Origin of the sequence: Sphingomonas sp., assembly GCF_024508665.1 — a bacterium.
Classification (GTDB): Bacteria; Pseudomonadota; Alphaproteobacteria; order Sphingomonadales; family Sphingomonadaceae; genus Sphingomonas.
Window position 1 is genome coordinate 1 of sequence record NZ_JANINP010000008.1, and the last position, 115,343, is coordinate 115,343.

General features: G+C 65.6%; 94 protein-coding genes, 1 tRNA gene and 1 pseudogene (1 of these 96 running past the window's edge). 49 read left to right on the top strand and 47 right to left on the bottom strand.

Going from position 1 to position 115,343, the window contains the following annotated elements; genetic code table 11:
- Positions 1-3,241 (bottom strand): hypothetical protein (locus Q0L25_RS21245; RefSeq protein ID WP_296617829.1); only part of this gene is annotated, 3,241 nt, incomplete at its 3' end.
- A 231-nt stretch (positions 3,242-3,472) separates the two neighbouring features.
- Positions 3,473-4,405, bottom strand: a complete 933-nt coding sequence (locus tag Q0L25_RS21250; RefSeq protein ID WP_296617830.1) for a helix-turn-helix domain-containing protein — start codon at positions 4,403-4,405, stop codon at positions 3,473-3,475.
- A 214-nt stretch (positions 4,406-4,619) separates the two neighbouring features.
- Here Q0L25_RS21250 and uvrA point away from each other — a divergent pair, with 214 nt between their 5' ends.
- Both uvrA and Q0L25_RS21260 read left to right on the top strand, forming a co-directional pair.
- The gene (gene uvrA, locus Q0L25_RS21255) at positions 4,620-7,715 is read left to right on the top strand and encodes an excinuclease ABC subunit UvrA (protein ID WP_296617831.1); all 3,096 of its coding nucleotides are present in this window, start codon (positions 4,620-4,622) and stop codon (positions 7,713-7,715) included.
- 210 nt (positions 7,716-7,925) lie between these two features.
- A complete protein-coding gene (locus Q0L25_RS21260) occupies positions 7,926-9,728 on the top strand; it encodes an AAA family ATPase (protein ID WP_296617833.1) in 1,803 nt (600 codons plus the stop codon).
- Positions 9,729-9,884: 156 nt separating this feature from the next.
- On the opposite strand, the gene Q0L25_RS21265 is transcribed toward Q0L25_RS21260, so the two are convergent.
- The 3 genes from Q0L25_RS21265 to Q0L25_RS21275 form a co-directional block, all read right to left on the bottom strand.
- Positions 9,885-10,259 carry a hypothetical protein gene (locus tag Q0L25_RS21265; protein ID WP_296617835.1) on the bottom strand — a complete coding sequence of 125 codons (375 nt, stop codon included), beginning with the start codon at positions 10,257-10,259 and terminating at the stop codon, positions 9,885-9,887.
- 190 nt (positions 10,260-10,449) lie between these two features.
- Complete coding sequence (locus Q0L25_RS21270; protein WP_296617837.1) at positions 10,450-10,962, bottom strand: hypothetical protein; 513 nt, start codon at positions 10,960-10,962, stop codon at positions 10,450-10,452.
- Positions 10,963-11,133: 171 nt separating this feature from the next.
- Positions 11,134-11,628: a GFA family protein gene (locus Q0L25_RS21275; protein ID WP_296617838.1), complete on the bottom strand. Its 495-nt coding sequence runs from the start codon at positions 11,626-11,628 to the stop codon at positions 11,134-11,136.
- Positions 11,629-11,947: 319 nt separating this feature from the next.
- Here Q0L25_RS21275 and Q0L25_RS21280 point away from each other — a divergent pair, with 319 nt between their 5' ends.
- Together Q0L25_RS21280 and Q0L25_RS21285 are read left to right on the top strand one after the other, a co-directional pair.
- The gene (locus Q0L25_RS21280) at positions 11,948-12,247 is read left to right on the top strand and encodes a hypothetical protein (RefSeq protein WP_296617840.1); all 300 of its coding nucleotides are present in this window, start codon (positions 11,948-11,950) and stop codon (positions 12,245-12,247) included.
- Between the two features lie 215 nt (positions 12,248-12,462).
- The gene (locus tag Q0L25_RS21285; RefSeq protein ID WP_296617842.1) at positions 12,463-12,660 is read left to right on the top strand and encodes a YqaE/Pmp3 family membrane protein; all 198 of its coding nucleotides are present in this window, start codon (positions 12,463-12,465) and stop codon (positions 12,658-12,660) included.
- Positions 12,661-12,736: 76 nt separating this feature from the next.
- Here the strand turns inward: Q0L25_RS21285 and Q0L25_RS21290 are convergent, their stop codons facing one another.
- Entirely contained in the window at positions 12,737-13,561 is an 825-nt protein-coding gene (locus tag Q0L25_RS21290; RefSeq protein ID WP_296617843.1) for a TonB family protein, read from the bottom strand.
- Between the two features lie 239 nt (positions 13,562-13,800).
- On the opposite strand from Q0L25_RS21290, the gene Q0L25_RS21295 reads away from it, so the two are divergent.
- On the top strand, positions 13,801-14,241 hold the full coding sequence (locus tag Q0L25_RS21295) for a hypothetical protein (RefSeq protein ID WP_296617845.1): 441 nt from the start codon (positions 13,801-13,803) through the stop codon (positions 14,239-14,241).
- 284 nt (positions 14,242-14,525) lie between these two features.
- On the opposite strand, the gene Q0L25_RS21300 is transcribed toward Q0L25_RS21295, so the two are convergent.
- Positions 14,526-15,077, bottom strand: a complete 552-nt coding sequence (locus tag Q0L25_RS21300) for a hypothetical protein (RefSeq protein ID WP_296617847.1) — start codon at positions 15,075-15,077, stop codon at positions 14,526-14,528.
- A gap of 353 nt (positions 15,078-15,430) precedes the next feature.
- Between Q0L25_RS21300 and Q0L25_RS21305 the strand changes: the two genes are divergently transcribed.
- The gene (locus tag Q0L25_RS21305; RefSeq protein WP_296617849.1) at positions 15,431-15,742 is read left to right on the top strand and encodes a hypothetical protein; all 312 of its coding nucleotides are present in this window, start codon (positions 15,431-15,433) and stop codon (positions 15,740-15,742) included.
- A 98-nt stretch (positions 15,743-15,840) separates the two neighbouring features.
- On the top strand, positions 15,841-16,257 hold the full coding sequence (locus Q0L25_RS21310) for a glycine zipper 2TM domain-containing protein (protein WP_296617850.1): 417 nt from the start codon (positions 15,841-15,843) through the stop codon (positions 16,255-16,257).
- A gap of 159 nt (positions 16,258-16,416) precedes the next feature.
- On the opposite strand, the gene Q0L25_RS21315 is transcribed toward Q0L25_RS21310, so the two are convergent.
- Both Q0L25_RS21315 and Q0L25_RS21320 read right to left on the bottom strand, forming a co-directional pair.
- Positions 16,417-17,019: a DUF4126 domain-containing protein gene (locus Q0L25_RS21315; protein WP_296617853.1), complete on the bottom strand. Its 603-nt coding sequence runs from the start codon at positions 17,017-17,019 to the stop codon at positions 16,417-16,419.
- 193 nt (positions 17,020-17,212) lie between these two features.
- Positions 17,213-18,289: an alkene reductase gene (locus tag Q0L25_RS21320; protein ID WP_296617854.1), complete on the bottom strand. Its 1,077-nt coding sequence runs from the start codon at positions 18,287-18,289 to the stop codon at positions 17,213-17,215.
- 64 nt (positions 18,290-18,353) lie between these two features.
- Here Q0L25_RS21320 and Q0L25_RS21325 point away from each other — a divergent pair, with 64 nt between their 5' ends.
- The 6 genes and pseudogenes from Q0L25_RS21325 to Q0L25_RS21350 all read left to right on the top strand — a co-directional run.
- Complete coding sequence (locus Q0L25_RS21325) at positions 18,354-19,292, top strand: DMT family transporter (protein ID WP_296617855.1); 939 nt, start codon at positions 18,354-18,356, stop codon at positions 19,290-19,292.
- 8 nt (positions 19,293-19,300) lie between these two features.
- Complete coding sequence (locus Q0L25_RS21330; protein ID WP_296617857.1) at positions 19,301-19,963, top strand: COQ9 family protein; 663 nt, start codon at positions 19,301-19,303, stop codon at positions 19,961-19,963.
- A 203-nt stretch (positions 19,964-20,166) separates the two neighbouring features.
- Positions 20,167-20,424, top strand: a complete 258-nt coding sequence (locus Q0L25_RS21335; RefSeq protein ID WP_296617858.1) for a FeoA family protein — start codon at positions 20,167-20,169, stop codon at positions 20,422-20,424.
- A gap of 9 nt (positions 20,425-20,433) precedes the next feature.
- Positions 20,434-22,290 carry a ferrous iron transporter B gene (locus Q0L25_RS21340; RefSeq protein ID WP_296617859.1) on the top strand — a complete coding sequence of 619 codons (1,857 nt, stop codon included), beginning with the start codon at positions 20,434-20,436 and terminating at the stop codon, positions 22,288-22,290.
- A 119-nt stretch (positions 22,291-22,409) separates the two neighbouring features.
- A complete protein-coding gene (gene ssb / locus Q0L25_RS21345; RefSeq protein WP_296617860.1) occupies positions 22,410-22,943 on the top strand; it encodes a single-stranded DNA-binding protein in 534 nt (177 codons plus the stop codon).
- A 72-nt stretch (positions 22,944-23,015) separates the two neighbouring features.
- Positions 23,016-23,435 (top strand): annotated as a pseudogene (locus Q0L25_RS21350) (GAF domain-containing protein); the annotation flags it as partial.
- A gap of 74 nt (positions 23,436-23,509) precedes the next feature.
- Here the strand turns inward: Q0L25_RS21350 and metW are convergent.
- From metW to Q0L25_RS21370, 4 genes are all read right to left on the bottom strand, one after another.
- Positions 23,510-24,097, bottom strand: a complete 588-nt coding sequence (gene metW, locus Q0L25_RS21355) for a methionine biosynthesis protein MetW (RefSeq protein WP_296617861.1) — start codon at positions 24,095-24,097, stop codon at positions 23,510-23,512.
- Positions 24,094-24,528 carry a GNAT family N-acetyltransferase gene (locus tag Q0L25_RS21360; protein ID WP_296617862.1) on the bottom strand — a complete coding sequence of 145 codons (435 nt, stop codon included), beginning with the start codon at positions 24,526-24,528 and terminating at the stop codon, positions 24,094-24,096. The genes metW and Q0L25_RS21360 overlap by 4 nt, the downstream gene beginning before the upstream one ends.
- On the bottom strand, positions 24,525-25,640 hold the full coding sequence (locus Q0L25_RS21365; protein WP_296617863.1) for a homoserine O-acetyltransferase: 1,116 nt from the start codon (positions 25,638-25,640) through the stop codon (positions 24,525-24,527). Before Q0L25_RS21365 ends, Q0L25_RS21360 begins: the two co-directional genes overlap by 4 nt.
- A gap of 177 nt (positions 25,641-25,817) precedes the next feature.
- Positions 25,818-27,386: an NAD(P)/FAD-dependent oxidoreductase gene (locus Q0L25_RS21370; protein WP_296617865.1), complete on the bottom strand. Its 1,569-nt coding sequence runs from the start codon at positions 27,384-27,386 to the stop codon at positions 25,818-25,820.
- An 83-nt stretch (positions 27,387-27,469) separates the two neighbouring features.
- Here Q0L25_RS21370 and hisC point away from each other — a divergent pair, with 83 nt between their 5' ends.
- Both hisC and Q0L25_RS21380 read left to right on the top strand, forming a co-directional pair.
- Positions 27,470-28,570 (top strand): histidinol-phosphate transaminase, encoded by a 1,101-nt coding sequence (gene hisC / locus Q0L25_RS21375; protein WP_296617866.1) that lies wholly within the window; start codon positions 27,470-27,472, stop codon positions 28,568-28,570.
- A 186-nt stretch (positions 28,571-28,756) separates the two neighbouring features.
- Positions 28,757-29,665, top strand: coding sequence for a prephenate/arogenate dehydrogenase family protein (locus Q0L25_RS21380; protein ID WP_296617868.1), 909 nt, complete (start codon positions 28,757-28,759; stop codon positions 29,663-29,665).
- A 127-nt stretch (positions 29,666-29,792) separates the two neighbouring features.
- On the opposite strand, the gene Q0L25_RS21385 is transcribed toward Q0L25_RS21380, so the two are convergent.
- Genes Q0L25_RS21385 through ftsE form a run of 4 tightly spaced genes read right to left on the bottom strand, consistent with a single transcriptional unit; the run spans position 29,793 to position 32,632 of the window.
- Positions 29,793-30,488 carry a 1-acyl-sn-glycerol-3-phosphate acyltransferase gene (locus Q0L25_RS21385; RefSeq protein WP_296617869.1) on the bottom strand — a complete coding sequence of 232 codons (696 nt, stop codon included), beginning with the start codon at positions 30,486-30,488 and terminating at the stop codon, positions 29,793-29,795.
- Between the two features lie 10 nt (positions 30,489-30,498).
- A complete protein-coding gene (locus Q0L25_RS21390; RefSeq protein WP_296617871.1) occupies positions 30,499-31,035 on the bottom strand; it encodes a YdcF family protein in 537 nt (178 codons plus the stop codon).
- Positions 31,032-31,925: an FtsX-like permease family protein gene (locus Q0L25_RS21395; protein WP_296617872.1), complete on the bottom strand. Its 894-nt coding sequence runs from the start codon at positions 31,923-31,925 to the stop codon at positions 31,032-31,034. The genes Q0L25_RS21390 and Q0L25_RS21395 overlap by 4 nt, the downstream gene beginning before the upstream one ends.
- Positions 31,922-32,632, bottom strand: a complete 711-nt coding sequence (ftsE, locus tag Q0L25_RS21400; protein ID WP_296617874.1) for a cell division ATP-binding protein FtsE — start codon at positions 32,630-32,632, stop codon at positions 31,922-31,924. Before ftsE ends, Q0L25_RS21395 begins: the two co-directional genes overlap by 4 nt.
- Positions 32,633-32,797: 165 nt before the next feature.
- Here ftsE and Q0L25_RS21405 point away from each other — a divergent pair, with 165 nt between their 5' ends.
- Both Q0L25_RS21405 and Q0L25_RS21410 read left to right on the top strand, forming a co-directional pair.
- Positions 32,798-33,514 (top strand): MJ0042-type zinc finger domain-containing protein, encoded by a 717-nt coding sequence (locus Q0L25_RS21405; protein ID WP_296617875.1) that lies wholly within the window; start codon positions 32,798-32,800, stop codon positions 33,512-33,514.
- A 122-nt stretch (positions 33,515-33,636) separates the two neighbouring features.
- Positions 33,637-33,723, top strand: a tRNA-Leu gene (locus tag Q0L25_RS21410).
- Positions 33,724-33,883: 160 nt separating this feature from the next.
- Here Q0L25_RS21410 and Q0L25_RS21415 read toward each other — a convergent pair.
- The 5 genes from Q0L25_RS21415 to Q0L25_RS21435 all read right to left on the bottom strand — a co-directional run bounded on the left by Q0L25_RS21415 (position 33,884) and on the right by Q0L25_RS21435 (position 41,098).
- Entirely contained in the window at positions 33,884-35,746 is a 1,863-nt protein-coding gene (locus tag Q0L25_RS21415; RefSeq protein WP_296617877.1) for a GGDEF domain-containing protein, read from the bottom strand.
- A 213-nt stretch (positions 35,747-35,959) separates the two neighbouring features.
- On the bottom strand, positions 35,960-37,282 hold the full coding sequence (locus Q0L25_RS21420) for an MFS transporter (RefSeq protein ID WP_296617878.1): 1,323 nt from the start codon (positions 37,280-37,282) through the stop codon (positions 35,960-35,962).
- Positions 37,283-37,308: 26 nt separating this feature from the next.
- On the bottom strand, positions 37,309-38,103 hold the full coding sequence (locus Q0L25_RS21425) for a fumarylacetoacetate hydrolase family protein (RefSeq protein WP_296617880.1): 795 nt from the start codon (positions 38,101-38,103) through the stop codon (positions 37,309-37,311).
- A gap of 86 nt (positions 38,104-38,189) precedes the next feature.
- Entirely contained in the window at positions 38,190-39,623 is a 1,434-nt protein-coding gene (locus tag Q0L25_RS21430) for a mannitol dehydrogenase family protein (protein ID WP_296617882.1), read from the bottom strand.
- The gene (locus tag Q0L25_RS21435) at positions 39,620-41,098 is read right to left on the bottom strand and encodes a UxaA family hydrolase (protein WP_296617884.1); all 1,479 of its coding nucleotides are present in this window, start codon (positions 41,096-41,098) and stop codon (positions 39,620-39,622) included. Before Q0L25_RS21435 ends, Q0L25_RS21430 begins: the two co-directional genes overlap by 4 nt.
- Positions 41,099-41,196: 98 nt before the next feature.
- Between Q0L25_RS21435 and Q0L25_RS21440 the strand changes: the two genes are divergently transcribed.
- The 6 genes from Q0L25_RS21440 to Q0L25_RS21465 all read left to right on the top strand — a co-directional run bounded on the left by Q0L25_RS21440 (position 41,197) and on the right by Q0L25_RS21465 (position 48,217).
- Positions 41,197-42,231 carry a LacI family DNA-binding transcriptional regulator gene (locus tag Q0L25_RS21440; protein ID WP_296617886.1) on the top strand — a complete coding sequence of 345 codons (1,035 nt, stop codon included), beginning with the start codon at positions 41,197-41,199 and terminating at the stop codon, positions 42,229-42,231.
- 82 nt (positions 42,232-42,313) lie between these two features.
- The gene (gene uxaC / locus Q0L25_RS21445; protein WP_296617887.1) at positions 42,314-43,783 is read left to right on the top strand and encodes a glucuronate isomerase; all 1,470 of its coding nucleotides are present in this window, start codon (positions 42,314-42,316) and stop codon (positions 43,781-43,783) included.
- A gap of 20 nt (positions 43,784-43,803) precedes the next feature.
- A complete protein-coding gene (gene kduI / locus Q0L25_RS21450; RefSeq protein ID WP_296617889.1) occupies positions 43,804-44,646 on the top strand; it encodes a 5-dehydro-4-deoxy-D-glucuronate isomerase in 843 nt (280 codons plus the stop codon).
- Between the two features lie 113 nt (positions 44,647-44,759).
- The gene (gene kduD, locus Q0L25_RS21455) at positions 44,760-45,512 is read left to right on the top strand and encodes a 2-dehydro-3-deoxy-D-gluconate 5-dehydrogenase KduD (RefSeq protein WP_296617890.1); all 753 of its coding nucleotides are present in this window, start codon (positions 44,760-44,762) and stop codon (positions 45,510-45,512) included.
- 139 nt (positions 45,513-45,651) lie between these two features.
- Positions 45,652-46,659: a sugar kinase gene (locus Q0L25_RS21460; protein ID WP_296617992.1), complete on the top strand. Its 1,008-nt coding sequence runs from the start codon at positions 45,652-45,654 to the stop codon at positions 46,657-46,659.
- Positions 46,646-48,217 (top strand): carboxylesterase/lipase family protein, encoded by a 1,572-nt coding sequence (locus Q0L25_RS21465; protein ID WP_296617892.1) that lies wholly within the window; start codon positions 46,646-46,648, stop codon positions 48,215-48,217. Before Q0L25_RS21460 ends, Q0L25_RS21465 begins: the two co-directional genes overlap by 14 nt.
- A 273-nt stretch (positions 48,218-48,490) precedes the next feature.
- Here Q0L25_RS21465 and Q0L25_RS21470 read toward each other — a convergent pair whose 3' ends face one another.
- Positions 48,491-48,880, bottom strand: coding sequence for a cupin domain-containing protein (locus Q0L25_RS21470; RefSeq protein WP_296617994.1), 390 nt, complete (start codon positions 48,878-48,880; stop codon positions 48,491-48,493).
- Positions 48,881-49,108: 228 nt separating this feature from the next.
- On the opposite strand from Q0L25_RS21470, the gene Q0L25_RS21475 reads away from it, so the two are divergent.
- A complete protein-coding gene (locus Q0L25_RS21475; protein ID WP_296617893.1) occupies positions 49,109-52,051 on the top strand; it encodes a TonB-dependent receptor in 2,943 nt (980 codons plus the stop codon).
- Positions 52,052-52,128: 77 nt separating this feature from the next.
- Positions 52,129-53,121, top strand: a complete 993-nt coding sequence (locus tag Q0L25_RS21480; protein WP_296617894.1) for an alpha/beta hydrolase — start codon at positions 52,129-52,131, stop codon at positions 53,119-53,121.
- Here Q0L25_RS21480 and Q0L25_RS21485 read toward each other — a convergent pair.
- The gene (locus tag Q0L25_RS21485; protein ID WP_296617896.1) at positions 53,113-54,642 is read right to left on the bottom strand and encodes a DUF885 family protein; all 1,530 of its coding nucleotides are present in this window, start codon (positions 54,640-54,642) and stop codon (positions 53,113-53,115) included. The two genes, Q0L25_RS21480 and Q0L25_RS21485, sit on opposite strands and share 9 nt — an antisense overlap.
- 25 nt (positions 54,643-54,667) lie before the next feature.
- Positions 54,668-58,489, bottom strand: coding sequence for a LamG-like jellyroll fold domain-containing protein (locus Q0L25_RS21490; RefSeq protein ID WP_296617897.1), 3,822 nt, complete (start codon positions 58,487-58,489; stop codon positions 54,668-54,670).
- Between the two features lie 365 nt (positions 58,490-58,854).
- On the opposite strand from Q0L25_RS21490, the gene mtnB reads away from it, so the two are divergent.
- The 6 genes from mtnB to Q0L25_RS21520 all read left to right on the top strand — a co-directional run bounded on the left by mtnB (position 58,855) and on the right by Q0L25_RS21520 (position 63,815).
- On the top strand, positions 58,855-59,481 hold the full coding sequence (gene mtnB, locus Q0L25_RS21495; protein WP_296617899.1) for a methylthioribulose 1-phosphate dehydratase: 627 nt from the start codon (positions 58,855-58,857) through the stop codon (positions 59,479-59,481).
- Positions 59,478-60,029, top strand: coding sequence for a cupin domain-containing protein (locus Q0L25_RS21500; protein ID WP_296617901.1), 552 nt, complete (start codon positions 59,478-59,480; stop codon positions 60,027-60,029). Before mtnB ends, Q0L25_RS21500 begins: the two co-directional genes overlap by 4 nt.
- A 62-nt stretch (positions 60,030-60,091) precedes the next feature.
- Positions 60,092-60,730: an acireductone synthase gene (gene mtnC, locus Q0L25_RS21505; protein ID WP_296617904.1), complete on the top strand. Its 639-nt coding sequence runs from the start codon at positions 60,092-60,094 to the stop codon at positions 60,728-60,730.
- Positions 60,727-61,782: an S-methyl-5-thioribose-1-phosphate isomerase gene (mtnA, locus tag Q0L25_RS21510; protein ID WP_296617906.1), complete on the top strand. Its 1,056-nt coding sequence runs from the start codon at positions 60,727-60,729 to the stop codon at positions 61,780-61,782. Before mtnC ends, mtnA begins: the two co-directional genes overlap by 4 nt.
- A 33-nt stretch (positions 61,783-61,815) precedes the next feature.
- Positions 61,816-62,751, top strand: a complete 936-nt coding sequence (locus Q0L25_RS21515; protein WP_066584259.1) for a ribose-phosphate pyrophosphokinase — start codon at positions 61,816-61,818, stop codon at positions 62,749-62,751.
- A 365-nt stretch (positions 62,752-63,116) separates the two neighbouring features.
- On the top strand, positions 63,117-63,815 hold the full coding sequence (locus Q0L25_RS21520) for a hypothetical protein (protein WP_296617909.1): 699 nt from the start codon (positions 63,117-63,119) through the stop codon (positions 63,813-63,815).
- Positions 63,816-63,944: 129 nt separating this feature from the next.
- Here Q0L25_RS21520 and Q0L25_RS21525 read toward each other — a convergent pair whose 3' ends face one another.
- The 3 genes from Q0L25_RS21525 to Q0L25_RS21535 all read right to left on the bottom strand — a co-directional run bounded on the left by Q0L25_RS21525 (position 63,945) and on the right by Q0L25_RS21535 (position 65,622).
- Positions 63,945-64,277 (bottom strand): PilZ domain-containing protein, encoded by a 333-nt coding sequence (locus Q0L25_RS21525; protein WP_296617911.1) that lies wholly within the window; start codon positions 64,275-64,277, stop codon positions 63,945-63,947.
- 65 nt (positions 64,278-64,342) lie between these two features.
- Entirely contained in the window at positions 64,343-65,092 is a 750-nt protein-coding gene (locus Q0L25_RS21530) for a sulfite exporter TauE/SafE family protein (protein WP_296617912.1), read from the bottom strand.
- Between the two features lie 20 nt (positions 65,093-65,112).
- A complete protein-coding gene (locus tag Q0L25_RS21535) occupies positions 65,113-65,622 on the bottom strand; it encodes a sterol desaturase family protein (protein WP_296617914.1) in 510 nt (169 codons plus the stop codon).
- A gap of 115 nt (positions 65,623-65,737) precedes the next feature.
- On the opposite strand from Q0L25_RS21535, the gene sucC reads away from it, so the two are divergent.
- The 4 genes from sucC (at position 65,738) to Q0L25_RS21555 (ending at position 69,415) form a co-directional block, all read left to right on the top strand.
- On the top strand, positions 65,738-66,937 hold the full coding sequence (sucC, locus tag Q0L25_RS21540) for an ADP-forming succinate--CoA ligase subunit beta (protein WP_296617915.1): 1,200 nt from the start codon (positions 65,738-65,740) through the stop codon (positions 66,935-66,937).
- An 83-nt stretch (positions 66,938-67,020) separates the two neighbouring features.
- Entirely contained in the window at positions 67,021-67,653 is a 633-nt protein-coding gene (locus Q0L25_RS21545; protein ID WP_296617917.1) for a hypothetical protein, read from the top strand.
- 86 nt (positions 67,654-67,739) lie between these two features.
- The gene (locus Q0L25_RS21550) at positions 67,740-68,486 is read left to right on the top strand and encodes an electron transfer flavoprotein subunit beta/FixA family protein (protein ID WP_296617918.1); all 747 of its coding nucleotides are present in this window, start codon (positions 67,740-67,742) and stop codon (positions 68,484-68,486) included.
- Entirely contained in the window at positions 68,483-69,415 is a 933-nt protein-coding gene (locus Q0L25_RS21555) for an FAD-binding protein (protein WP_296617920.1), read from the top strand. The genes Q0L25_RS21550 and Q0L25_RS21555 overlap by 4 nt, the downstream gene beginning before the upstream one ends.
- Positions 69,416-69,745: 330 nt before the next feature.
- On the opposite strand, the gene Q0L25_RS21560 is transcribed toward Q0L25_RS21555, so the two are convergent.
- The 4 genes from Q0L25_RS21560 to Q0L25_RS21575 all read right to left on the bottom strand — a co-directional run bounded on the left by Q0L25_RS21560 (position 69,746) and on the right by Q0L25_RS21575 (position 74,903).
- A complete protein-coding gene (locus Q0L25_RS21560) occupies positions 69,746-70,969 on the bottom strand; it encodes an MFS transporter (protein ID WP_296617921.1) in 1,224 nt (407 codons plus the stop codon).
- The gene (locus Q0L25_RS21565) at positions 70,970-71,974 is read right to left on the bottom strand and encodes a histone deacetylase family protein (RefSeq protein WP_296617995.1); all 1,005 of its coding nucleotides are present in this window, start codon (positions 71,972-71,974) and stop codon (positions 70,970-70,972) included.
- Positions 71,974-73,188 carry a Na+/H+ antiporter NhaA gene (nhaA, locus tag Q0L25_RS21570; RefSeq protein ID WP_296617997.1) on the bottom strand — a complete coding sequence of 405 codons (1,215 nt, stop codon included), beginning with the start codon at positions 73,186-73,188 and terminating at the stop codon, positions 71,974-71,976. Before nhaA ends, Q0L25_RS21565 begins: the two co-directional genes overlap by 1 nt.
- A gap of 125 nt (positions 73,189-73,313) precedes the next feature.
- Positions 73,314-74,903: a lysine--tRNA ligase gene (locus Q0L25_RS21575; protein WP_296617923.1), complete on the bottom strand. Its 1,590-nt coding sequence runs from the start codon at positions 74,901-74,903 to the stop codon at positions 73,314-73,316.
- Between the two features lie 217 nt (positions 74,904-75,120).
- On the opposite strand from Q0L25_RS21575, the gene Q0L25_RS21580 reads away from it, so the two are divergent.
- From Q0L25_RS21580 to Q0L25_RS21595, 4 genes are all read left to right on the top strand, one after another.
- Positions 75,121-75,450, top strand: a complete 330-nt coding sequence (locus Q0L25_RS21580) for a helix-turn-helix transcriptional regulator (RefSeq protein WP_296617924.1) — start codon at positions 75,121-75,123, stop codon at positions 75,448-75,450.
- Positions 75,447-75,938, top strand: a complete 492-nt coding sequence (locus tag Q0L25_RS21585) for an SRPBCC domain-containing protein (RefSeq protein WP_296617926.1) — start codon at positions 75,447-75,449, stop codon at positions 75,936-75,938. The genes Q0L25_RS21580 and Q0L25_RS21585 overlap by 4 nt, the downstream gene beginning before the upstream one ends.
- Before the next feature lie 87 nt (positions 75,939-76,025).
- On the top strand, positions 76,026-78,752 hold the full coding sequence (locus Q0L25_RS21590) for an ATP-dependent DNA helicase (protein WP_296617927.1): 2,727 nt from the start codon (positions 76,026-76,028) through the stop codon (positions 78,750-78,752).
- Positions 78,749-79,285 (top strand): histidine phosphatase family protein, encoded by a 537-nt coding sequence (locus tag Q0L25_RS21595; protein WP_296617929.1) that lies wholly within the window; start codon positions 78,749-78,751, stop codon positions 79,283-79,285. Before Q0L25_RS21590 ends, Q0L25_RS21595 begins: the two co-directional genes overlap by 4 nt.
- Before the next feature lie 7 nt (positions 79,286-79,292).
- On the opposite strand, the gene Q0L25_RS21600 is transcribed toward Q0L25_RS21595, so the two are convergent.
- Positions 79,293-79,814 (bottom strand): DUF177 domain-containing protein, encoded by a 522-nt coding sequence (locus Q0L25_RS21600; protein ID WP_296617930.1) that lies wholly within the window; start codon positions 79,812-79,814, stop codon positions 79,293-79,295.
- Positions 79,811-80,314 carry a ubiquinol-cytochrome C chaperone family protein gene (locus Q0L25_RS21605; RefSeq protein WP_296617932.1) on the bottom strand — a complete coding sequence of 168 codons (504 nt, stop codon included), beginning with the start codon at positions 80,312-80,314 and terminating at the stop codon, positions 79,811-79,813. The genes Q0L25_RS21600 and Q0L25_RS21605 overlap by 4 nt, the downstream gene beginning before the upstream one ends.
- A 116-nt stretch (positions 80,315-80,430) precedes the next feature.
- Here Q0L25_RS21605 and Q0L25_RS21610 point away from each other — a divergent pair, with 116 nt between their 5' ends.
- Together Q0L25_RS21610 and Q0L25_RS21615 are read left to right on the top strand one after the other, a co-directional pair.
- Entirely contained in the window at positions 80,431-80,922 is a 492-nt protein-coding gene (locus tag Q0L25_RS21610) for an outer membrane protein assembly factor BamE (RefSeq protein ID WP_296617934.1), read from the top strand.
- A 264-nt stretch (positions 80,923-81,186) separates the two neighbouring features.
- Positions 81,187-81,648, top strand: a complete 462-nt coding sequence (locus Q0L25_RS21615; protein WP_296617935.1) for an RcnB family protein — start codon at positions 81,187-81,189, stop codon at positions 81,646-81,648.
- A gap of 120 nt (positions 81,649-81,768) precedes the next feature.
- Here the strand turns inward: Q0L25_RS21615 and Q0L25_RS21620 are convergent, their stop codons facing one another.
- From Q0L25_RS21620 to Q0L25_RS21645, 6 genes are all read right to left on the bottom strand, one after another.
- Positions 81,769-82,068: a hypothetical protein gene (locus Q0L25_RS21620; RefSeq protein WP_296617936.1), complete on the bottom strand. Its 300-nt coding sequence runs from the start codon at positions 82,066-82,068 to the stop codon at positions 81,769-81,771.
- A 295-nt stretch (positions 82,069-82,363) separates the two neighbouring features.
- Complete coding sequence (gene pbpC, locus Q0L25_RS21625) at positions 82,364-84,589, bottom strand: penicillin-binding protein 1C (RefSeq protein WP_296617937.1); 2,226 nt, start codon at positions 84,587-84,589, stop codon at positions 82,364-82,366.
- A 214-nt stretch (positions 84,590-84,803) separates the two neighbouring features.
- Complete coding sequence (locus Q0L25_RS21630; protein WP_296617938.1) at positions 84,804-90,608, bottom strand: MG2 domain-containing protein; 5,805 nt, start codon at positions 90,606-90,608, stop codon at positions 84,804-84,806.
- A gap of 81 nt (positions 90,609-90,689) precedes the next feature.
- The gene (locus Q0L25_RS21635) at positions 90,690-91,973 is read right to left on the bottom strand and encodes an NAD(P)/FAD-dependent oxidoreductase (RefSeq protein WP_296617939.1); all 1,284 of its coding nucleotides are present in this window, start codon (positions 91,971-91,973) and stop codon (positions 90,690-90,692) included.
- Positions 91,974-92,109: 136 nt separating this feature from the next.
- Positions 92,110-93,003: a class A beta-lactamase gene (gene bla, locus Q0L25_RS21640; protein WP_296617940.1), complete on the bottom strand. Its 894-nt coding sequence runs from the start codon at positions 93,001-93,003 to the stop codon at positions 92,110-92,112.
- A gap of 44 nt (positions 93,004-93,047) precedes the next feature.
- Positions 93,048-93,467, bottom strand: a complete 420-nt coding sequence (locus Q0L25_RS21645; RefSeq protein WP_296617941.1) for a hypothetical protein — start codon at positions 93,465-93,467, stop codon at positions 93,048-93,050.
- Positions 93,468-93,716: 249 nt separating this feature from the next.
- Between Q0L25_RS21645 and Q0L25_RS21650 the strand changes: the two genes are divergently transcribed.
- Positions 93,717-96,080: a TonB-dependent receptor gene (locus Q0L25_RS21650; protein ID WP_296617942.1), complete on the top strand. Its 2,364-nt coding sequence runs from the start codon at positions 93,717-93,719 to the stop codon at positions 96,078-96,080.
- Between the two features lie 353 nt (positions 96,081-96,433).
- Here Q0L25_RS21650 and Q0L25_RS21655 read toward each other — a convergent pair whose 3' ends face one another.
- The 5 genes from Q0L25_RS21655 to Q0L25_RS21675 all read right to left on the bottom strand — a co-directional run bounded on the left by Q0L25_RS21655 (position 96,434) and on the right by Q0L25_RS21675 (position 103,692).
- Complete coding sequence (locus Q0L25_RS21655; protein ID WP_296617943.1) at positions 96,434-96,655, bottom strand: hypothetical protein; 222 nt, start codon at positions 96,653-96,655, stop codon at positions 96,434-96,436.
- A 172-nt stretch (positions 96,656-96,827) separates the two neighbouring features.
- Complete coding sequence (locus Q0L25_RS21660) at positions 96,828-97,472, bottom strand: DUF2306 domain-containing protein (protein ID WP_296617944.1); 645 nt, start codon at positions 97,470-97,472, stop codon at positions 96,828-96,830.
- A gap of 163 nt (positions 97,473-97,635) precedes the next feature.
- Complete coding sequence (locus tag Q0L25_RS21665; RefSeq protein WP_296617945.1) at positions 97,636-100,488, bottom strand: TonB-dependent receptor; 2,853 nt, start codon at positions 100,486-100,488, stop codon at positions 97,636-97,638.
- 222 nt (positions 100,489-100,710) lie between these two features.
- Positions 100,711-103,314, bottom strand: coding sequence for a TonB-dependent receptor (locus Q0L25_RS21670; RefSeq protein ID WP_296617946.1), 2,604 nt, complete (start codon positions 103,312-103,314; stop codon positions 100,711-100,713).
- Between the two features lie 183 nt (positions 103,315-103,497).
- Complete coding sequence (locus Q0L25_RS21675; protein WP_296617960.1) at positions 103,498-103,692, bottom strand: hypothetical protein; 195 nt, start codon at positions 103,690-103,692, stop codon at positions 103,498-103,500.
- Between Q0L25_RS21675 and adhP the strand changes: the two genes are divergently transcribed.
- A complete protein-coding gene (gene adhP / locus Q0L25_RS21680; RefSeq protein ID WP_296617962.1) occupies positions 103,679-104,746 on the top strand; it encodes an alcohol dehydrogenase AdhP in 1,068 nt (355 codons plus the stop codon). The genes Q0L25_RS21675 and adhP overlap by 14 nt on opposite strands.
- A gap of 150 nt (positions 104,747-104,896) precedes the next feature.
- Here adhP and Q0L25_RS21685 read toward each other — a convergent pair whose 3' ends face one another.
- The gene (locus tag Q0L25_RS21685; protein WP_296617964.1) at positions 104,897-105,796 is read right to left on the bottom strand and encodes a LysR family transcriptional regulator; all 900 of its coding nucleotides are present in this window, start codon (positions 105,794-105,796) and stop codon (positions 104,897-104,899) included.
- Positions 105,797-105,908: 112 nt separating this feature from the next.
- On the opposite strand from Q0L25_RS21685, the gene Q0L25_RS21690 reads away from it, so the two are divergent.
- The 5 genes from Q0L25_RS21690 (at position 105,909) to Q0L25_RS21710 (ending at position 110,915) form a co-directional block, all read left to right on the top strand.
- Complete coding sequence (locus tag Q0L25_RS21690) at positions 105,909-106,661, top strand: SDR family NAD(P)-dependent oxidoreductase (protein ID WP_296617966.1); 753 nt, start codon at positions 105,909-105,911, stop codon at positions 106,659-106,661.
- Positions 106,662-106,690: 29 nt separating this feature from the next.
- A complete protein-coding gene (locus Q0L25_RS21695) occupies positions 106,691-107,059 on the top strand; it encodes a nuclear transport factor 2 family protein (RefSeq protein WP_296617968.1) in 369 nt (122 codons plus the stop codon).
- 256 nt (positions 107,060-107,315) lie between these two features.
- Positions 107,316-108,230, top strand: a complete 915-nt coding sequence (locus tag Q0L25_RS21700) for a sulfite exporter TauE/SafE family protein (protein ID WP_296617970.1) — start codon at positions 107,316-107,318, stop codon at positions 108,228-108,230.
- A 41-nt stretch (positions 108,231-108,271) separates the two neighbouring features.
- Entirely contained in the window at positions 108,272-109,003 is a 732-nt protein-coding gene (locus Q0L25_RS21705) for a TIGR02186 family protein (RefSeq protein ID WP_296617998.1), read from the top strand.
- 244 nt (positions 109,004-109,247) lie between these two features.
- On the top strand, positions 109,248-110,915 hold the full coding sequence (locus tag Q0L25_RS21710) for a DUF87 domain-containing protein (RefSeq protein ID WP_296617972.1): 1,668 nt from the start codon (positions 109,248-109,250) through the stop codon (positions 110,913-110,915).
- A 113-nt stretch (positions 110,916-111,028) separates the two neighbouring features.
- Here the strand turns inward: Q0L25_RS21710 and Q0L25_RS21715 are convergent, their stop codons facing one another.
- Positions 111,029-112,546, bottom strand: a complete 1,518-nt coding sequence (locus tag Q0L25_RS21715; RefSeq protein ID WP_296617974.1) for a M23 family metallopeptidase — start codon at positions 112,544-112,546, stop codon at positions 111,029-111,031.
- A gap of 452 nt (positions 112,547-112,998) precedes the next feature.
- Here Q0L25_RS21715 and Q0L25_RS21720 point away from each other — a divergent pair, with 452 nt between their 5' ends.
- A protein-coding gene (locus tag Q0L25_RS21720) for a helicase-related protein (RefSeq protein ID WP_296617975.1) crosses the window boundary here: on the top strand, positions 112,999-115,343 show its 5' portion. Its footprint extends 127 nt past the window's final position; the window shows 2,345 of its 2,472 coding nt (coding positions 1-2,345); it begins with the start codon at positions 112,999-113,001; the stop codon falls past the right edge of the window.

Sequence of the window (115,343 nt, forward strand, 5' to 3'; positions counted from 1 at the left end):
GGGCTCCTGCGGTCAGCGTGTAGCTGACCGTCGCCAGCACCGTGTCCGCCGTGCCCTCTCCCGCGCCCTCGATGATCACGTCGCCGGCGTTGCGGACGTAATAGACATCGTTCCCCGCACCACCCTGCAGCGTATCGCCGCCGCCGCCGCCGCCGCCATCGAGCGTGTTGCTGCCCGCATTGCCGGTGATCATGTTCTGGCCGGCATTGCCGGTACCGTTGATGTTGCCGGTGCCCGTCAGCACCAAATTCTCGATATTGGCGCCGAGCGTGAAGGAGACCGAGGATCGAACCGTGTCAGTGCCCTCGTTGGCGTTCTCGAACACCTTGTCGCCGGCATTGTCGACCACGTACGTGTCGTCCCCCGCACCGCCGTACAGCATGTCCGCACCCGCACCGCCGTCCAGCGTATCATTGCCCTCCAAGCCCTCGAGCCAGTCGTTGCCGCCGAGGCCATAGAGCGTGTCGTTGATCGAGATCCCGGATGCCGGCTCGTAACCGCCGCCGATGATATGGTTGGCGAGGCCATTGCCGGTCAGGACGAGATCGCCGGACAGGGTGCTGCCCGTCATATTCTCCAGATTGTCGCCGAGCGTGTAGCTGGCGGCGTTGACCATGACCGTGTCGGTCCCCTCGCCCGCGGCTTCGGTGATGGTGTCGCCGGGATCGTCGACGACATAGGTATCGTCGCCGGTGCCGCCCGCCATCGCATCCGCGCCGGCACCGCCCGACAGACGGTCATTGCCCGCCCCGCCGGTCAGCACGTCGTTGCCCTCACCGCCGTCGAGCACGTCGTCGCCATCGCCGCCCGACAGATGGTCCGCGCCGCCGAAGCCGCTCAGATTATCGTTCCCGGCATTGCCGCTGATGTAATTGGCGCCGTCGGTCCCGAAGATCGTGTCGTTGCCGCCACCACCGCCGCCGATATCGAGCACGTCGCCGATATTGACGTCGGCGGTCGTCGCGTGGCCGCCCAGATAGATGTAATCGTCGAAATCGCTGCCCTGGACGCTCAGCACCGATTCCATTCCGGTATAGCTGCTGCCGTTGACCGTGCCGCTGCCGGTGGTCCACAGGCTGGTGAGGTCGATCGTCATCCCGCTCGTGCGCTGGTAGCCGGACACGATCAGCGCGTCGTTGCCGGCACCGCCATCGATCGTGTTGATGCTGTCGCCCAGGATCTGGATGATGTCGTCGCCGTCGCCGCCGTTCAGGACGTTGGTGCCGCTGCGGCCTTCCAATATGTCGCTGCCGCCATTGCCGTTGAGCGTGTCGTTGCCGTCGCCGTCATAGAGATAATCGGTGCCGTTGCCGCCGATCAGGGTGTCGTTGCCGCCGCCGCCGAAGATCGTATTGGTGCCTTCGCCGCCGACGATGCGGTTGGCATTGTCGTCGCCGGTCAGCGTGTCGTCGAACTCCGAACCGCGCAGATTCTCGATCCCGATCAGCGTATCCGTCCCGACGCTGCCGGTATTCTGCGGCCCGGCGATCGCCAGCGATATCGTGACGCCCGCCACGGCGTCGGAATAGGTGGCAGTGTCGGTGCCGATGCCGCCGTTCAGCACATCGTCGCCAGGGCCGCCGTACAAATAATCGTCGCCGTCGCCGCCGAGCAGCGTGTCGTTGCCGCCGGCGCCCGTCAGGGTGTCGTTGCCCAGGCCGCCGCTCAGCACATTGGCCTGTGCGTCGCCGTACAGCACGTCGTTGAGGTTGGCGCCGGTCAGGTTCTCGATCCCGGTGACCGAATAGGCGCCGCCGCCGACCGCTTGCGCCGCCGGGTTCGCCAGCGACAGGTTCACCGCGAAGGCATTGCCGTTCTCACTGAAATCGAGCGTGTCGTTGCCGTCGCCGCCGTCGATCAAATTGGTGCCCGGCGCCCCCGGTGCGTCGTAGATCAGATCGTCGCCGGCTCCGCCGTGGATCGTGTCGCGGCCGCCACCGCCATGGATCACGTCATTGCCGTCGCCGCCGTCGATCGTGTCGTTGCCGCCGGCGCCCGACAGATGGTCGTTGCCGCCCAGGCCCGAGATCGTCCAGTCGCTCGCGGTCGAGGCGGTGAAACTGTCGTCGCCCGGCGTGCCGGTCCAGGTGGAGGGGCCCCCGCTCCCCCCACCGCCCCCGACCTGGGTCTTGTAGACGCCGAAGCCGCTGCCGTCCTGGCTATAGGATTCCCACGCGATCGCATAGCCGCCGCCGACCAGTCCCGCCGTTACCGGGAAGATCTGCTGTTGGGCGGTGCCGGTGTTGACCAGCGTTTCGCCGGTCGTCGGGTTGCCGCTCGCGTCATAGGCGCGCGAATAGATGCCAAAAGAGCTGCCGTCCTGCCCGAACGATTGCCAGCTGACGATATAGCCGCCGCCCGCCAGCCCTGCGATCGACGGCGTCGACTGCACGCTGGCAGTGGTGGTGTTGACCTGGGTTTCGGCGCCCTGCGCCGCCCCATTGGCATCGTAGCGCTGGAGAAAAATGCCTTCCTGGCTGCCGTCCTGGCCATAGGATTGCCAGGCGATGACATAGCCGCCGTCGGAGGTCGCCGAGATCGCGGCATTGGCCTGGATGTTGGACCAATAGGTGCTGACATGCGTCTCGCCGCCGAGCGCGTTGCCGTTGGCGTCATAGCGTTGCGCGTAGATGCCGTAATCGTAGCCGTCCTGATTGTACGATTGCCAGGTCACGACATAGCCGCCGCCGGTCAGCGCGGTGATCGCCGGGTTGGTCTGGTCGTCCACGGCATAGGTGTTGACCTGGGTTTCCGCCCCGACCGCATTGCCGTTGGCATCGAACCGTTGCGAGAGGATCTCGCCAACCGATGTCCAGGTGACGACATAGCCGCCGCCGGCCAGTCCGGTGACGGCGGACAAGTCCTGCACATTGGTCGCGGTCGGGTTGACGCGCACTTCCGCGCCGGCCGGATTGCCGTTCACGTCATAGCGTTGGGCATGGATGTCGGTATCGCCCGGATCGACGCCCGGCGTCGTCCAGGTGACGACGAAGCCGCCGCCGCTCAGCGCGGCGACCGACGGCAGGGTCTGGTTGTCGGCGGTGACGGTGTTGACCCGGAATTCGCTGCCGACCGCGGCGCCGTTCGCATCGTAGCGTTGCGCATAGATGCCGAAATTGTTGTTGACGTCATCCTGGCCCTGCGACTGCCACACCACGACATAGCCACCCCCGGCCAGCGGCGCGATGCCGGGATAGGACTGATCGCCCTGGATGGTGGTGTTGACCAGCGTGTCCGTCATAATGGCCCCTTTTGCTCGACTTGCGCGAATTGAACGCCGGTCTAGCGGACCGCCGGAAGCGGCGTCTTGGGGACAGGGTCAGGGTTTTGGGACTGTCGTGTTGAGCGCGGCCTTGCCGCGGCGGTGCCAGCCCGCTCCCCCACCCGGCCTCCCATAGAATACCCTGTTGGGAGGCCGGGTGGGGGAGCGGGCTGGCACCGCAACCGTTTCAGCTCTGCTGAAACCAAAGACTCAACCCGCGCGCATCTCCGACGGGGTCATGCCGAAGCGGCGGCGGAACAGTTGGTTGAACCAGGAGATGTCGCCGAACCCGGCCGCCAGCGCCAGCGCGGCGACGGTTTCGCCCGCGCTGGCCGGGTTGCGCAGCGCCGCGGCCACGCGATCGAGCCGCGCCGCGGTGACGAAATCGGTGAAGCTCGTCCCCTCGTCATAGAATAGCGAGCGGATATAGGACGGGCTGATCCCGTGCCGCCGCGCCAGCCAGTCGAGCGACAGCGCCGGATTGCCCAGATTGGCGCGCACATCGGCCTGCACCGCCTGCCGCCGCGCGGCGCGCGCGCCGCCGTGCCGCGCCTGCTCGGCGGCATCGCGGGTCGGCCCGAGCAACAGGGCGACGAGGTCGGCGATATGCCCGGCATAGAGTGCCTGTTCGTCCGCCGACAGCGCGCCGTCATGGCCGATCAAGGTGGAGGCATAGCCCTGCAGCAACCGCGCCGCGGGCTGGGCCATCGACGGCGGCGCGATCGCCCGGCCGGGATCGGCCAGCCCGGGCATGATCCGGCTATACGGAATGGCAAGATTGATGATCCGGCTCGGCCGGTCGGCAAAAACGGAATAATCCTGTTCGCTGCGCATCACGCAGACGTCGCCGCCGCGTACCGCGCGCACGTCCGCCTGTCCGTCGAGCAACGACCCGCCGCCTTCCAGCGTCATCCCGAGATAGAGCATCCCGCGATCGTCGGGCGGAGTGAGAAACCGCACCGGCGAGACGTCCATCGTCGCGACCTCCACGTCGGCCAGCGCGCGCATGCTGAAATCGACGCTGAACGGCGCGTCGGGCACGAAATCGATCGTGCCGGGAACGTGGGCGGCATAGACCGCCTCAGCTACTTCGCGCCGAAGCGGAACCGGGACGTCACTGGTGGAAAAGCGCTGTACCCGCACAAGCACTCCACATCGGTGGTCGGCCCTGTACATCAGATTCGCACGGCCGAGTCCAGTTTCCGCCGCTAGCGAAACGATCCGGTGCCGGTGGCGCGGCACCGCCCGGCGCGTGCCTCGCGCCCGGCCCCGGTTGCGGCGCGCGCCGCCAATCCCCATTTCCTACGTGGCAGCTCCCCCTTGCCCCATCCGAACAAATATGGAACAAATCAGCCCTATGGCTCTCAGCACTATTTCCGTCCGCGGCGCGCGCGAACACAACCTCAAGGGCGTCGATATCGACATCCCGCGCGACACGCTGACGGTGATCACCGGGCTGTCGGGATCGGGCAAGTCTAGCCTCGCCTTCGACACCATCTATGCCGAGGGGCAGCGGCGCTACGTGGAATCGCTGTCGGCCTATGCCCGCCAGTTCCTCGAGCTGATGCAGAAGCCCGATGTCGATCATATCGAGGGGCTGAGCCCGGCGATCTCGATCGAGCAGAAAACGACCAGCCGCAATCCGCGCTCGACTGTCGCGACGGTGACCGAGATCTACGATTACATGCGCCTGCTCTGGGCGCGCGTCGGCGTGCCCTATTCGCCCGCCACCGGCCTGCCGATCGCGGCGCAGACGGTCAGCCAGATGGTCGACCGCGTCATGGCGCTGCCGGAGGGCACGCGGCTGTATTTGCTCGCGCCGGTCGTGCGCGGGCGCAAGGGCGAGTATCGCAAGGAACTCGCCGAATGGCAGAAGGCTGGCTTCACCCGCGTGCGGATCGACGGCGAGCTGTACGAGATCGACGAGGCGCCGGCGCTCGACAAGAAATACAAGCACGACATCGAAGTGGTGGTCGACCGTCTGGTGGTCGGGCCGGATATCGCCACGCGTCTGGCCGACAGTTTCGAGACCGCGCTGAAGCTGGCCGAGGGGCTGGCCTATGTGGATCTGGTGGACACGACGGTCGAGGCCATTCAAAGCCCCTCCCCATCAGGGGAGGGGTTGGGGGTGGGGCCTCTCCGCGAAATGCGACAGGAGTTCCAAGCCGAACTGCCCCACCCCAACCCAGCGTCAGGTCGGTCAGGCTCCCAGCCTGACCTAAACCGCGCGGGGCGCGGTTTACCTGACGCTCCTGAAGGGGAGGGGCTAAAAGGAATGAAAGGCGCCGGCGTCCCGGCCAACCGCATCGTCTTTTCCGAAAAATTTGCCTGCCCGGTGTCCGGCTTCACCATCGCCGAGATCGAACCGCGCCTGTTCTCGTTCAACGCGCCGCAAGGCGCCTGCCCGGCGTGCGACGGACTCGGCGAGAAATTGATCTTCGACGAAGACCTCGTCGTCCCCAATCACGACCTCAGCCTGAAGAAGGGCGCGGTCGTGCCCTGGGCCAAGTCCAACCCGCCCAGCCCCTATTACATGCAGGTGCTGGGCAGCCTGGCGCGCGAATTCGGGTTCAGCCTGGAAACGCCGTGGAAGGACCTGCCCGGCGAAGTCCGGCTGATCATCCTCCACGGCACCGGCGGCAAGCCGGTCACCTTGACCTTCGTCGACGGCAAGAAGTCGTACGACGTGCGCAAGCCGTTCGAGGGCGTGATCGGCAACCTCAACCGCCGCATGCTCCAGACCGAGAGCGCGTGGATGCGCGAGGAACTGAGCAAATATCAATCGTCGCAGCCGTGCGAGACGTGCCACGGCGCACGCCTCAAGCCCGAGGCGCTGGCGGTCAAGGTCGCGATGCAGGACATCAGCCACGCGACCCGCCTGTCGGTGGTCGACGCGCTTGCCTGGTTCACCGATCTGCCCAACCACCTGACCGGCCAGCAGAAGGAAATCGCCGAGCGTATCCTGAAGGAGATCGTCGAGCGGCTCGGCTTCCTCAACAATGTCGGGCTCGATTACCTCAATCTCGACCGCACCAGCGGCACCTTGTCGGGCGGCGAGAGCCAGCGCATCCGCCTCGCCAGCCAGATCGGCAGCGGGCTGTCGGGCGTGCTCTACGTGCTCGACGAGCCCTCGATCGGCCTGCACCAGCGCGACAACGACATGCTGCTCGCGACGCTCCGGCGGCTGCGCGACCTCGGCAATACCGTGCTGGTGGTCGAGCATGACGAGGACGCGATCCGCACCGCCGATTACATCATCGACATGGGGCCGGGCGCCGGCGTGCATGGCGGCGAAGTGGTGGCCAAGGGCACGCTCCCCGAATTGCTCGCGCACACCGATTCCGTGACGGCGGACTATCTCAACGGCACGCGCGAAGTGCCGGTGCCGATGGTGCGCCGCTCGGGCACGGGCAAGCAGCTGACCGTGCACAATGCCACCGCCAACAATCTGCGCGGGGTGACCGCGTCGATCCCGATCGGCACCTTCACCTGCATCACCGGCGTGTCGGGATCGGGCAAGTCGAGCTTCACGATCGACACGCTCTATGCCGCCGCGGCACGCCAGCTCAACGGTGCGCGCATCCTGTCGGGCAAGCACGACAAGATCACCGGGCTGCAATATCTCGACAAGGTCATCGACATCGACCAGTCGCCGATCGGCCGCACCCCGCGATCGAACCCGGCGACCTATACCGGCGCCTTCACCCAGATCCGCGACTGGTTCGCCGGCCTGCCCGAGAGCCAGGCGCGCGGCTACAAGCCCGGACGGTTCAGCTTCAACGTCAAGGGCGGCCGGTGCGAGGCGTGCCAGGGCGACGGCGTGCTCAAGATCGAGATGCACTTCCTGCCCGACGTCTATGTGACGTGCGACGTGTGCCACGGCGCGCGCTACAATCGTGAGACCCTGGAAGTGAAGTTCAAGGGCATGTCGATCGCCGACGTGCTCGACATGACGGTCGAGGACGCCGCCGAGTTCTTCAAGGCGGTGCCGCCGATCCGCGACAAGATGGAAATGCTGGTCGAGGTCGGGCTCGGCTATATCAAGGTCGGCCAACAGGCGACGACCCTGTCGGGCGGCGAGGCGCAGCGCGTGAAGCTGGCCAAGGAACTCAGCCGCCGCGCGACCGGCAACACGCTCTACATATTGGACGAGCCGACCACCGGCCTGCATTTCGAGGACGTGCGCAAGCTGCTCGAAGTGCTCCATGCGCTGGTCGAGCAGGGCAATACGGTCGTGGTGATCGAGCACAATCTCGATGTCATCAAGACCGCGGACTGGATCATCGACCTGGGGCCCGAAGGTGGCGTGAAGGGCGGGGAGATCGTCGCGGTCGGGACGCCGGAAGATGTGGTGAAGGTCGAGCGGAGCTTTACCGGCAAGTACCTCGCGCCGTTGCTGCGGGGGAGGGATGGGAAGGTTGCCGGAAAGCGGGAAGCTGTGGCGGCGGAGTGAGGGGAGTGACCGACTCGGCGATTTGACATTCAAAATCTCGAGTATGAGCTTTAAGGCAAGACGCAGCCGCGCCGCGCGGGGATTTTACACAAATTGCATCCAGTTTGGCGGTTTCCTGCACTAGAGAAGAGTTATTCCAAGCGGTAGGTCGAGGGCAGTTGGCGGCGATCTCCTTTCGGACGTTGCCCGTGCACGTTCCCGGGGGGAAGAATGTGGATCAGCAAATTTAGAGTCGAAAACTTCTCCTCATTTCAGGACTCTGATTGGATCGAATTAGATAAATCCCTGAATGTGTTCATCGGCCAGAATAACTCTGGGAAAAGCGCCATTTTAAAGGCGTTAAATTTTCCTCTCGCCGGTAACGCACATAAAAATCCCACGGCGTTTAGGGGAACAGAATTAAAGTCTCCCCACGTCTCTATTGATATAAATGTCACCCCCCGGGAAATTTTTCACCGCTTTTCAATTTTGGGGGAAACTCCCATTTTTCCTGGCAAAGGTCCAGAGACACAATTAGCCAAAGACATCGTTAACCGCTTATCTAATTTGGATGACGAACTTACCCTTGAGCTTTCTCGCACGCCGATTAATCCAACTAAACCTAGGGGAGGTGTATCAATTGCGCATTTTAGAGGCTCTAATCAGCAAGTTAACTACGTAATTCAACTTATTAATGGGTCGCCTTCAAATCAAGGTAGATCAACTAATGCTGAGAATCTCTTCAAAATAATAGACGACGAAAAATCAGACGGATTTTTCTATTTCGATGCGCAACGCCTCAATCTGGGGTCAGCCCCGTGGATGGCTGACACTAGACTAAAGTCAAATGCTAGCAACCTCGCGACGGTCCTCGCCCATCTCCAAGGAGCCCGTCGACCAATATTCGATTTGATCGAATCTCATGTCATTGCGATAATTGGTGGTATAGACAGAATAACAGTCGTACCACGTGATGGAGGTCACGAAATACTAATTTGGCCAGACCGAACATCTCAATACGAAGATCTCTCTTTCAGCCTCAACGAAAGCGGTACCGGCGTTGGGCAGATCTTAGCAATTATCACTGCTATGGTTACGGCGGAACAATCCGTGTTTTTAATAGACGAGATTAACACTTTCCTTCATCCAGCTGCCGTTAAGAGGTTAATGTCCCTCATCAAATCTGAATATAATCACCATCAATATATTATCTCCACTCATTCCTCGGATGTTATTACAAGCGCGACGTCGGATAAAATATACTTGGTACGGCGCGAGGGGTTCCACTCCTCCGTTAGAGCTATATCAATGCAAGATGCGGCGCACGCCAGAGAGGTTTCCGCGGCGCTCGGCTTTTCAATGATGGATGTGTTCGGTCACGACCGCATGATCTGGGTGGAAGGCCCTACGGAAGAAATTTGCTTGCCCTACATTGCTCGAAGGTTGGGAATCGATCTAGATGGCATTGGATTTGCTCCGGTAATTTCTACCAGTGACTTCGGCCAAGGCTCTCAAAGGAGCGCAACGGATGTCTATGAGCAAGCTGGTAAAAGACTATCTCCCTTGCTTTTGGGCATGGCCTTCGGACTTGATCGTGAACGTCTTTCAGATGAAGAAGTTGCAAAGCTTGAGAAGGGGCGACGTAAGCTCCGATTTCTTCCTCGTCGATGTCTGGAATGTTATTTAATTCAACCCGAAGCCATTGCGCTCACCCTCAGCGAATTGGACCAACAAGAGCATTCTTCTGCGGCCGTTGAGGCTGCTCTCCAGATAGGTGGGATGCAAAAGTATGGCGCGCCTAACGAATGGAACGGAGACTACAGAGACAGAGATTGGCTCAAGCGCGTAGATGGCGCACGCCTTCTAAAGGATTTATTCAATAATATTACCGATAGCAGGGTAGAATATCGAAAAACGAGGGACGGGATTTCTATTTTAACAAAATCATTCGGCACAACTCCGGATTTGTTTGACGAACTCTCTGAATTTGTCGAGAGGCTGGTCGAGATCGCGCGGCGGGATACCGCGCCCTGATTGATTTACAGAAGTCATTAGCGTTGCGTAGTCACGCGGACGTCGACAATAACTCTATACAAGGGAGTTGGAGTTACGGTGCCACGTGCAATAGCCTCAAAAATGCACGTTCCATACCTCTCTGGAGGTCGCGTCAGAGATAGAAGGCTGGCGTCCTCAGGACTTGTCAGCAGTGCCTACGGCCGGACGCGGCACCCATATAGTGCACGATAATCCCTTGCCTCCAGCCGTGCCGTCGGCCCGTCGAATCTGCTTGAAGCAGGCACCAAGCGGGAAGTCGCGGCCGAGCCATCGGCCCTCGTCCGGTGTATCCTGCTCATAGGATTTTATCTTAGCGCGCTCCAGAAATGCCCAGAGCCGCGCGGCCGCGTCGCCACCGCAGATATATTTATGGCTGTCGTCCGTTTCCGTCACGGAGTTGGTAGCAACCGCGTCTGCCAGGCACGCTTCCATCAGACCCGGAACCTGCTCGGGAAAGTCTGGGGCGCGTGGATCGGCCACTAGTATAGCGACAACGGGGATCAGCATCATGCCGCGATCTTATGTCCCCTCTGCCAGCTCGGACAAGCGTCACGTCGCTGGAGTTCCGGTCAAATTACGGCTGCAAGCGCAATAGCTTTAGAATGGCCGGCCGAGGCTAGCCGCGCGCTAGCGCGGCGCTGCATCGCTAGACCGCAGACTCATAGGGCGGTCTGTCGGTAAGCGATCCATTTGTTGACGTTCAAAGCCCGCGGTTCTTGTTCATCCATTCTTCCCGATTCCACTGCGGAGTTCGTCCCCCAACCAGCGGTGGTACGAAACGGTTGTCGTCTGTCTGGACCAGAACGATGAGCCTCTTCGAGAACAAGAGGAACTGCCTAGAGTGATACTCAAGCAAATCCAGAACAACGCCGCTTGATCTTCGATCGTTGCGGACGAGCGAATGAAACCCAACGAGTGCTAAAGCCGCCTTGTTACTCGACGGGAACGGGTAGCCTGAGAGACCATCATTCAAAGCGTCAAGATTGCCGTTCCAAGGCGAGTAACCGAACTGCTCATCCCATCGTAGCAGCGAAGACATTTGGGTCTGGAAGCTCGACCAACCCTGCTCACAATCGATAAGCTGAACATCATAGGAAAGGGCTTCCAGGGCCTGTCGCGCGTCGTCGAGAAGCGCTCGCCTCCAAAACAAGTTGACCGCGCCGTGTTGCATGAACTCAAGGTCTGCCTGACCCCAGACGGATGCGTCGAACATGGTGTCACGGTAGCGAGTCACTGCGACTGGTTCCAGTTCCGGTCGGCCCCATGCTAGCGTCCGCTTTCCACCATTCCGCCGCTCAGCCTTGTGAATTACGGTGCCGGTCTACTGAATGCACCAAACCAGCTGCCGGCCCGTGGAATGAGCGCGGCGAACCCGAGAGAATCCTCACCCGGGCATCCCCTCAAACTGCGGCAAGTCCAGCGGCGCCACCCACGCCAACCGCCGCTTGACGAACATCTCCAGCTTCGGCGCGATCTCGCGCGGATCGTCCAAACTCCCGAGCGTCACGAAGACCGCGCCGGGGAAGCTGCCCAGATTGTTCGTGAACACGCGCGCGCCGCATTCCGGGCAGAAGTTGCGGTCCAGGCTCTTGCCGGATTCGGCGACATAGCGGAACGGCTCGGGCGATCCGCTGGTCAGCGTGAAATCGTCCTCCGGCACGCCGAAAAAGGTCGCCGCCTCTCCGCCCGATGCCTTCTTGCAGTCCAGGCAATGGCACACGGCAACAAAATCGGGATCGGTGTCGAACTCGAACTTGACGCTGCCGCACGCGCATTGGGCGGTGTACTTCTTCGCCATGGTCCCGGTCTCCTGCGTCGTCTGACATCCTTCAATTGGGCCGCGGCGCTTCACGGGGAGCGGCGCGAGCGAGGGCGACACTCTATCAGCGGGAGCGGACTCCGCAACGCGCTGCTGGAGGCGTGCAGCACCCCTCATCTGACTCCTCTACTCCTCCGGCCGCGTTGCCGGGCCGCGCACCCGCCGACGCTGATCTCGCCTGGCTCTCCGCAGCCGGATCATCGCGAGCCGCCAAACGGCTTGCCGCATCGCAACACCGCGTCGCCCATCGCCCGCCCCTTCGCGGCGACCAACGCCCGCCGCGCCTCGGCCCCTAAACTATCGCGTCGCGTTGTTGGTGCGCCGTTGCAGGCCGGTGCGTGCGCCCCTGCGGCGGCGCCCCTGACCATGAGGTGTAACCATGAAACCGACCACAGGACTGGCCTTGTTCGCCAGCGCGATCGCCATCGCGGCCGCGTCACCGGCGGCCGCATCACCGGGTAGAGATACGCCGGACAGATCCCCGCGCGTGCTGGACCATGTGCCGGGCCTTGCCGGGCTGCGCGGCCCCGACTTCTCGCATGGCTGGGACGGCGACAAGGACACCGGCAACGGGAAAGGCAGTAACGGCAACGGCAAGGGCAATGACGGGGACCACGACCCGAACGGCCATGGCTGGGGCTGGTGGAAGCACCATCATCCGCATCCGGTCAGCCCCTGAACGCGCAGCCCCAGCATGGATGGGAGCGGCCTGATGTCGCTCCCGCAGAGCGCGCAATGTGGGCCGGCGGCTGGCGATAATGCCGGCGGCGGCCAGTAGCGGCGCCTGGCCGCTTCCGTGGCCCGCTTCCCTTTGCGCAGCGCCGGAAACGGCTAAAGATTCCCGTGACCTGCGGGCAGCGATCGTGATATCGCGCGTGCAAAGGGAGAAATTGCGTGCGCCTGATCATCGCCTTGCTGTTTCCGTGGTTGCTGTTCTTCACGATCGGGCGGCCGATCGCCGGGCTCATCTGTCTCGCGCTGCAGATCACGCTGGTCGGCTGGCTGCCGGCCGCGATCTGGGCGGTCTATTCGCTCAGCCAGTACAAGACCGACCAGAAGATCGACGCTTTCCGGCGCGAGCAGTTTCGCTGATCGCGGAGTATCCGCCCGGGGGCGGAACACTGAGCTTGCAATCGACGGCGGCGTTCCGGCGCCGCCGGCCGGTGTCTCAGCTCGCCGGGATTTGCCAGTTGATGCTGGTCTCGTAGCGCGCGACCGTCGCCTTGCCCGCGGCGTCCGACGCGGGCGTGAATCGGGCGCGTAGCCGCATCAGCCGGCACGTCGCCGCGTCGAGATCGACATTGCCGCTCGACGCCATGACCGAGCAATCGCTGACCAGGCCGTGGGCGGAAATCGTCAGCGCCACGCTGGTCCGCCCCGACGCCTCGCTTCGCTGCGCCGCCACCGGATAATCGTCGGCCGTGACGATCGACGCGAGGTTCTTCGCCACGGGCTTCACCGTCGCGGGCTGGCCGGTTCCGGTATCGAGCTTGATCAATTCGGTCATGCAACGGCGAAGCTCGGCCAGCGCGGCGGCCGTTCCGGTCAGTTCGAGACTGACGATTTTCGTATCCGTACCGTCGATCCGCACCGACGTCGACGTCTCCATCTTCGTCATGAACTCGCTCGACGCCAACGCCATGATGCGCTTTCCGCCGCCGTCGATCGGCATAACGATGGCCTGGCCCGAAAAGCTGCTGCCATCGCTCGCCGTCCAGGTGATGTCGGGCCGGCTGTCCAACGCGTAAGGCACCGGCCCGCCGAGAACGGCCACCGACTTGCGCTCCGAGGTCAGCGACAGACCGAACAGCCAGCCTTCATCGAAGCTGTCGACCGCGAAGCAATTGTCGCCAGGATCCATGAAGATATACCAGTGCCCAGCCTTGCTCCATTGCTGCACGGCGTGCGCGGCGGTGGAGTGAAGGCACAGTATCGGCACCAGGACGACGGACAGCATTGTCCTGGCGATCGAACGCAAACTATGGTCGGTCATGATTCCCCCTCATGATCGCGGCCACCTCCAGATTATCCCCAGGTATGACGCGCGAGACCGCAGTTTAGCGGGAGCGACCGGGCCGGCGTCAACTCCAATGTGGCGGGGGGTGACGCACGCCGGCGGTTCGACCAGGGGATAGGGCAGATGGCACGGTGCGGATCGCCGCGGCCGCGCATCACCGAAGTGGGTTGCCCGAGATCATCGCGCACCGGATATGTTCGCTATATGTTCCTATCATGCGAATCGCCCGTGACCGTCTGATCTTCCTCTGCCTCGTCGCGCTGGACGATATCCGGCAAGGGTGCGCGACCGCGCCGGCAGCGCCCTCGCCGCAATTCCGCGCGGTGCTGGCGACACTCTACGCGCTGGGCGATCGCAGCGAGCGGGCGCTGTTCGACGACTTCTGGCGATCCAGCCTGTTGGCGCCCAGCCACACGATGACCGAGCATCAGGCCAATCACCGCCGGATGAGCGAACTGGCGCGGATGTGGCCGACCATCTGCCGCCATGTCGGGGTCGAGCCGAGCACCGAGTTCACTTTGGCGCTCGCCGCGGCGCGCCATCGCGGCGAAAGCGAGCGCGAACGGCTGGCGCGCCTGCTCCGCGAAGTCGAGCACAACCGGCGCGTGCTCGACCGGCACAAACGGCAGAAGCAGCAATGTACGGTCCGTGATTGAGGGGGGAGCCGGTTTGCCCGGCGCCCGGACGCGGTCGAGCCTCGTCTGCGACTTTTGGAAACAGACAGACCCTCACCCTTCCGGCGCTTCGCGCCTCCCTCCCTCTCCCGCACGCGGGAGAGGGAAGGGGCCCGCCGGCGCAGCCGGTGGCAAGGGTGAGGGTCTGTTGACGCCCATTGCGGCCTTCGCCTGTGGGACGATGAGGGGCAGAAGCAGCGATGCACGGTTCGCATCGAGGGGGCGGCAGGGGCGAACCGAGATCGCGCGACGCGGCCCGGCCGGCGTCAGGCATCCCCTTTCGCCGCGGCCCCAAAGCAAAGCGCCGATACCAGCCACAAGGCGACGAAGACCGCGCTGAACATCAGCGTCCTGAGCGGGCCGTCCGGCACGCTCGCCGTCACCGGCGCGGTGGCGACGGCAATGCCGAGCAACGCCTGCATCACCGCCACCCCAAGCATGGCCCGCGCCATGCCGGCCGGCCGGAACCAGGCGGCGAACGCCCCCGCTGCCGCCGCCACGACCAGCAGCAGGAAGCCGATGCCGTTGCCGTCGTCGCGGACGATCGTCGTCCATATCGTGAGTAACGACGTCACCAGCATTATGGCGACGCCGGCCCGATAGGCGCGGCTGCCGCTCGCCCGTACGGCGAGCTCGTAGAGCAGCCCGACCCCGCCGATCATGATGCCGGCCAAGACGAAACTGCCGATGCCCCAATGCCATTCGCTGCTGATCCGCATCATCACCGCCGGGGTGAGCAGCAAGGCCAGAGCGGCGGTCCAGCGCGCGATGCGCCAGGGGTTCCACAGGCTTGCCGACTGTCCAATAGATTCAGCCATCTGTTCGTCTCCGCTCGGTGGAAACAGACCCTCACCCTTCCCACCGCCTCCGGCGGCGGGCTCCTTCCCTCTCCCGCAAGCGGGAGAGGGAGAATGTCGCCGATCCCGTATCTTCAGCGGCGATCTCATTTTCCCTCTCCCGCTTGCGGGAGAGGGAGGGAGGCGCGAAGCGCCGGAAGGGTGAGGGTCTGTTCTCGTGATCGCGGCCTTCGCACATGCGACGATGAGCGGCATGAGCGGGAGGTGAGGAAAGGCTGAAATCAGCGCTAAGCTCCGCAACAGGCCGAATGCGCGCGGAACGCGGGCGCGCGCCACCCGTTGATCTCGCGTAGTTTCATGACGGGAGACGAATCATGCCGAACAGCAAGCAAGCCCGTGACAGCCACGGGCGCTTCAAAAGCGATAACCGCACGCGCAACCGTTCGATCGCGGCCGGCGCGGTGCTGGCGGTCGGCGCGGGCCTGGCCGCCGCACTATGGCGCGGATGGGTGAAGATGCCGCGCGGGCCGTGGATGGCCGATACCGAAGGCCATGAGGCGCCCGATCTCGCGCTCGACGCCGCCAAGCCGGGCACCGACCGCGCTCCGGAGGATTTCCGGCCGGATCCGGAAGCGATCCCGACCGCGGCCGAACGCGAGGCATTGCGGCCGGCCTCGGTTCACTGATCGCGCGCTTCGGACTCTCCTTCGGATACTTACGTATCCGCAACCAAACGGCCTCCGGCGCATTGTTCAGCGGTGCGGGATAACAGGAGGAGAGTTCGATGCGTATCCTTACCCTTGCGTTGATTGCCGCCACCGCGGCCACGACCGCCGGCTGTGCCGAGACCTATGACGGGCCCGGCTATGCGAGCGATTATCGCAGCTATCGCCAGTACGATTATAACCGGCCCGATCCGCGCTATAACGGCTATTATGCCGACCAATATTATGTCGACAATCCGCGTTATCGCGAGCGCCGGCTGAGCCGCAACGACCGCGTCTATGTCGGCCGCGACGGCCGCTATTATTGCCGCCGCTCGGACGGCACCACCGGGCTGATCGTCGGCGGGATCGCCGGCGGCGCGCTGGGCGCGGCGTTGACGTCCGGCCGGTCGGAGCCGCTGGGCATCCTGCTCGGCGCGGCGGCAGGCGCTGCCGCCGGCAACGCGATCGACCGGGACAATGTCCGCTGCCGGTGAGGTGAGTTAGCTAAATCCTCCCCGTTTACGGGGAGGGGGACCGCGCGGCGCTAGCCGCGTGGTGGAGGGGGTTCGACGCATCGGACTCGATTGCGGCACGCCCCCTCCACCATTGCTGGCGCAATGGTCCTCCTCCCCGTGAGATGGGGAGGATTTCTGCTAAGTCGACGCAGGGGGCTGTTTCCTGGGAAACAGCCGCCTGAAGGCGTGACGGAGCAACAGCAGCATCGCCACCGCCGCGATCACCAGCAACACCGCGATGGCCACCGCCGCCCAGGGGCTGGCGATCGCCGCGACAAGCAGCCCGGTCGTCGCGACGTCCTCGCCGGTCGACACCGCGATATTGCTGAACGGCTCCGGGCTGGCATTGACCGCGGCGCGCGTGCCCGCCTTCGCCCCATGCGTCAGCAGCGCCGCGCCGCCGCCGAGCAGCAAGGCGACAACCTGCCATTTCGGGTCATGCGGATCGACGATCGCCAGCGCCAGCAGCGCGCCGCCGACCGGACGGACCAAAGTATGGACCGCGTCCCAGGCGCTATCGATCCACATCACCTTGTCGGCGAAGAATTCGGCCAGCGCGCCGACGCCCGCGGCGCCGATCACCCACCAATTGGCTAGCACGTCGAGGCTGTGGAACTGGTGCGGCAACGCGATCCAGCCGGTGTGCATCGCGAGACCAGTGGCGAAAATGCAGAGATAGAGCCGCCATCCGCTCAACAGGCTGATGCTGGCTGCGAGCCCGATGATCCCGACCGCGTCCATGTAGGCGGTTTAGCATGGGGAGAGGGGGACTAAAATCCTCCCCGGCACGGGGAGGGGGACCGCCGCCGAAGGCGGTGGTGGAGGGAGCCCCGCCATCCACTAGCCATCGATTTGTTGCTCGTGCGTCGCGGCCCCTCCACCATTCGCTTTGCGAATGGTCCCCCTCCCCGTTCCGGGGAGGAATTGATCAGGTCTACTCCGCCGCCTCGGCCTGATAGACCGGATAGTCGATATATCCCTCCGGCCCCGGCGTGTACCAGGTCTTGAAATCGTCGGCGGCGAGCGGGGCGCCGGTGCGGAAGCGTTCGACCAGGTCGGGGTTGGCGATGAACTTGCGACCGAACGCAATGCCGTCGGCCAGACCCGATTCGACATCCGCCTCGGCCGCTTCGAACGTGTAATCCTGATTGAGGATCAGCGGGCGTTCGAACACCTGGCGGATCTTCGGGCTCAGCTTGGGCACTTCCGAAGCGCCGAACGTACCCGACGGCGACAGCTCGCGCAGTTCGAGAAAGGCGATACCGAGGTCGTTGAGCACCTTCGCCGCCGGCACGAATACGCTTTCCGGATTGCTGTCGTTGGCGCCTTGCGTCTCGCCATTGGGCGACAGGCGGATCGCGGTGCGGCCGGCGCCGATTTCGGCGATCACCGCCTCGACCGCTTCCTTCATGAAGCGGATGCGGTTTTCCGGACTGCCGCCATAATCGTCGTCGCGGAAATTGGTGTTATCACGCAGGAACTGGTCGATCAGGTAGCCGTTCGCGCCGTGCAGCTGGACGCCGTCGAATCCGGCGGCGATCGCGTTGCGCGCGGCGGTCGCATATTCGTCCTGCGCGCGCTTGATGTCGTCGAGCGTCGCCGCGCGCGCTTCGGCATAGGGATTTTCCGGCTTGTGATAGGGCGCGCGTGTCGCCGAAGACGACAGCGGCTGCAGGCCGGTCACGTCGGGCCTCGCCAAGCGTCCCATATGCCAGATCTGGGCCATGATCTTGCCGCCCGCTTCGTGGACGGCGGCGGTAACCGGCTTCCACGCCTCGACCTGGGCATCGGTCCACAGGCCCGGCGCGTTGGGCCAGCCCAGGCCGAGCCGGCTGACTCCGGTGCCTTCGGTGATGATCACGCCGGCGCCCGAACGCTGGCGGTAATAATCGATCATGATCGACGTCGGCACATGCTCGGCGGTCGAGCGGCCGCGCGTCAGCGGTGCCATCAGGATGCGGTTCTTGGCGGAAATATCGCCAAGCTGGATAGGATCGAACAGCGTAGGCATTCTTGGATTACCTCCCGACAGGACTTCTTTGCGGACGCGGCGCAGATAGGTGTTATGGGGCCGCATGCATCGGCAAAGCGCAACAAGAAAAGCTTCGGGCGACAAAAGCGTCGCCGCCCATCCTTTTGCTTTCGCGGCACTGATCCTCGCCAATATCCTGCTCAGCGTCGGCCCGGTTTTCGTGCGGATGAGCGATGTCGGCCCGGTGGCCGCGGGTTTCTGGCGAATCGCGCTGGCCGCGCCCGTGTTGCTGGCGGCGGCGTTCGCGACCGGCTGGCGTCCGGGCGGAATCGGGCGCGGCGTGTGGTGGGCGATCGGTGTCGGCGGACTGTGCTTTGCCGGCGACCTTGCCGCCTGGCATATCGGCATCCTCAAGACGCAGCTCGCCAATGCGACCTTGTTCGGCAATTCGGCGACCCTGTTCTACCCGGTCTATGGCTTCCTGATCGCGCGCGCCTGGCCGTCCAGGACGCAGGGTTTCGCCTTGGTGTTGGCGTTGGTCGGGGCTGGCTTGCTGATGGGCCGGTCGATGCAGATCGCGCCGACGCACCTCGCCGGCGACCTGCTCTGCCTGCTCGCCGGCATCCTCTATACGATCTATTTCGCGACGATGGCGAAGGCGCGCGACACGATGGCGCCGATCCCGGCGCTGGCGCTGTCGACTCTGGCGAGCTTGGTGCCGTTGTTGATCTTCGCCAACCTGCTCGGCGAACAGGTCATGCCGCATAACTGGACGCCGTTGGTGCTGATGGCGCTGTCGAGCCAGATCATCGGCCAGGGCCTGATGATCTTCGCGCTCGGCCAGATGTCGCCGATGGTTATCGGCATCGCCCTTCTCACCCAGCCGGTGATGGCGGCGACGATCGGCTGGATCGGCTATGGCGAGCGGCTAGACGGTGTGGATATGATCGGCGCGGTCGCCGTCGCGGTGGCGCTGGTGCTGGTCCGCGGCGAGCGCAAGGACCCCGCCGAGCTTGCCCCCGAGGGGGTCGAGGACGCATAAGCATTGGCATGACGACGACGCTCCCCGCCGACCCGACGCTCGACGAGATTCGCGAGGCGCTCGCGCCTCTGGTTGCCGACAATGCCGCGTTCGACGGCTGGAAAGCGGCGGCGCGCGACATGGCGGCGGATCAGCTTGGTGTCGACCGCGACGTCGCGCTGCTTGCCTTGCCCGACGCCACCGCGATGATCGACGCCTGGTTCGCGAGCATCGACCGAGGGATGGTCGAAAAGCTGCCGCCCGAGGTTTTGGGCAAGATGAAGGTACGCGAGAAGATCGCCGCTTTGGTCGAAGCGCGGCTCGACCTGCTCGCCCCGCATCGCGAGACCTTGCGCCGCGCGCTGGCGATCCTGGCGATGCCGACAAACGTCGCGCACGGCGCCAAGCTCGGCTGGCGCGCCGCCGATTTGATGTGGCGCGCGGCGGGCGATACCGCGACCGACTATAATCATTACACCAAGCGCGCGATGCTGGGCGGCGTCTATGCCGCGACGATCACCGTATTCCTCGACGACGAGAGCGAAGGCCAGGCCGACACCCGCGCCTTCCTGGCGCGGCGGATCGAGGGCATCATGCGCTTCGAAAAGGCCAAGGCTCAGTTCCTCGGTCGCGTCGAGCACCGGCCGAGCCTGTCGCGCTTCATCGGCAGGCTGCGCTATCCGGCGGTTTGATTGATTCGCGCGGAGGCGCGGAGGCGCGAAGGAGGTTCAGCCCCGCGGCACTTCCGCCGCGCCAGCGGCGCTGAATGAATGCTTCGCGGAAAAAGACGGGGCGGTGCCGGAGATCCCATCTCTTCGCGCCTCCGCGCCTCCGCGTGAATCGAAATCCAATTTCGGTTATTGATAATCAGTCGCAGTAGTTCTACGTGGGTGTCATGGCGACGACTCCGCTCAGCCTCGAACAGCTTCCCCAGCGCCAGCGCGCGACCGTCGCAGGTATCGCCTGGGATCGGCTCTCGGCCCCCGAGAGCCGGCGGTTGCGCGAGCTTGGCTTCGACGAAGGGGTCGGGATCGAGGTGCTGCACCGCGCGCGGATCGGCGGCGGGCCGATCGCGTGCCGGATCGGCCGCATGACGGTGGCGCTGCGCCGCCGGGTCGCCGGCGCGATCCATGTCGATCCGCTGACCAGCTAGCGCCGCAGGATGAACCCCGCCCCGCTGGTGGCGCTGGTCGGCAATCCCAATGCCGGCAAGAGCGCGCTGTTCAACGCGCTGACCGGCGCGCGCCAGAAGGTCGGCAATTATCCCGGCGTCACCGTCGAGCGCCACGCCGGCCGGATGGCGCTGCCCGATGGGCGCCCGGTCGAATTGCTCGACTTGCCCGGCACCTACAGCCTCGAGCCATCGAGTCCCGACGAGCGCGTCACCCGCGACGTCGTGACCGGGGCGCAGGCCGGCGAACGCCTGCCCGACGCGATCGTCGTGGTGGTCGACGCCTCCAACCTCGACAACCATCTGCGCTTCACGCTCCAGCTGATCGCGCTCGGCCTGCCGGTGGTGGTCGCGCTCAACATGTACGACCTCGCCGAGCGCGACGGGCTCAAGCTCGACCCGCAAGCGCTGGCGCGCGAGCTCGGCGTTCCGGTCGTCCCCACGGTCGCGGTGCGCAAGCGGGGCATCGACGACCTCAAGGAAGCGCTGGCCGAGCTGGTGACTCCGGGGGCGATGGCGTTGCGCCGGAGCGACCCGGTGCTGCATGCCGACATCGCCACCCTGCAGCGCCGCGCGCGCCAGATCGCGATGGCGGCGACGATCTCCGAGACCCCGGTGCGGCGCTGGACGCACATGCTCGATTCGGTCGCGCTGCATCCCGTGTTCGGCGTGCTGTTGTTGTTCGTCGTCTTGTTCGTGATGTTCCAGGCGGTGTTCTTCGCCGGCGCGGCGCCGGCCGACGCGATCGCCGGCGGGTTCGACTGGCTGGCGGGTCTGGTCAAGCAGGTGATGCCCGATTCGATCCTGCGGTCGCTGATCACCGATGGCGTGATCGCGGGCGTCGGCGCGGTGATCAAGTTCCTGCCCCAGATCCTGATCATGTTCTTCTTCATCCTGGTGCTGGAAGCGAGCGGCTACATGGTCCGCGCCGCCTTCCTGATGGACCGGATCATGGCGAGCGTCGGGCTGTCGGGGCGTGCCTTCATCCCCTTGCTGTCGAGCTTCGCCTGCGCCGTTCCCGGGATCATGTCGACGCGCACGATCGAGGACGAGAAGGACCGCCTCACCACGATCCTGATCGCGCCGCTGATGACCTGTTCGGCGCGCTTGCCGGTCTATACGTTGGTGATCGGTGCGATGATCCCCAATGTCCGCGTGCTGCCGTTCGTCGGGCTGCAAGGGCTGGTCATGCTCGGTCTCTACATCATGGGCGTGGCCGGTGCGTTCGTCGTCGCCCTGGTCCTGCGCCGCACGGTGACCAAGGGCGCGTCGTCGGGCTTCATGATGGAGATGCCCAAATACCAGCTGCCGAGCGTGCGCGATCTGGCGATCGGGCTGTGGAGCCGCGCGGAAATCTTCCTCAAGCGCGCCGGCACGACGATCGCCTTCACCACGATCGTACTCTGGGCGCTGCTGTCCTTCCCGCAGGTGCCCAAGGACAGCGCGGTCAGCCAGGTCAATTATTCGGTCGCCGGGCGCATCGCCAATACGATCGAGCCGGCCTTTCGCCCGATCGGCTTCAATCGCGACATCGTGCTGGCACTGATCCCGGCGATGGCAGCGCGCGAAGTATCGGTCGCCGCGCTCGGAACGGTCTATGCGATCGATTCGTCAAGCGATGACGAGTCCAAAATGGCGCAGACTCTGAAAAAGCGCTGGAGTCTGGCCACCGCGCTGGCGTTCCTCATGTGGTTCGTGTTCGCGCCGCAATGCATATCCACAATTGCGGTCACTCGCCGCGAAACAAACGGGTGGAAATGGCCTGCCTTCATGGTTAGCTACCTTTTCGTGCTGGCCTATGTGGCGGCCGGAATAACGTACTGGCTGGCGACCCTCGCCGGCTTATAGATTTGTCGCGGCACCAGCCCGCTCCCCCACCCGGCCTCCCATAAGGGTAGACTGACTGGGAGGCCGGGTGGGGGAGTGGCTGGTGCGGCATCCGGCGGTAGCCGGCAAAGGAGTATTTCATGGCGGGCAGCGTCAACAAGGTCATTCTCGTCGGCAATCTCGGACGCGATCCCGAGAGCCGCACGTTCCAGAACGGCGGCAAGGTCGTCGAGCTGCGCATCGCGACGTCGGAACAGTGGAAGGACCGCAATACCGGCGAGCGCAAGGAGCGCACCGAATGGCACACGGTCAAGGTGTTCAACGAAGGCCTGGCCAATGTCGCCGAGCGCTATCTGCGCAAGGGCTCGAAAGTCTATATCGAGGGCGCGCTGCAGACCCGCAAATGGCAGGACCAGGACGGCAAGGACCGCTATTCGACCGAGATCGTGCTGCAGGGCTTCAACAGCGTGCTGACGATGCTCGACGGCGCACCGGGCGGCGGTGGTGGCGATCGCGGAGGCGGGGGCGGCTTCTCCAGCGGCCGCGATGATTTCGGCGGCGGCTCGGGCGGCCGCGACGACTTCGCCGGTACGTCGAGCGGCGGCGGCTTCGGTGGCGGCGGCGGCGGACGCGGCGGCTTCTCGGACGATCTCGACGACGACGTGCCGTTCTAGGATCGCTCGCGCGTGTCGAATGACCGCAACGCGTCAGGCTGGCGCATCGATGAGACTGTTCGCGAACAGGCGATCGACGAGCTCGATCTGGTCCGCCTGCGCGAAAGCGGCCAGCTGGACCGCATCACCGATTTCGCGGCGAAGCTGTTCGACGCGCCGATCGCCCTGGTCAGCCTGGTCGAGCGCGAGCGGCAATTCTTTCCCGGCAAGACCGGGCTCGATGTCGACGAGACTCCGCGCGAGATTTCGTTCTGCCAGCACGCGATGCTGGGAACCGAGATCATGGTTGTGCCCGACGCGACCAGGGACGACCGTTTCGCCGACAATGCGCTGGTGACCGGCGATCCCGACATCCGCTTCTACGCCGGCGCACCGTTGGTCAGCGCGGAAGGCGTGCCGCTGGGCGCGCTATGCGTGATCGACCGCGAGCCGCGCGCTGGCATGACCGAACTCCAGCGCCAGGGGCTGGCCGTGCTTGCCGATAATGTGATGGCGCTGTTTCGGGCGGGTAAGGCCTGAGGTTTCCAAAGCTCCTCTCCCTGCAAGGGGAGGGGAAATCTGGGCCCCTACCGCCTCAGCAGAAACACCGCATGTTCGGCGAGCAGATTCGCCATTGTCGCGCTGGTGCGCTGATCGCCCGACAGGAACCACGCACCTTCGACCGTGATGCCGCGTTCCTTCAGCAGCGCGCGGAAATCGTCGATCGTGACGTGGTGGATGTTCGGCGTCGCGTACCAGGCGACCGGCAGCAGCCGAGTCACCGGCATCCGTCCGCCCCACAAGAGCGACGCGCGCACCCGCCAATGCGCGAAATTGGGGAAGGACACGAAAGCGTGCCGCCCGATCCGCAGCAGATGTTCGAGCACGACGTCGGGCGCGCGCGTGGTCTGCAGGGTCTGGCTGAGGATCGCGTAGTCGAAGCTGTTGTCGGGATAATCGGCAAGGTCGGTATCTGCGTCGCCCTGCACCACCGACAGCCCGCGCGCGACCGCGCTCGCCACATCATCCGCGTCGAGCTCGAGCCCGCGCGCATCGACTCCCTTCTTGTCGCGCAGCGCGGCCATCAGCTCGCCGTCGCCACAGCCGATATCGAGCACGCGGCTGCCCGGCGCGACATTGGCGGCGATTACCGCGAGGTCGGGACGCAGGCTCATCGCTCCATGTCACTCAGCCGCGCCTGATAATCGGGCGACAATCGCTCCATGAAACGGTCGGGCCGCAGCAACGGGTGGAAGCCGAGCGCGGCATAGACGCCATGCGCATCGGCGGTACCCAGCGCGATCCGCCGGATGTCCTTCAGATCGGGATGGTCGAGGAACCATTGCACCATACGGCGCCCGATCCCTTGCCCGCGCACCCGCTCCTCGACCCAGACGTCGGCGATCCAGGCGAAGGTGGCGTGATCGGTGATCGCGCGGGCATAGCCGACTTGGTCGCCGTCGAGATAGGCGCCGAGGCAATGCGACCCGGCGATCGCCTTCTCGACCAGAGCGCGCTCGATCCCCGGAGTCCAGTAGCTCGACGCCAGCCATTTATGCACGCGTTCGACGTCGAGCCGCGCCTTGTCGTCATCCAGCTCGATCACAGCGCCGCCCTCAGGAAACCGTCGACCACGCGATTGAGTTCGGGTGCGTCGAGCAAGAAGGCGTCGTGCCCGAACGGACTGCTCAGTTCGACGAAGCTGACCGCCGCGCCCGCCGCGTTGAGCGCATGGACGATCGCGCGCGATTCGGGAGTCGGATAAAGCCAGTCGGTGTCGAAGCTGACCAGGGCGAACCGCGTCCGGCTCCCCTTGAACGCATTGGCGAGCAGGCCGCCATGCTCCTCGGCCAGGTCGAAATAATCCATTGCCCGGGTGATGTAGAGATAAGAGTTGGCGTCGAACCGGTCGGTGAAGCTCAGCCCCTGGTGGCGCAGATAGCTCTCAACCTGGAAATCGGCGTCGAAGCCGAACGACTTGGCCTCCCGCGCCTGCAGCCGCCGCCCGAATTTCTCGGTCAGTCCGGCCTCGGACAGATAGGTGATATGCGCGGCCATCCGCGCGACCGCGAGTCCCGCCGCGGGCGGATCGCCGTCACCGTAATAATCGCCGCCGCGCCAATTGGGGTCGGCCATGATCGCCTGGCGCCCGACTTCGTGGAAGGCGATATTCTGCGCGGTATGGCGCGCGGTCGAGGCGATCACCACCGCCTTGGTCACGCGCTCGGGAAAGGTCGCCGCCCAGCTCAACGCCTGCATCCCGCCCATCGACCCGCCGACCAGGGTGACGGTGCCGACGCCGAGATGGTCGAGCAGCATCGCCTGCGCGCGGACCATGTCGCGGATCGTGATGACGGGAAAGCTCATCGCCCAGGGCTGGCCGGTCGCCGGATTGACGGTCGCCGGCCCCGACGAGCCCATGCAACTGCCGAGCACATTGGCGCAGACGATGAAGTGCCGCGCGGGATCGATCGGCTTGCCGGGCCCGACCATTCGCGTCCACCAGCCCGGCTTGCCGGTGATCGGATGGTCGCTCGCGACATATTGGTCGCCGGTCAGCGCATGGCAGATCAGCACGGCGTTCGACCCGTCCGCGGCAAGCTCGCCATAGGTCTCGTAGGCGATATCGACCGGCGACAGCAGCACGCCCCCGTCGAGGCGGAGCGGCCCCGGCAAGGTCACGTGGCGCGACAGGCCGAAGCGCTGATCGTCGGTCATGGTCATGCGGTTAGTGGGAAATCCCGAAATCGCAAAGCTCTCTATCTCCCCTCCCTGAAAGGGAGGGGTCGGGGGTGGGTGCGCGGCGCGGAGCGTCGCGCGGGTTGTTGGCGATGACGCCGAGCCTTTGGCTCGGCACCCACCCCCAGCCCCTCCCTTTCAGGGAGGGGAGTAACGTCACCCCATCCTTCTCGCCGGCGCTCTCGCCGCGATCACCGATTGCGCCGCGAGCCGGCCGGTCTGCGCGCCGCCGTTCATATATCCGGGATAGGCATCCGACAGATGCTCGCCCGCGAAATGGACCGGCCCCGCCGCCAGCGGATTCGACGCCACGCCGTCGGTCTCGGTCCAGATCAGGTCGGCGAACTTGGTCAGCTGGCCCGGGCGGAAATTGACGTATGCGCCCATCGAGAAGGGATCGAGATGCCAGTTGGTACGGCGGACGGTCGTCCCCGTCGCGGCGCCCATGCCCCGCACGCCGCTTTCGGCCAGCCGCGCGAATTTGAGCGCCAGCGTGCGCGGATCGGCCTGGTCGGCGGAGAGCACTTCGTCCCCTCCGGTGAACCAGGTCCAGACGCTGCCCGGCCCCGCCGCCGGACGGACGCCGCCGTCCCAGCCGAGTGACGAGCCTGCGTCATGATCGGTCTGCCAGATCTCGCCGCCGCGCCCGATCGGCTTTTCCCATGGCCGCGCATTGGTGACCGCCTGGACCTTGCCGTTCTTGCCCAAGCCGACCTCGGCGATGAATTGGCGCCACAAAGGCGGCAGCGGCACGCCATAGGCGATCCGGCTCATGATCGAGGCCGGCGTGGTGACGATCACTGCCGAGGCGCCGATCTTCTCGCCATTCGAGAAGACCACGCGCGCGCCGCTCGGCGATGGGTCGATCCGCACCGCGCGGCGATAGGTGGTGATGCGGCTCGCGAGCCGCGCCGCCATCGCCTCGATCAGCGAGGAGCTGCCGCCCGCCATCAGGTAACGCTCGTCGCTGCGCGAGAGGACGTCGATGCGGCGCCCGTCGATCGTCGGCAGGTTAAACACCAATTCGATTGCCGAGGCCTGAACTGGTTCGCAGCCATATTCGGTGCGCGCGGTCGCTTCCATCAGGCGGCGCACCCAGGGTTCGGGGATCAGCCGGGCATATTTGTCGAGATAGCCTGTGAACGACATCCGATCGAGTTCGGCGGCGACCTTGGCGTAATTCTGGTCGAGCCGCACCGAATCGGCGTCGATCTGGCCGGCAATGCCGCGCAGGCCAGCGACCAATCTGCCCTCGGGCACTTCGCGCGCACCGTCGAGGACCATGGTGCGATGCTGGCCCGCCTTGCGGTCGATCAGCTGCACGCCGAATTCGCGGCAGAGCGCGTGCATGTCGGCATGGTCGGTATTGACCAATTGCCCGCCGATCTCGATCGACGGCACGCCTTTGGCTTTGGCGGTGTACATCCGTCCGCCGAGCCGGGTGCGCGCCTCATACAGGCGCGCGTCGACTCCCGATTTGGTCAAATGCCAGAGCGCGGTCAGTCCGGCGATGCCACCGCCGATAATGACCACCGGCGCGCCGCTCGTTGCCGCGCGAGCCGGGCGTGGCAGAGCCGCGGTCGCCGCCGTCGCCGCCAGCGCGAGCAGCACCTGCCGCCGCGTCTGCCCGTCGCCGCCGGGCACGGGTGTCGCCGCCCCGCTCTCCCGCAGATTCTCCCGCCGCGCCGTCTCGAGCGCCTGCCAGAATACCGTCGGTCCCCGCATCCGCTTTCCCCCTGGCCGGGCTGCATAGCGGCTGGGGACTCATCTTGCCAAGGCGACAGCCGCCTGCGCATAGGCCAATCATCATGAGCGCACCTGAACCCAAGCCCTGGATCATGGCCATCGCGCCTTATGTCCCCGGGCGATCGACCACCGATGACGGCCGCAAGGTCGCCAAGCTCTCGTCGAACGAGAACCCTTTGGGCACTTCCCCCAAGGCGCGTGAGGCATTCCTGTCGGCAGCGAGCCGTCTCGAACGCTATCCGGACGCGAGCGGGACCGAGCTGCGCGACGTGCTCGCCGACAAATACGGGCTCGATCCCGCGCGGATCATTTACGGCAACGGGTCGGACGAAGTGCTCCACCTCGCCGCTGGCGCGTTCGCCGGGCCAGGCGATGAGGTAATCTTCGTCAAATACGGCTTCGCAGTCTACGAAATCGCCGCCCGCCGCGTCGGTGCGGTGCCGGTGATCGCGCCCGATCGGGACTATGCCACCGATGTCGACGCGATCCTGGCGTGCGTCACCGAGCGGACCAAGATCGTCTATATCGCCAATCCCAACAACCCGACCGGTACCTACGCGACCAGGGAAGAGATCGTCCGGCTGCACGCCGGTTTGCGCCCCGATATCCTGCTCGTGCTCGACCACGCTTATGCCGAATATATCGAGGGCGATGCCGAGGATGGCGGGATGGCGCTGGCCGAAACCGCGCCCAATGTGCTCGTCACGCGCACCTTCTCCAAGATGTACGGCCTCGCCGCCGAGCGGATCGGCTGGGGCTATGCCTCGCCCGCGATCATCGAGGCGATGCACCGCATCCGCCTGCCCTTCTCGATCACCATCGCCGGGACCGCGGCGGCGATCGCGGCGCTGCGCGATACCGAGTTCGTCGAGCATACCAAGGCGCATAATGCCAAATGGCGCGCCTGGTTCTCGCAAGAGATCGCCCAGCTCGGCAATGCCGGCCTGCGCGCGGTCCCGAGCCAGGCCAATTTCGTGCTGGTGCTGTTCGAGGGCAAATTGACCGCCGAGGCCGCATATAAGGGCCTGATGGACGCGGGCTATATCGTCCGCTGGCTGCCCGGCCAGGGCCTACCGCATGGGCTGCGCATCACCGTGGGGACCGAGGACGAGACGCGCGGCGTCGCTACGGCATTGCGTGAGATGGTCGGGAAGGCCGGTTAGTGCGGAACCCGTTCACCCTCACCCTTCCCACTCGCCTTCGGCTCGCGGGCCCCTTCCCTCTCCCATTGGGAGAGGGAGAGTTCAAGCTTTGGCCTGCCCCCGGCAGGCCAAGGTCCGGTCCGGGGGACCGGACCTCGCGCGAACTCGGCGTAGCCGCGGAAGGGTGAGGGTGGAGAGAGAAACACCATGCTTCCCTTCTCCCGCGTAACCATCATCGGTCTCGGCCTGATCGGCTCGTCGATCGCGCGCGCGATCAAGGCGGACATGCCGACGGTCCGGGTCACCGGGCACGACATGGATCCGCAAGTCCGCGAAACGTCGCGGGCGCTCGGTTTCTGTGACGATGTCGCCGATACTGCCGGCGCCGCGGTGACCGATGCCGACCTGGTGATCTTCTGCGTGCCGGTCGGCGCGATGGCCGCGGCGGCGGAAGCGATTGCCGATGACCTTCCCGCCGATGCGATCGTCAGCGACGTCGGGTCGTCCAAGGAAACCGTGCTCGCGGCGCTGAGCGGGGCGCTTCCTGGCGCGACCATCGTCCCCGCCCATCCCGTCGCGGGCACCGAGCGCTCCGGCCCCGAGGCGGGTTTTGCTACCCTGTTTCACGGCCGCTGGTGCATCCTGACCCCGCCCGAGGGCACCGACCCCGCCGCGGTCGAGCGCGTCGCCGAATTCTGGCGCCGGCTGGGCGCCGAGATCGAGATGATGGATCCCCAGCACCACGACCGCGTGCTGGCGATCACCAGCCATTTGCCGCATTTGATCGCCTATACGATCGTCGGCACCGCGTCGGACATGGAGGAAGTCACCCGGTCCGAAGTGATCAAATATTCGGCCGGCGGTTTTCGCGACTTCACCCGCATCGCGGCGTCTGACCCGACGATGTGGCGCGACGTGTTCCTGAGCAACCGCGAGGCCGTGCTCGACATGCTGCAGCGCTTTACCGAGGATCTGACCTCGCTCCAGCGCGCGATCCGCTGGGGCAAGGGCGACGAATTGTTCGACCTGTTCACCCGCACCCGCGCGATCCGCCGCTCGATCATCGACCAGGGCCAGGACGACGCCGCGCCGGATTTCGGGCGGCAGCACGATTAAAATCCTCCCCGTTTACGGGGAGGGGGACCGCGCGACGCAGTCGCGTGGTGGAGGGGGATCGCCGCACGCGATTCCGTTGCGGCCCGCCCCCTCCACCATTCGCTGGCGCGAATGGTCCCCCTCCCCGCTAGCGGGGAGGATTTTGCTCCAGCGCATTGATCGCAACGTGCACGCGCTTCTCGATCTCCGCGCGCGGCAGGCCGGGCGGAATCGATTCGCCGAACCGGAACGTCACCAGGCCCGCGCGCTTCAACCCGCCTTTGGGCCATAATTTCCCGACATCGGTCGCGACCGGCACGACCGGGAGACCGAGCATCTTGTAGAGCCCGGCAAATCCCGATTTGAGTTCTGGCTGCTCGCCCGGTTTCACTCTCGTGCCTTCGGGAAAGATCATCACCGACCGCCCGCTCGCACGCGCCATCTCGGCTTCGCGCATCAACTGACGCAGCGCCTTGGACGAGGCGGCGCGGTCGACCAGGATCACGCCGTAACGCTTCGCCGCCCAGCCCCAGATCGGAATGCGCGCGAATTCGCGGCGCATGATCGGCGCCGGCGCCCCGATCTCGGCGACCAGTTCGAGCGGCTCCATCAGCGAGTGATGCTTGGCGGCATAGAAGACCTGGCCCGACGGCCGCGGCCCCTCGTAGCGGACGCGGATGCCGAGCAGCCAGCGCACGCACCAGCGGTGGAACCGGGTCCAGGCCATGGCGTAGGCGATCAGCGCACGCTGCCCGAACATCGCCGAGAACGGCACCAGCAGCACGATCGGCAGCGACACGCCGTAAAAGACGATCGCGAACGCCAGGTTGCGCAACACGGTCATCGGCGCGCGCTCATTGCCCGAAGCCGAGCCACAAGGCGACGCGGCGCAACAGCAGCTTGTTATATTCGACCAGCAGCACGCTCAATTCGGCATCGCCTTGCACGCCGTCATCGACCACCGTCACGTCGCTATCCAGCGCCGCGTCCAATTCCATCCGCGCGCGCGCCATATGCCAGTCGGACGTGACCAGTCGCACCGACTTATAGCCGTGGTCCCCCACCCATTTGGCGGTTTCCGCGCCGTTCGATCGCGTGTCGACCGCCTCGTGTCCGAGATCGACGCAGCACGCGAACACCGCCAACGGGACCTTGTACTTGATCGACAGATCGATCGGCCGGACGCCCGGCGCGGCACCGCTGATCAGCAGCCGTTTCGCCTGATGCGCGGCGATCAACGCCAGCCCGCGATCGATCCGGCCCGGCGCCCCGGTCGGGACGACGATCGCATCGGTCTGCATGTCCTGAAGCGGGCGCGGCAAGGTCACCGCGTAAAGGGCAAAGCCGAGCAGATAGACCAAGGCGATAATGGCGATCAGGCGCCGGATCATTGCACTTGCCTCAGCCGCCCGAGCACCGCGATCCGCGCGGCGAGCGTCGCCACCAAGGCGAAGATCAGCGGTAACAGCGCGAGCAATAGCCAGTCGCCGCGCGTCAGCACGCCGCCCGACAACAATTGCGAGCCGAGCCCGGCCATTTGCCCGGTCACTGCCCAGATCGCCAGCGTCGCCGCCAGCGTCCCGATCACGCCGCCGACCATCGTGTCGAGCGCGATGCGCCGCTGGAACAGCCGCGCGACCTGGACGTCGGTCGACCCCAGCATGTGCAGGATGGCGATCGTGTCGCGATGCGTCTCCAGCCCCGCGCGCGCCGCGAGCAGCACGACCGCGGTGGTCGCCGCGGCCATCAGCAAAACCAGCGCCGCCGCGGCATAGATCAATGTGCGCATGAAATCGGCGACCGGCGACAGCCAGCGCGACTGGCTGTCGACGCGCGCACTCGCCGCGGTGGCGCGCACGCCATTGGCAACGCGCGCCGCCGCTTCGTCGCTGGGCACGCTCAGATCGACGTCGATCAGCGACGGCAGCGGGACATCGGCGTCGGTGGAGGCATCGCCCAGCCACGGGCGCAGCATTTCGGTCAGCCGGGCGGGATCGACCGGATCGGCGCGCGATACTGCCGGCATCCCGCGCAGCGCCGCCAGCACGGCACGGGTGTCGCGGTCGCGCACCGCCGGGTCGGCGGACACCACCTGCACGGTCAGGCGACCGGCAAGCTCGCGATCGAGCGCGTCCGCCGCGTTGACCGTGCCCAGCCCCAGTGCCGCCGCGAGCACGGTCAGGAACAGCATGATCGCCATGATCCAGGTCATCGCGCGCGTGCCGCGGCGGTCGTCGAGCACGCGGCGGTCCGCGGCGGTCGAGAACATCGCCACGCTCATGCGACGGGCGCCTTGGGCGGATTGCGCAAGGCACCGGTCGGATCGAGCAGCCGCCCGGCCTCGATCCGCATCATGTGCGCGTTCTGGATTCGTCCGAGCAAGTGAAAGTCGTGGGTCGCGACCACCACGGTGGTGCCGAGCCGGTTGAGCGATTCGAACAGATGGAGCAACCGCGCCGCCATGTCGGGATCGACGTTGCCGGTCGGCTCGTCCGCGACCAGGATTTCCGGCCGCCCGATCACCGCGCGCGCGATCGCGATCCGCTGTTGCTCGCCGCCCGAAAGGGTCGGCGGCGGCGCGTGGCTGCGCTCCGACAGGCCGACCCAGGCCAGCATCTCCCGCACCGGCGCCTCGACATCGCTTTCGGGCACGCCCGACAGGCGCAGGGGCAAGGCGATATTGTCGAACGCCGACAGATGCGGGACGAGCCGGAAATCCTGGAATACGACGCCGATCCGCCGCCGGAAACCCGGCAGGCGCTTGCGCGGCAAGGCGCCGGCATCCTCACCGAACAAGCGGATGACGCCATGGGTCGGGCGCTGGGCGAGGTAGATCAGCTTGAGCAGGGACGTCTTGCCCGCTCCCGATTGACCGGTCAGGAAATAAAAGCCACCCGAGGCCAAGGTGAAGTTGATCGCCGACAAGGTATCGGCGTCGCTGGCGGGATAGCGCAGCCCCACATCCTCGAACTGCACGATATTCGCCATGCCGGCGTCTGCTACCCGCTTGTACGCTGCCCCGCCAGCGCCATCGCACGTAACCCGTTCCCGCTTCAAGCCGGGGCGTGCATATCCGCAAGGCTTGCCGCACTGTCCTTGCCCGCTTAGGGATTGCGACAGGGGCATATGTGTTGGCCCCCTGCGGACGCCGATATGATCCTCGAATGCAGCGAATGCCATACGCGCTATCTCGTCCCCGACACCGCGATCGGGCCCGACGGCCGCACCGTGCGCTGCGCCAAATGCAAGCACAGCTGGTTCCAGGAGCCCGAGGCGCTCGACCTTTCGGGTGCCGCGGTGGTGGCGCCCGAGCCGACGCCTCCCGCTCCCGAGCCGATCGCCCCGCCGTCCCCCGCCCAAGCCACTCCGGGCGCCGATATCGCGCCGGACTATGATCCTTTCGCACACGAGCCCCCATTCCGGCCGCGGCGCAATCCGGCGCGCCTCTGGACGATCGCCGCGGTGAGCGCGGGCGTCGCCATGCTGGCCGCTGCCGTCGCCTTGCTGTTCCTCAACGTGCCTAGCCTGGCGACCTGGCTGGGCATGCCGGCCGGCGGCGGCCAGACCCCGCTGACCTTCGTCAACGTCAAGCAACCCGATCGCCGCGATTTGCCGACCGGAAGCGAATTGTTCGCGGTCGGCGGCCAGATCCACAATCCGACCGCGGAGCGCCAGCCGATCCCCGACATTAGGGTCGAATTGTACGACGCGCCCAAGGACGGCCGGATGGTCTATAGCTGGGTGATCAAGCCCGACCAGCCGACCATCGCGCCGGGCGGTACGATCGATTTCTACAGCGGCAAGCTCGACGTGCCCGCCAATTCCAAGAACATGAAGCTCAGCTTTTCGAGCAGCACGACCGGCAGCTGAGGGGCCGCCGGGTTACGCACGGAATATCGCCGCCCGATAAACTCCGGTTGCGTCGCACAGATCGCTTTGCTAGGGGCGCTCGCCTGCCAGCCAGCGGCCCCGTCCGATGGCATCTTACACGTGCGGTCGTGGCGGAACTGGTAGACGCGCAACGTTGAGGTCGTTGTGTCCGAAAGGACGTGGAAGTTCGAGTCTTCTCGACCGCACCAATCTCTCCCGTGAGAGGTTGAAGATAAATGGAAAAGCCGGAGGCTGCTGGTTGGATCATCCATCCTCTGGTCCAGTTGCGCGGAACGCTTCTGGGGCAGCCAACCTCGACGCAGCGAGTAGCAGCCTTCGACAAGACGGCCATCGGCTGCCGCCGACGCTCTAGTGCCGTCGAATGGGCCTCTTCCTCGCCGCAGCATCGTTCCTCCCAAATGCTGCGGAATCCTGTGCTTGGTTGGTCAGCAATGTCGTCGTCTGCCATCCGTCGACCGCTGGGGAGAACAGATATCCCTGTCCAAAAATGCAGCCGGCGCTCTCGAGGCGTTTTGCCTGTTCTTCAGTCTCCACCCCTTCAGCAATCACACCGATATTCAACTCTTTCGCGATGTGAAGGAGTCCTTCGATTATCGCCGTGCTGGCATCGCCTGGGGCCAGCCGATCGACGAAGCTCTTGTCGATCTTGATGATGTCCACCGGCACAGTCAGCAAGTGCGTCAGCGATGCATAGCCTGTTCCGAAATCGTCGAGTGCAATCCGCAGACCTTGGGACCGCATAGCCTCCACCGCTTTTTGGACAACGCGATCGCCCGAGCCCATGTAAACGGCTTCGGTAATCTCCAGGACGACGTGGCTGAGCGGGACGCCTTCGCCTTCAAACGCGCCGACAAGCATTTGCTCGAGCATGCCGCCGTGCATGTCCGCTGACGAGACGTTGATTCCCACGTGCTGGAACGGGATACCCATGTCGAGCCACGCTCGGACATCCGCCGCGACCAACGCCATCATCCTTTTGGTCAGAGCGGTCGCAACATGAACGTCCTTCGTCGCTTCCTGGAAATTGGCAGCGGGTACAATCCGGCCGCCATGCCGCATCCTGCATAGTGCTTCCAGGCCCACGATCTCCCGTGTATCCAGTCGAACAACGGGCTGATAATAGGCCTCTATCCGATCCTCGCGAAGAGCTGCATCAACGTCGCGAATATCGCCGAGGCGGCGCGTCATGTTTGTCCCGAGACCGGGCCAATAGCGGACAAAGCCGCCCCGCCCCGTTTCTTTCGCGTGATAGAGCGCGAAGTCGGCGTGCTGCCGGACGCGTTCGGCCACCCCGTCTCCGGCAGACACTATTGCGCCGCCTATGGTGGCACGCGGGACGACCAGGTGTCCGGCACAATCGGCTGGTTCGGCGAATTTGGACAGAATCTGATCCGCGGTGCTCTGGAGGTCGCGCAACGCAGTTTTCGACTGAAGAATGGCTGCAAATTCGTCGCCGCCGATCCTAAAAGCCACGTCGGGCGAGACGGCGGCGGCAAACCGCGCACCGGCGATCTGCAACAGACAGTCACCGGCTTGATGGCCAAAGGTGTCGTTTACCACCTTGAGATTATCGAGATCGACCATGAACAGCGCCCAATCGCCTGGCACGTCGCATTTCAACGCGTTAAGCGCCGCGTTAAAGGCTGCCCGATTGGCAAGTCCCGTGAGCGCGTCTGTGAAGGCGCGCCTTTCGTGTTCGATCAGGCGCTGATGGCGATCGAGGGCGATCGCGCTAAGGTGCACGAATTGCCGGACGATTTCCTTTTCAGTGTCCGTAGGCCCTCTGCACTCGCGATAATAGAAGGCAAAGGTGCCTATCGCTACTCCGTCAGCGTCGAGAATAGGGCTGGACCAGCACGCCCTTAGACCCAAGGGAAGAGCCAGATGCTTGAAGTCTGCCCAGCGAACATCGCATGCGATATCGACGACCTCGACTTCAGCTCGATTGTAGGCCGCGGTGCCGCATGAACCGATTAGAGGTCCGATCTTCAGGCCATCCAGGGCATCGGAGTAGGCGGTAGGGAGACTTGGTCCTGCCAACGGATGGATGAGCCCAGCCTTGTCGACGGTTAGTATCGAACAGACCACATCAGGCGCGAGAATTTCCACCTCACGGCACATGCGCGTGGCGGTGTCGGAAAGTGTATCGCCCCTCGCAATCATCTCAAGAATGATGGTCTGGATCTCTAGCACGGTGTCCTCGATCGCCATTCCGCACTGAATGGGAAGCGCAGAATCCCGTCACCGCATTCTCGGCCGAATTGTTTAAGACTTGCCTATAAGCGGTTTTGTTTTCCCCAATCTGTATTGCGGCCGCTGTCAGGATATCCGCAATCGGTGTTTTCAGATCGGCAGCGCGGCCCGTCGCCACGCTGCGATAATACGTCACTCTCGAGCGGCCGGCGCGCGCCGGCCGCGGCGCTATCACGCCGGCACGTCGACCCGCGCCAGCTTCGGGCTGAGCAGATGGACCACGCCGATCGCGATCAAATAGACGCTGCCGGCGACTGCGAAGATCAATGTGTAGCTGTGCGTCGTCTGCAGGATATAGCCGGTGAACTTGGCCATCCCCATGCCGCCGATCGCGCCGACCGTGCCGCCGATCCCGATCACCGACCCGACCGCGGCGCGCGGAAACATATCCGATGGAATGGTGTAGAGATTGGCCGAGAACGCCTGGTGCGCCGCCGTCGCCAGCCCGACGATCGCGACCGCGAGCCACACGCTGGCGGCATATTGCGCGAAGAAGATCGGCATCACCAGGAACGCGCAGACCAGCATGGTGATCTTGCGCGCTGCGTTCGCGCTATAGCCGCGCTTCATCAGGGTCGAGGACGACCAGCCGCCGGCGACGCTGCCGATATCGGAGATCAGGTAGATCGCGACCAGCGGCGGACCGAAATTCTTGAGATCGAGATGATAGGTTTTGGCCAGGAAATCGGGCGTCCAGAACAGGAACAACCACCAGATCGGGTCGATCAGGAACTTGCCCAGGGCATAGGCCCAGGTCTCGCGATAGCCGAGCAGCTTGAACCAGCCGATCTTTTGCGGCGGATCGGCGGGATCGCTCTCGATATAGGCGAGCTCGGCTGCCGAGAGCCGGGATTGCTCGCGCGGGCGGCGATAGATCGCGATCCAGGCGACCAGCCAGATCAGGCTGAACGCGCCGGTCGACACGAACGCCATCCGCCAGCCGTAAGCGAGCGTGATCGCCGGCACGATCAGCGGCGTGATGATCGCGCCGACATTCGACCCAGCGTTGAACAATCCGGTGGCGAAGGCGCGCTCCTTGGCGGGAAACCATTCGCTGACTGCCTTGAGGCCGGCGGGGAAATTGCCCGATTCGCCGATGCCCAGCACGAACCGCGCTCCGTTGAATTGCATCGCCGGGGAAATCATCGTGCCGAGCAGCTTGAACGGCCCGGTGATGAGGCCGCACAGGGTATGGCCGAGCGTCCAGATCACGAACGCGACCGAGAAACCGATCCGCGCGCCCAGCGCATCTACGATCTTGCCGAAGCTCAGATAGCCGATCGCATAGGCGACCTGGAACCAGAAGACGATGTCGGCATACGTGGTCTCGTTCCAGCCCAGCTCGGCCGAAATCGTCGGCTTGAGCACGCCGATCATCTGGCGATCGACATAATTGATCGCGGTCGCCGCGAAGAGCAGCCCGCAAATCACCCAGCGATAGCGGCCGACCCGCATGTCCACCCGCCCGGCGTCCGGCATCCCGGTCGTCGCCATCGTCTCTCTCCCTCGAAAGCGACCTCTTAGCGGGCCTTTATCGTGCACTCGACCGTCAACCGGTCATCGAATTTCGCCTCGACCCGATCGCCGACGCGTACCGGGTGTACCCCAGTTACGGCGCCGGTCGAGATCCATTGTCCGGCCTCGAGCGCGATACCGCGCGCGGCCATCAATTCGAACAGGAAACGCGCCGCACCGAAAGGCCCGTCGAGCATCGTCGCGGTCGTCGCCGCGCCGGCGCGCTCGCCTTCGATCCACGTTTCGACGGGCCAGGTATCGAAATCGATGTGGCGCCAGTCCCCGACCGCGGCACCGACGATCAGGCCGTTATTGTTGCCGAAATCGGAAATGGTGACCGGCGCGCCGTGATCGTTGATGCCGGGGAAGGGCGAACTGGCGATCTCGATCCCGACATGGACGGCATCGATCAGCGCCCGCGCCTCCTCGATCGTATAATGGCGTTTTGCCGGGCCCGGCGCGGTGCCGATGCGCAGCAGGAATTCGGCCTCGGCAGCGGCGAAACCGTGGGCGAAGACTGGCATTTCGATTGGCGAACCGTCCGCGATGACGAGCTGATCGGTAAAGATCGGGCCCGCCAGCCGGTCGACCGCGCCGATCGGCGGATTGATCCGCCCGACTTTCCATCCGGCCACCTTGCCTTGGGTCAGCGCCAGGGCGGCGTCCTGGACGGCATAGGCGTCGTCGAGCTCGGCCGGCATGTCGCCGGGATAGTCAGGCAGCGCATGGCCCTCGCGGCGCGCGCCGACGAACGAGCGCGCGATCCGCGTGATATTGTCGACGTTATCGTCTGGCTGCACCGCCGAACCCCTCCTCGCCCCGATGGCTTTCTTCCTTGTCGACTGCGTATGGGAAACCGGTGTCAATGACAAGCCCGGCGAACGCGTCAGGCGAGGATTGCGCGCGGCAATTCGCCACGAAAGGCGGCTTCCGCGGCCGTTTTGAGCTGCGCGACAAGTTCCGCGTCGCTTCCGATCGCGGGGGGGAACCCCAGCTTCTCGGCGACCAGCCCTGCGACGACGCGGGCAGGCGTTTCGGCCATAGCCAGTTCAGCAAGACGGTCGCCGGCCGGATCGATTATGCGAATGCCCGCGCGCGCCCGCTGCATGACGAAAGCGACCCAGCCCCCCAGCGCCGCGACGACATGATCCGGCATACGCCCCGCCGCCCGATTGGCGAGCAATGTGTCGCCGAGCCGGTAGGGGAGCTTCTGCGACCCGTCCTGCGCGATCTGATCGAGGCGGTGGACGATCGCCGGATTGGCGAAGCGCCGGAGCACCGCATCGGCATAGGTCTGGAGGTCCAGCCCCGGCACCGGGGGCAGCGCCGGAATGATATCCTCGCGGATCATCGTATCGACGAAGCGCGCCAGCTGCGGGTCGCCAATCGCCTCTGCGACGCTGATATGGCCGCGCAGCAGTCCGGCATAAGCGAGTGTCGAATGCGCGCCGTTCAGGATGCGAAGCTTGGCGCGCTCATAGCCGCCGACATCCTTGGTCAGCGTCGCACCGACCGCGGCGAGATCGGGCAGGCCGCCAATGTCCTCGATCACCCATTGCGCGAATGCCTCGCGCTGGACGGCGGCGCGATCCTCGACCCCCAACGCCGCCGCGACATCGGCATAGAGCGCGTCGTCGGATGCCGGTGTGATCGAATCGACCATGGTCGACGGCACGCGCACTTCGCCCGCCACCCAATCGCCCAGGGCCGGGTCGAGCCGCGTGGCGAACGCCGCCAATGCGGCATGGAGCTTGGCGCCGTTCGAAGCGAGATTGTCGCACGGCATCGGCACGAATGGGGCAGTGCCATTTGCATGGCACGCCGCCAACCCGGCGGCGATCCAACCGATCACGCTCCTCGGCACCGCGGGCCGCGCCAGATCGTGGACGATGTCGGGATGGTCAAAATCCAGCGTTCCATCGGCCGCCAGGCAATAGCCTTTTTCGGTCACCGTGGTGGTGACCAGCCGAGTATCGGGCGCGGCGAGCAATGCCAGCGTCCGCGACGCATCCTCCGGTCCGAGAAACTCGGTATGCGCGCCGATCACGCGCATGCTCGATTCGAGGTCGCGAATGGCGAGCGTATACAGCCCGTCCTGTTCGGCCAGCGCCTCGATCGTGCCGCGGCTGCGCAGCGACACCGCGGCGATACCCCAGCGCGGATCCTGGTCGAGCAGGCGGTCGATATAAGCGGCCTGGTGCGCGCGATGGAACGCGCCGGGGCCGAAATGGACGATTCCGGTCGCCACCGGTCCTCGCGTACGCGGCGCGGATATCGCCGCCGGCAGCCCGGCCAGGGTAGCGCGCGACAGCCGGGTCACAGGGTCACCCCACGCTTCCAGATCGCGATTTCGCGCTCGCCATTGCGTTCGGCCGCGGTCGGCTCGCCCGAGGCGATCGCGCACAATCGTCCGATCAGTGCCGCCTCCATCGTCTCGAATCCTTGATCGAGCACCATTCCCGCGTCGAAATCGATCCAGCCCGGCTTGCGCGCGGCGAGGTCGCTGTTCGACGCTATCTTGATCGTCGGCACGGGGAAACCGAGCGGCGTCCCGCGGCCGGTGGTGAACAGGATGGCAGTCGCGCCCGCCGCCGCCAGGGCGGTCGACGACACCGCGTCATTGCCGGGCGCTTCGAGCAAGGTGAGGCCGTGCTTGGCGACGCGCTCGCCATAATGGATGACGTCTGCGATCGGCGCGCGGCCCGCTTTCTGCACCGCGCCGAGCGACTTCTCCTCGAGCGTGGTGATGCCGCCGGCGATGTTTCCGGGCGAAGGGTTTTCCGACACCGGCTCGCCATGATCTATGAAATATTGCTTGAAGTCATTCACTACGCCGACGACGCGGCCAAACACGTCCTGGTCGGCGGCGCGGTTCATCAGCATCTGCTCGGCACCGAATATCTCGGGGATTTCGGTCACCAGGACGCGCCCGCCCGATGCCGCGACGCGATCGCTCATCCTGCCGACCAGCGGGTTGGCGGTCAGGCCCGACAGACCGTCCGATCCGCCGCATTTGACCCCGAGCACGAGGTCGGCAAGCGTCGCTTCCGACCGTTCGCACTGCCCTTCCGCCGCAAGTTGCTCGACCAGCGCCACGCCTTCGGCCACCTCGTCTCCGGCCAGTTGCGTCGCCAGCGTGCGGATCGCCGGGCGCCGCCATTCTGGGATGGTCTCGACCAGCTTTGTGATCTGATTGTTCTCGCAACCCAGGCCGAGGATCAGCACGCCGCCGGCATTGGGATGGCAAGCGAGCGAGGCCAGGATCGCGCGCGTCCCGTCGAGATCCTCGCCGAGCTGCGAGCAGCCGAAGGGGTGGATGAAGGCGTGGACGCCATCGACTTTTCCGGCCAGCGCCGCCCCCGCCCGCGCGGCGATCCGCTCGGCTGTTCGCGCGACGCAGCCGACCGTCGGCAGCACCCATATCTCGTTGCGCGTGCCGACCCGTCCGTCGCCGCGGCGATAGCCCTGGAATTTGGCGTCGCCCGGCACGAGGTTCGCGCGCGGCGCCGGTGCATAGGCATAGGCCTGTTGTCCGGCGAGTGCCGTCGCGACATTGTGCGAATGGACATGTTCGCCCGCCGCGATCGCCGCCGTCGCGCGGCCGATCGGAAATCCATATTTGATCACCGCGTCGCCCGGCGCGATCGCCGCCAGCGCGATCTTGTGCCCGCGCGGAATCGCCGTCGCGGCCGTCAGCAGCACACCATCGGCGGCGACCCCCTCGCCCCCTGCCGCATCGCCCAGCAAGGTGGCGACATTGTCGCTCGGATCAATCCGAACCGCTTTCGCCGACATTCCCCTCGCTTCCTCAAGTAACCGGTGTCAGCTTTGCCCGGACCGGCTGTCCGATGCAAGGCTAGCCCAGTAGCTCGTGCCTCGCTATGCCTGCGACAATGGAAAAGACCGGCCAGCCGACGATCAACGATGTCGCGCGCATCGCGGGCGTTTCGAAGAAGACCGTCAGCCGCGTCATCAACCGGTCCCCGCTGCTCAACGACGATACGCGCAAGAAGGTCGAGGAGGTCATCGGCCAGCTCGGCTACGTGCCCAACCCGCAAGCGCGCGCGCTGGCGTTGCGGCGCAATTTTCTGGTCGGGCTGGTCCACGACAATCCCAATGCGCAAACGGTGATGAACGTCCAGCAGGGCATGCTGGAAGCGATCCACGACAGCGAGTTCGAGATGGTCGTGCGCCCGGTCGACCGCGGGTCGCCGACGATGCTCGAGGATCTGCGCCTGTTCCTCGAACGGCAGCGATTGTTCGGCGTATTGCTGATGCCGCCGATCAGCGAGAATGACGCGGTCGCCAAATTGTGCAACAAACTCGGCTGCCGCTACGTCCGCATGGGTTCGGCCGAACTCGACACGCCCGAACATATGGTCGCCTCCAACGATCGCGAGGCCGTGCGCGAGGCGACACAATATCTGATCGCGCAAGGGCATCGCCGCATCGGGCTGATCGCCGGCCCGCATGGCTTCCGCTCGGCGCACGAACGCCGGCTGGGATTCGAGGAAGCGATGCGCGATGCCGGTATCTCGCTTCCGCGCAGCATGATCGCCGAGGGTAATTATACGTTCGAATCGGGACTGATCGCCGCCGAACGCCTGCTCGACGTCGTCCCTCGCCCGACGGCGATCTTCTCGAGCAATGACGAAATGGCGGCGGGCGTGATCCACGCCGCGTGCCAACGCGGATTGGTCGTGCCGCGCGACCTGTCGGTGATCGGGTTCGACGACACGCCGATCGCCGCGCATATGTGGCCGCCGCTGACAACCGTGCGCTGGCCGATCGCTTCTATGGCGCGCTCCGCCGCGCTGAAGCTGATCACCGGGATGGCCGATAATGACGACGATGCGGCAGTGCAGGAACCGTCGATGTTCCTGTCGACGCTGATCCGTCGCAACTCGGTAGCGCCGCCGATCGATTGAATGCGTAGGGAGCGGTTGAACTGTTAGGTGACACCGGTTACCAGAACCCTGCTCAAAGAAGCGGGGAGGATGGAGAAGGCTGATGGCTCGCACGCTGGAATTGCACCCCGACCGCCTGTTTCCCGCCGATCCGGGAACGCGGTCTATCGCTCGCGATCTCTATGCCGCCGTCGCCGATTCGCCGATCGTCAGCCCACACGGCCATACCGACCCGGCCTGGTTTGCGACCAACGACAAGTGGAGCGACGCGACCACCCTGTTGCTGTCCCCCGATCATTATCTCTACCGCATGCTCTACAGCCAGGGCGTGGATCTCGACGCGCTGGCGATCCCGTCGCGCGCCGGCGTTCCCGCGACCGATCCGCGCGCGGCCTGGCGGCTGTTCGCGTCGCACTACCAACTGTTCCGCGGCACGCCGTCGCGGCTGTGGCTCGACCATGTCTTTTCGGTGGTGTTCGGGATCGAGCAGGAACTCGATGCCTCGACCGCCGACGCGTATTTCGACGCGATCGGGGACAAGCTCGCGAGCGAGGCGTTCCGGCCGCGCGCGCTGTTCGACCGCTTCCGGATCGATTTCCTGGCGACGACCGAGGGCGCGCAGGACGATCTGACGCACCATCACGCCATCCGCCGCTCGGGCTGGGGCGGGCGCGTCGTCACCACCTATCGTCCCGACGGCGTGATCGACGTCGAGCATGAAGCGTTCAAGCCGGCGATGGCGCGCTTCGCCGAATTGACCGGCGAGGACGTCTATGACTGGAAAGGCTATCTCGCCGCGCATCGCAAGCGCCGCGTCGATTTCCGCGAGGCCGGCGCTACCGCGACCGACCACGGCCATCCGACCGCCGCCACCGCGAACCTGTCCGCAAGCGAGGCCGAGCGCCTGTTCCGCACCATTGTCACCGGGACCTGGACCCCGGCCGATGCCGAACTGTTCCGCGCCCAGATGCTGACCGAGATGGCGGCGATGTCGGTCGAGGACGGGATGGTGATGCAGATCCACCCCGGCTCCTGCCGCAACCACAATGCCGGGCTGTTCGCGAGCCACGGCCGCGACAAGGGCGCCGACATCCCGACGCGGACCGATTACGTCCATGCGCTGAAACCGTTGCTCGACCGCTTCGGCAACGAGCGCGATCTGTCGATCATTCTCTTCACGCTCGACGAATCGACCTATGCCCGCGAGCTGGCGCCGCTCGCCGGCCATTATCCCTGCCTCAAGCTCGGCCCCAGCTGGTGGTTCCATGACAGCCCCGAAGGCATGCGGCGGTTCCGCGAGATGACCACCGAGACCGCCAGCTTCTACAACACCGTCGGGTTCAACGACGATACCCGCGCCTTCCTGTCGATCCCGGCGCGCCACGACGTCGCGCGCCGCATCGATTGCGCCTTCCTCGCGCGGTTGGTCGCCGAGCACCGCCTCCACGACTGGGAAGCCGCCGAGCTGATCCAGGACCTGACCACCGGCCTGGTGCGCCGGGCCTACAAGATCGACGACCACCCGCCGGCGGACGCCGGCAATCCTGAAACGCTCGCCGCGCGCGCGGCGTGATCCCCCAAACGGAGACCCCGATGTTCGACCGTACCTATTACGCCACCCATCCCGACATGATGGAGTGCGTCTCCAATGAGGAACTGCGCGACCGCTATCTGATCCAGGGCCTGTTCCGCGAGGGCGAGTGCGTGCTCAACTACACGCATGCCGACCGCTTCGTGATCGGCGGCGTCGCGGTCGGCGGGGCTCCGGTCAAGCTGCCGGCGCAGACCGAGCCGCCTTCGGCGGCCGGCCATCCGTTTCTCGAGCGCCGCGAACTCGCGATCGTCAATGTCGGCAAGGTGGACGGCAAGGTCACCGTCGACGGCGAGGAATTCACGCTCGGCAACAAGGACTGCTTGTACGTCACGATGGGCGCTAAAGACGTCGAGTTCTCCGGCCAGGGCGCGCGCTTCTACCTCGCCTCGTGCCCCGCGCATAAGGCGTTTCAGACTCGCAAGCTCGGCATTGCCGATGCCAATGCGCTCGAGCGCGGCAGCCTGGCGGAATCGAACGAGCGCACGATCTTCCAGCTCGTCATTCCGGGCGTGTGCGACTCGGCGCAACTGGTGATGGGCCTGACCGTGCTCAAGCCCGGCAGCGTGTGGAACACGATGCCGCCGCACATCCATGAGCGCCGCAGCGAGATCTATTTCTATTTCGAGCTCGACAATCTCGACACCGACCGCGTGATGCATTTCATGGGCGAAGGCGAGGCGACGCGCCACATCGTGATGCAGAATGAGGAAGCGGTGATCAGCCCGCCCTGGTCGATCCATATGGGTGCTGGCACCAAGGCCTATGCCTTCATCTGGGCGATGGCCGGCGAGAACCAGGATTATACCGACATGAACGTGCTGGATATCTGCCAGCTGGCGTGACTCCCCTCCCGCTTGCGGGAGGGGTCGGGGGAGGGCGTGTTCCCACTTCCCGCACTTCTCGACAGGCCCTCCCCTAACCCCTCCCGCAAGCGGGAGGGGAATTTGGAGTAAAAATGAACCCCTTCGACCTTTCCGGCAAAGTCGCCATCGTCACCGGCGCCAATACCGGCATCGGCCAGGCGATCGCGCTGGCACTCGCCGAAGCCGGCGCCGATATCGCCGCGGTCGGCCGTACGCCTGCTCAGGAGACGGTCGAGAAAGCGCGCGCGCTCGGCCGCCGCGCCGAGATGGTCTCGGCCGATCTCTCGACCATCGAGCCTGTGCAGAGAATTGTGGACGAAACGGTGGACAAGCTCGGCGGGCTGGACATCCTGGTCAACAATGCCGGCATCATTCGCCGCGCCGATGCGGTCGACTTCACCGAGCAGGATTGGGACGCGGTGGTCGACACCAACCTCAAATCGGTGTTCTTCCTGTGCCAGGCAGCGGGACGGCACATGATCGCAAATGGCGGCGGCAAGATCATCAACATCGCCTCGATGCTGACCTTTCAGGGCGGCATCCGCGTGCCGAGCTATACCGCCTCGAAAAGCGGGATCGGAGGGCTGACCAAGTTGCTGGCCAACGAATGGGCGTCGAAGGGCGTCAACGTCAACGCGATCGCGCCGGGCTATATCGCCACCAACAATACCGCGGCGCTGCAGGCCGACGAGGTGCGCAACAAGGCGATCCTCGACCGCATTCCGGCGGGGCGCTGGGGCGACGCGAGCGACCTGGGTGGCGCGGCCGTATTCCTGGCGAGCCGCGCCGCGGATTATGTTCAGGGGCATATCCTGGCGGTGGACGGCGGGTGGCTGGCGCGGTGATGCAATTATCTCCCTTCCGTCATGCCGGACTTGTTCCGACATCCAACCTGCCACATGCGATGGTTTTCGTTGAGGAGGGTTGGACCTCGGAACAAGTCCGGGGTCACGGTTCGGATTGGGGGCAGTGATGGGTAAGGCAATGGGGCGCTTCCTCGCCTTCGGCGAAATCATGCTGCGGCTGTCCCCGCCGGGCCGCGAACTCCTGCTGCAAACCCCCAAATTCGACGTTTGGGTGGCCGGCGCCGAGGCGAACGTCGCGACTGCGCTTGCCCGGCTCGGCCACGATGTCGGCTTCGTCAGTGCCATTCCGGCCAATGACCTGGGCGATGCGGCGGTCACGACCCTGCGCGGCCACGGTATCGACACCAGTGGCATCCAGCGCCGCGGCGATCGGATGGGGCTCTATTTCGTCACCTCGGGTGCCGGTATGCGCGCGACCGAAGTGATCTACGACCGCGCCCATTCGAGCTTTGCCGAGGCGCCGGCGGATGCCTGGGATTGGGCGACGCTGCTCAAGGGCGTCGACCGCCTGCATCTGTCGGGCATCACCCCCGCGCTCGGCCCTGTGCCCGCCCAAACCGCGATCGCCGCCGCCGAGGCTGCCGCCGCCCGCGGTATCCCGGTCTCGTTCGACGGCAATTGGCGCGGCAAGCTGTGGGAACGCTGGGACGGCAAGCCGCGCGAGATTCTGTCGAGGCTGGTCGCGCAGGCCGACCTGATGTTCGGCAATCATCGCGATATCGCCTTGCTGCTCGACAAGCCCTTTTCCGGTGATGGCGAGGACCGCCGGCGCGAAGCGGCCGACGCCGCCTTCGCCGCTTTCCCCAAGCTCCAAACGATCGCCTCGACCGCGCGGCATACCGAGGATGTCGATCGCCACTTGTTGTCGGCGCGGATCGACACGCGCGACGCGCATGCCCAGTCGGCCGAGATCACGCTGGCCGGAATCGTCGACCGGATCGGCGCGGGCGATGCCTTCGCCGCCGGCGTCCTCCATGCGCTGCGCAACGGCGGCAGCATCGACGACGCCGCGCGCACCGGTCTCGCGCTGACCGCGCTCAAACATTCGCTGCCGGGCGATGCCAGCCTGTTCCGCCAGGCCGATATCGACGCATTCCTCGCAGGGGGTCTGGATGTCCGACGCTGAAGGCTGGAACCGTCGCACCCTGATCGCCGCGGGCACAAGCGCCGGGGCGGCGATGTTGTTGCCAGGCGCGGCGCGCGCGGTCGCGGCGCCTTATGTGCGCGCGCCGTCGGGCGATTTCGTCGGCGAAAGCGATCGTGGCGTCATCGCCTATCGCGGCATTCGCTACGGCGTCGCGCAACGGTTCCGGGCGCCGGTGCCCTATGCCGCGCGCGGCCAGGTGCGGCAGGTGCAGAAGTTCGGACCGGTCTGTCCGCAATCGGGCAGATACCAGCCGCAATCGGAGGATTGCCTCTACCTCAACGTCTGGACCGCCGAGCCCAATCCGGCGGCGAAAAAACCGGTGATGCTCTACATCCATGGCGGCGCCTATTCGAACGGCAGTGTCACCGACCCGCTCAACGACGGACACAATCTGGCGGCGCGCGGTGATGTCGTCGTGGTGACGGTCAATCACCGGCTCAATGCGTTCGGCTATCTCTACCTCGCCCGGCTCGATCCGCGCTTCGCCGATAGCGGCAATTGCGGCCAGCTCGACCTGATCCTCGCGCTCAAATGGGTGCGCGACAATATCGCGGTATTCGGCGGCGATCCCAATCGCGTGATGCTGTTCGGCCAGTCGGGCGGCGGCGCCAAGATCGCCACGCTGACCGGGATGCCGGCGGCCAGGGGGCTGTTTCATCGCGGCGTGACCATGTCGGGCCAGCAGGTCACCGCCTCCGGCCCGCTCCACGCCACCGATCGCACGCGCGCCTATCTGCGCAAGCTTGGGGTAAGCGAGCGCGATCTACGCCCGCTGCTGTCGGCGCCGACCGAGAAACTGGTCGAGGCGCTGTCGGCCGACGACCCATTCCTGGGTGGTGGAGTCTATTTCGGCCCGGTGCTCGACATGAAATGGCTCACGCGCCATCCCTTCTGGCCCGACGCGAACCCGATCGGCCTGTCGATCCCGCTGATCCTGGGCAATGTCCATGACGAGGCGCGCGCGTTCATTCCACCTGATTCGGACAAGATGAAGGGGCTGACCTGGGACAATATGCCCGATCGCCTCGCGCCCGAATTGCGCATCGACGCTCTGCCCGAATGGGTGATCGGCGAATATCGCCGGCAATTCCCGGCCTGGTCGCCGACCGATGTCTTCTACGCCGCGGTCACCGCCGGGCGGAGCTGGCGCGGCCAGGTGATCGAGGCGGAGGAGCGCGCCCGCGCTGGGGCCCCGGCCTGGGTCTATCAGGTCGACTTCACCTCGCGCACCGACCCGCGCCGCGGCGCTTTCCATACGATGGATATCCCGCTGGCCTTCGGCACGCTCGGCGCGCCGGGATCGCAAACCGGCAGCGGGCTCGATGCGCGGGCGGCGTCGCAAGCGGTGCAGGACAGTTTCGTCGCCTTCGCCAAGACCGCCAACCCCAATCATCCCGGCCTGCCCGTCTGGCCCAAATACGATCTGGCACGCCGCGCGACGATGGTGTTCGACGTCAACAGCCATATCGAGAGCGACCCGCGCAAATGGCAGCGCGAACTGTTCGCGCGCATTCCGTACATCCAGCCGGGGACCTAGCATCGCGCGGAAAGCCGGCACCCTCTTTCCCACTCGATATTCTACGACGGATCGACGAGTTGAACCGTCATGCCGGACTTGTTCCGGCATCCAACTAGCAACAACGGATGGATTCCGTTGTGGAGGGTTGGACCCCGGAACAAGTCCGGGGTGACAGGGCTGAAGCCGAAGCGAACGGTCTAGATCGCGGCCCCGATTCATATGCGATCGCCCTGCCCTGGCGGGGAGGATTGAAAAAGAACCGACACGGCGCCGTCTGAATGACGATTGGACCTAACTGGCCTTCGCCGGCAGCGGATAGGTGATGATCAGCGCGAGCGGCGTCGTGCCGGTCTGGCGGATGCCGACGTTCGCGCCGGTATAGAGATAGGCGGCCATTCCCGGCGTGAGCGGCTTGCGCTCGCCATCCGACATGACCTCGCCCGTTCCCGACAGGACGTAATAGACCTCGTCATGCGCAATCACGTGAAGGCCGATCGCCGCGCCGCGATGGAGAATGCGTTTGCGGAATTCCATCGTCCGGTCCGGTACCGCGTCGCTGATCCGATAGGCCGTGCTCATGCCGATCGCGCCGTGCGGCGGAGGCTCGTCCCGCACCACCGTCCGCTCATCGACCACGACCATTTTGGGCGCTGCGGCGCCCAGCGCGAGCATCCCCGTCACCGCGACAGCGATACGTATTGACATGATCTTCTCCTCGTCGCATGTCTTTGACACCGGTTACCAAAGAATAGGTAGCAGCGGTGAGACCAGCGGGAAAGCTGGCGGCCGTCGGGGGAGGAAAAAGGGGCACGGCACCCACGATCATCTCCCAGCCTGTTGCAAGGGTCCCCGGCGACACACGGTTTCAGCAACCGGTGTCATGGCGATTTGAGTCTAGGGGAGACGATGATGCAAGACCGAGTGAACCCGTTGACGGCACGCCTCAAGCGGATGGCGTATGGAGGGTCGACGATCGCACTCGCGTTCGGCCTGATGCTGCCGGCCGGAGCTCTTGCCGCCGACAAGCCCGCGGCCACGCCGGCCAGCGAGCCCGCCGCGGCGCCACAGGAAACCCCCGCTGCCGCCCCCGCCGACCAGGGCCCCGACGACAAATCGACCGATATCGTCATCACCGGTTTCCGCGCCTCGCTCAACAAGGCGCTCGACGTGAAGCGCGAATCGGTCAGCTCGGTCGACGCCATCGTCGCCGAGGATATCGCCAAATTCCCCGACCAGAACCTGGCCGAATCGCTGCAGCGCATCCCCGGCATCTCGATCCAGCGTGACGGCGGCGAAGGCCGGTCGATCACCGTGCGCGGCCTGTCGGGTCAGTTCACCTCGGTCCGCGTCAACGGCATGCAGGCCCTGACCACGACCAGCGACGGTGCCAGCGCCGACCGCGAGCGCGCGTTCGACTTCAACGTCTTCGCGTCCGAGCTGTTCAGCTCGCTGGTGGTCAACAAGACTGCAGAACCGCAGCTCGACGAAGGTTCGCTGGGCGCGGTCGTCGACCTGAACACCGGCAATCCGCTCGCGGGCAAGCGCGGCCTGACCACGGCGCTATCGGTCCAGGGCCAGTATAACGATCTGTCCAAGGACCTCGGCCCGCGCGTTGCCGGGCTGATCGGCTGGAAGTCCGACGACGGCAAATTCGGGGTCTCGCTATCGGCCGCCTACAGCAAGCAGGACCAGTTCGAACTCGGCAACAACAGCGTGCGCTGGGTCAACGGGCCGCGTTTCGACTCGGTCAACGGCACGCCTTGTTTCTACACGTCGGCCACCAGCAACACCCCGGTGAGGAACACCGGCGGCGTCTATACCAATGGGCGTGTCGCGGCCTGCGATGCCGTCGCGCTGGCATTCCACCCGCGCATTCCGCGCTATGGCCTGATCGAACATAATCGCGAGCGGCTGGGCATCACCGGCAGCATTCAATGGGCGCCGACCGAGCGCACCAAGATCTCGCTCGACGGCCTGTGGTCGCGCTACAAGGAAGTGCGCGAAGAGCGCTGGGGCGAAGTGCTGTTCCGCTCCAACGAGCGGTCGATCGACGTCACCGACTATTCGATCGACGCGAACAACAATCTGATCAAGGCGACGATCAACGACGCCTGGGTCCGCGTCGAACATTATCAGCGCAAGCTCAACACCACTTTCTACCAGTTCAGCGGCAACTGGAAACAGGACATCGGCGACAAGCTCCATATCGAGCTGCTTGCCGGCCTGTCGAAGTCCGATGCCGATATCCCGCAGGAAACCACGATCATCCTCGATGACCGGGATGCCCAGGGATACAGCTACGACTATACCAACATGAAATCGCCGAAGCTGACCTTCGGCACCAGCGTGACCGATCCGACCAATTTCCAGCTGGCGGAAATTCGCGACCGGCCGTCGAACACGACCAACAAATTCCGCACGGTCTCGCTCAAGACTACCTGGGACGTCGCCGACGGCTTCAAGATCCGCCTGGGCGGCGTGTATCGCCGCTTCGACTTCAACCTTTACGAAGCGGCTCGGGATACCGTGGTCTGCCCGACCAAGGCGACTGCGGCGCCGGACGTCGTGCTCGGCACGATCACATGCACGGCGTCGAATGTGTTCGGTTCTGCGGCAGTGTACGGCTTCCCAGTAACGTCGGCGCTGACCGAAGTCTTCAACCTCGGCAATGCCGGCCAGCCGGCGGGGAACACCAATTCGTGGGTGGTGGCGAACCTGCCCGCGGCGACCGCCTATACCAAGCTGTACGCGCGGACCGCGGTGCCCAACCAGACCAACATCCGTTCGGTCCGCGAAATCGACAAGGGCTTCTACCTGCAATTCGACGCCAAGGGGAACATCCTCGGCCTCGACTATGCGTTCAATGGCGGCGTCCGTTATGTCGCGACCGACCAGTCCTCCACCGGCTATAACAGCGGCACATTAGTGACGGTGCAGCGCACGTACGAGGATTGGCTGCCGTCGTTCAACGTCGCGTTCTACCCGGCGAAGAATATCATCCTGCGCGGCGCGGTCAGCAAGGTCATGACGCGTCCGAGCCTGGGCAATCTGACCCCGGGCGGATCCGTCGACGGATTCAACTACAAGGTCAGCTTCGGCAACCCGTTCCTCGACCCGTTCCGCGCCACCGCGCTCGACGCGGCGGCGGAATGGTATTTCGCCAAGGAATCGGTGCTGTCGATCGCCTTCTTCCAGAAGAACATCCAGAGCTTCCCGCTGTCGACCACACGCAGCGGCACATTTGCCTCGACCGGACTGCCGCTCTCGGTCATCCTGGCGAGCTCGCCGGCGGCGTCCAATCCCGAGGGCCAGCTCTGGACGATCTCGACGATCGGCAATGCCACTGGCGGGCGCGTGCGCGGGGTAGAGATCGGGCTGCAGGGACCGTTCCGCTTCCTGCCCGGTTTCCTGCGAAATTTCGGCGGGATCGCCAACGCGACCTTCATCTCGAGCAACATCAATTACAACGTGAATGGTCCGGCGACGGTGCCCAACGGGTCCTATCCGGGGTTCGTCACATCGTCGACGCTCTATGGGCTCGCCAAGCGCTCGTTGAACGGAACGCTCTATTATGACGACGGCAAGTTCAGCGCGCGCGCATCGGTCGCCTATCGCAGCGGGTTCGTCGACAACGGCTCGGCCACCGGCAACGTGCTCGAAGGCTATGATTCGATCACCAATGTCGATGCGTCGGTCCGCTACAAGCTCACGCCGAATTTCGAGGTTTCGGTCGAGGGCACCAACCTGACCGACGCCTATCGCTACCGCTATGTCGACCTCGACGCCGACCGCAATTACGAGAACAACCACTTCGGCCGCACGTTCATGTTCGGACTGCGCTACACTCGCTGAGCCGAAGCCGTTTTCCTCCTCTGCGGGCGCCGACTTCCTCGCGAAGCGGCGCCCGATTTGTTTCCGATGGGAGTGCCATGACGATCGATCGCCGTTCCGCCATCCTGGGCACACTCGCCGCCGGCGTCACCGCGACCGCGCGCGCCCGAACCGCGCCGCCGGCCGGGAAGCCCGTCGCGCCCGGCCTGTCCGAACCGACCGAGACGATCGACCTGTGGCCCAAAGGCGCGCCGGGCATGCCGGCCATACCGCCGGTCGAAAAGGTCGAGGAGCGCAGCAAGGATCCCAACCGCACCGACCGTTCGGTCTCCGGCATCGCTCGCCCGCGGCTGGTAGTGTTCCGCCCCGCCATCCCCAATGGCTCCGCGGTGATGGTGACGCCGGGCGGCGGCTATGCGCGGGTGGTGATCGACAAGGAGGGGTATGAGATCGGTCGCTGGCTCGCCGAGCGCGGCTGGACGGTGTTCGTCCTGTTCTACCGCCTGCCCGGCGAGGGATGGAAAGACGCCTCGAACGTCGCGCTTGCCGATGCGCAACGCGCGATGCGGCTGATCCGGCATCGCGCACGGGATTATGGCATCCAGCCCCAACGCGTCGCGGCGATGGGCTTCTCGGCGGGCGGGCATGTCTGCGCCGATCTTGCGACGCGGTTCGACGCCGGCGTCTATGCGCCGGTCGATGCCGCCGACCGGCTGTCGGCACGTCCCGACATCGCCGCCCCGATCTATGCGGTCCAGTCGATGAGCCTGCCGGTCGCGCACCCCGGATCGCGCGAGCTCCTGATCGGCAAGGATGCGAGCGCCGAGGTCGAACGCATGCATAGTCCCGCGCGCAACGTGACCAAGGCGACCCCGCCTTGCTTCCTGGTCCATGCCGAGGACGACAATGTCGTGCCGGTCGACAACAGCCTGCAATTCCGTGCCGCGCTCAAGGCCGCGAGCGTGCCGGTCGAGACGCATTTGTTCACCAATGGCGGCCATGGCTTCGGGCTGAGGAACGCGATGGGCAAGCCCGCCGCGATCTGGCCGGACCTGTTCGTTGCCTGGGCCAGGACCCAGCGACTAGGATGATCGGCGTGCCGGGCCCGGCATCGCGAGCCGCCGGTCGAGCGACGACAGACGCAGCCGGCCATCCCCGATCGCACCGCGCCGGCGTCGCGGCAACGCGGCCGCCGGCAAGCGGTCGAACCCGTCGGTCAACGCCAGCCAGGCCAGCGCCTCCCCGACGCGCGTAGCGGGTTCCAGGCATACCCGCTGGATGTCCTGATCGAACGTGGCGAAAAAGGCCGGTTCGCCTTGCATCGCGTCGAGCGTCGCCCGGGCTTCTCCTAAGGTCCAGCGCTCGGCATGAATTCCGGTATCGATGAGCGACCGGCACAGCCTGAACAACATCCAATGGAGGAAACCGAGCCGCGCGCGGTCATTGCCTGCGAACGCGCCCTGCCGCGCCATCACTTCCTCGGCATGGATCGCCCAGCCTTCGCTGAAGCCGGCGGTATAGTCCGTGCGGATCGCATGGGGATCGGCGCGCACGTCCAGAGGCAGCTGCACCATATGGCCCGGCAGCAATTCGTGATGCACGACGCTGGCCAGGCTCCAGTCGGGCCGGCGGCGAATGTCGGACAGATCGACGAAATAGCTGCCTGGAGCGCCGTTGGGAGACGGCAGGACACGATAGCCGGCTTTTTTCGCCGCCTCCTCCGCCGGTGTCATCCGCCACACCGCGACATTGGCGCATTCGGGCGGGAGCGTGCCGAACAAGCGCGGCAATCGGCCGCGCGCGCGATCGAGCCAGCGGTTCATGTCGGCGACCGCGCGATTGCGGCCGTCCTCACTATCGGCATACAGAAAGCGCGGATCGCGAAAGGCGGCGCGGAACCGCTCGCCCGTCGTCTTGCCCGCATAGCCCAAGCGCGCGAGCAATTCGTCGGCCTCCGCCGCCACCTCGCGCGCTTTGGCCAGCACCCGGCGATGGATCGCCGCCGCGTCGCGTCCCCCGAACTGGCGATCGATCAACAGGTCGAAATATTCGGGGCCGTGCGGCAGCCGGCCGACTCCCGCTGCTCCGGCGCGCGGCGCAAGCGACGCCAGAAAGCGGGCCTGTTCGGCGAGCGCGAGAGCGACGCCGCCAGTGGCTCCGGCCGCCGCTTTGGCAAGGCCCGCCACGGTGCGATCCAGCGCATCGCGAGGCAGGATGATGCCGGCAGCGGCCTCGGCGCGTACGGCCGTGCTGTCTGCGGCGATGCGGTCGGCGGCGTCAGGCGCAGCCGGTTCGCGCCATGCCCCCGTCGACGGCGTGACCGAATAGGGACTGCGCCCCAGCCGGCCGAACGGCAGGATGGCCGCGATCCGGGCATCGATCGCCAAGCCTTCGCGCGCCGCCTCCAGATCGAGCAACGCGCCGGGCGATAGGTCATGCGTGTCGACCCCCGCGAGCTTCTTCAGCTTGGCGGCGGGGCCGTCGAGCTTCGCCAATCCGTCGAGCACGGCGCGCAACGCGACATCGCCAGCGCCCTCCGCGCGAGCGCAGGGCAGAACCACGACCGTTGTGGCTGCTGCGGCCCCTGCCAGGAAGCTGCGCCGTCCGATCACGCCTCACTTCCCCGATCGATAGCCGTCATCGCCGGCGCGCCGGAGCCGGCAGCGCGACGGCGTTGTTCAGCCAGGTCACTTCGGGCGTGCCATCGGGCAGCGCGACCCTCACTCGCCAACCCGGGCCGGCACCGGCCGGCAACCCCAATCGGACAGTCGCCGTCTTGGGCATCAGGTCGGTCGGCGCGTCGAGCTTCGGCACCGCCACGCTGGCGGCGACCTTGCCATTCGCGTCGACCAGTTCCGCGCGCCCGCCGCTGGCCGGCAGCGCGCCAAGGCTGTGCACCGTCACCTCGACCGTCCGGCCCGCGACCGTCACGTCGTCCATGCCGACGCCGAGATCGGCGCGGCGCTCGGTCGGCACGCCCGGCGTCTCCAGCGTGAATTCGAGCACGGTCGTGGTGCGCGGCGCGAAGCTGACTTGAACGGACCCGCTGCGTTCGAGTGTCACCTCGCTGGCGACCGGCGTGCCGTCGGCGGTATCGCCGTCCGACGCACTGGTTCCGGCGGTCATCTTCCATGTGCCTGCGGTCACGTTCCAGGTCGACATCGTCGCCGGCTGCGCCGTGTCGCTGGTGTTGTACGCGATGATCTTGAAATGGCCGGTGGTCGCTCCCGGCACCAGGATCGCGACCTTTTCCGCCGCGCCGGGATTGGCGAAGCGCCAGCTGACGGTGTTGCCGGGATAGGTCTGGTTGCGCACCAAAGCGATGCCGCCCAGCCGCTGCCGCTGCAGCAGGTCGTTGGGCATGTCGACACGGTCGGTCCACCAATGGCCTTCGGTGTACATGTACATATGCTGCGACTTGAACGCGATCGCGTCGGCGGCCTGCTCTTCGAGCAATTTGCGGTTGCCGGTCGCATCCCAGCCGGCGACGCGGCCGAAATCGCTCTTGGTTTCCGCCAGCGCCTTGCCCCAGTCCGCCCTGCCGAGAGTGGCGACCACATTTTCGTTGAGATCGTTGAGCGCGCCCGGCCCGCTCTTCGCCTCACGGCTGAGGATCGGAGCCAGATATTTCTGGTCGCCGGTGAAGCGGTACGCCGCCCAAACCGACTGATAGGGCGTCGAAACTCCGCCGCCGTCCCCCACGCGCTCGGCATCGGTCCGCCAGTTGATCTCGTTGGGATAGGTCCAGTTGCCGTCGGCGCCCTTCTTGCCGTGCGCCATCCAGCCATCGACGACGCCCGTCACCAGCCCCGTCGCGATCGGATTGGCATTGTAGACGCCCATCAGGATCGGCGCGTGCATGACGGTGAAGCTGTAGGGCTTCTGCCATTCCCACGGCCCCTCGCGATACACCTTGCGCCCGCCATACCAGTTGGTGGCGAAATGCAGATGGCCCGCAGGATTGCGCAGGATGATCTTTTCCGACAGCGCCTTGGCCGTCGCCATCAGCCGCTCGATCGCCTTGGGCTCGCCCCAATTGAGATAGAGGCGCTCGGCGTCGGAATTGAGCCCTTCCTCATAGGCATGGAGCTCGTCGGTGGTGATGTAGCCGAGTCCGTTGACCCGCATGCCGTTCGCGTAGACCGAGTCCGACAGCGCGCGCAGCGACGCATTGATCTTGTCGGGCTCGACTCCCATCAGCGCCAGGCCGGGCCATTGTTCGAGCAAGTCGACATCGTCCGAAATACCACCGCCGAAATCGCCGTACGGCACCTGGCGATTGTCGATCCACCAATCGACGAATTGACGGGTGAGCTTCAGATCCTCGAGCTGGCGGAACGCCCAAAGCGGCACGCCGGCGGGCGGTGTCGGCTGGGCGAAGGGCGGCATGCCGGTCGCGCCATAGCTGATGTCCGCCCAGTAGCGGCGCCCTTCGATATTGTCGGGATCGACGCGGAGCAGGTCGGTGATGTCGCCCTTCAACCGCCGGAACAGCCTTTCGCGACCCGAGGCGGTATGTTCCTCGACCAGGAAGCCCCAATTGTCCTTCACCTGGCTGAAGCGGTCCTGGACATGCTCCTTCTTCGCTTCGTCGCGGTCCTTGAACACCAGCCGCACGTTCATGCCGTCGAGCGAGTCCGCGCCGAAATCGCGCGAGGCGCTGGCGACAATGATGTAGAAGGGATCGTTGGTCAGGATGCGGTCGCGCAGGTCGAGCCAGACAGTCCGCGCCTGGCCGGGCTTCACCGAGACCGTCACGTCGATCATGTCGCGGTCGGGCCAGATCGGGTCCTTGATCCGGATGTCGAGCGGGATCACGCCATCCTTGTCCGGCGCGACCTTCAGCGCGGGGATGTCGAGGGCGATGCCGTCGAGCCCGTCATGGACATTCGCCCAGGTGTAGTTCCACGCCCGCGCCAGCGGCTTGCCGGGGAAGGCGTCGCCGAAGTCGGACGGGATCAGGATATGGACGATCGGCGCCTCGTTCGCGCCCCGTACCGCATTCCCCGCCGCGGTCGCGCTGCCTGCACCCGGCGCGGCATGGCCGGCACTCGCGGGCAGCGCGACGACGGTGGCGCGTTCGTCAGCCGGAAAACGGCCGGCGATATAACTGTTGAGTGCGGAGAGGTTGGCGAAGGCCGGCGCGGCTTTCGAGTCGACGGCATAGCTGAGCTTTAGCGTGCCCTTGGGCTCGGCGCCTTCCTTGACGTCGTACGCCCAGATTTCCTGGATCGGCGTTTCCTGCGTGACATTGGTGAAGCGCAATTTGCCGCCGGTCTTGTCGCCGAAACTGGTGATCGACTTTTCGACGCCCTGCGGCCGCTTCGCGAGCGAGACGTACTTGCCGCCGTCCGCCGAATAATCGAGCGCGCCATAAGCAGCACCGCGGATCTCGACGCGATTGACCGTTTCGTTGGCCGGGATCGTCAGCTCATAGGACTTGCCGCCTTCGACATAGACGTTCCAGTCGGGAAGCTCGAAATAATCGTCGCGGCCCGGCAGGCGCGAGCGGTTGTAGACGCCGGGCCAGGTCGTCTCGGGAATGCCGTCGACGCCTTTCCACATCCATTCCTTCAAGTCCTTGGCGTCGGCGAATTCGACCTTGCGGATCGCCGTGCTGTCGGCCGCTAGCAAAGGCGGCGAGGCGCCGTCGAACCCGTAGCGATGGAGGAAGGCGGTGCGCTCGTCGCTCTCCACCGGCTTGTCGTCGGCAGGGGCATTGTTATTGGCCAGCGCGGCGACCGCGCCAGCGCCGAGCATCTGGTCATAGACGCGGATTTCGTCGACATCGCTGCCGCGCATGAAATTGTAGCGGCTCTGCACCTGGTGCGGCGAGATGATCCGCCCGGCCAGGCCGAACTGGTCGAGCCCGCTGTCGAGCACCGACTTCTGATCCTTGCGCGCGACTTCCTTGCCATCGACAAACAGGCGCACGCCAACCGCCTCGTCCCAGGCGAACGCGATGTGGTGCCAGTCGGCCGGCGCAGGCAGCGTATCCATGCGGAACGACACGCGTTCGCGCGCGAGATTGTTGTCGGTGACGAAGGCGTCGAAGCCGTGGCCGTTCCAGTCGATGCGAAGAAACGCCATGTCCCAGCTGGTGTGATCGGCATATCCGACGCGAAACAGGACGAACGGCGCTTCGCCGACCGGCGTCCGCGAACGCCAGAAGAAGGATAGGGTACCGCGCCGCGCATAGATGTTGCCCGGCGCTTTCCAGGCGACATAGCCATCATCCTGCCATTCAATCGCGCCGCCCGATTTGCCGGTGGGGACGATCGCGACCTTGGACTGGAAATTGGGCACGGCCTCGCCGCCCGCGGTGTCGGCGATCAGCGTCTTGTCGGCGGAAACGTGGAACAGCAGCTTCGGCGGAGCATCCTGCGCGTTCGCGCCTGACCCGATCATCGCGGTGGCGCCAATCGCCGCCAACATCGTCACCCGCATCCTGCTCACCATGCCGCTCTCTTTCGCATCTGCCCGCTCGTTGGCGGCCGACTCTCCCAAGCCCTTTAGGGCATTGCATCGATAGAAACTTATGACACCGGTATCAACGACCTTTCCGGGCTTTCGGTCGTCGCTCGTCCAGGCCATCGCAGCCACTCCGGCCGCTTGCGCTTCCTTCTGACACCGATTACCATCGTTGCCGACGACAGGTTTACCGACGGGAATTCGGTCGGCCGACGATAGTTTATCCTCCCCTGAGGGCGCGGCTCCATCCGGAGCGGCGCCCGATTTTTTCGCCAGAGCAACGCGCGGAAAAGCGGACACCCTAAAGTCACCGCGTGCTGGCGCGTCGCCGCGAGTCGCCGTAAGTGGCCGGCATGACGACGAGCAGCTTCGACGCCGCACGGGCGGGGATCATCGCGGTCGGCCGCCGCCTCGACGCGCGCGGCTGGGCGCCGGCGACGGCGGGCAATTACTCGGTCCGGCTCGACGACGGCTTCGCGGTGACCGCATCCGGCTGGCACAAGGGGCGCCTGAGCGAAGAGGGGGTGTTGCGCCTCGATAGGGACGGCCAAGTCGTTGGTACCGGCAAGCCCTCTGCGGAAACACATCTCCACCTGTCGATCTATCGCCAGTTCCCCGCGGCGGGCGCCGTGCTCCACGGCCATTCGCCGCAAGCGGTCGGCCTGACTCGCGCCTTCCGCGACCTGAAAGCCTGGCATTTCGCCGGCCATGAATTGCTCAAGGTGTTTCCCGGCCAGACCACGCACGAAACCGAAATCGCGCTGCCGATCGTCGACAACAGCCAAGACATGGCCGTCATCGAAGCGGCGATCGCCCCGGCATTGGCACGGCCCGGCGCGGCGCCTGCCTATCTGATCCGCGATCATGGCCTCTATGCCTGGGGCAAGGACCTTGACGAAGCCGAGCGCGTGCTCGAAGCCGTCGAATGGCTGATCGCCACCGAACTGGCCGAACGCAGTTTCAGGGATAGCGCGTCATGACTCGCCTTCGCGTCTTTACCGCCGATGACGGCGACACTCCGGTGCTCGACACCAGCGACCCCAAATGGATCGGCGACGCGCTGAAACGGATCGGGGTGCGCTACGAACGCTGGCCGCTCCGCGACACCGGCGGCGCCGACACCGACGCCGTGCTCGCCGCTTATGCGCCCGAGATCGACAAGCTGAAGACCGAACAGGGCTATCAATCCGTCGATATCATCGGTGTGACGCCCGATCATCCCGATCGCGCCGCAATGCGCGCGAAGTTCCTGTCCGAGCATCGCCATTCGGAGGACGAAGTGCGCTTCTTCGTCGCCGGCGAAGGATTGTTCACGCTGCGCACCGACGACGACCGCGTCCACGCCGTCTTGTGCACGGCCGGGGACCTGATCTCGGTTCCGGCGGGCATGCGCCATTGGTTCGACATGGGGCCCGAGCCGAGCTTCACCGTTATCCGCCTGTTCGAGAATCCCGAGGGCTGGGTCGCCAAATTCACCGGCGATGCCATCGCCGATCGTTTCCCGCGTCACGAGCGCGCTTCGGGCTGACGCCCTCTCCAGTCCGTTCGCCCTGGCGATCCGGATCACCAATTACGAACGATGGGATTAGCGTGAGCCCGACCCCGCCCAAGGCCATCCTGCTCGATATCGAGGGGACCACCACGAGCATCGCCTATGTCGCCGATGTTCTATTCCCTTATGCCCGGGCGCGCATTCCCGCCTGGGTGCCGATCCATCGCGAGGAGATCGCCCCGGTCCTTGCCGCGATGCCGCCGGGCGATCCGGTCGCGACCTTGCTCGCCTGGATGGATGTCGACGCCAAGGAAACCGCGCTCAAGGACATTCAGGGACGCATCTGGCGCGAGGGCTATGAAGCGGGCGAGCTCAAGGCGCACGTCTACCCCGACACGCCCGAGGCGCTGAAACGCTGGAGCGAGGCGGGGATCAAGCTGTGCATCTATTCCTCGGGATCGATCGAGGCGCAGAAGCTGATCTTCGGGCATAGCGAGGCAGGCGACCTGACTGGCTACCTTTCCGGCTATTTCGACACGACCACCGGGCCAAAGCGCGAGGCCGAATCCTACGTCAAAATCGCCGCCGCGCTGAAGCTCGACCCCGCCGATATCCTGTTCGTGTCCGACGTCGCCGCCGAGACCGACGCGGCGAAAGCGGCCGGGCTGCGCGCGCTGCTGATCGACCGCGATACCGGTCGCGGCGAGATCGCCAGCTTTGCCGAGATATTGCCGTGATCCTGCAAGGCGAACGCACCCGCTCGATCGTGCCGACCGCCGAGGGCACGGGCGCGCGCATCCTCGACCAGCGCCAGCTTCCCTGGGAAGTGCGCTGGGTCGAGCTCAGGACCGAAGACGAGGCGGCGGTGGCGATCCGCGACATGTGGACGCGCGGCGCGCCGATGATCGGCGCGGTCGGCGGCTATGGCCTGGCGATGGCGATCGCCGCCGACCCCGGCGATGCGGCGATCCAGGCAGCTTATGCGCGCCTCAATGCGACCCGCCCGACCGCGATCAACCTCAAATGGGCGCTCGACCAGGTTGCCGCCGCGGTCCGCCCGCTGCCGCTTACCGATCGCGCCGCGGCTGCCTTTGCGCGCGCTCAGGCGATCGTCGACGAGGACGAGCGTTTATGCCGCTCGATCGGCGAGCATGGTCTGGCCCTGCTCCGCGACCTCCATGCGAAGAATCCCGATCGCCCGCTCAACATCCTGACGCATTGCAATGCCGGCTGGCTGGCGACGGTCGATTATGGCACCGCGACCGCGCCGATCTATCTCGCGCACGATGCCGGGCTGCCCCTGCACGTCTGGGTCGACGAGACACGGCCGCGCAACCAGGGCGCGTTGCTGACCGCGTTCGAGCTGCGCAATCATGGCGTCCCGCATACCTTGATCGCCGACAATGCCGGCGGCCTGTTGATGGCGCGCGGCCAGGTCGATGCGGTGATCGTCGGCACCGATCGCGTCACCGCCAATGGCGATGTGTGCAACAAGATCGGCACCTATCTGAAAGCGCTCGCCGCGCACGATACCGGCGTGCCCTTCTATGTCGCTTTGCCCTACACGACGTTCGACGCAGCGACGCCGAGCGGCGACGCGATCCCGATCGAGGAGCGCTCGCCCGCCGAACTGACCGAGATCACCGGCGCTACCGATCACGGGCTGGAAACGGTGCGGCTGACTCAGTCCGACGCCTATAACCCCGCCTTCGACGTCACCCCGGCGCGGCTTGTTACCGGCTACATCACCGAACGCGGGGTGCTGGACCGGCTGCAGACTCCCTTCTAAGGAGGCGCGCAAACCTCGAAGGGGCGAGCACCAATGAAGCTGATGACCGGCAATTCGAACCTGCCACTGGCCAAGGCGATTGCCGGCTATCTCGAACTACCGCTGACCGATGCACTCGTCCGGCGGTTCGCCGACGAGGAGATATTCGTCGAGATCAACGAGAATGTCCGCGGCGAGGACGTCTTCGTGCTGCAATCGACGGCGTTCCCTGCCAACGATAACCTCATGGAATTGCTGATCTGCATCGACGCGCTGAAGCGCGCGTCGGCCAAGCGGATCACTGCCGTGCTGCCCTATTTCGGCTATGCCCGCCAGGATCGAAAGCCCGGCCCGCGCACGCCGATCTCGGCCAAACTGGTCGCCAACCTGATCACCGTTGCCGGGGCCAATCGCGTGCTGTCGGTCGACCTGCACGCGGGGCAGATCCAGGGTTTCTTCGACATCCCCACCGACAACCTGTTCGCCGCTCCGGTCATGTCGACCGACATCCTGGCGCGCCATTCGGACAAGAATCTGATGGTCGTGTCGCCCGACGTCGGCGGCGTGGTGCGCGCCCGCGCGCTCGCCAAGCGGCTCGACAACGCGCCGCTGGCGATCGTCGACAAGCGCCGCGAACGCGCCGGCGAGTCCGAAGTGATGAACATCATCGGCGATGTCGAGGGGCGCTTCTGCATCTTGATCGATGATATCGTCGATTCGGCCGGCACGTTGTGCAACGCCGCCGCCGCGCTGAAGGAAGCGGGCGCCGCGGGCGTCGTCGCCTACGTCACCCACGGCGTGCTGTCGGGCGGCGCGATCGCCCGGGTCGAGGGATCGGTGCTCGAGGAACTGGTCATCACCGATTCGATCGGCAACCACGCGACGATCGCCGCCGCGAAAAAGGTCCGCCATCTGACCATCGCGCCGTTGCTCGCCGAAGCGATCCGGCGGATTGCCGACGAGAGCTCGGTTTCCAGCCTGTTCGACTGAGGCGGCAGCCAATCTCCGCACGGCTCCTGCGAAAGCAGGAGCCAAGAGCCCGCGCACAGTCCTGCGTAACCCGGGCGTTCCTGCTTCCGAAGTGACCCAGCGCGGTCGGGTGCGGCCCCAAGTCGCGCGCCCATAGACGGCCGCGATCGGCAAAAGGATTAGATGGCCCGACTATGGATGGGAGCGTTGAAGCCGCTTTCGGGAACGCTTCCTCGGGAAGCCGCCATTCCGTAGCTCCTGCGATCCTGTTCGAACCATCGCCTCGAAGCCTCACGCGGTCAGGTTGGTTCGCGTGCTCTGGGCGAAGCGCTCGCGAAGCGGTAGCGTTGCTGTATGATTTTTCCCGGTCGGCCAGGAGGATACTCATGAAGTTCGTGAAGATTTCGGCGGCGATTGGGCTTCTGGCGTTTGCCACGCCTGCGCTAGCGGACATGACGGCGAATTACGTTGGGCCGAACGGTGCCATGACGATGAAGATCGAAATCGCCGCGAACGGCGACATACGCGGTCAAACCGGTGCCCCAAACGCCTACTTCATTACTCGTGACGGACACGGCTACATGATTCAGGCGACGTTTGACGGCCCGGCGGTCATGCGTGTCGAAGACATGGCAACGGTCATGGCCGAGCAAATGAAAAAGATCATGCCGGACATGCCGCCGCCGAAAAGCAAGGATGCTCCCGGCTTCACGCTGGTAAAGGGCGGCGAAGTGACGATCCGAGGCCGAAAAGGTATCGCGTATTACATGGATATTGCGAAAGACGGCAAACCTATTGGCAATCCGATTGTTGTAATCAGTACCGATCCTGATCTCGCTCCGCTTGGCGTAGCGATGGCATATCAGTTCAACATGTCGGTTACGATGATGGGCCAAGTTCTAGGCGACACGAGCCCGTTGAAGGGAATGCAGGACATTCTCAAGACCGGCGCACCTATCTTATTCACGGGATTGCAACTCGATACCGTCAATCGCGATCCGATACCGGCTGAGCATTTCGTGTTACCGGCGGGACCGCTCGATATCGACGGAGTGAGGAAAACAATGGGCGCGGGGCCAAAATAAGCGGATACCTGACCTGAACGTGTGCGGTTGGTCGGTTTTTCGGTCGGTCCGCTTTGGGGCGGCGAGGCGGCGATCGCAAAGGTCCGCAATTGAGTCGGAAGCCGTCAGGCCGCTTTTAGAGCCTACCGCCTAATGTCCCAACGTCTTCACGATGTGATCGAGCACTGGCGGATAGAGCGGCTGGCGGAAACTGCACCCGATCTCCAGGCCGTGGCGCCAGGCGACCGTCGCTTCCAGCCCCTGCATGCCGGGGATCGCCAGCCAGACGATCTGCCCCGCGTCGAGCGCATAATGCGCCTCGGCGCGGAACCCGGTGACCGACAGATCGAGCAGGCGGACATTATATTTGTTGGAATGCCGATCGCGTAGCCGCGCCGGTATGGCGATCGGCACGCGCTGTTGCTGGCGATGATCGTCCTCGCCGTCAGTCGCTCGATCGAATCCGAACGAATGCATGTCCATGGCGCTCTTTATGCTTAGCCGCCGTTAACATTTGGCAAAGACCCGGCCGATCCGGTCCGATTTACTCAGACGAGGGCGTCCCACAGCAATTTTGCGCCGACCAGCACCATCAACACGTAAATCGCGACATAGAAGCGCTCGGCGGAAACGCGCCGCACCAGCCAGACACCGGCGAAGGTCGAGACGACCGCCACCGGCAGCAATGCGGCCGCCGTCAGCAGATTGGCATGAGTGAACTGGCCGAGTGCGATATAGGCCGGCACCTTGATCCAGTTGACCGCGGCGAAGAAGACCGCGGTCGTTCCGACCAGCACGTCGCGCGACAGGCGGTGCGGCAACACCCAGACCTGGAACGGCGGCTGGCCGGCATGCGCGATCTGGCTGGTGAAGCCGGAGGCGATGCCGAACAGCATGCCGAGCCACTCGGGAAGTCCCTTGGCCACTTGCGGCGGGCCGTGGCGATCGGCCCAGAGTCGATAGGCGCCGAACAGCAAGGAGATCGCGCCGACCGCGCCGAGCACCGCGCTTTCCGACAATTTCGCGGCGAACAGATAGCCAAGCACGATCCCCAGGATCGCCCCCGGCATCATCCAGCCGAGCAATCGCCAGTCGACGGTGCGGCGGAACGCCCAGACCCCAACCACGTCCTGCACGATCAGGATCGGCAACAGGATCGCCGCGGCCTGGACCGGCGAAATGACGAAGGCGAGCATCGGCAGCGACAATGCGCCGAGTCCCGCAAACCCGCCCTTGGACAGGCCGAGCATCAGCACCGCCGGGATCGCCAGCGCATAGAAATGCCAGTCGAGGATCACCGCGCGTCGATAGCCAATATCTATCGGGCGGTATCGCCGGCCGGCGCGCGAACCCCGGCATTGCCGCGGCGATTGAGTTCGGCCTTGAGCGCCTCCGGCGGCGGCGCCCACAGGAAGCCGAAACTGACCGTGCCGCGCTTCGTCTCGACCACATGGTGCAGCCGGTGCGCCTGGATGATGCGTTTCATATAGGCCGATCGCGGCAGATAGCGCGTGGCGACCCGGCGATGGACGATGACGTCGTGGAACCCGAAATAGATCGCGCCGTAGGCCGCGATTCCCGCGCCGATCCAGGTACAGCCCCACCACCAGCCGAGCTGCACGCCGCCGAGCAACAGCATGATCGACGGCACCGCGAAGATCACCGCATATAGGTCGTTGAGCTCCCACCGTCCCGCCCGCGCCCGGTGATGGCTCGCGTGGAGGAACCAGCCCGGGCCATGCATCACCCAGCGATGCATCACATAGGCGAACCCCTCCATCGCGATTACGGTTGCGAGAAACAGCAAGATGCCAAAAGGCCAGGTCATCGCGTGCGCTATAGAACTACCGTCGCCCCAAGGCGAGCGGGGGTGGATTCATCGCTCCCGCTGTGCTTAAGGCCTCTCCATTCCCTATCTTCGAAAACCCGAGAGAAGGCCCTTCATGAACATTCACGAATATCAGGCCAAGGAACTGCTCGCGAAATTCGGCGTCCCCGTGCCCGCCGGCTATGCCGCGATGACCGTCGACGAAGCGGTCGATGCCGCCAAGAAGCTGCCCGGGCCGCTTTATGTCGTGAAGGCCCAGATCCATGCCGGAGGCCGCGGCAAGGGCAAGTTCAAGGAACTCGGTCCTGACGCCAAGGGCGGTGTCCGCCTCGCCAAGACGCTGGATGAAGTCCGCGCCGCCGCGGCCGACATGCTCGGCAACACGCTCGTCACGGTCCAGACCGGCGAGCATGGCAAGCAGGTCAACCGTCTCTACGTCACCGATGGCGTCGATATCGCCAAGGAATTCTACCTCGCGGCGCTGGTCGATCGCGTCACCGGCCGAGTCGCGTTCGTCGTTTCGACCGAAGGCGGCATGGACATCGAGACCGTCGCGCACGACACGCCGGAGAAGATCCACACGTTCGACATCGATCCCGCGACCGGCTTCATGCCGCATCACGGCCGCGCCGTCGCTGCCGCGCTGGGCCTGAAGGGCGATCTCGCCAAGCAGGCCGCCTCGGTCGCCGGCAAGCTGTATGACGCGTTCCTCGGCACCGACGCCAGCCAGATCGAGATCAATCCGCTCGCCGTCACCGACGACGACAAGCTGATGGTGCTCGACGCCAAGGTCGGTTTCGATTCGAACGCAATGTTCCGCCACAAGGACCTGCTCGCGCTGCGCGACGAGACCGAAGAGGATCCGGCCGAACTCGAAGCGTCGAAATACGACCTCGCCTATATCAAGCTCGACGGCGATATCGGCTGCATGGTCAACGGCGCCGGCCTCGCCATGGCGACGATGGACATCATCAAATTGAACGGCATGTTCCCGGCCAACTTCCTCGACGTCGGCGGCGGCGCCAACAAGGAAAAGGTCACCGCGGCGTTCAAGATCATCCTGAGCGATCCCGCGGTGAAGGGCATCCTGGTCAACATCTTCGGCGGCATCATGCGCTGCGACATCATCGCCGAGGGCATCGTCGCGGCCGCCAAGGAAGTGAATCTGAGCGTGCCTTTGGTCGTCCGCCTCGAGGGCACCAATGTCCAGCAGGGCAAGGACATCCTGGCCAATTCGGGCCTGGCGATCGTTCCCGCCAACGATCTCGGCGACGCGGCACAGAAGATCGTCGCCGAGGTGAAGAAGGCGGCTTGACGCGGTACCGCCGAATGGCGGGCCGGGCACGGCGATAAGGGAAGAGGGAGCGGATGACGGGACGGGGCGCATGGGTCGGGACGATGGCGATCGCCTCGGTCGGCATGCTCCTGTCGCCGGTCTCCGCCCGCGCGGCGGACAGCCTCTGCGAGCTCCATATTACCGCGGCGGGCTATCCGAGCCGCACGTTTAAGCCCGCCAAGCCCAACGCGTTCGTCAAGGTGACGCCGCCCCCGCCCGGCGGCGCGGTATTTACCACTGCGGCCGTTGCCGGCGCACTGGATGACGCGGGACTGCGGACGCTTTCCCCCAGCGCCGGCGAGCTTAAAATCGTGCGGCACGCTGACTTGCTCGACCTCGACAAGCGCAAGCTCGACGGTACCCGGCTCTATGCGTCGGATGCGCCGTGTTATGCCGATCTGGTGGTCGACAACACCTACGCGATTCTGACCGACACGGTGCCGAAGGAGCGGCTCGGCCTGGTTACCGGTGCGATCGTCGGCGGCAGCCGGCTAGTCACCACCTTCGTGTTGCAAAGCTGGCGCGATGGCACGGCCAAACCCATCACCTACAGGAAGAAAGTTGACAGCCCGCTCACGGTGACGACCGCGGACGTCACTACCGGCAGCGATGCGGCGCGCGGCGATCTGGTCCAAGCGTCGGCCGCCAACCTCGAGCAATTCGCATCGTTCGTCGCGGCGAAATCGACGAAGTAGCGGCGACGGCGATTTGACGTTAACGTGAACCACAAGGCCCGAGCGGCCGCCTTCCCAGGGAACGTTCGGACGACGGAGTAGATGGAATGAAAGTCTTGGTGCCGGTCAAGCGTGTGCTTGACTATAACGTGAAGCCCCGCGTGAAGGCGGACGGGACGGGGGTCGATTTGGCCAACGTCAAGATGTCGATGAACCCGTTCGACGAGATCGCGGTCGAAGAAGCGATCCGTCTGAAAGACAAGGGCGTGACGGAGATCGTCGCTGTGTCGATCGGCGAGGCGAAGTCGCAGGAAACCTTGCGTACCGCGCTCGCCATGGGTGCCGACCGCGCGATCCTGGTCGTCTCGGACGATAAGGTCGAGCCGCTGGGCGTCGCCAAGCTGTTGAAGGCGATCGTCGAGGCCGAGAAGCCCGATCTGGTGATCCTGGGCAAGCAGGCGATCGACGACGACAACAACCAGACCGGCCAGATGCTGGCGGGCCTGCTCGGCGTCGGCCAGGCCACTTTTGCTTCAAAGGTCGAACTCGCCTCGGACAGCGTCACCGTGACGCGCGAAGTCGATGGCGGCTCGGAGACCGAGAAGCTGACGCTGCCGGCGATCATCACCACCGACCTTCGCCTCAACGAGCCGCGTTATGCCTCGCTGCCCAACATCATGAAGGCCAAGTCGAAGCCGCTCGACCAGAAGACGCCGGCCGATTACGGCGTCGACGTCACCCCGCGGCTGACGACGCTCAAGGTCGTCGAACCGCCCAAGCGCACCGCCGGCGTCAAGGTCGCCGATGTCGATGAGCTGGTAGCCAAACTCAAGGCGATGGGAGTTGCCAAGTGAAGACGCTCGTCTGGGTCGAACATGACGGCAAGACCGTCAAGGATGCCACGCTCGCCGTGGTCACCGCCGCTTCCAAGCTCGGCGAGGTCGATCTGCTGGTCGCCGGATCGGGCGTCGACGCGGTCGCCGCCGAAGCCGCCAAGATCGCCGGCGTCAGCACTGTCCTGACCGCCGACAATGCCGCGCTTGAACACCCGCTGGCCGAAACCGTCGCGCCTTTGGTCGTCAAGCTGATGGCCGATCATGACGCGTTCCTCGCGCCCGCGACCTCGAACGGCAAGAACATCGCGCCGCGCGTCGCCGCGCTGCTCGACGTCATGCAGATCAGCGACATATTGTCGGTCGAGAGCGAGGACACGTTCACGCGCCCGATCTATGCCGGCAACGCGATCGCCACCGTCCAGACCAAGGACGCGAAGAAGGTCATCACCGTACGCGGCACCGCGTTCGACAAGGCCGCGCCCGAGGGCGGCAATGCCAAGGTCGTCGCGACCGACGGCGCCGGCCTGGAGCAATCGGTCTCGACCTATGTCGGGTCGGAGATCGCCAAGCTCGAGCGTCCTGAACTGACCAGCGCCAAGGTGATCGTCTCGGGCGGCCGCGCGCTCGCCTCGAGCGAGAACTTCCACTCGGTGATCGAGCCGCTCGCCGACAAGCTCGGCGCCGCGGTCGGCGCGTCGCGCGCCGCGGTCGATGCGGGCTATGTCCCCAACGACTATCAGGTCGGCCAGACCGGCAAGATCGTCGCCCCCGAAGTCTATATGGCGATCGGCATCTCGGGCGCGATCCAGCATCTGGCGGGCATGAAAGACTCGAAGACGATCATCGCGATCAACAAGGACGAGGACGCCCCGATCTTCCAGGTCGCGGATATCGGCCTGGTCGGCGACCTGTTCAAGATCGTGCCGGAGTTGACGTCGAAGCTGTAGGGAGCAGCGTCAGCTGCGCACCGGCGCGAGCGGTGTAGCCCGCTCGCGACAGTTCGACCGGCCGGCGGCGCCTACGCGCCGACCGACGACGACGCGGGACTTGCTCCCGCGTCGTTCTCGTTTGGGAGAGGCGTCGTCCGAAACCGCCTGGGCGGCGCAGTGCTCAGACCAAGCCCAAAAGAGTAAGCCCCGTCGCACATGGTGCGGCGGGGCTCCCTAGGACGATCCTACGCGCGAAGCGTGGGTTCGTCTAAAATGCTCTCTCTTTCGTTCAAGCAGGATATCAACGCGCGATAACGCGCCCAGTTCCGGGATCATGAAGAAATTATTTCAGTCCGTCCCAAGCGGCTTGGGCGGGGTCACTTCGTTCTGCGGCAGCGGCGGGATCGTTCTGAGAACAAGTCCCACGATCAACGCGATCGCGCCGAGCGCCCCGCAGAACCACGTCACGCCCGGCCACCCCGCCCGCGTCCAGGCGATGCCGCACAGCGACCCCAACACGCTCGATCCGGCGTAGTAGAAGAACAGATAGAGCGCCGCCGCCTGGCCGCGTTGCGTGAGCGCGCGACGTCCGACCCAGGCGCTGGCGATCGAATGCGCGCCGAAGAAGCCGATCGTCACTACGCCGATCCCCGCCACGACCAAAGCGAGCGGCTCGGCCGCGGTCAGCGCAACTCCAGCGATAAGCAACACTACCGGCATCCAGAAGATGCGCCGGCGCCCCAGCCGGCCGGCGACGCCGCCGAACCAGGCCGAGCTCCATGAGCCGAGCAGATAGAGCAGGAAGATCGCGCCGACCGCGGCATGCCCCAGCGAATAAGGCGGCGCCATTAGCCGGAAGCCGGCATAATTGTAGATGCTGACGAACACGCCCATCAGCACGAACGCCTCGAGGAACAAGAGTTGCATCGCGCGGTCGCGTAACAGGGATGCGAATCCACGCACGACATCGCGGGGCGGCGGCGCAGAGCGGACGAAATGCCGCGATTCGGGCGCCAGCCGCCGGAACGCCTCGGCCATCGCCAACCCCGCGACGCCGACCAAAGCTATCGCGCCGCGCCAGCCGGCCAGATCGGTCAGCAGGCTGACGCCCAATCGCCCTGCCATCCCGCCGATCGCGCTGCCGCCGATATAGAGCCCCATCGCCGAACCGACCGACTCGTGATCGACCTCTTCGCTGACATAGGCCATCGCCACCGCCGGCACGCCCGCCAGCGCCACACCGGTCAGGAACCGCAAGGCGAGCAGTGCCGGCCAGCCCGGCGCCGCCGCCGTCGCCAGGCTGAACCCGCCGGCCAGGAACATCGCCGCGACCATCATCGGCCGCCGTCCCCAGCGATCCGACAGTGCCCCGGCGACCAGGATGCCGATCGCCAGCGGCCCGGTCGCCAAACCGACCGCCAGGCTCGCCGCCTCGGCGCTCAGGTGGAAGTCATGCGCGAATAGCGGCAGCAAAGGCTGCGCCGAATAGAGCAGCGAAAAGGTCGAGAATCCCGCGAACAGCATCGCCAACGTCAGGCGCCGGTAATCGGCGCTGCCCTTGGCCAGCGCCATTCAGAAGCCGCTCAACAGGCTCGCGACGTTCTCGCCAAGCGCTTCGACCGCATAGCCTCCCTCCATCACGATCACGGTCGGCAGGCCGGCGGCGGCGATATCTGCGGCGAGCAGGGCATAATCGGGCGTTTCGATCCGAAAGGCGGAGATGGGATCGCCGATATAGGTATCCGCGCCGAAGCTCACCACCAGCAGCTCGGCGCCGAAATCGGCGATCGCCCGTAGCGCTTGTGCCTGCGCCGCGCGGAATGCGTCGATCATCGTCCCCTGCGGCAGCGGAAGGTTGAGTGTCGCGCCGCGTCCCTCGCCCTCACCGACCTCATCGGCATGGCCCCAATAGAAAGGATAATCGGTCGCCGGATCGGCGTGGAGCGAGGCGTAGAAGACGTCGCCGCGCGTCCAGAAAATGTCCTGCGTCCCGTTGCCGTGGTGATAGTCGATATCGAGGATCGCGACCCGCGGCCGGCCCGCATCGCGTGCCGCCTGCGCTGCGATCGCCGCGACGTTGAGATGGCAATAGCCGCCATAATAATCGGCGCCGGCATGATGGCCGGGCGGACGGCACAAGGCGAAAGCGGCGCGCTCGCCGTCGAGCACAGCCTGGGTCGCCGCCAGCGCCGATTGCGCGCTCCAATAGGCGCTTTCCCATGTGCGCGCCGTAAGCGGGGTTCCGCCGTCGAAACTATATTGGCCGAGCAGAGCGTCGATCCGGTCGAGCCGGAGCGGCCGACGTCCGACCACCGGCCAGACATAGCCCATCGCGTCGCCCGACCGTCCCGCATCCGCCCAGCGCGCCGCGGCGGTCTTCAGGAAAGCGATATAGTCGGGATCGTGCACGGCCAGGATCGGGGCCTCGCCGCGATCCTCGGGCGCTTCCGCGCCGCCGATCGCGGCCAGGATCGTCTCGGCACGCGACGGCTTTTCGGCATAATCGGTGAAGCCTCCATTATGCAGCTCGCGCGCCGGCGCGTGCAGTAATTGCCGGGGATCGAAGAATTTGCGCATCATGCCTCACGCATCGGCCGCGCGACCCAGCGCAGCACCACAAAACCCGCCAGGCCCGACAGGATCGATCCGATCAGGACGCCGACCTTGACCCGATCGATCAAGGCGGGATCGGCAAAGGCAAGCCCGCCGATGAACAGGCTCATCGTGAACCCGATCCCGGCGAGCAGCAGCACGCCGTAAACCTGCGTCCACGACGCCCGGCCCGGCCGCTCCGCCCAGCCAAGCTTCACCGCGAGCGCGACGGCGCCCAGCATGCCGGTCTGTTTGCCGACGAACAGGCCCGCCGCGACCGCGATGACCAGCGGCTCGGCAAGGACATGCAATCCCTGGCCGCCCAGCGATACACCGGCATTGGCGAAGCCGAACAGTGGCACCACCAGGAAAGCGATCCATGGGCTGAGCGCGTGTTCGAGCCGGTGCAGCGGCGATTCGGCGTCATCGGGCGCGCCCGGTGAGGTCCGGATCGGGATCGTCATCGCCGCCAGCACGCCGGCGATCGTCGCATGCACTCCCGACCGCAGCACCAGCCACCACAGCAGGCCGGACAGAATGATATAGGGCAGCAGGCGCACTACCCCGCCGCGGTTCATCGCGATCATGACTCCAAGCACGACCGCCGCGCCGCCCAGCGAGACGAGATCGAGTCCCTGGCTATAGGCGACCGCGATGATCGCCACCGCGCCCATATCGTCGACGATCGCGACCGTGGTCAGGAACAGCTTGAGCGGGGCGGGCACGCGCGATCCGAGCAACGCCATTACCCCTACCGCAAAGGCGATATCCGTCGCCGCCGGGATTGCCCAGCCGCGCACCAGCGCGGGGTCCCCCGCGACGACGGCGAGATAGACGATCGCCGGGACGGCCATCCCGGCCGCCGCCGCGATCACCGGCAAGGTGCGATCGGCCGGCTGCGACAGCTCGCCGTCGATCAGCTCGCGCTTGATCTCGAGCCCGACGAGGAAAAAGAACCCGGCCATGAGCGCGTCGTTGACCCACAGATGCACCGTCATCGGCCCCAGCTTGGGCGCCAGCACCGGGCCGGTTTCGACATGCAGCAAGTGGAAATAATCGGCGGCGAGCGGCGAGTTGGCGGCGATCATCGCGAGCAGGGCCGCGGCGATCAGGACGATGCCGCCGGCCGCTTCGTCCTCGAGGAAATCCCGGAGGATGGAGCTGCGTTTTGTTTGGCTCACGATCACCTCCTTCGTCATGCCGGCCATATCAAGCCCCTCCCCTTCAGGGGAGGGGTTGGGGTGGGGCAGTGCCCCAAGCCGTGTCGCCTGTGGAAAGGCCCCACCCCCGACCCCTCCCCTGAAGGGGAGGGGCTAGGACCACCTCACCGCGCCAGTGCCTCGGCGATCAGTTTCCGCGTATTCTCAACCCCGTACAGCGCGATGAAGCTGCCCATGCGCGGGCCCTGGCTCGATCCGAGCAACGTCTCGTACAGCGCCTTGAACCAGTCGCGCAGTTCGGCGAACCCGCCGGTCTTGCCGATCTCGTAGACGATGTTCTGGATGTCCTCGGCGCTCGCGTCGGCAGGCAGTGCGGCGAGATCGGCGTCGAGCCGCTTCAGAGCCTCGACCTCGACACCCTCCGGTGCGCGGCGCTTGAGCGTCGGCGCGACGAAATCGCGGGCATAAGCGAGCGCATAACCGATCAGCTGGTCGAGCGCCGGATACTTTTCCGGCGAGGCGTCCGCCACGTAATTGCCGAGATACCCCCAGACCTGCTCCTTGGTCGCATCGCCGCCCATTACCCCGACCAGGTTGAGCAACAGCCCGAACGTCACCGGCAGCGTCTCCGTCGGCGGGGGGCCGTTATGGATATGGTGGACCGGATTGCCCAACCGTTGCTCGACCGGCTGGTTCGCGTAATTCGCGCGGAACTGCCAATAATCGTCGACCGCGCGCGGGATCAGCCCGAGATGGAGCGACTTCGCCTTCTTGGGCTCGCGATAGATATAGAAAGCCAGGCTCTCGTCGGGGCCATAGGTCAGCCATTCCTCGATCGACAGGCCGTTGCCCTTCGACTTCGAGATCTTCTCGCCCTTTTCGTCCAGGAACATCTCGTAATTGAAGCCCTCGGGCGGGCGGCCACCCAGAGCGCGGGTGATCTTGCCCGACTGAACCACCGAATCGATCAGGTCTTTGCCCGCCATTTCGTAATCGACGCCGAGCGCGACCCAGCGCATCGCCCAATCGACCTTCCATTGCAGCTTGGCGCCACCCGACAGGATCGACTGCTCGACCGTCTCACCCTCATCGGCGAAACGGACGATCCCGGCTTCGGCGTCGACCACCTCGACCGGCACCTGGAGGACGATTCCCGACTTCTTGCTGATCGGCAGCACCGGCGAATAGGTCGCCCGGCGTTCGGCGCGCAGCGTCGGCAGCATGATGTCCATCACTGCCTGATAGTGCCGAAGCACGCTGCGCAGCGCGTCGTCGAACTTGCCGCCGGTATAATAATCGGTCGACGAGACGAATTCATATTCGAAACCGTAGCGGTCGAGAAACTCGCGCAGCATCGCATTGTTATGCGCGGCAAAGCTCTCATGCGTACCGAAGGGATCGGGGATGCGCGTCAGCGGCTTGCCGAGATACTGGGCCAGCATCTCCTTGTTGGGGACATTGTCGGGCACCTTGCGCAGCCCATCCATATCGTCCGAAAAGGCGATCAGCCGGGTCGGGATGTCCGACAGCGTCTCGAACGCGTGGCGGACCATCGTCGTGCGCAACACTTCGTTGAACGTGCCGATATGCGGCAGGCCCGACGGCCCATAGCCAGTCTCGAACAGCACGGGCTCGCCGCCCGGTTTCCCGTTCGGGTAGCGCTTGAGCAATTTGCGCGCTTCCTCGTACGGCCAGGCCTTGGATTCGAGCGCGGCGGCGCGCAGGGCTTGCATCTGTTCGAGTTCGGCTACCATGACGGAGAGCCGAGTGCGCGATGCGCCGGCTTTTTGCAACCTTGTGGCGATTGGCAGAACTCCGGCGGAACCTGGTGTGGGCATGACCCTACCCCGCCGTCAGGCGATCTCGCCGCGCACCTCAATCCGCTGTTGCTCGCCGTGCCCCGCGAACGGCCGATTCCGATCGCACCGGCCAAGGTTGCATATAACATAATAGTTATATAACGTACTTGCTATGGATTCGTTGCTCGATCGTCAGTTCGCGGCCCTTGCCGATCCCACCCGTCGCGCGATCCTCGCCCGGCTGGCGCGGGGCGAGGCGACGGTGGGCGAACTGCAACGCCCGTTCGGGATCAGCCAGCCGGCAATCTCCCGCCACCTGAAGGTGCTCGAATCGGCCGGACTGATCGAAGGCGGCAAGGCAGCGCAGGCGCGGCCACGGCGCCTCAAGGCGGACGCGCTCGACGATGCGCGCCAATGGATAGACGGGCTGCGTACCTTGTGGAGCGACAGTTTCGACCAACTCGACGCCTTTCTCAAAGCGACAGAAGGAAAAGCCGAATGACCACACCCAGCTTCACCATCACGCGCGTGTTCGACGCATCGCGCGAACGCGTCTGGGCGGCCTGGACCGATCCCCAGCGGCTGGCGGCGTGGTTCGGCCCGAAGGAGACCAAGGGAACCGTCCTCGAATACGATCTCAGGCCCGGCGGCGTGTGGCGCGGGCGCATGGATGCCCCCGACGGATCGGCGATGTTCAGCAAGTTCGTGTTCGAGCAGGTCGACCCGCCGTCGAGGCTCATGTGGATCCATGGTTTCGCCGATGAACATGGCGCTCGCATCCGCGCCCCCTTCGCGCCCTTGTTCCCGCTCGAACTGCGGACGACGGTGACGTTTGCCGAAGTCGATGACGGCACTCGCGTCACGCTCGAATGGGTGCCGCTCGACGCATCGTCCGAAGAGGAAGCGTTCTTTGCAAGCATGATGGACTCGATGACCGGCGGCTGGACCGGCTCCTTCGATCAGCTCGACGCCTATCTGGCGCAATCCTAGACTCTGTTTCAGCAAAGCTGAAACGGTAGCGAAGCTGAAAACGTCCCCGACGTTGCCATTTTGTTCGGGGGCCGCCACAAGGTCGGCGTGCCCCCCGAACTTCCCTATCCCGCGCTTCACGCCAGCCACGCCGGCGTCTGGATCGCCGATACCGAGGGGTGCAGCGCGATCAGCCGGGGCGAGGCGATCCGGCGCGCCGCCGACACGCCGATGATCGTACTCAACGCGCCATTGATCGGGCAGCGGCTCGGTTATGCCGATCTGTCGGGACTCGACCTGCTCGAACTCTACGCTTTCCTCAAACCCGCAACCTTCCTCGCCCCGACCCCGCGCGGTTTTGCCCGCGCCCTTGGCCTGACCGAGCCCGAGAACGAGGATCGCGTCGCGCCGTTCCTGCGCGACGCCGCCGCCGCATTGCTGGCGCTCGCCGAGGGCGAATGGCCCGAACGCGAGGGCGCCTGGACCGCCGCACAGAGCCTGGCGCGGTTGCGCTGGCCGTGGTCGCCGCTGGTCGCCGAGCGCATCGCCAAGCCGCGCGAGCACGAACGCTGGCTGTTCACCAAATTGCCCGAATGGGATGAAGCCGCGCCGCGCCCGGCGCCACGACCGGTGACGTTGCACGAGGCCGATGTAGCGGCGCGGCTCGATTATCTGACCGGCGCCGGCGCCGAGCAGCGTCCCGGCCAGCGCGCCTTTGCCGAAGCCTGCGCCGCCGCCTTCGCCCCCCGTATATTGCGCGACAATCCGAACATGGTTCTGGCCGAGGCGGGGACCGGGATCGGCAAGACGTTGGGCTATCTCGCCCCGGCTTCGCTCTGGTCGGAAGCGGCGGGCGGGCCGGTCTGGATCTCGACCTTCACCAAGGCGCTGCAGCGCCAGCTCAATCACGAGACGGCGCGGCTGATCCCCGACCCCGCCGAACGCCGCCGCCGGGTGGTGACGCGCAAGGGGCGCGAGAATTACCTGTGCCTGCTCAATCTCGAGGATGCGCTGCAGGGCGGGTTCGCCGGCCGCGCGGCGATGCTCGCGCATCTCGTCGCGCGCTGGGCAGCCTATACCGCCGATGGCGACATGATCGGCGGCGACCTGCCCGGCTGGCTGCCCACCCTGTTCCGCCGCAACGGATCGACCGCGCTGACCGACCGGCGCGGCGAATGCGTCTATGCGGGCTGCCCACATTACCGCAAATGCTTCATCGAGCGCGCCGCCCGCGCCAGTGCCGAGGCCGATATCGTCATCGCCAACCACGCACTGGTGATGGTCAACGCCGCGCGCGGTCGCGAAGCCAACAGCCGCCCGACGCGCTACGTGTTCGACGAAGGCCATCATCTGTTCGAGGCCGCCGATTCGATGTTCGGGGTCGCATTGTCGGGGCAGGAATCGATCGAACTCAGGCGCTGGATCGTCGGGCCCGAATCGACGTCGCGCGGACGCCGCCGCGGGCTCGCCGCGCGATTGAGCGACGTCGCCAGCTATGACGAAGCCGGCGGCCGCGCGATCCACGACGCGGTCGAAGCGGCACGCGCGCTGGCGAGCGACCGGTGGCTGCAGCGCGTGGCCGAAGGTGAGCCGTTCGGCGTAATCGAACGCCTGCTCGCGGCGGTACGCGGCCTGACCTATGCCCGGGCGACCCAGGACGGCGATGCCGGCTATGGCCTCGAAACAGAACTGGCCGAACCAGATGGGACATTGATCGAAGCCGCCGCCGAGGCCGCGCAGGGGCTGGAGGCTCTGCTTCGCCCGCTAATGACTCTTGGACAGCGGCTCGAAGCGGTGCTGGCCGAGGGCCCCGATTGGCTGGACGGCCAGGCCCGCGCGCGCGTCGAGGGCGCGATCGCCTCGCTCGGCTGGCGGACCGATACGGTCGGCGCCTGGATCGGGCTGCTCGCGCGGATCGGCGGGCCGGCCGATCCCGATTTCGTCGACTGGCTGGCAGTCGATCGGATCGAGGGGCGCGAAATCGATATCGGACTGCACCGGCGCTGGCTCGATCCGACGCGGCCGTTGGCGGCGACGGTGCTCAAGCCGGCGCATGGCGTGCTGGTCACCTCGGCGACACTCAAGGCCGGCGATCCCGATTGGCTGACCGCAGAGGCCCGCGCCGGCGTCCCGCATCTCGATCGCGGCGCCGGATTGTTCGAGGCGCAGAGCCCGTTCGATTATGCCAACCAGGCCGAAGTGCTGATCGTCACCGACGTCAAACGCGGCGACCTGGCCGCGCTCGCCAACGCCTATGCCCGGCTGATCGAGGCGGCCGGCGGCGGCACGCTCGGCCTGTTCACCGCGATCCGGCGGCTGCGCGGGGTCCATGCCCGGATCGCCGATCGGCTCGCGCGCGATGGCCTGCCGCTTTACGCGCAACATGTAGATCCGATCGATCCCGGCACCCTGGTCGATATGTTCCGCGACGATCGCCGCGCCTCGCTGATCGGTACCGACGCGTTGCGCGACGGCGTCGACGTACCCGGCGAATCGCTGCGCCAGGTGATCCTGGAAGGCGTGCCCTGGGCCAAACCGACCGTGCTCCACGCCGCGCGGCGGCTGGCGGGCGGGGGCTCTGCCTATGACGATCGCCTTGTCCGCGCCAAGCTCGCGCAAGCGTTCGGCCGGCTGATCCGCCGCGCCGACGATCGCGGCGCGTTCGTCTTGCTGTCGGCGGCAATGCCCAGCCGGTTGCTGTCCGCCTTTCCGGCCGGCGTGCCGATCGCGCGGGTCCCGCTCGACGAAGCGGTCGCGCGCGTGAGATCGCGTCTTTCTTCTGTCGCACAGGTCGGGCAAGGGGCAGAAGCTATCCTGAACCAGAAGGCGCCATGAAGACGCTCATCCTGCTCCGGCACGCCAAATCGAGTTGGGACGATCACGGCGTCCGCGATTTCGATCGCGCCCTCAATCCCAAGGGCGAACGCGCCGCGCGAACGATGGGCAGCCATATGCGCGCGATCGGCCTGTCCTGGGATTATGCCATCGCCTCGCCCGCCACGCGCGTGATCGAGACGCTGGAACAGGCATCGCAAGGCTATGGCCGCCGCATCGACCCCGATTGGGACCGTCGCGCCTATCTCGCCTCGGCCGCGACTTTGCTCGAACTGGTCCATGATGCGCCCGTGACGGCGGACACGCTGCTCCTCTCCGGGCACAATCCCGGCCTTGAGGACCTGATCCTGCTGCTGGTGCCCGATGGCGACGCGAAACGCGATCAGGTCGAGATCAAATTCCCGACCGCGAGCCTGGCGGTGATGACGTGTGACGCCGACAATTGGGCCGACGTCGCGGCGGGGAGCTGCACGCTCACGACTTTCGTCCGCCCGCGAGATCTCGACCCGAGCCTGGGGCCGGACGCAGACTGACCGGCGGTCACGTCTTTCCTAGCTTATCCTTCAACGCCGCGAGCGCGCCGAACGGGCCGGCCTGCTCCTCGCTCAGCACGCCAGCTTCCTTCAGCTTCGCTTCGGCGTTGGGCCCGCGCGGGAAGGGGTCGAGCGCCAGCGCCATCGTCTCGGCGGCGACCTCGCCCAGGTCGATCGCGCCGCCGTCATAGGGAATGACGTCGATCTCACTGTCGCCCAGTTCGACCTCGTCCTGGCCAGCATCGCCTTCCGGCACGAACCGCAAGGCGACCGGCTCGTCGACCGTCGCGGCGAGCGGATCGCCGGTAATGCTGCAGGCCTGGGTTACCGCCGCTGCGACCCGTCCCTCGACCACGATGCCGGCCGCGTCGCGGCGAACCGTGAAGCTGCCCGTCAGCCGCTCGATGCCGATCAGGTCGAATCTTTTGGCCAGCGCCGCGCGCTCCTGCGCATCCGCTTCGATCTCGACGGCGCGCGGCTCGCCGCCAATCGTATCGATGCGCTGCGGCCGCGCGAACTCGATGGTCACGGCAATTGGCCCGCGATCAGCCGGTCGAGCGCGATGCCGTCGAGACCCTGGCGCAAGGCCAGCAATTCGCGCTCGACATGGGCCAGCGCCGCCGCATCGGGAGCCTCGCCGCGATAGAGGTTGCGGACCAAAGCCGGCTTGAGATCGCCCGCCGCCAGCCCATCGCGATAGGCGCCGAGCCGGCCGCCGAGCATTCCCATCATCCGACCGACATGCTTGCCGACCAGCAAGTCGCCGATCCCGATCTCGCGCAATTGCGGATCCATGTCGTCGACGAACGCTTCGGACAGATGCGTCGCCGCGGCGATTCCGGCGGAATCGGCCTCGAGCCGCAGCATGACCATCGCCAGCACCGCCGCGATCATGTCGAACCGGCCGTCCACCGTATCGGCGACCGCGCCGTCCAGATACCAATGCGGCTGGCGCGCGCGCGCCACCAATGCCGCGTACAACGCCGCGGTTTCGTCACGTTTCGCCCTGAACCTGTCGAAAAAACCCATCAATCTCGCCTTCGCGGGCGGCGGCCTTGTGCCGTCCGCCCGCCCCGCATATTGAGGCGAACGGCGCGCGATGCAAATGCGCCGGGTGATTGGCGTCGGCGCACGGAGAGTATCGAATGGTGAAGGCAGTCCGGATGGTTGGTCGGTTTGGCGGCCTGACCGCGGCAATCGCGGTTGTAGCGCTCGCCGGCGGCTGCACCTCGCTGCGCTCGCACCAGGGTTATATCATCGATGCCGACCTGGTGAATTCGGTTCAGCCGGGCGTCGATAACCGCGCCTCGGTGATCCAGACGCTCGGCAAGCCGAGCTTCGCCAGCCAGTTCAACAACGGCGAGTGGTATTATATCGCGCGCGACAGCCGCAACCTCGCTTATTTGAACCCAAAGGCGCGGAGCCAGGTGACGCTGAAGATCGCGTTCGACCAGAAGGGCGTCGTGTCGAACATCACGCGCACCGGCCTCGATCAGGTCGCGTCGATTCGGCCATACGGCAAGACCACCCCGACCCTGGGCCGCAAGCGCAGCTTCTTCGAGGAATTGTTCGGCAATATCGGCTCGGTCGGCGCGGCAGGCGCCGGCACCGGCGGCGGCGACGACAGCCAGCCGTAAGGGGGTGGGCGCACGGCACTTGCTTTTCAATTCAAGCCCCTCCCCTTCAGGGGAGGGGTTGGGGTGGGGACCCTCCACAGACGAGGGGCTTGAGGCACTCCCCCACCCCCTACCCCTCCCCTGAAGGGGAGGGGCTGATACGCCGTCCAAACCCTTGCTGTAGCCTGACCGACGCGTTCGCGAGGGGTTCAGCGTCGGCGTCCTAATCCTTCCCGACATGATGGCGCGGAAGACGCGCTGTCCGGAAAAGGAAGGGAGACGATCATGCGTACATTGATCCTCACCGCGCTGATCGCGGCCACCGCCATGCCGGTCGCGGCGCAAGCGCAATCCCGCGGCGAGATCCGTCACGACCGCCGGGAAATCCGCGAAGACCGTCGCGACTTGCAACGCGACCGCCGCGAACTGCGCGAGGACCGTCGCGATTGGCGCGAAGACCATAACCGCCGCTGGGGTGACAATGATTGGCGCGACTGGCGCAACCGCAACCGCAGCATCTATGCCCGCGGCACCTGGCGCGCGCCGTTTCGCTATTATGCCTTCCGCCCCGGCGTGCGCATCGCGCCGACTTATTGGGGCTCGGCCTATTGGATCAACGATCCGTGGCGCTATCGCCTGCCGCCGGCCGGCTGGGGCCAGCGCTGGGTGCGCCACTATGACGACGTCCTGCTGATCGACACGCGCCGCGGCGTGGTGCTGCGCGTGATCCACAACTTCTACTGGTAAGCTCCCAGTGGAAGGCGGGGCGTCCGGGCGTTTTCAATGCCCGCCCGGACGCCCCGTTTTTTTGGGGCACTTAGATACGGCCATCGGCGGTCTGGTCTCCGCTACGGTGGGAAGCCGTCATCAATGCCCGTCTCGAAAAAGCGTCTCCGCTGCATTCACCGCAGCGCTCATTTCCTGATCGTTTAGGTCCCAATCGGATAGGGCCTTTCCGGCACCCCATCCAGCGCCGCCGCCTGGCGCGCCGAGGCGCCCTTCCACGAGCGATTTCTTATATGCCGCTAAATTGGTCGCCAGAAGGCGGTAACAGTTACAACGCCAGCGGTCAGTTTCGCTTTCAAGCCGGCGATTCGCCAACTCAATCGCGATCTCGGTTCGGGCCGCAATCTCAGCGATTAGCGAAGTGGCGTCGCTGTTGCTCATAATTCGAGCCTAGGGCAGCCTCCGAATGACCGCAACTCAGTCGCTAGCCAAGATTCATTGATCCGGATCGATCGACCGTGAACGAAGAACCCAATTCTCCTCTCCCTTTGGGAGAGGAAGGGGCCCGCTCGGCTTAGCCGAGTGGGAAGGTGAGGGCAGGTGTGAAGGCAAACGCTGCCCTCACCCTTCCGCCGCTGCGCGGCTCCCTCCTGCATCGGGTCGGCCATGCCCCCGGCATGGCCTAAACAGCGCGGGGCGCTGTTTACCTGATACACCCAAAGGGAGAGGGATTTTCTCACCGCATCGTGAAGATCACCTGATCGACCACCTTCCCCGACAGATCGAGCAGCGCCAGCCGGTGCCGCCCTGGCCCCGGCAGGATCAGCGGCGCGGTACTGGCGTCGCCTAAATCCTGTCTGTCGAGCACCAGCCGGTGCGTGACCGCGTCGCCAGATACCGCGACCGCGAGGCGCTGGCGGTCCATCGGGATGTCGGGATCGATCGCATAGACGCTGCCCGAGACGGGATTTGTGATACGCGGGCGACGTGCGGTGTCGGGCGCCGCCGCCACGACGTTCATGCCTGTGCCGGCGAGAAAATATTCGCGCCGCGGCTGTTCGATATTGTCGGCGAAGCGGATCGCGCGCGCTTCCACGCCAGATGGCATCGGCGGGGCCTTGCTCGGGCGGTCGGCGTGGAGAGCGAGCATCACGTCGCGCCACACCGGCGCCGCGCCGCTGGTGCCCGAGACGGCGCGCATCGGGTCGCCTTCCATGTTTCCGACCCACACCGCGACGGTGTAGCGATCCGAAAAGCCGATGCACCAATTGTCGCGCATCGCCTTGGACGTGCCGGTCTTCACTGCTGCCCAGAACGGCAGGCGCAGCGACGAATCGAGCCCGAACGTGACCGCGCGGGCATTGGGATCGGCCATCATGTCGGCGACGATCCACGCAGCCTGCGGCGTGGTGATCGGCTTCGCGGCCGGGACCGGATCGTTCGCGGTCATTCGCACCGGCGCCCAGCGCCCGCCATTGGCCAGGCTGCGATAGGCGTCGGCCTGTTCGAGCAAGGTCACTTCGGCCGATCCCAAGGCGAGCGAAAAGCCGTAATAATCGCCGTCCTCGACCAGCCCCTGATAGCCGGTGTCCCACAGGCGATCGCGAAACGCATCGACTCCGACCAGTAGCAAGGTCCGCACCGCGGGCACATTGAGCGACCCCGCCAGCGCCGAGCGCGCCGAGACCGGGCCCTTGAACCCCTTGTCGTAATTTTGCGGCACATAGAGGCCAGAGGCCGTGTCGAGCTGGACCGGGGAATCGTCGAGGATCGAGGCGGGCGTGAGGTACCCCTTCTCGATCGCCTCGGCATAGAGGAACGGCTTCAGCGTCGATCCGGCCTGGCGGTACGATCCCGCGCCGTCGACCGAGGGCGCGGTGGAATTGCCGCCGATTCCGCCGACATAGGCCAGCACGTCGCCGGTCGCATTGTCGAGCACCACCACCGCGCCGTCGCGCGCGCGGCTGCCGCCCAGCCCCTGGAGCTGGCGCTTGAGCGCGGCGATCGCGGTCCGCTGGATATCGGCGTCGAGCGTGGTGGTGACGCGCAGTCCCGGCCTGGTCAGCAATTTGTTGGCGAGGTGCGGCGCGAGCCCAGGGTCGAGCGCCAGGCTGCGCGCCGGGCCGAGCATCGAATAGGCCTCGCCCTCGAACCGCGAACAATCCTTTTCATGGCTGAGCAGGCAGGCGCGCCGCGCCACCGATCCCGCGCCGGCTTGCGGATCGGGCAACAGCGCCGCGAGCATCAGCGCATCGTCGCGGCTGAGCGCATCGGGGGTCTTGCCGAACAGGCTGAGCGCGGCGGCGCCGATCCCCTGCGCCTCGCCCCGGAAGCCCGCGAGGTTGAGATAGCCTTCGAGGATCTCGTCCTTGCTCCAGTCGCTTTCGACGTCCCAGCCGGCACGCATCTGACGGATCTTGTCGAGCCAGGAACGCGCGCCGGGCCGCGCGAGATCGGGCGACAGGAAGCCGGCAAGTTGCATGCTGAGCGTCGAGGCACCGCGCGATTTGCGCCCCTCGATCCGATCGCGCAACGCGCCCAGGCTGGCGAGCCAGTCGACGCCGCCATGGCTGTAGAAGCGATGATCCTCGGCCGCGACCAAGGTCGTCCTGGTCGCCTCGGCAACCTTGTCGAGCGGGACCCAGGCGAGCCGGCGGCGGGCATAATCGACCCGCGACGAATCGATCAGCACGCCGTGCCGGTCGTAGAGCCATGCCTCGGACGATTTCCAGTTGGCGCGGACGTCGCGATAGCTCGGGATCGGCGGCGGCAGGGTGAGATAGTCGATCACGCCGAGCGCGACGACGAACAGGCCGAGCGAGGTGACGATCCAGTGCGCGCGGGTCCGCGGGCGGTGATCGACCAGCCAGCGGCCGGTTGCGGCGATGGTGTCGTCGACTCGTGCTTCGATCGCGCGGGCGCGGTTCCAGACGACGCGCACCCCTTTTCGCCATCGGCTCATCGCATGACGCCTAGAGCGAAGCGGCATTCAAATCTCCCCTCCCTTCCAGGGAGGGGATTAAGGGGTGGGTGAGCGACGGGCGAGGCTCGATGCCTCGTCCGACGCTGTTTTGGCGAGCGGTGGATAAGCTTTTTTGGGCGCGCAGACGCGCGCACCCACCCCCTGCCCCTCCCTGCAAGCAGGGAGGGGATTAAAACGGCCACACCCCCATTCATCACTTCTGCGCGATGGTCATCGACGCATTGGGAAGCTGGGCGTTGATCGACGGCGAATACATCGCCTCTACCCTCGTCGACGGCATGCTGAACGTCCCCGCCCCGTTGAGCCGCATCAGGTAGACGATCGCGAAATTGCCGCGCGGGACCCAGTCGAAATAGCCGCGCCACGAATCGCGCCGCCGCTCGATATAGGCTGGCGAGACGCCGGCCTGGACATCCCAGACCTTGCCGTCCTTGTCGGTCACGCTGAAACGCGACCCGCCGCCGGCCTGCTCCTGATCGGCGAGCATCTGCGACTGGCCGCCGAGGTCGCTGACCAGAGTCGCGCCGGCCGGGATCGGGTCGTTGACCACCACCCAATTGCGCTCGGCGGTCGCCTCGACCAGCAAGGTCACCTTGAGCACGTCGCCGCGGCTATATTGGCCCTTCACCCGCTGGCTGACCGGTTCGACTTTCTTCGACACGCGATAGCCGGCGAACAGCGGCTGGGTCAGCGGCACCGCCGCCGAGACCTGGACCGTCGCCCATGGGCCGGCGCCCGCCGATTGCCTGAGCAGCAGCGGGGTCGGAGCCGACGGTAAGGCGAAGCTCGCCTTGCGCGCGTCGGCGGCGAGCGGCCAGGACTTGAGCACCGATTGCTGGCCGAGGCTCAAACTGGTCGTCCCCATGATCGCGCTCGCCGGATAGAGTCCGCCGAACTTCTTCGCCGCGATCGTGCCCCAGGCATTGGCGGTCGTGGTGTCCCAACGCCCGCGCTGCTGGCGCAGCGACACGCCGACCATCATCTTGGGCGCGTCGTCGTTCCAGCCAGGTCGGCCGAGCGTCGCGATGACCGCCTTGATCGAGCCTTCGTCGCCCGACGACATCAGCCACCAGGGGGCGTTCGACTGATCGGACAGATCGAGCCGCGTGCCTTCATAGACCAGGCGCGTGCGGAGTTCGCTCTCGGCGACCCCGCGCAAGGCGTTGGCGTTGGCCAGACCCGGCACCTTGTCGAGCGCGACGAGATAATCGGCAAGCTGCGAGGTCGGCATTTCCTTCGGAATGATGCCGATCGCGCCGAGCATCGCCGGGGTCGCCGCACCTGCGCGGGCGAGCGCGTTGAACGCATTCAGCCGCTGCAGGCGGACATCGCCATAATCCTCGTGCCTGAGGCGACCGTCGATCACTGCCTTCATCGCCTCGACCATCCGGGTCTTGGCCGTCTCGGGGATCGGCAGGCCGGCATCGCTGGTCAGTTCGAGGACATAAGCGGTGAGCGCTTCCGATCCCTTGAGCGATGCCTGCGGCCAATAGCGCAACAGGCCGTCATCCGCCTGATAGGTCGGGATCTCGCCCGCGAGCTGGTTCCAGCCCGCGCCGTCGCCGAGCGCGACGATCCGGCTCAGCCGCTGCTCGAAACAATCATAGGGATAGGCCGCCATGAAGCGGCGCACACCCTCGAGCGGCGGGGCCAGACTGTCGTCGAGCTTGATGTCGACCACGCCGAACCCGGGCAGCGCGCCCTTGGGCGGGGTGATCGATATCGAGGTATTGGGCCCGACCCGCGCCAGCGTCGCCGCCCACACTTCGGTCGGCACCGCCGGCACCACGTCCTGCACGGTGGTCATCTTGTCGACCGCCTTGCCATCCGACGACTTGGCGCTGACCGTCCATTTGAGCTGGCCGGCCTGCCCAGGGGCGGTCAGGTTCCAGGCGATCGGCGCGGCGCCGCCGGCCGGGATCGTCACCGTGATCGGATTGCCCTTGGCGATCTGCGGTTCGAGCGCGACGTTCGCGGTCACCGTCATCGGCTTGTCCGAGCCGTTCCTGAGCGTGAAACCCGCGGCATAGCTGTCGCCGGTGCGCACCAGGCTCGGCAGGCCGGCATAGACCGACAGATCCTGCGCGGTGCGGATGTCGGTGCTGCCGGTGCCGAACAATTGCGCGCCATCGGTCGCGATCGCGACCAGCTTGAAGCTCGACAGCGCATCGTTGAGCTGGACCGGCACCTGGGCATGGCCATTGCCGTCGAGCGTCACCCGGCCCTTCCACAGCAGGACCGGCTGGAAATTCTCGCGATTGAGCCCCGACATGTCGCCACCGCCGCCGCCCCCGGCCTCGACCGCTTTCTTGCCGTAATGGCGTTTGCCGACCACCTGGGTCTGCGCGGTCGCGGTCAGCACCGACAGCGGCCGGTCGCCCATCATCGCGTCGAGCACATTCCAGCTGTCGTTCGGCGCCAGCTGCAGCAGCGCCTGGTCGACCGCGGCGAACGCCACGTCGGCGGTCTTGGCCGGCTTGCCGTCGGGATCCTTGACCGAGACGTCGACCGTCGCGGTGTCGCGCGCGGCATAGCGTTCCTTGTTCGCCTTGACCGTCACGCCGAGCTGGTGGGCCTCCCAGCCGACCTTCACCTTGGCGATGCCGAGACGATAGCTCGGCTTGGCGAGGTCTACCAACGCGGTCGGCTCCTGCGCTTCGCTCGGCGCGCTGGTGATGCCCAGGGCCTTGCCGATCCCCTGGAACCAGCTCCACACTCCAGGCTGCGCGCGCCCGCGCACCGCCATGACCGAGACGAACACGTCGGGCGCATAGCTGCCCGGCATCTTGACCTCGACGACCGGGTTGGCGCCCGACAGCTTGGTCACGAAGCTCGACAACACGCCTTCGCGCTCGACCGTGACCAAAGCCTCGGCCTCGCGGAACGGCATGCGCACCTGGAACCGCGCGGTCTCGCCCGCCTTGTAGGTCTGCTGCTCGGGCACGACATCCATGCGGTCGCCATTGTCGCCGCCGAACCACCAATCGTCATCGCCCGCCAGCCATACCGAGCGCACCGCGCGCGCGACATTGCCGTCGGCGTCGCGCGTCGTGGCGACGATATAGACTTCGCCCGACACGCCTGGATCGATCGTGCATTTGGCCAGCCCCAGCTCGTCGGTGGTCGTGCTGCACGATCCGCCGAGCTTGGTCGTCTTCATCTGGTTGTCGTACGCGTAGAAGCCGCCGATCAGCCGCCGCCGTGCGGTCAGCACCTGACGGCTGTAGAGCGCGACGTTGATCGCCTGACCCTTCTTCGGCTTGTTGTCGGTATCGAGCGCGACGAAGCTCAGCCTGAGATCGTCCTGCTTCATCAGCCAGCCGTCGGTCTTGGCGCCCAATTGCACCGCCGAGGGGAAGATCGGGATGCGCTTGGACGCGGTCAGCACTTCGCCGTTCGCGTCCTGATAATCCATCTCGACCAGCATGTCGGTCGCGGAATCGATTGCGGGCACGTCGACCGAGGTTCGCGTGGTGCCGTCGCTGCCCAGGGTCGCGGGCAGGGTCTGGGTCGGCGGCAGCGGCGCGCTTTCCTCCTCGCCGTCGCCGCTGAGTGGCTTGGTCCCTTCCTTCACGTCGGTCCCGCCGAACGTGTAGCTGTCATAGCCCTGGGGCGTGGCCGAACGGCCGAAATAGCCCACCCGCATCTCGACCGGCAGGTTGGACGCGCCACCGCCCGCGAGATAGCCGACGAACAGGTCGAGCGGCAGCGACTTGGGCCGGATCGCGGCGTCCTTGGGGCCGGTCACCGTCGCCCGCATCGTCGGCAATTTATATTCGTCGACCTTGAACGACTGATTGGTCGACAGCGTCTTGTCGCCATCGATCACCGAAATGTCGTAATCGCCCATCGGCGCGCCCTGCGGCGCGGTCCATTCGCTTTCGCCGATGCCATTGGCGTCGATCGTCAGCGGCAAGTCGAAATTGGTGTCCGATCCGCGATGCGACAGCCTGAGCGTGCCGGTGAAGCCCGGCGCCAGCGCAAAGCCGGTGCCGTTGGGCTGGCGCAGGATGTGCTTCATGTGGATCGTCTCGCCTTGGCGGACGAGCGCGCGGTCGAACACGGTGTGGAAGACGTCGTCGGCCTTCGAATAGCCATAGGGCAGGTCGAAATCGTACGGCCGGATCCCCTCGCCCCAATCGGTCAGGGTGAAGCTGAAATCACCGGCGGCGCGCGCCGAGATCATCAGCGGATGCTGCTGATAGCTGCTCTCGCACCCGCCATAGGTCTCCGGCTCGGGCAGACCGGCCGGGATGAATACCGCGCCGGAGCGGTCGGTCGTGCCGTTGGCGAGCAATTGGCCGGTACAGCTGTCCGTCACCGCCACCGCGGCATTGCCGACGGGCAAGCCGGTATCGAGATTGGTCACCCAGGCCAGGCTGCGTTCGCGACCCCATTTGAAATGGACCGCCATGTTGGTGACGAGCGCGGCAGTCGCGACGTAACGCGGCGCCTTGCGGCCGAGCAAAGCCTGGCCGAGCACCGGGCTGGCGAGCTCGACGACATAGAATCCGGGCTTGGTCAGCGGAATGCCGACCACTTCGAAATCCTTGCCCTTGCCGGGCAGGCCGATCTTCATCGACGCGCCGGCATTGGCGCCCGTCAGGATCGGGGTCGCGCCGGTATTCTGGATATGGCCGACGACCTCGTCGCCTTTCTTGATATCCTCGATATTGGTGTCGTCGGCCGAATTCACCGTGCGCAGCCATTCGGCGATCTTGCCATCGGACCCTTCGACGCGCAGCGACTGGCCGCCGATCGCCAAATTCTGGCCCTGCAGCGACGGTTCGACATTGCGTACCGTGACCGGCAGCACCCCACCTTCCTTCGCCTCGAGGATGCCGAAGCCGGCGGCGAACTTCACCAAAGGCGGCGCCTGGTCGATGCGGATGGCGAGCGGGAAGCGCTCGGCATTGGTCAGCGGCCGCCCGCTTTCGTCCTTCACGTCCGCCGGGATCGAGACCTTGGCGGTGGTCGCATAGGGCATGGGCGCCGGGAAAGTGATGTCGCTGATCGTCGCCGATTTCTGCTGGTCCTTGTCGAACAGGGGCGCGATCACCGTGCCGTCGGCGGTGGTGATCTTCATCTGCTTGGCGAGCGACATCGGGATCGGCGCGGTGAAGCGCAGATAGGCTTTCTCGACCGGGTTGCAGCCGGCCTGGGCATTGGTGCGGCTGCATTCGAACCGCGCCGCGAACGGCTTGCGCACGGTGAAGTCGAAGCGCTGGTCGGTGCCCGCGGGCTTGCCGCTCGCGCTGGCGATCTTGCCCGACCAGACCAAGGACATATCGTGCCCCGGCGGCAACGGCCGGCGGCAGCGGAGCGCGGTCACACCTTCATAAGCCTTGGCGCGGTCGGCTTCGCTCGCCGGTACCGTCGCGGGCAGGCCGCCGCTCTCGAGGAAGCTCTGCACCGCGTAATTGTCGTCGGTGCCCATCTCGGCGATCAGCTTGCCCGCGGTGTCGGGCGGCAGGACGTCGACCGGGATCTTCTCGCCCAGCCCGGCGACCGAGCAATAGGCATTGGCGCCGACCGATTGCGGCGTCGCCGGCAGATTGGCGGCGACCAGGAAGACCTGGCCCTCCTCGATCTCGTCGCTATTCTCGCCCGGCAGGATCGCCTTGGCCATCGGTCCGCCGGCATCGACCGTATAGGTGTTGCTATCGTTGAGCGCATAGCCCGACACGCTCTTGGTCCCGGCCTTGACCTTGAACTCGCACTTGGTGCCGCCAGGCAACGGATTGACGAATTCCCACACGAAGGTCTGCTGATCGGCCCAGCGCCCCTGGCCGTTGACCGCGCAGGTGACGTCGAACGGCGACGCCGCGCGCGGATCGCCCAAAGCCACCATCGGCTGGCTGAAGCGCACGGTGAACCGCTCGATCGAACCGTTGCCGACCCCGGGGGTAGCGACCGTGATGTGCGGGGCATTGTCGCCGAACGCGAGCGCCGGAGACAGCGCCAGCGCAAGGACCGCGAGACGGGCCGCGAGCTTCATACATCCCCCTTCTGTCGTGGCTTCATGTGAGCCGGGCGGAGGGTATCGAAGGTTAGGGGGAAGTCTAGTATGAAAGCGGCATCAGTCGAGCGCAGCTTCGCCTTTCGGCTGAGTGATGAGCCGGGCAGCACGCTGATTCCGCGTGTAAATCCATAGCCAGTTGAGTGCGACGCTGAGCCGCGCGCGTACCCCGACCAGAAAATAGATATGGGCGATTCCCCACAGCCACCAGGCGACCGCGCCGCGCAGCCTGATCCGCCCGAAATCGATCACCGCCTTGCGCTTGCCGATCTGCGCCAGGCTGCCCTGGTGATGGTAGCGAAAGGGTGTGGGTTCGGCCTTGCCAGCAAGCCTCCGCCGGATCGTTTCACCGACGAATGCACCTTCCTGCTTGGCGGCCGGTGCGATCCCCGGCACTGGCGAGCCATTGGGCGCCTTGACCGAGACCGTGTCGCCGATCGCGAAAATCTCGGGATGACCGGGCACGCTGAGGTCGGGTTCGACGAGTATCCGGCCGTTGCGGTCGGCCGCCGTTCCCAGCCATTGCGCGGCGGGCGAGGCGCGTACGCCCGCCGCCCAGACGATCGTCCGCGCCTCGACGCGCCGCTCGCCGAACGTGATGGCGCCCCGCTCGATCTGCGTCACCGGATCGCCCAGGCAGACTTCGACGCCGAGCTTCTCCAGCGCGCTCTTCGCGTAGCTCGAAAGCGCGTCGGGATAGCCATTGAGCACCTTGGGACCAGCTTCCACGAGCAGGACCTTGGTACGATGCGTATCTACCGCGCGAAAGTCGCGCGGGAGCGTATCATGGGCGAGATCGGCGATGGTGCCGGCGAGTTCGACGCCGGTGGGGCCGGCGCCGATGATCGCGAAGGTCAGCAAGGCCTGCTGTCGAACAGGATCGGTTTCGCGCTCCGCCGCCTCGAAGGCCGCGAGGATACGTCCCCGAATGGCAGTGGCGTCCTCGATCGTCTTGAGGCCGGGCGCGAACTCTTCCCACTCGTCATGGCCGAAATAGCCATGCCGTGCGCCGGTCGCGAGGATCAGCGTGTCGTAGGGTATCGCGCTACCGTCCGCGAGCTGCACGGCACGGCCTTCCACATCCACGCCGGTCACGGTGGCGAGGATGGTCGAGACGTCGCGGCGGTCGTGCAGCATCGATCGAATCGGCCAGGCTATTTCGGACGGCGCCAGCGACGCCGTGGCGACCTGGTAGAGCAGCGGCTGGAACAGGTGATGATTGCGTTGGTCGATAACGATGATGTCGGCCGGCGCGCCCTTCAGGCTTTTGATGGCCCAAAGACCGCCAAATCCCGCTCCGACGACGACGACACGGTGTCGTCCCGCTTCCGTCGCTCGAACCATCATCGATCGCCTCCGACTCGACGCGAGGCCCGATCGCGGGCCATCATGTTTCGCTTATATAGGACGGCGGCGGCGGGCGCCCCATTGCCGGACGGTGCCATGCCAGCTTGGGCGATCGGATCCGATATAACCCGAACTAAACCGCGGACACGCTCGCGACCGCGATCCGACCGACCTCGGCGAGCGCACCGGTCGCGACCGGATCCATCGGTTCGACGAGCCGCGCCGGTTCGAAGTAAGCGGCAACGATAAGCGGCGCGCGGCCGGCGGGGCCGCCAAAGGCCAGATCGACATAAGTATGCTTGGTCTTGCCGATGCCCGTCCCGGTCTTATCGCCAGCGTCCCACCCGGCGGGAAAGCCCGACCGGATGCGGTCACGACCGGTTTTCGCCTCTCTCATCCAGGCCTTGAGCTTGGCGCGGCTGGCGGGGGAAAGCGTCTTGCCGTGGATCAACCTGGCCGTGGTGGCGGCCATCGCCGCGGGCGTGGTCGTATCGAGTTCCGTGCCCGGCGGCGTCAGGTTCAACTCCGGCTCGTATCTGTCGAGGCGGCTGACATGATCGCCGATCGACCGCCAGAAACGGGTCAGCTGCTCCGGCCCGCCAAATCGCCGCAGAAGGACATTGGCCGCAGTATTGTCGCTGGTCACCACGATCGCGCGCGCCAGATCCTCCACGGCAAGACCGGCGTCGATCCTGGTCTCGGTGACCGGACTGACGCTCAACATGTCCGCCTTGATCCAATGCAGCACTTCCGAAAGATCGACCTCTTTCCGGTCGGCCTTGGCGAGCAGCATCGCCGCGAGCGACATCTTGAACGAGCTGCAATGCGCGAAGCGCTCGTTTTCCCGCCAGCCGAATTTCACGCCGCGGACCGGATCGAGAATATAGACGCCGAGCCGGCCCTTTGCGCGCCGTTCCAGCGCTCTCAGGTCGGCGACCCTTGCGGCCAAGTCGGCTGCCGCCGGCCGGGACGCTCCAGTAAGCAACAGGGCGGTGGCGCCCACCAACGCGGACCGACGATCAAGCATGCGACCTCCTCTATGTCACGGATGCGCCTAGCGAAAGCCTGCGATCACGCACCCTTCCGTTCGGCGAGCAGAGGATAGATCAGCTCCTTCTCGCTCCTGATCCGCTTGCGCATATCCGCCCGCATCGTGGCCGAGGCGGCGCAATATTCCGGCCAGCGGTCGCCAATTTCCCGCAAGGTCCAGGAGCCGATATGCTGGGTCGAGGTGATCATATTGTCCTTGCCGTCCGCCTTGAGCGTCTCCAGCGCGGTTTTCTTCGCCGGAGAGGCCTCCGCGATCAGCTGGTCATAGGCACGCTCCAGCAACATGGTTCGCGCCCGGCTGCTGCGGGTCAGCGCCTGCCGGAGCGCGGGCAAGCGATCCATCGGCGGTTGCGGCAGGCTGGTCAGCGCCTCCAGTGCATCGAGCTTGGCCAATATGTCGTCATGCAACCGACGCAACGTCTCTAACATATTGTTATCCATGGCGCTCCCATAGCCGCCGGCACCCAAATATTCCACGCAGAAGGTCAATAATCCTTCACTAATGCGGGAGCGCTAACCTGCCTCAAGTGGACAATGCTCTCCGGCCTGGCGAGCTTTCCGATGGACGTGGTGCGCAAGCCTCTCCGTCCGATCCCGGTTCTGACGCACTGTGGTCACAATTCGCGGCCAGTGGGCGCGTTCAAGCGGCACCCAAACCAGTAACTGGCGCCGCGCAAAGGGGTTATCATCATGCAGTATCAGAAGTTCATCGCATTGCTTCTCGTCGGGACGGCCAGCGTCGCGACGATTCCGTTCGCCGCCGCGCAGACCGCGGCGACTCCGGCGGCGGACAGCCCGGCCGATAGCGCGAGCGACACTGGCGATATCATCGTCACCGCGCAGCGCCGCTCGGAAAGCACGATGAACGTGCCGGTGGCCGTGTCGACGATCGCGCCCGAAGCGCTCCACGACTTCCAGGCGGCCGGCGCCGATACACTGCTGTCGCTGTCGGGCAAGGTGCCCGGCCTCTATGTGGAGTCGACCACCGGCCGCATCTTCCCGCGCTTCTACATTCGCGGCCTCGGCAATATCGACTTCTATCTCGGCGCGTCGCAGCCGGTGTCGATCATCCAGGACGACGTGGTCAAGGAGCATGTCGTGCTCAAGTCGAACCCGGCGTTCGACATCGCGCAGGTCGAAGTGCTGAAGGGCCCGCAGGGCTCGCTGTTCGGCCGCAACACGACCGCGGGCATCGTCAAGTTCGACAGCGCGCAGCCTAGCGCGAACTGGCAGGGCCAGGGTTCGCTCAGCTATGGCAGCTATAACAGCGTCAATGCCGATGTCGGCGTCGGCGGCCCGCTGACCAAGGACGGCACGATCAGCTTCCGCCTGTCCGGCCTGTACCAGCATCGCGACGACTGGATCAGCAACACCTATACCGGCCCGTCCGACGACGGCACCGTCCCCGGCCACAATGTGATGGGCGGCTTCGACGAGAAGGACGTGCGCCTGCAGCTGCTGTTCAAGCCAAGCGACGCGCTGAGCGTCCGCCTGTCGGGCCATGTCCGCGACTATACCGGCACCGCCTCGATCTTCTATCGCGGCTCGATCGTCCGCGGCACCAGCGCGGTGCCCGCCTCGTTCGACCGCTCGGTCGTGTCGTACGACGAAGCGCAGAACAACCCCCAGGCGTACAAGAACCAGGGCGTCTCGCTGAAGGTCGATTACGATTTCGGCGGCGCCACCCTGACCTCGATCACGGCCTGGGAACATGCCTCGGGCTATAGTCGCGGCGATACCGATGGCGGCGCGGCGGCGAATTTCGGCGGCGTCACCCCGAACATATGCGCCGCCGGTTGCGGCGAATCGCAGGGTCGCCTGCGCGGGCTCGATCAGTGGAGCGAGGAAGTCCGCCTGGCCAGCCCGAACACCGGCCGCTTCAAGTGGCAGGTCGGCGGCATCTATTTCGATGCGCGCGACAATACCGAGTTCGACCAGCGCTCGTTCTTCCTTGTCAACAATTCGCTCGGCACCACGCCGAACCCGAAGAACTTCGTCCTGCTGCACAACATCAACACCAGCTGGGCGGCGTTCGGCCAGGCGAGCTACGACCTCACCGATCAGTTGACGCTGAGCGGCGGCGTGCGCGTCACCAACGACACCAAGAGCACCAATCTGCTGCTCCACCCGAACTTCGCCAACCTGACCGTGCCGGCCACCGCGCCGACCTCGTCCTATGCCTGCGGTGCCGCGACCTATTGCCGCCTGTCCGACACCCAGCCGAGCTGGGACGTCAGCCTGTTGTGGCGCGCGGACCACGACGTCAGCTTCTACGCGCGCTATGCCCGCGGCTTCCGCGGCCCGACCGTGCAGGGCCGCTCGGCGGTGTTCAATTCGGCCTATTCGACGGCCAATTCGGAAAAGAACACCAGCTATGAGGCGGGCATCAAGACCGCGTTCGCCGACGGCCGCGTCCACCTCAACGTTGCCGGCTTCTACTACAACATCGACAACATCCAGTTGAACGGCAACGACAGCAACGGCAACGGCGTGCTGTTCAACGGCAACAAGGGCAAGGGCTATGGCGTCGAGGCCGAGCTCGAGGCGCGGCCGGTCAACAACTTCCGCGTCAATCTCGGCCTCAGCCTGCTGCACACCGAGATCAACGCGCCCAACGTCTATGCCCAGGTCGGCGCGGCGGGCGGCGTGATGTCGCAGACGGTGCTCAACCCGACGGTGCGGATCGGCAACAATTATTACGCCAATATCAACGGCAATCCGTTCCCCAACGCGCCGGACTACAACATCAACCTCAGCGCCCGCTACGACCTGCCGCTGGGCGGGGAGAGCAAGCTGTTCGTCGCCGGCGACTTCAACATCCAGGGCAAGACCAGCCTGGTCCTGTACCGCGCGGTCGAATACACCACCGACGGCAATTACGAACTGGGCGGCAAGATCGGTTACGCCTGGGGCAAGTATGAGCTGGCGGTGTTCGCCCGCAACCTGACCAACACCAAGAACCTGATCGGCGCGATCGACACGTCGAACTATCGGGCGGGCATCTACAACGACCCGCGCGTGATCGGCGTGATGCTCAGCGGTTCGTTCCGCTGAGCTGGGACTTGGCTGACGGGCTGCGGGTGGGAAGCCCGCAGCCTGTTGGGTCTAGCCAATTCTAAGGTGACGTATTTGGCCGGCCGGCGCGGTAATCGCGTCGGCCGCTTCTCCATCTGCCGCCGCCCCGCGGAATCCTCCCGTCGCCTTAGCGCACCCCCCGTCACCCCAGCGAAAGAACATCGGGTTGAGCATGCCCCGCATGCTCAAGGATCGTCCGGGAGACGATCCGACCCGATGTTGGTCTCTGGCGGTGCGCGATGCGGCTTGAGATCCCAGCTTTCGCTGGGATGACGAGTTAGGGAAACGGATCGACTAAGAACAACGGCTTATCAGAGTTCTCAACCTAGTCATCAACGCCGCACGGCGGCTTTCCTGGCCTTGGCCTGCTGCGCATAATGGTGCCGGGCGACAAGGCAGCCCGCGGCCGCTCCCGCGAGCGCATGACCACGGCCGACATAGTGACCTGCAACCCCGCCGACGATGGCGCCGCGGATGCATCCCTTGGCGAGAACGGGCGTGGCCGTGACGGTACCGGCGGCCAACGCAACAACGAGAGCGACTTTGCGGAACATGCGGTCTTCCTTGACGGGGTGTGTTGTAAACGTAATTCGCCCTATGATGGTTGCAAGAACCGCGCGGCCCGCCGCCTGCGTCGACCTACTATGTCTCCACCACGCTCCTGGGTTGAACGGAGCTGCTGCAAACGCCGCTATCCGCAATCAAACTGTGCGGCGTGACCCTCGTCTATGCCGTCCGTTGTTTACGCGCCGAGGCCCGCCTGATCGCTGACGCGGTCGCGATGGCCTCCGGCGCGATCAACGCGCAGACGATTAGCGACCACAGCATGTCGGACAGGAACTGATCGCTATAATGGCTGACGAAGATGTCCGGCACGCGGCTGAGCACGAAAACGAGCGTGAAACCGTAGCTGCGGATCATCCAGTCGCGATGCTGCTGCATCAGCCTGAGGCGGGCGCAGGTCCAGGCCACCAGCGCGCATATCAGCCACAGTCCGCCCTGAAACACCTGCTCGACATGGATGCTGGCCGGTTCCAGCGCGCCGACGCCGATGTAAATCGCGACCGGCGCCGAAAGGCAGACCGCGAGGATATAGACCTTGCCCAGCGCGTGATGGAGCGCGGGTTTGCGTGTCCGGATACGGCTCGACATTTGCGCCGTACCTGCGGTCAACGCCGTCAGCCCCATCAGGCCATGGAACATCAGCAGCGATCGGAAGGCTAGGACGCGCCGCGCATGAGGATCGCTGGGATCGAACCAGAATCGGTCGTCGACCCAGAGCACTGCCAGAAAGCACAAGGCGATCAGCGCGAAGAAGGAAATTTTCAGCCAGTCGTTCGCCGACGCCGGCGGCCGCGCCCTGCTTGCCATGGAAGCTCCCCTCCCAGCCCCTGATCGTAACGCATCAGTTACGATATTTGCGGGGGTGAGGGGAGTATCGTGCCGCGCAAGCGCTTACCCAATCCGAGAATCCGTGACGGGCGAGATTGCCGAACCTTCTTCAGCCATACCCGCACGTCACCATCGATCGCGATCAGAAGCCGTAGGACAAACGCGCATATCCGAACTGACCCGGGATGTCGTAGGTCGTCGGGTCGAAATTCGCGCTGTCGCAGGTGGCGCAGACCGGCGGGTTCTTGTTGAACACGTTGTTCACGCCGATCGTCAGGCGCATGTCGTGGTTCATCCAGGCAGGCGAGTAGTATAATTGCACGTCGCCATAGAAGGTCGCGGACATGACGTGTCCGTTACCCTCGGTCACCTTGCTGATATAGCGCGCGGTGAACGACGCGCCGAAGGCGGGCGACGACCAGTCGATCGTGCTGTTCAGCTTGAAGCGCGGAAACGCCTGATCGGTTGCCAGGCAGCGCTCGGTCCCGGCGCAGACCTGGAGCGGCGCCGATGGCGGCGCGACATTGTACTTCAGCAGATAGGCGGCATTGGCCGACAGTCCGATCGTCCCGCCGCGGACCTTGGGCGAGCGATAGATGAAGGTGGCATCCAAGCCGTCGGTCTTGATCGCGTTGAGGTTGAGCAGGCCCGCGCTGATGCCGGCGATCGTGCCGCTGGGCGTGCGCTTGATCGCGGCGCAGCTGACCGGATCGGCGTTGAACGCGCAACGCGACAAGGTGAGCGATGCCGGCACCGAATCGATCGCGTTCTTCAGGCTGATATTATAGTAATTGACTTCCAGGCTCAGCGCCGACGACCAGCCCTTCGCCCAGGACGGGCTGTACACGCCACCTGCGGTCCAGGTCTTGGCGGTTTCCGGCTTCAATGCCGCATTGCCCTTCGAGAACACGCCGAGCTGCCCACCGGTCGGATCGGCATAGCTGCCGTTCGCCGGCACGCCATTGGCGATGCAATTGGCCCTGACCGTCGCATTGGTCTGGAACGAGCCGCCGGCGCCGCTGGTGCAGGGATCGTTGATCGTCGCGTCGCTGCGCGACAGGCCAGCATAGAGTTCGCCGATGCTGGGCGCGCGCAGGCTCTCGGCATAACCGCCGCGGAACAGCAGGTCCGCGACCGGTTTCCACAGGCCGGAAGCGGTGAAGGTCGTGCTGCTGCCGAAGGACGAATAGTCCGAATGGCGAACCGCGCCGTCGAGTTCGAGCCGATAGAAGAACGGCGTATTGGCCAGGATCGGCACGCGAAGCTCGCCATAGACCTCGTTGACATGAAAGCCGCCGCGCGCAGGGCTTGTCGGCACGTCGGCACCCAGCCCCGCCACGATTACCGGATCGGGATCGTAGCTCGCCTTCTGGACGCGATGTTCGTAGCCGATGGCGATGCCGACCGGACCGGCGGGCAGGTCGAACAGCTCGCCCGACAGATTGGCGGTGTAATCGTACAGCCGCTGCAAGCTCTTGTCGCGTTCGTCGAAGGTCACATAATTCAGCATCGCCGGGGTGATCGAGCCCAGGCCGCCGAAGATATTGAACGGCACGCAGTCCCCGGTGCAATTGGCGACGGGACCCAGCGCGCGGGCGAGTTTGGCGGCGTTGAGGTTGCCGGTGAACAGTTGATGGGCATCGTTCAGGCCGACCACGGCATTGGCGTCCCAATACCATTTCTTGCTGCCGATGAGGAACGAGCCGTCGAGCGTGACGGTCCCCGAGAAGGTGTTGACGTCTTGCGTGAAGACGCGCTGGCCGCCTTCGACGAAACGCCGGCGGATGGTCGAATAATTGGCCGGCGTGCCGTCGGCGCCCGACGACAAGGTCACGCCGAACGGATTGTAGGGATTGGTGGCATCGACCGAGATCGTGTCGAGCAGATTGCCGTTCCCCGCATCCGGCCCGATGAACAGCGGCAGGAACGCCGCCTCGGTGGTCGAATGGCGATGATTATAGACCAATTTGACCCGCAGATTGACCGAGCTCGACAGTTCCTGCTTGAAGTTGAAGAAAGCGCCGATCCGCTCGTTCGGCGTGAGCAAATAGTTATAGGGTGCGAAATTGAACCGGTCCGCGAGCGTATAGTCCCGGAAATCGGTCGGATAGACCGGCTTGCGTCCGACGACCGGGGCGACCAGCGTCAGGCTCTGGCCGAGCACGTCGAACCGGCCGTTGGGGATGGCGCTGCTGCAGCCGCTGGTCGGCACCGCGCAGGACGTGATGCCGGCGGTCGGGAACAGCGAGATCGCGCGATTGGCGGTGCTCACCGCTTCCTGCTTGGTATAGGTCGCGCCGAAGACGAGCGACGTGCCGGTCGATGGCGACTGGATGCCATAGCTGAGCTGGAGGTCGGTGGTATGGCCATCGCCTTCGCGATAGGTGCCGAATTGCGCCGACGCCTTGAGCCCTTTCTGCGCCTGACGGGTGATGATGTTCACCACCCCGGCGACCGCGTCCGAGCCATAGAGCGGCGATGCGCCGGACTGCAGCACTTCGACCCGCTCGATCATGTTGGTCGGGATTTCGTTGAGATCGACCGAGGCAGGGATGCCGCCCGCGGCGGAGCCGTTGACGAAGCGCAGACCGTCGACCAGCACCAGCGTGCGCTTGGCGCCGAGATAGCGCAGATCGATCTCCGCCGAACCCGAGCTGACGCCGGTGCCGTCGGGCGGGCCGCCGATATTGCCGGCATTGTTGACCTTGGTGTTCAGCCCGCCGCCCGCGCTGGGCAGGCGTTGCAGCACATCGGCGACCGAACTCAGGCCGGTCTTGGCGATCGCGGCTTCATCGACGGTGACGACCGGCTTGTCGCTGTCCAGGGGGCTGCGGCGAATGCGCGACCCGGTGACGACGATTTCGTCGCTGGCGGCTGGGGCCGCCGCGGTGTCGGCGCTGGCGGTGTCCTGGGCAAATGCCGGTAGAGCCGACAGGCCGGCGACCAGCGCCAGGCTGGCCACCGTGGTACGTTGTGCGATCCGTATGCGATTCATTGAGCCGTCTCCCTTTACGGCCCTCAAGCATCGCTCCCCTGTAGCGGCAAAAGGGACCAAATCGGGACAAGGCGCAAGCACAAAAGCTGCAGCCGCCGCTCACTCCACATATCCTTTCGAACGTGTGGCAGCGGAACAACGCCATTTTCGATCGCCAGCCGCCGATCGGCAGGCGGAGTTCCATCGCACGGAACTCCCCCCGGATCCGGCTTTACCGCCGCCTCAATAGGCAGCCGATACCGTCAGGAACCATTGCCGCGGCGCGATCGGATAGGCCGAATAACTGTTGGTCGCCGATCCGATCGACAGGGTCGACACGCCCTTGCGGTCGGTCAGGTTGGTGACGTTGAGCGACACTTCCAGCTTGCGCAGCGGCAGGACGTTTTCCGGCACCTTCGCGGCGAGGCGCAGCGAGGTCAGGAAGTAAGACGGCACGCTGGCATCGTTGGTGAAGGTGGCGAAGCGGCGACCGACGAAATCGCCGATCACCTGCGCCTCGAACGGACCGACCGACAGAGTGGCGACGGTCTTGTTCATCCACTTGGGCGTGCCGGGCAGCTGCTTGCCGCAGGTCGGGACGACGCCGGCGGTGACGACGTAACCGCCGATGCAGGTCCCCGTCGCGGCGCCGATCCCCGTCGCGGTCGAGCTGTAGTCGCTCTGGTACTTGGACAGGTTGTACGACGTCGCGTTGTAGAGCGAAAAGGTGCGGCCGACGCGGAAGGTAAAGGCCGCGTCGACGCCATCGGTATGGACGTCACCGACATTGACCAGGATCGAGGTGCCGCCGGTGATGCCGCTGCCGGCGATGCCGCCCGGATTGGTCGAGATCGCCAGCAGGCGGTTGTTGAACACCACGTGATAATAATTCACCTGGGCATCAAACCCGATGCCGTTACCGAGGCCGCGGCTGGTGCGCAGTCCGCCTTCATAGGTCCAGCTGCTCTCGGGCTTGCCTTGGTCGGCAAAGGCGTTGAACGCCGCCTGGCTGCCGGTGAACCATGGGCCGCCGCCGCCGGCCAGATAGGCTTGATATTGGCGCAGGTTCTTCTGGACGTTGAAATAGAGCTGTTCGTGGCCGTTGAGATTATAATTGGCACCGACCGCAGGCAGGAACCAGTTCTTGGTATCGATCCGGCCTTGGGGCAGCCCGCCGGCCAGGCCCGATAGCGAGCCCGCCTTGGGCTGGACCGGGAACCAGCCATTGGCCCATTGCGCGCTGGTCTTGAACCCGGCGTTGACCAGCAGCTTGCGGGTGACTTGCCAGCTGTCCTGCAGATGGAGCTGCAGCTCGTTGATCCGGGCCTCCCCCTGATATTGCGTGAATAGCGGAGATTTGGCGTCGAGCGGGCGGATGTACGGCGTGCTCGCGGCCGGGTTGGTGATGTCGACCGCGTACCAGCGGCGATATTGCGTCGTGCTGTTGCGCTCGAACCAGCCGCCGAACTCGATCTTGTGGTTGCCGAGGTCGAGGGCGACCGCGGAGATGATGCCGCCGCGGTCGATACGATATTCGGTGGTGCGGGTGATCAGCCCCGAGCCGCCGGTCGCCGCGACCAGGGCGGCACCTGCCGCTGCCGCCTGAGCGTCGGTCAGCGCCGTACAAGCCGCTGGGCGGACGCCATTGCCGTTGCCGCCGAACTGGCACTTGTTCGCGACGGCGGTCGCATAATTGGGATCGAGATAGGGCTGCGCGGTGGTGATCGACTGGCCGAGCGGGCCGGCGACGACGCCGACACCGTCATTGTGATGGAAATAGCCGGTGGTCGACCAGGTGACGCGGTCCGACAGGTGCGCGTCGTAGCGCATATAGAGGAGATAGTCGGTGCGCTGCGCGTCCGAATAATAATTGCGGTAATTGCTCCCCTGCGCCGTGGGCGAATTGCCCAGTGCGTTGAGATAGGACGTCCGATAGGTGGCCAGGTCGGGATAGAAGAACGGCTTGGTATAGGGCGTATAGAGCTGGACCGGCGTCGCCGGCGCGCCTCCGGCCGAGGGCTTGAAGAACGTCGTCGCGTCCTCGTTCGGCTGGGTCATGTCGTTATAGTCGAAATAGAGCGTCAGCTTTCCGGCCTTGCCGTCGTTGACGAACTTGCCGTTCGCCTGCCAGCCGCCCTGGATGCCGTTGAAATCCCACGCGCGCGCGTGCTGTCGCGCCGCCGAGAGGTAGGCGGAGGTGTTGCCGTCGACGCCGAACGCGCCGGTGTCGATCCGCACGGAGGTGCGCGAGGTGCCATAGCTGCCGAAGGTCTGCGCCGCCTGGATGCCGAATGTGTCGAGCGGCGCCGAGGAATAGGTTTCGACCGTGCCGCCAAGATTGCTGTTCGACGCGGTGGCGAGGTCGCCGGCGCCGGTCGACACGACGACGCGGCCGACATTCTCCGAAATCACCGCGCGCTGCGGCGACAGGCCGTTATAATTGCCATAGCTTTGGTCGCCGAGTGGAATGCCGTCCATCGTATAGCCGAGTTGGTTGGCGGCGAAGCCATGGATGAAGATCTGCGCGTTCTGCTCGTTATAGCCCCAGGGGTCGGCAGTGATGTAGAGCACGCCGGGCAGCGTCTGGATCGCCTTCAACGGCGAGACGCCAGGCAGGATTTTCTGCATTTCGGTACCGGGAAGCTCGGTCGACGAGCGCGTCGACCTGCCGGTGATCACGATCGTGGCGGCGTCGTCGGGTTGGGCAGTGTCGGACTGCCCGGCGCCGGCCGGCCTATCGTCGGGTTGCGTCGCGCTCGTATCCGCCACGGCGGTCTGGGCGGACGCCGCGTCGGCGCAAAACAGTGCGCCGGCAAGCGCGAACAGGCTGGTAGTCGAACGGATCACGGCGGCCCCTTTTTATGGACGTTGCTGCAGCGCAGAAAGAGGCGCCTGTGCCTCCGCATGATGCCGTTTTCGCGTCGTTTCGGTTGCGATCGCATGACAATCGCGGTTCCGGTCCGCTTGCCGCGCATCCATTTTCGACGGCAGAGATGTGGATGGTTGCACCGGCTGTCGGGAGGATAAAGCCTAGCCTCCGGCGCTGTCCGCCTGAGAATCTCCGGAAGATCCGTAATAACCACAATTTAGAACCCGTCGGTTTGCCGGCACATGCTCGGGCTCGGGATCAAGGAATTCGTCAATCACAAGCTGATCGACGTCGTCGACATCGACGCGGCGTTTTGACGCGCCAAGCTGAAGGAGTTCAATCATGTTGAAAACCATGAAAGCGGCTGTCGTCCGCGAGTTCGGAAAGCCGCTCGTGATCGAGGAGGTCGCGGTGCCTGAGGTCGGACCCAGCCAGATTCTGGTCAAGGTCGCTGCCGCCGGAGTATGCCACACCGATCTCCATGCCGCCGAAGGCGACTGGCCGGTAAAGCCGAAACCGCCCTTCATCCCCGGCCATGAAGGCGTCGGTCACGTCGTCGCCGTGGGACGAGGCGTGACGCATGTGAAGGAGGGAGATCGCGTCGGCGTGCCCTGGCTCTATACCGCCTGTGGCCATTGCGTGCATTGCCTCGGCGGCTGGGAGACGCTGTGCGAGAGCCAACAGAATACCGGCTATTCGGTGAACGGCAGCTTCGCCGAATATGTGCTCGCCGATCCCAATTACGTCGGCCACCTGCCCGCCAATGTGAGCTTTGTGGAGATCGCGCCGGTGCTCTGCGCTGGGGTAACGGTCTATAAGGGCCTCAAGGTCACCGACACCAAGCCAGGCGACTGGGTGGCGATCTCCGGTATCGGCGGGCTGGGGCACATGGCCGTGCAATATGCCAAGGCGATGGGCCTCAATATCGTTGCGGTGGATATTGACGATGCCAAGCTCGATCTCGCCCGCAGACTCGGCGCCCAGCTCACGGTCAACGCGCTCGACGCCGATCCCGCCGCCTTCATCCGCAAGGAGATCGGCGGCGCACAGGGCGTGCTCGTGACCGCCGTCTCGAACAAGGCGTTCCAGCAGGCGATGGGCATGGTCCGGCGCGGCGGAACCGTGTCGCTCAACGGACTGCCTCCCGGCGACTTTCCGCTATCGATCTTCGATACCGTGCTCAACGGCATTACGGTGCGCGGCTCGATCGTCGGAACCCGGCTGGATCTTCAGGAGGCGCTCGACTTTGCCGCACAGGGCAAGGTGCGGGCCACCGTGGCCACCGAAACGCTCGACGACATCAACGACGTGTTCGGACGGATGCATCGCGGCGAGATCGAAGGGCGAGTCGTGCTGGACTTCGATAACGCGCCGGTCTCAGGGTCGGCGCTGCAAACCACTCTGGTTTGACCGGGTCTCGCCTCGTTCGAACCGGCGGACAAGGCGCGGGCCATTGCGAAGGTGATCATCGCGTCGATCGTCGCATGATCATTGCCGGCTGCATCGCACCATGAACGGCCTTGGGCTGCCTATCGCGAATTTCCGAAAGCCGCCCGCTGTTCAGCGCGTGACGATGTCGCGAGGAAAATCGGCAGCCAGGTGATCGATGAGCGCCCGCACCGCCGGCGGCAGGCCTCGGCGCGTCGTGAAGACGAGATGGACGATGCCTTGCAGGCCCCGCCAATCGGGGAGCACCCGCACCAGCCGCCCGGCGAGCAACGCCTCGCGGCAGACATGGTCGGGCAGGATCGCGACACCCAGCCCGGCGATGACGGCATTCCGTACCGCGGCCATGTCGCCGCAGCCCATTCGCGGCTCGACCCGCACGACCCGCGTGCGGCCGTCATCGCTTTCCAGATGCCAATCGGCGACATCGGCATCATCGCTGGTCGACAGCGCCGGCAACGCCGCCAATTGCTCCACCGATCCGATTTGCTGGGCGAGTTGCGGGCTCGCGACCAGGATTCGCGTCGACAGGCCGAGCGAGCGCATGGTCAGCGCGGCGTCGCTGGTAAGCTCTGAACGGACGCGCAGGGCCAAATCGATCCGCTCCTCGATCAGGTCGACGGCGCGGTCGGTGGCGACGAGCTGGAGGCGAACCCTGGGGTATTTGGCCAAGAATGAGGCGAGCAGGCCGGTGATCGGTTCGATCATACCCGTCGGGCAACTGAAGCGGATCCGTCCGTGCGGCTCGGCCTGCGCCCGAAGGACGAGGGCCTCGGCCTGTTCGGCCTCGGCCATCATTGCGCGGCAGCGCTCGTAAAAGGCCTGGCCGGTATCGGTGACGCGAAAGCGCCGGCTGGACCGCTCGATCAAGCGCAACCCGAGCCGTTCCTCGAGCGCCGCGACGCGACGGCTGAGTTTCGACTTGGGTTCGTGCAGCGCGCGACCAGCGGCGGCGAAACCGCCATGCGCGACCACTTCGGCGAAATAGGCGAGATCGTTCAAGTCGGTGCGCATTATCGTTCCTCTGATGGAACGCTGAGTAGCAGAATTGCCGACTACTCGCATTATCGTTCTCATCTCATCTCCGTCGCAACGGGATAGTCCGCAAAATTCGAGGAGACAGACGATGAGCAACAGGTTCCAGGACAAAGTCGTGATCGTGACCGGCGGCACGACCGGCATCGGATTGGCGACCGCCAAGGCCTTCGCCACCGAAGGCGCGTCGGTATTCGTCACCGGCCGCCGCCAGGAAGCGCTGGATGCGGCGATCGCGGCGATCGGCGGACGCGTCACCGGCGTCCGCGGCGACATGTCGAACCTTGCCGATATCGATCGGCTGTATGACGCGGTTCAACAGAAGCACGCGCAGATCGATGTCGTCTTCGCCAATGCCGGCGGCGGCGAGATGGTCCCGCTCGGTGCGATCACCGAGGAGCATTATCAGCGCACGTTCGATACCAATGTGAAAGGGGTCCTGTTCACGGTGCAGAAGGCGCTCCCCTTGCTCAAGGACGGCGCATCCGTGATCCTGACCAGCTCCACCACCAGCATATCGGGAACGCCCGCGTTCAGCGTCTATTCCGCGACGAAGGCGGCGGTGCGCAACTTCGCTCGCAACTGGATCCTGGACCTCAAGGATCGTCATATTCGCGTCAATGCGATCAGCCCGGGCGTGACGGACACGGAGGGGCTGAATGAGCTGTTCGGCGGTGGCGAGCAGGCCGCCGGGACCAAGGAATATCTCGCGAGCTTGATCCCGGCCGGCCGCGTCGGCCAGCCCGAGGAGATCGCCAAGGCCGTGCTCTTCCTTGCCTCGGACGACGCCAGCTTCGTCAACGGCGTCGAACTCTTCGTCGACGGCGGTCAGGCCCAGATCTGACCGGGGTCGACACAATTGAGGAGATCATCATGACCAACAGCATTGCTACGCTTCTGACCCGCAACCTTCAGGACGTATTCGGCGAGGGCGATGCGCAGCGGCGGCGGGCAGCCATCGACGAGCTCTGGGCGGAGGACGGCGTCTTCTACGCGCCCGACGGCATCCATCGCGGCCGGGATGCGATCGACCGCAATGCCGGCGCGATCCGGGCGACGCATCCCGATTTTCGCTACGCGCTGCTCGGCACGCCGGAAGAGGTCCATGGCACGGCCGGCCGCGCGAGATGGACGTCCGGCAAGCCGGGAGAGCCGCCAGCCTATGCGGGCACCGACTTCATCCTGGCCCGCGATGGCAAGATCGCCGCGCTCTATATGTTCTTCGATCCTCTCACCGCTTGACGCATTGCGCCCAGCCCGCGTCCGTGCGGATGCGGGCTGGCCAGATCGGAACCGGCTCGCAGGACAGGCCGACCCGGGCGACGGGAGCCAAGGCGCTCGACCGTCTTATCGCCGCGACCCCTATTGATGTGGAAGGCTGGCGCGACTCCCGCCTGAACGGTGTCGGCGATCCATTCTCAGGCCCCGACGATCGTGTTGCCGCCTTCTCGCCGCCAACCGCCTTCCACCCGCCCCAACCTGCGTCTAACGTAGCCAGGTGGACCTCTATCTCCCCATCGCCAACATGTCGGTCAACGCGCTGGTGATCGTCGCGCTCGGGCTGTTCGTCGGGCTGTTGTCGGGGATGTTCGGGGTCGGCGGCGGGTTCCTGACCACGCCGTTGCTGATCATCTATGGCATCCCGCCGACGGTCGCCGCCGCATCATCGGCGAGCCAGGTGACCGGGGCAAGCGTCTCCGGCGTGTTCGCGCACCTGCAGCGGCGCGGGGTCGATTTCCAGATGGGCGGGCTAATGGTCGCGGGCGGGTTCGTCGGGTCCGGCGTCGGCGCGTGGATCTTCCGCATTCTCCAGCGCACGGGGCAGATCGATACGGTCATCGCGGTCATCTATGTGCTGATGCTCGGCTGGATCGGGTCGACCATGGCCAGGGAATCGATCCGGTACATCCTCGCCGCGCGCGGCGGAGCGCCGCCGCCCGCGCGCAAGCGGCGCCACCATCCGTTGGTCGCCGCGCTCCCGCTCAGGATGCGTTTCTATCGCTCGGGACTCTACGTCTCGCCGCTCGCGCCGTTGCTGCTCGGGTTCGGCGTCGGCATCCTGACCATCCTGCTCGGCGTCGGCGGCGGCTTCATCCTCGTCCCGGCAATGATCTATCTGCTCGGCATGGCGACCCAGGTCGTCATCGGCACCAGCCTGTTCCAGACGCTGTTCGTCACCGCCTGGGCGACGATGGTCCATGCCACCACGACCAAGGCGGTCGATATCGTGCTCGCGGTGCTGCTGCTGATCGGGTCGGTGACCGGCGCACAGCTCGGCGCGCGCTTCGCGGCGCGGGTGAAGCCCGAATATCTCCGCCTCGCGCTTGCGGTGCTCGTGCTGCTGGTCGGCGTGCGCATCGCGATCGGCCTCGGCTGGCGGCCGGATGAAATCTATTCGGTGGAACTGTCTTGAAGGTCCGCGGCGCCGTCGCGCTGGCCGCCGCGCCGTTGCTGATGGGGCAAGCCAAGCCCGTATCGAAACCGGTGCTGGTCCCCGACGTCTCGCAGCGCCAGATCGAGATCGCCTATTCGTTCACCGGCGCCGACCTGCTGCTGTTCGGCGCGATCCTCTATCCCGGCGGGCGATTGCCCGACGACGATGCGCCGACCGACATCGTCGTCGTGGTCAAGGGCCCGACGCAGTCGATCCTGGTGCGCGAAAAGGAAAAGATCGCCGGCATCTGGGTCAACGCGTCGCGGCTGCGCTATCGCTCGGCGCCCAGCTTCTACGGCATGGTGTCGTCGCGTCCGATCGGTCAGGTGGTCGATAGCCGCACGCGCGCGATCTACGAACTCGGTCTCGACAGCCTGCAATTGTCCCCCGCATCGAGCGCGCCGCAGGACGCGCAGGATCGCTTCGCGCGGGGATTGGTCGACCTCAAGCGCCGGTCCGGCCTCTATTACGAGCAGCCCAATGCGGTCGAGATCAGCGACGGCGTGCTGTACCGTGCCCGCGTCAACATCCCCGCGCGCGTGCCGGTCGGGCGCTTCACCGCCGAGACTTTTCTGATCCGCGACCGGCACGTGCTGGCAGTCGCGACCAGGGATATCGACATCCGCAAATCGGGGTTCGAGCGATTCGTCGCACGCTCGGCGCAGCGAAGTTCGATCGCCTACGGGCTGGTCGCGGTGGCGCTGTCGGTGCTGTTCGGCTGGGGCGCGGGCTATATCGCGCGGCGGGTTTGAAGGCATTTGGACGGCGTCCGGTTTCCGTCACCCCGGCCTCGTACCGGGGTCCATCGTGGGGCACGGGAAGCCCTCGAGCCTCATTCTTCTCGCTTACCGGCACGTTGGATGCCGGAACGAGTCCGGCATGACGGGACAGGTCGACCGAGGCCAAGCACGCCCCACCCTCCTTTGGGAACGCTAGCAAACCCAATATTTACTCCTGATCGGCCATAGCGGCCCGCTAAGTGACCAGGGGATTGCGATGACCGAAATGCTGGGCGGTAACGCGTTCGCGCGAGCGACAGCCGATGAGGCCGCCGCGCCGACTCCCGCATCGAGCCTGGGCAGCGAGATCGGGGGCCTGATCGAGATTGCCGGTTCGGGTGGCCAGGTGCTGTTGGATTCCGACGCCATCGCCAGCTATGCCGGCAGCCCCGATCCGGTGCTGGCATCGGCAGGCTCGGTCGGCGCGCAGGTCAAGATCCGCGTCGGCGCCTGCTGGATGATCGCCAATATCCGGTCGCTGCGCCTGGTCGAGGCCGGCACCCTGGCGCAGATCGACTTTCTCGGCGAAGGCGATGAAGAGCGGCTGACCGGCAAGCTCTACAAGTTCCGCCGCGGCGTCACGCGCTATCCCTCTCCGGGCGCAGCGGTGTTTCCGGTATCGACCGCGGATCTCAAGCAGATCTACGCCGCCGACGATCGCGCCAATGTCGAGATCGGTACGGTCTATCCGACCAAGGACATTCGCGCCTCGCTTTATGTCGACGCGATGCTCGGCAAGCATTTCGCGCTGCTCGGATCGACCGGTACCGGTAAATCGACCAGCGCCGCGCTGATCCTGCACAAGATCTGCGAGCTCGCGCCGCAGGGCCATATCGTGATGGTCGATCCGCATGGTGAATATTCGGCGGCATTCCAGACCACCGGCGCGATTTACGACGTCTCGAACCTGCAGATGCCGTATTGGCTGATGAATTTCGAGGAACATTGCGAAGTGTTCCTGACAACGTCCAATTCCGAACGTCAGATCGACGCCGACATCCTGGCCAAATGCCTGCTCGCCGCGCGCGCCAAGGGACGACTGGGGCAGGAGATCAGCAAGCTGACGGTCGACGCTCCGGTGCCGTATCTGCTCAGCGACCTCACCAATCTGATCCAGCTCGAAATGGGCAAGATGGACCGCGCCGGCGACACCGCGCCCTATCTGCGGATCAAGACCAAGATCGACGAGATCAAGGCCGATCCGCGCTACAGCTTCATGTTCTCCGGCATGCTCGTCGCCGACACGATGCAGGATTTCATCAGCCGCGTGTTCCGCCTGCCCGGCGACGGCAAGCCGATCTCGATCATCGACGTGTCGGGCGTGCCGAGCGAGATCACCTCGGTGGTGGTCGCGGTCCTGTCGCGCATGGTGTTCGATTTCGCGATCTGGTCGCGCAACGAAGCGCGGCGCCCGATCCTGCTCGTCTGCGAGGAAGCGCACCGCTACATCCCCAACGAGCGCAACGCCGACGGATCCTCGGTCGGCAAGATCCTCAGCCGCATCGCCAAGGAAGGCCGCAAATACGGCGTTAGCCTGGGCCTTATCACGCAGCGCCCATCGGATCTGGCCGAAGGCGTGCTGTCGCAATGCGGCACGATCATCTCGATGCGCCTCAACAACGATCGCGACCAGGCGTTCGTCCGCGCGGCGATGCCCGAAGGTGCGCGCGGCTTCCTCGATGCGATCCCGGCCTTGCGCAACCGCGAGTGCATCATCTGCGGCGAAGGCGTCGCGATCCCGATCCGCGTCGCATTCGACGGACTGGAGAACAACAAGCGCCCGGCGTCGGACGATCCGATGTTCTCCGACTTGTGGCGTGAAACGGGCGGCGAGGATCAGATCATCGGCCGCACCATCCGTCGCTGGCGCTCGCAGGGGCGCTGATCGGGCAAACCCATCGGCTATCCGCAGCGCTCCTGCGAAAGCAGGAGCCCAGAGTTACTTAGGAAATCGCTTGGGATCCTGGGCTCCTGCGTCCGCAGGAGCACCGGATAGGGTTAGCCAGCCTTGCGCGCCGTGCCCGGATGGACCGACAGCAATTCGGACACGTGCGACTTGAACGCGCGCAAGGCCGCGCCGGTCAGCGCCGCGACGCTCGAGAAGGAGAAGCCGCGCGGATTGACTACCTGGCCGCTGCGATAGACTTCGAAATGCAAATGCGGCCCGGTCGACAGGCCCGAATTGCCCGAATAGGCGACGATCTGGCCGCGCTGCACGCGCTGGCCGTTGCGCACCAGCACACGGCTCAAATGGCCATATCCAGTACCGACCCCGCCGCCTTGCGCCTGAATGCCGACGAAGCTGCCATAGCCGCCTTTATAGCCGGCCCAATTCACGATGCCGTCGAAGACAGCATAGACCGGCGAGCCATAAGCGCAGGCGATGTCGATGCCCTTGTGCATCCGGTAATAGCCGAGGATCGGGTGCATCCGCATGCCGAAGGATGAGCTGATCCGGCCAGCGACGGGCAGGCCCATGAAGCCCTGGCGCTCGGTCTGGCCGCTGGCGTCGTACCAATCGCCATGGCCGTTGCCGCCATCCTCATCCTCGTCCTGGTTGCGGCTCCATTTGACAAGCTGGACCTTGCGGCGGCCCATATCGAGCCCCGCGAACAGGATCTTGCCGAGCTCGACTTCACCAGTCGCGGCGCGGCGCTGCGACAGCATGACGTCCCAGGTATCGTCCGAGGCGACATCGCTGCCGACCGAGATCCGCGTCGCGATCGCCTTGATATAATCGGCGGCGACGGTCGAGGGCACGCCGGCGGCGCGCATCGATTTGTACAGGCTCGATCCGGCGAGGCCCTGGATGCGCAGCGGCGTGTCGTCGACCGCGATCGCCTGGCGATCCATGGTCAGGCCGTTGGCGGTGCGCCTGATCGTCAGGCGGAAATCGAACGCCGGCTGGAAACTCAATTGCTCGAGCGGACGCGGATCGCTCTTCTTCGCGCGGCGGCCGAGCACGCCCTCGAACCGCGTTCCCGGGCGGATTTGATCGAGCGGCAGCGCGCCGGCGACCAGATCGGTCACGCGCGCGATATCGGTCTTGGCGGCGCCGGCGCGGCGCAGCACTGCCGCCAGGCTGTCGCCATCGCTCATCGCCGAGGCAAAGGCCTGGGTCGGGCGGTCGGGCGTTTCGGCCAGCGGCCGCACCAGGTCGGTCGCCGCCATGCGCTGACCGGTATCGGCGCCGAAGGCGAGCGGCGCGATCGATTGCGCGCGGGCATTTTCCCACGCCTTGCCCTTGAGTGGCAAAGCCGACGCGGCGACCAGCGGCTGGCCGATACCCGGCGACAAAGCCCAGCACGCGCCGATCAGCGCGGTGCAGGTGGCCAGCCCGCGGAACCAGTCGCGCGATCCGATGCGCGCGCCGAGATCCGGCGTCCAGTCGATCTGCGCCATGGTCGCGCGCAGGCGGTCGGCGAAAGAGAGGTCGGTGGTGAGGACCAGCGCGTTGCCGGACGAGCTGGGGGCGGCGCCACCCGATTGCTCATAATGCTCACTGCGCAGAAACACGACGAAACGACCCCGTTACGTAATCGCCGATCCACCCCCGGCGCTGACGAATCACTCTGCCGACAGGGCGTTAAAGTCAATTTAACCGCCGTGTTGAGCATCAATCCGTGCGGCAAGCCGTGCAGCGCGAGGGATAAATCCCATTTGGCACGGAACTATTCCAAGTACCGGCGAATCCGGGAACTTTTGGCTGCGGTGACTTGCCTTAGGGATGATTACTTACGGACTCGCAAGAGTCTGTTTGGAAATGCGCCGGCGGGCGCATTTCGCGGTGCCGGCCGCTCCCCCACCCGACCTCCCAATCAGCTTATTCTATGGGAGGTCGGGTGGGAGAGCGGGCCGGCACCGTCTTAAAACTCGCTCTACCGCGAGTTTTCAAACGGGCGCGACTATCATCGCTCAGTCAACTCGCGCTTGCGCCAACCGCTCTTGGCGACGATCTATAGGCCGTCATGCGTGCCTTCTCGTCCCCGGTCACCGCGGTGCTCGGGCCCACCAACACCGGCAAGACGCATCTCGCGATCGAGCGGATGTGCGGTCATTCGAGCGGGATGATCGGCTTCCCGCTGCGGTTGCTGGCGCGCGAAGTCTATGACCGCGTCGTCAAGTTGAAGGGCGCCAAGCAGGTCGCGCTGATCACCGGCGAGGAACGCATCGTACCGCCCGACGCGCGCTGGTTCCTGTGCACGGCCGAGAGCATGCCGTTCCAGAGAGACCTTGCTTTCGTCGCGCTCGACGAGGCGCAGCTGGGTGCCGACCCCGAACGCGGCCATGTCTTCACCGACCGTCTGTTGCGCGCGCGCGGGCGGGAGGAGACGATGATCCTGGGGTCCGAGACATTGCGGCCGATGGTCAAGGCGCTGATCCCCGACGCCGAGATCGTCAATCGCCCGCGTTTCTCGACCTTGTCCTATGCTGGCGCGCGCAAGCTGTCGCGACTGCCCAAGCGCTCGGTGATCGTCGCGTTCAGCGCAGAGGAAGTCTATGCCGTCGCCGAGATGATCCGGCGCCTGCGCGGCGGCGCCGCGGTGGTGATGGGCGCCTTGTCCCCGCGCACGCGCAACGCCCAGGTCGCGATGTTCCAGGCCGGCGAGGTCGATTATCTGGTCGCCACCGACGCGATCGGCATGGGGCTCAACATGGACGTCAACCATGTCGCCTTCGCCAGCCTGACCAAGTTCGACGGCCATCGCCAGCGCCGACTGACAGTGAGCGAGATGGCGCAGATCGCCGGGCGTGCCGGGCGGCATCAGCGCGACGGCACCTTCGGCGCGCTGACCGCCGACGGCCCCGGCGCGTTCACGCCCGAGGAAATCCACGCGATCGAGCATCACCACTTTCCCAAGCTCGACTTCCTCTATTGGCGCGACGGCGAACCGGATTGCAGCTCGGTCGACGCGCTGATCGCCAGCCTGGAAGCCAAGCCCGACAATCGCGTGCTGCGCGCAGCACCCGTCGCGACCGATCTCGCGGTGCTCAAGCGACTGACCGCGGACGAAGCCGTCCGCGACCGCGCGCGATCGCCGGGGCAGGTCGCGCGGTTATGGGCGGCCTGCGGCGTGCCCGATTTCCGCAAGCTGGGGGTCGATCCGCATGCGCGGCTGGTCGCGCGCCTCTATGACGATCTGAGCTCCGGCAATGGTCATATCGCCGCGCCCTGGTTCGCCGACCAGGTCGCGCGGCTCGACGACGTCACCGGCGATGTCGAGACGATCGCCGGCCGCATCGCTGCGATCCGCACCTGGGCCTATATCGCGCATCGCGGCGACTGGCTGGCCGATCCGGCACATTGGGCGGCGCGCACGGCGGCGGTCGAGGAGCGCTTGTCCGACGCTTTGCACGCGTCCCTGACCCAACGCTTCGTCGACAAGCGGACGACCGTATTGCTACGCCAGATCGGCAAGGATTCGGGCGCGCTGCCGGTAGTGATCGGCGAGGAAGGCGAAGTGCTGGTCGAGGACCATCCGATCGGCACGCTCGAGGGATTCCGCTTCTCCGTCGCCGCCGATGCGCGGCATGCGGACAAGCGGCTGTTGCTCGCCGCGGCGGAGAAAAGGCTGGGGTCCGAGCTCGCGAAGCGCGGCCGCGAACTGGCGGAATCGGACGACGAGGAGTTCGCTTTGTCCTTTCCGCGGATCGAATGGCGCGGCGTCGGGGTGGCCGAACTGGCCCCTGGCGCCAATCTCGCCCAGCCGCGCGTCGTGCTGGACCGCGCGGTCGAGGCGCTCGACCCGGCGCTCCGCAAAGCGGTGCAAGCGCGACTGGACCGCTGGGTCGCCGATCAGCTGGCGCGCCATTTGCCGGTATTCGGCGCGCTCGACGGCTGCCTGCGCGATGCTGCCGCCGGCGCGCCGCTTCGCGCGGTCGCGGGGGCGCTGCTCGATGCCGGCGGATTGCTGCCGCGCCGCGCGATCGGCGCGCAGGTCGAGGCGCTCGACCCCGCCGCGCGCAAGAAATTGCACAAGATGGGGGTGACGATCGGCACGCTCGACCTGTTCGCGCCCACCTTGCTCAAGCCTGGTCCCGCGCGCTGGCGGCGGATGCTGATGCGGCTTGCCGATGGCCCGCGCGACGGCGCGACCGTGTTGCCGCGCAACGCGCCGGGCGCCGACCTGCCTTACGGCTTTCGTCCGCTCGGCCAGCAGGCCGTGCGGATCGACCTGGTCGAGCGTATCGCGCGCGCCGCGCACGATTCCCGCAAGGGGCGGGCACCATTCGCGCCCGACGCGGCGCTTGCGACCTCGATGGGAATCCAGCCCGACACGCTGGCGCGGTTGATGGCGCAGCTCGGCTTTCG

Bases quoted from the DNA above. Each gene is read 5' to 3' on its own strand.
- uvrA (WP_296617831.1), top strand. From the start codon at position 4,620: ATGGCTCTCAGCACTATTTCCGTCCGCGGCGCGCGCGAACACAACCTC.
- Q0L25_RS21260 (WP_296617833.1), top strand. From the start codon at position 7,926: ATGTGGATCAGCAAATTTAGAGTCGAAAACTTCTCCTCATTTCAGGAC.
- Q0L25_RS21265 (WP_296617835.1), bottom strand. From the start codon at position 10,259: ATGATGCTGATCCCCGTTGTCGCTATACTAGTGGCCGATCCACGCGCC.
- Q0L25_RS21270 (WP_296617837.1), bottom strand. From the start codon at position 10,962: ATGTTCGACGCATCCGTCTGGGGTCAGGCAGACCTTGAGTTCATGCAA.
- Q0L25_RS21280 (WP_296617840.1), top strand. From the start codon at position 11,948: ATGAAACCGACCACAGGACTGGCCTTGTTCGCCAGCGCGATCGCCATC.
- Q0L25_RS21290 (WP_296617843.1), bottom strand. From the start codon at position 13,561: ATGACCGACCATAGTTTGCGTTCGATCGCCAGGACAATGCTGTCCGTC.
- Q0L25_RS21295 (WP_296617845.1), top strand. From the start codon at position 13,801: ATGCGAATCGCCCGTGACCGTCTGATCTTCCTCTGCCTCGTCGCGCTG.
- Q0L25_RS21300 (WP_296617847.1), bottom strand. From the start codon at position 15,077: ATGGCTGAATCTATTGGACAGTCGGCAAGCCTGTGGAACCCCTGGCGC.
- Q0L25_RS21305 (WP_296617849.1), top strand. From the start codon at position 15,431: ATGCCGAACAGCAAGCAAGCCCGTGACAGCCACGGGCGCTTCAAAAGC.
- Q0L25_RS21310 (WP_296617850.1), top strand. From the start codon at position 15,841: ATGCGTATCCTTACCCTTGCGTTGATTGCCGCCACCGCGGCCACGACC.
- Q0L25_RS21315 (WP_296617853.1), bottom strand. From the start codon at position 17,019: ATGGACGCGGTCGGGATCATCGGGCTCGCAGCCAGCATCAGCCTGTTG.
- Q0L25_RS21320 (WP_296617854.1), bottom strand. From the start codon at position 18,289: ATGCCTACGCTGTTCGATCCTATCCAGCTTGGCGATATTTCCGCCAAG.
- Q0L25_RS21325 (WP_296617855.1), top strand. From the start codon at position 18,354: ATGCATCGGCAAAGCGCAACAAGAAAAGCTTCGGGCGACAAAAGCGTC.
- Q0L25_RS21330 (WP_296617857.1), top strand. From the start codon at position 19,301: ATGACGACGACGCTCCCCGCCGACCCGACGCTCGACGAGATTCGCGAG.
- Q0L25_RS21335 (WP_296617858.1), top strand. From the start codon at position 20,167: ATGGCGACGACTCCGCTCAGCCTCGAACAGCTTCCCCAGCGCCAGCGC.
- Q0L25_RS21340 (WP_296617859.1), top strand. From the start codon at position 20,434: ATGAACCCCGCCCCGCTGGTGGCGCTGGTCGGCAATCCCAATGCCGGC.
- ssb (WP_296617860.1), top strand. From the start codon at position 22,410: ATGGCGGGCAGCGTCAACAAGGTCATTCTCGTCGGCAATCTCGGACGC.
- metW (WP_296617861.1), bottom strand. From the start codon at position 24,097: ATGAGCCTGCGTCCCGACCTCGCGGTAATCGCCGCCAATGTCGCGCCG.
- Q0L25_RS21365 (WP_296617863.1), bottom strand. From the start codon at position 25,640: ATGACCGACGATCAGCGCTTCGGCCTGTCGCGCCACGTGACCTTGCCG.
- Q0L25_RS21370 (WP_296617865.1), bottom strand. From the start codon at position 27,386: ATGCGGGGACCGACGGTATTCTGGCAGGCGCTCGAGACGGCGCGGCGG.
- hisC (WP_296617866.1), top strand. From the start codon at position 27,470: ATGAGCGCACCTGAACCCAAGCCCTGGATCATGGCCATCGCGCCTTAT.
- Q0L25_RS21380 (WP_296617868.1), top strand. From the start codon at position 28,757: ATGCTTCCCTTCTCCCGCGTAACCATCATCGGTCTCGGCCTGATCGGC.
- Q0L25_RS21385 (WP_296617869.1), bottom strand. From the start codon at position 30,488: ATGACCGTGTTGCGCAACCTGGCGTTCGCGATCGTCTTTTACGGCGTG.
- Q0L25_RS21390 (WP_296617871.1), bottom strand. From the start codon at position 31,035: ATGATCCGGCGCCTGATCGCCATTATCGCCTTGGTCTATCTGCTCGGC.
- Q0L25_RS21395 (WP_296617872.1), bottom strand. From the start codon at position 31,925: ATGAGCGTGGCGATGTTCTCGACCGCCGCGGACCGCCGCGTGCTCGAC.
- ftsE (WP_296617874.1), bottom strand. From the start codon at position 32,632: ATGGCGAATATCGTGCAGTTCGAGGATGTGGGGCTGCGCTATCCCGCC.
- Q0L25_RS21405 (WP_296617875.1), top strand. From the start codon at position 32,798: ATGATCCTCGAATGCAGCGAATGCCATACGCGCTATCTCGTCCCCGAC.
- Q0L25_RS21415 (WP_296617877.1), bottom strand. From the start codon at position 35,746: ATGGCGATCGAGGACACCGTGCTAGAGATCCAGACCATCATTCTTGAG.
- Q0L25_RS21420 (WP_296617878.1), bottom strand. From the start codon at position 37,282: ATGGCGACGACCGGGATGCCGGACGCCGGGCGGGTGGACATGCGGGTC.
- Q0L25_RS21435 (WP_296617884.1), bottom strand. From the start codon at position 41,098: ATGTCGGCGAAAGCGGTTCGGATTGATCCGAGCGACAATGTCGCCACC.
- Q0L25_RS21440 (WP_296617886.1), top strand. From the start codon at position 41,197: ATGGAAAAGACCGGCCAGCCGACGATCAACGATGTCGCGCGCATCGCG.
- uxaC (WP_296617887.1), top strand. From the start codon at position 42,314: ATGGCTCGCACGCTGGAATTGCACCCCGACCGCCTGTTTCCCGCCGAT.
- kduI (WP_296617889.1), top strand. From the start codon at position 43,804: ATGTTCGACCGTACCTATTACGCCACCCATCCCGACATGATGGAGTGC.
- kduD (WP_296617890.1), top strand. From the start codon at position 44,760: ATGAACCCCTTCGACCTTTCCGGCAAAGTCGCCATCGTCACCGGCGCC.
- Q0L25_RS21460 (WP_296617992.1), top strand. From the start codon at position 45,652: ATGGGGCGCTTCCTCGCCTTCGGCGAAATCATGCTGCGGCTGTCCCCG.
- Q0L25_RS21465 (WP_296617892.1), top strand. From the start codon at position 46,646: ATGTCCGACGCTGAAGGCTGGAACCGTCGCACCCTGATCGCCGCGGGC.
- Q0L25_RS21475 (WP_296617893.1), top strand. From the start codon at position 49,109: ATGCAAGACCGAGTGAACCCGTTGACGGCACGCCTCAAGCGGATGGCG.
- Q0L25_RS21480 (WP_296617894.1), top strand. From the start codon at position 52,129: ATGACGATCGATCGCCGTTCCGCCATCCTGGGCACACTCGCCGCCGGC.
- Q0L25_RS21490 (WP_296617897.1), bottom strand. From the start codon at position 58,489: ATGGTGAGCAGGATGCGGGTGACGATGTTGGCGGCGATTGGCGCCACC.
- mtnB (WP_296617899.1), top strand. From the start codon at position 58,855: ATGACGACGAGCAGCTTCGACGCCGCACGGGCGGGGATCATCGCGGTC.
- Q0L25_RS21500 (WP_296617901.1), top strand. From the start codon at position 59,478: ATGACTCGCCTTCGCGTCTTTACCGCCGATGACGGCGACACTCCGGTG.
- Q0L25_RS21515 (WP_066584259.1), top strand. From the start codon at position 61,816: ATGAAGCTGATGACCGGCAATTCGAACCTGCCACTGGCCAAGGCGATT.
- Q0L25_RS21520 (WP_296617909.1), top strand. From the start codon at position 63,117: ATGAAGTTCGTGAAGATTTCGGCGGCGATTGGGCTTCTGGCGTTTGCC.
- Q0L25_RS21525 (WP_296617911.1), bottom strand. From the start codon at position 64,277: ATGGACATGCATTCGTTCGGATTCGATCGAGCGACTGACGGCGAGGAC.
- Q0L25_RS21535 (WP_296617914.1), bottom strand. From the start codon at position 65,622: ATGACCTGGCCTTTTGGCATCTTGCTGTTTCTCGCAACCGTAATCGCG.
- sucC (WP_296617915.1), top strand. From the start codon at position 65,738: ATGAACATTCACGAATATCAGGCCAAGGAACTGCTCGCGAAATTCGGC.
- Q0L25_RS21545 (WP_296617917.1), top strand. From the start codon at position 67,021: ATGGCGATCGCCTCGGTCGGCATGCTCCTGTCGCCGGTCTCCGCCCGC.
- Q0L25_RS21550 (WP_296617918.1), top strand. From the start codon at position 67,740: ATGAAAGTCTTGGTGCCGGTCAAGCGTGTGCTTGACTATAACGTGAAG.
- Q0L25_RS21560 (WP_296617921.1), bottom strand. From the start codon at position 70,969: ATGGCGCTGGCCAAGGGCAGCGCCGATTACCGGCGCCTGACGTTGGCG.
- Q0L25_RS21565 (WP_296617995.1), bottom strand. From the start codon at position 71,974: ATGCGCAAATTCTTCGATCCCCGGCAATTACTGCACGCGCCGGCGCGC.
- nhaA (WP_296617997.1), bottom strand. From the start codon at position 73,188: ATGACGAAGGAGGTGATCGTGAGCCAAACAAAACGCAGCTCCATCCTC.
- Q0L25_RS21575 (WP_296617923.1), bottom strand. From the start codon at position 74,903: ATGGTAGCCGAACTCGAACAGATGCAAGCCCTGCGCGCCGCCGCGCTC.
- Q0L25_RS21580 (WP_296617924.1), top strand. From the start codon at position 75,121: ATGGATTCGTTGCTCGATCGTCAGTTCGCGGCCCTTGCCGATCCCACC.
- Q0L25_RS21585 (WP_296617926.1), top strand. From the start codon at position 75,447: ATGACCACACCCAGCTTCACCATCACGCGCGTGTTCGACGCATCGCGC.
- Q0L25_RS21595 (WP_296617929.1), top strand. From the start codon at position 78,749: ATGAAGACGCTCATCCTGCTCCGGCACGCCAAATCGAGTTGGGACGAT.
- Q0L25_RS21605 (WP_296617932.1), bottom strand. From the start codon at position 80,314: ATGGGTTTTTTCGACAGGTTCAGGGCGAAACGTGACGAAACCGCGGCG.
- Q0L25_RS21610 (WP_296617934.1), top strand. From the start codon at position 80,431: ATGGTGAAGGCAGTCCGGATGGTTGGTCGGTTTGGCGGCCTGACCGCG.
- Q0L25_RS21615 (WP_296617935.1), top strand. From the start codon at position 81,187: ATGCGTACATTGATCCTCACCGCGCTGATCGCGGCCACCGCCATGCCG.
- Q0L25_RS21620 (WP_296617936.1), bottom strand. From the start codon at position 82,068: ATGAGCAACAGCGACGCCACTTCGCTAATCGCTGAGATTGCGGCCCGA.
- pbpC (WP_296617937.1), bottom strand. From the start codon at position 84,589: ATGAGCCGATGGCGAAAAGGGGTGCGCGTCGTCTGGAACCGCGCCCGC.
- Q0L25_RS21630 (WP_296617938.1), bottom strand. From the start codon at position 90,608: ATGAAGCTCGCGGCCCGTCTCGCGGTCCTTGCGCTGGCGCTGTCTCCG.
- Q0L25_RS21635 (WP_296617939.1), bottom strand. From the start codon at position 91,973: ATGGTTCGAGCGACGGAAGCGGGACGACACCGTGTCGTCGTCGTCGGA.
- bla (WP_296617940.1), bottom strand. From the start codon at position 93,003: ATGCTTGATCGTCGGTCCGCGTTGGTGGGCGCCACCGCCCTGTTGCTT.
- Q0L25_RS21645 (WP_296617941.1), bottom strand. From the start codon at position 93,467: ATGGATAACAATATGTTAGAGACGTTGCGTCGGTTGCATGACGACATA.
- Q0L25_RS21650 (WP_296617942.1), top strand. From the start codon at position 93,717: ATGCAGTATCAGAAGTTCATCGCATTGCTTCTCGTCGGGACGGCCAGC.
- Q0L25_RS21655 (WP_296617943.1), bottom strand. From the start codon at position 96,655: ATGTTCCGCAAAGTCGCTCTCGTTGTTGCGTTGGCCGCCGGTACCGTC.
- Q0L25_RS21660 (WP_296617944.1), bottom strand. From the start codon at position 97,472: ATGGCAAGCAGGGCGCGGCCGCCGGCGTCGGCGAACGACTGGCTGAAA.
- Q0L25_RS21665 (WP_296617945.1), bottom strand. From the start codon at position 100,488: ATGAATCGCATACGGATCGCACAACGTACCACGGTGGCCAGCCTGGCG.
- adhP (WP_296617962.1), top strand. From the start codon at position 103,679: ATGTTGAAAACCATGAAAGCGGCTGTCGTCCGCGAGTTCGGAAAGCCG.
- Q0L25_RS21675 (WP_296617960.1), bottom strand. From the start codon at position 103,692: ATGGTTTTCAACATGATTGAACTCCTTCAGCTTGGCGCGTCAAAACGC.
- Q0L25_RS21685 (WP_296617964.1), bottom strand. From the start codon at position 105,796: ATGCGCACCGACTTGAACGATCTCGCCTATTTCGCCGAAGTGGTCGCG.
- Q0L25_RS21690 (WP_296617966.1), top strand. From the start codon at position 105,909: ATGAGCAACAGGTTCCAGGACAAAGTCGTGATCGTGACCGGCGGCACG.
- Q0L25_RS21695 (WP_296617968.1), top strand. From the start codon at position 106,691: ATGACCAACAGCATTGCTACGCTTCTGACCCGCAACCTTCAGGACGTA.
- Q0L25_RS21705 (WP_296617998.1), top strand. From the start codon at position 108,272: ATGGGGCAAGCCAAGCCCGTATCGAAACCGGTGCTGGTCCCCGACGTC.
- Q0L25_RS21710 (WP_296617972.1), top strand. From the start codon at position 109,248: ATGACCGAAATGCTGGGCGGTAACGCGTTCGCGCGAGCGACAGCCGAT.